Origin of the sequence: Butyricimonas synergistica DSM 23225 (assembly GCF_000379665.1) — a bacterium.
Lineage (GTDB): Bacteria > Bacteroidota > Bacteroidia > Bacteroidales > Marinifilaceae > Butyricimonas > Butyricimonas synergistica.
This window is the reverse complement of the sequence record NZ_KB903360.1, coordinates 692,054-807,396: the sequence shown is the minus strand read 5'-3', so window position 1 is coordinate 807,396 and position 115,343 is coordinate 692,054. Positions and strand designations below refer to the sequence as shown.

Genomic DNA, 115,343 nt, shown 5'->3' with positions numbered 1-115,343 from the left:
CGAAAACCGTGTGGTTGGCTTCCGATGAGGACCGCGAGGGAGAAGCTATCGCCTGGCACTTGTTTGAGGTGCTGGGACTGAAAAAAGAAAACACGAAACGAATCGTTTTCCACGAGATCACCAAAGATGCCATCCTGCACGCCATCAACAACCCGCGGGATATTGACAAAAATCTGGTAGATGCCCAACAGGCTCGCCGGGTGCTCGACCGATTGGTCGGGTTCGAGGTTTCCCCGGTACTTTGGAAAAAGGTGAAACCATCCCTCTCCGCCGGACGGGTTCAGTCCGTGGCAGTAAGACTCATCGTGGAGAGAGAAAGGGAGATCAACCACTTCGTGGAACAAAAGTATTATAAAGTCATCGGCTCGTTTGAAACGCAAGATGCCAACGGCAACACCGTACCTTTAAAAGCGGAATTATCCGAACGTTTCTCCTCGCAGGAAGAAACACTCGCATTCCTTGAAGCTTGTAAAGACGCATCCTTCACGGTGAACGACGTGGAAACGAAACCGGCTAGCCGCAAACCGGCACCGCCTTTCACAACCTCCACGTTACAACAGGAAGCATCCCGAAAACTGGGCTTCTCGGTATCCCAAACCATGGCAGTAGCGCAAAAGCTCTACGAACAGGGATCGATCACTTACATGAGAACGGACTCCGTGAACTTGTCGCAACTGGCTATCGGGGCAGCGAAAGCAGTTATCTGCAACACGCTCGGGGAAAAATACTCCAAGCCGAGAAACTACGCGACCAAAACCAAAGGTGCGCAAGAAGCCCACGAGGCAATTCGCCCGACCTACATGGACAAAGAAACCATTGAAGGCGACCGCAACGAACAACAGCTTTATGCCCTGATCCGCAAACGGACGTTAGCTTCCCAAATGGCAGATGCAGAACTGGAAAAGACAACCGTAACGATCACCATTTCCGGGGAGAAATACACGTTTGAAGCCGAGGGAGAAGTGATCATCTTTGACGGGTTCCTGAAAGTATACATGGAATCGTTTGACGACGAGAAAGACGACGACGAAGCTGCCTTGTTGCCCGCCATCCGCAAAGGCGACCAACTGCAACGTTCGCTCATCCAGGCACAAGAACAATACACGTCACATCCTCCCCGCTACACGGAAGCGAGCCTCGTGAAGAAAATGGAAAACCTGGGTATCGGGCGTCCTTCGACTTACGCTCCCACCATCACCACCATCCAGAACAGGGGATATATCCTCCGGGAAAGCAGGGACGGGGTCGAGCGGGATTTGGATCAGATCGATTTGAAAGGACAAAATATCAAGATAAAAAAAATCAAGAAGACCTTCGGGGCCGAGAAGAAAAAACTTTTCCCCTCGGACATCGGGATGGTCGTTACCGACTTTTTATCCCAACATTTCAATAACATCATGGACTACAACTTCACCGCTAACGCCGAGGATGCCCTCGACCACATCGCGGAAGGAGAAGTAGAATGGCAATCCATGATCGGGACCTTTTACGAACCTTTCCACACGAACGTGGAGAAAACCCTGAAAGAATCCGAACGTAATAGAGGTGAACGTGAACTTGGGATCGAACCTCAGACAGGTGAAAAAGTCAGTGTCCGCATAGGACGCTTCGGACCTATGGCACAAATCGGCGAAGGCGAAAACGTCCGGTATGCCGGGTTGCTCAAGGGACAACTGATGGAAACCATCACGCTGGAAGAAGCTTTGGAACTATTCAAATTCCCCCGCCTGCTGGGAGAATTCGAGGACAAACCCGTTAGCGTGGGCATCGGGCGTTTCGGTCCGTACATCAAGCACAACCAACTTTTCGTTTCCTTGAAAAAAGGAGTTGACGAACCGGGTACGATCACTTTGGAAACCGCTATCGAACGCATTAACGAAAAACGGGAGATCGAGAAAAACCGGAAAATCAAAGAATTCGAGAATGGAGCCCAAATCCTTAACGGACGTTTTGGACCTTATATTTCTTTTAACAAAGAAAACTATAAAATCCCGAAAGGACAGGAGGCTGCCGCTTTGACTTACGAGGAAACTATGGCTATCATAGAGAAAGGTAACGACTCTAAAAAGAAAACAGCCAAGAAAACGACCAAAAAGACTGCGGCAAAAACGACAGAAAAAACTAAAAAAACGACAACAAAGAAGCAGAATAAAAAAAGTGAGTAAGGCAATATATGGAAGGGAATAAAATTTATTTGCATAAAACCAATCCATTTTATATATTCGTACCCTCGAAAAATAGATTATTCGTGTGATAAATATAAAATTTTAATATAAATGGCAACATTACAAAAAATTAGAAATCGCGGCGGAATACTAGTTAGTATCGTGATTGGATTAGCCCTTGTGGCTTTCATTGTTGGAGACGCGCTTAGTTCAGGAGCCAGCCTTCTCAATCGTTCCAAAAACAAAGTTGGAGAAATTGGCGGGGAATCCATCAGTATTCAGGATTTTCAGGATAAAGTAGCACAGAATGAAGAAACGATCAAATCGATGAACCAATTGCCTTCCCTGACAGAAGAGCAACAACGCATGATTCGCGAGAACACGTGGAATCAGATCGTTTCCGAAAACATCATGCAAAAAGAATACGAGGAACTCGGTATCGCCGTGAGTGGTGATGAATTATTCGATTTCACGTTAGGGGAAAATATGCACCCCAACATCAAACAATTATTCACCAATCCCCAAACCGGTGTTTTCGATAAAGATCTTGCCAGACAAAATATCCAGGCTATTTTGAACGCTCCCGCGGACAATATGCAAGCCCAAGCAAGCAAACAATATTGGCTGAGCATGGAAGAACAAGTGGAAGCAGCCCGCAAACAAGAGAAATACAATTCTTTGTTGATGAAAGGTATGTTCACCCCGGACGAGATTGCCAAAGAATACGCACAAAACGCTTTAACTACCGTTGACATCAGCTTTATTTCAAAAAGCTACAACACGGTAAGCGACTCAGCCGTAAAGGTAACAAACAACGAGATCAAAGAATATTACAACTCGCACAAATACCTGTTCGAGCAAAACGAGTCCAGACAAATCGCTTACGTGAACTTCGATATCACCGCTTCAGCTGAAGATATCAAAGAAACGGAAGAATGGGTGAAAGAATCCATGCCTGAATTCGCGGAAGCAGCCAACGTGATTGAATTCGCAAATCTTTCCTCTGAGAAAAAAATGCCATCCAAATATTACAAAAAAGGTGAAATTGGAAATGAAGAGTTAGATGCATTCCTTTTCACGGAGAAAAGTAATGACGTGTATGGACCTTACCTGCAGGACAACGCTTACAATATCGCACGTGTTGCCGATCGCAAAGTAATCCCTGACTCTGTGAAAGCCCGCCACATCTTGATCCCGACAAACACCATGGAAGTAAGCCAAGCCAAGAAATTGGCAGACAGCCTTGCCGGATTGATCCGCAAAGGTAGCGACTTTGACGAACTTGCACGAAAATACTCTGCTGACCAAAATTCAGCTGTCAATGGTGGAGATTTAGGATGGTTCACTCAAGAAATGATGATCCCTGCATTCAGTGATTCAGCGTTCATCGCCAAGAAAAACGAAGTAAAGATCACGAGAACGAACTACGGTTTCCATGTTCTTCAGGTAACGGACAGAACTACTCCGGTAGAAAAAGTATTAGTCGGAATCATTGCCAAGGAAATTACCCCGTCGCAACAGACGATCAATAAAATCTACAACGATGCGCGTACATTCGCTAACAACATCAGCACGCTTGCTGACTTTGATGCAGCGGTTACCGCTAACAACCAAACAAAGCGTATTGCCAACTTGAGCAAAAACGACGCAACAATTCCCGGAATCGAAAGTGCCCGAGAAATCATCCGTCAGGCTTATTTGGCAGACAAACCGGGGTATGTATTAACGGATAAAGAAAAATCACCGATCTTCGAAACAGGTGACAAATTCACAGTTGCAGTATTAACCAACGTTCAGGAAGAAGGCATCGCCCCGTTAAACAGCGTGGCACCCATGATTCGTACCGAATTGATCCGCAAGAAAAAAGGCGAGATCATCTCTAAAGAATTGGAAAGTGCTATTGCAAGAAGCGAGAGTCTGCTCTCCGTTGCTCAAAAAGCAAACGCACAAGTGATGGATGCCACGGACGTTAGCTTCAGTTCATTCCAGATCCCCGGAGCAGGAATCGAACCCAAGTTAATCTCTGAAGTTATCTTGATGAAGGAGAACCAAATCTCTAAACCGATCATCGGCAATCAAGGCGTATACGTGGTAGTAGTGAATTCCAAAACGGCAGAAACGGTTACTCCCGAACAAATTGCAGCCGCAAAGAATTCTCTGCAACAAACTAACATGACTAAAATTTATTATCAGGCTCTCCCTGCCCTAATCAAAAAAGCAGGCGTCATCGATTCCAGATATAAATTTTACTAATAACCAAAACCGCAAAACAAGTAAACCGCTCGAAGGCTCGGGCGGTTTTCTTTTGTCAAAAAAAACGCTATTTTTGTTTTGAAAAACAAATACGATATGGAAGAATATTTCACGCACGAAACAGCCATCATAGACGAGGGGGCAATCATAGGAAAAGGGAGTAAAATATGGCATTTCTCACACATCATGAGTAATTGCCGCATCGGGGAAAACTGCAATATCGGACAGAACGTGGTAATCTCTCCCGACGTCATCCTCGGCAATCAAGTGAAGGTACAAAACAACGTGTCGGTCTACACGGGCGTGACTTGTGACGATGACGTGTTTCTAGGTCCCTCCTGCGTGTTCACGAACGTGACCAACCCGCGAAGCGCCGTCAACCGAAAAAGCCAATATGCCCGGACTCACGTGGGCAAAGGAGCCACGATCGGGGCAAACGCAACCATCGTCTGCGGGCACGACATCGGGGCTTACGCCTTCATCGGAGCCGGGGCTGTCGTGACGAAAACCGTCCCCGCCTACGCCTTGCTTGTCGGCAATCCCGCCCGCCAGCTAGGATGGATGAGTGAATACGGGCACAGGCTGCATTTCGACAAAAACGGCATCGCCGAATGTCCCGAGAGTAAACAACGGTATCGCTTGCAAAACGGTATCGTGGAAAAAATAACAGAATAGCATCAAAAAATATACCATCATGAACATAGCCATGGTAGACCTTCACGGGCAATACGAGCGTATCCGGGAAGAAATAAACCACGCCATACAGGAAGTCCTTGACTCCGCAGCATTCATCAACGGACCACAAGTCAAATCGTTCGCTCAACACCTCGCCGAATACAACGGGGTGGAACACGCTGTGACCTGTGCCAACGGGACAGATGCCCTGCAAATCGCTTTGATGGCATTGAAACTGCAACCGGGTGATGAAGTGATCGTCCCCGTCCATACCTACGTGGCGACGGCAGAGGTGATCGCCCTATTGCAGCTGAAACCCGTGTTTGTCGACTGCGTTGCCGGCCGCTTCACGATAGATATTTCCCAGATAGAGGAAAAAATCACTCCCCGCACGAGAGCCATCGTGCCCGTTCACCTGTACGGGCAATGTGCCGACATGGAACCATTGATGGAAATTGCCCGGCGGCACAACCTTTTCGTGGTCGAGGACACCGCACAAGCCATCGGGGCGGACTACACCTTCAGCGACGGGCACACGCAGAAGGCAGGATGCATCGGAGACATCGGAACCACCTCCTTCTTCCCGTCGAAAAACCTCGGATGCTACGGTGACGGCGGGGCCTTATTCATCCGCGACGCACGGCTGGCAGAGCGTGCCCGCATGATAGCCAACCACGGGCAGGCAATCAAGTACCACCACGACATCGTGGGTTGCAACTCCCGCCTGGATACCTTGCAAGCCGCCATCCTCGACGTGAAACTACGCTACCTCCACGAGTACACCGCTGCCCGCAACCGGGTAGCGGACAGATACGACCGGGAACTTGCCGGCGTCAAGGGCATCATCCTTCCTGAACGTGCCGCCAACAGCACGCACGTTTTCCATCAATACACCATCCGTGTCGGCAACCACCGGCGGGATGAACTGAAAACCTTCCTGCAAGCCGAAGGTATCCCCACGATGATATACTACCCGATCCCCCTCCACCTTCAACCGGCATACGCCATGGAAGGTCAAGGCAAAGGCTCGTATCCCGTGTCGGAACAATTAAGCGAGGAAGTCCTGTCCCTTCCGATTCACACCGAGATGAAAGCAGAAGACCAAGAATATATCATCCGACAAATAAAAGCATTCTTTAACTCATAACATTCGCCTCATGAACATTATCACCATTGTCGGGGCAAGACCCCAATTCGTGAAAGCAGCCGTGGTCAGCCGGGAATTCGGCAAACACGCTAATATCAACGAAACCATCATACACACGGGACAACACTTCGACCCAAACATGAGTGACCTGTTCTTCGAGGAAATGCGGATTCCCGCCCCCAGTTACAACCTCAACATCAACAACCTCAGCCACGGCGCCATGACCGGGAAGATGCTCGAGGAGATTGAAAAAGTACTCCTTGACCGGAAACCGGATTGGGTACTTGTCTACGGGGACACGAACTCCACGCTCGCCGGGGCATTGGCTGCAAAGAAGTTACACATCCGGGTGGCACACGTGGAAGCCGGGCTGCGTTCCTTCAACATGGATATGCCGGAAGAAATCAACCGCATCCTGACAGACCGCATCTCCGATATTCTTTTCTGCCCGACGGAAACAGCAATCCGCAACCTGAACAACGAAGGTTTCGGGCATTTTCCTTCCCGCATCGTGCCGTCGGGAGATGTCATGCTGGATGCCGCCCTTTTCTACCGGCAATACAGTCGCCCGCCGCAAATCGAATTGAACCGGGATTTCGTCCTTGCTACCCTGCACCGTGCCGAGAACACGGATCGCCCCGAGTGCCTGTCGGAGATCATCCGGGCGTTGGAAACCATCTCCCGGGAACGGGATGTCATCCTTCCGCTTCACCCGCGTACCCGGGCAAAATTGGAAACACTGGGCTACAATGTGCAACATTCCCCCATCCGTTTCATCGACCCCGTCGGTTATCTCGAAATGATATACTTGCTGGATAAATGTTCCCTCGTCATGACCGACAGCGGGGGCTTGCAGAAAGAAGCCTTCTTCTTCCGGAAATATTGCATCACGCTCCGCGAGGAAACGGAATGGACGGAACTCGTCGACCACGGGTACAACACCCTGGCGGGAAGCTCGTTTGACAAAATTACCCGGGCCTACCGGGAACAACCACACCCGGACTTCTCCACCCCGCTATACGGCGACGGGCATGCCGCCAAAGTAATTGTCGACACGTTAATCGAGGCATAAAATGATGAAAAAAGTTCTGATTATTACCTACTATTGGCCTCCCAGCGGGGGACCCGGCGTGCAACGGGTGTTGAACTTCGCGAAATACCTGCCCAAATACGGTTGGGAACCCGTGATTCTGACCGTCAGAAAAGGCGAGTATCCCGCCAAAGACCCCTCGTTGGAAAAAGAAATACCTGCCGGGTTAAAGGTATATAAAACGAAAACGTTCGAGCCTTTTGCCCTTTTCAAACTGATCTCCGGGAAAAAACAGGACGACAAGATCGGTACCTACATCCTGTCGGAAAAAAGCCCGAATCTCGTCACCCGCCTCTCCAAATGGATACGGCTGAACCTATTTATCCCCGACGCACGGGTCGGCTGGAAACGGTACGCCGTACGGGAAGGAATGAAAATCATCCGGTCGGAAAACATTGACCTCATTCTGACTTCATCCCCTCCTCACTCGTTGCAACTCATCGGTCAAGCCCTCGCACACCAAAGCGGAAAACCGTGGATCGCCGATTATCGTGACCCGTGGAAAGAAGTGGTCTACAATCAAAACCTGAAAAGAACCGCTTTCGCCGAATGCAAAGACCGCCGTCTGGAACATGATGCGCTGAACGCCGCCGACGGCATCACCTCTATCAGCAAAGACATCCTGCACTTGCTCGAAAGTAAATGCGACCACCCGCAAAACACTTGCCTCGTCTTCAACGGCTACGACAACCGACCTGCCCCGCTCCCGCGCAACGCTTGTCCCATGATCACCTACACGGGCGTACTTTCCGTTACCCGAATCCCGACACCCTTGCTTCCGGCACTTCGGGCTTTGCGGGAAGAAGGCATTCGTTTCCGGTTGAAATTCATCGGGAATACCTGCCCCGAACTCCGGCAACTCATCGAGGAAAACGGCTTGACCGCCGACACGGAATACATTTCCTACCTCCCCCACGACGAGTCCATCCGCCATATCAACTCGTCCGACGCCCTGTTGCTCGTCATCGACAACGTACCCAACAACAAAGGCATCCTCACGGGCAAACTATTCGAGTATATCGGGGCACAACGCCCCATACTGGCTATCGGTAACCCCGAGGGGGAAGCCCGCCACATCATTGACGAATGCCAATGCGGGGAAATGATCGGCTACAACGACACGGAAGGTGCTAAAAATATATTGCGAAAACTCCACGCGGCATGGCAAACCCAAACGCCAGCCTACCCTTTCACGAACAGTTCCCGCTACTCACGAGAAGCCATCACCGGGGATTTGGCTCGCTTCATGGATCACGTGCTCACCCTTCACGCTAAAAAAACAACGCTATGAAACTCAAAAATGCCCTCTTTTTCGGGAAAAGACTGTTGACTGATTTCAACGAGAACAAACATCTGGCAACCTGCACGGACAACCGGAACACGGAATTGACCTACTATTATTTCCTTTTCAAAGAAGACAAGATCAACACGCGGGGAGGAAACCATCCCTTCCAATTCGACGAAGCGGGCATCCCCCTCGTGCACTCATACATTGACGTCGTGGACGGGAAAGGGTATTATTACTACCCGATCACCATCGGGCAATACGCCCTCGCCGTGTTCCATAGTTGGCTGAAAACAAACGATCCGGAAAAGAAAGCCTACTTCCTCCGGTTCGCCGACTGGTTCATGCAACAACGGGAAGAATCCCCCGAACTGGGTTGCTACTGGCTGACCGAAACCGCCAAACCGGAATACAAAGTAACCACCCCATGGAAATCGGCATTTACCCAAAGCCGGGCAATCTCCCTTCTCCTGCGGGCATGGCAAATAACCCGTAACCCTGAATACCTGCAAACAGCAACCCTAGCCCTCGTCCCTTTCACGAAAGACATATCCGAGGGAGGCGTTTCCGTGGATCGGGCGATCGGCGAAACATTCTACGAGGAATACACGGCTACCTGCCCGACACGGGTACTGGACGGACATATCTTTTCGCTTTTCGGTCTGTACGACTACATCCGTGCCGTACCGGAAGAAGTGAATCCCGACGGGCATGCCCTCGCCCTTCACCTGTTCAACGAAGGCGTGGAAGGACTCATCCGCCAACTCCCAAAATTCGACATGGGCTACTGGTCCCGTTTCAACCGTTGCGACCTTCCCGGCTACCCGCAGGACGATCCCTGTACAATCGGTTATCTACGGCTGGTACGCCACCAGTTGCAAGTGCTCCACCAAATCACCGGCAAAGAAGAATTCCACACGTACAGCGAGAAATTCCGCCGTTACGATAACATCCGCAACATTCTAAAAATGTACCGTCACAAATTCAAGGCACTGAAAAAGCTAAACAGGCTATAGTTCTTCCGCCCTTTGCCATGATTAGATCCCCCTTGCCCTACCCCATAAACCAACCATAAACCAATCATGAACCAATCATGAACGCAAATTTACGTTTATGCTACGTTCATGATTGGTTCATGATTAGTACTTGGGGTCAAGTAGGGATAGCCCAACCAGAAAATAAGCAGAGATATTCCGTATCTATCTTTTTTGTGCTACTTTTGTAAAAAAACAATATAAATGAGAATACAAGATGTGCGGGATAGCCGGGATATTTGAACGAAACAAAGATAACCAAGAATTGATGTCGGAAATGCTGACCGCCATAAAACACCGCGGTCCGGACGATCAGGCTATTTATACCCACCGGGATTTTACCCTCGGTCACAGGCGCCTGTCGATCATCGACGTGACGGCTTGCGGCAACCAGCCCATATTCAACGAGGATAAAACGGTTTGCGTCATTTTTAACGGGGAAATATACAATTACGGGGAGATTCGGGATGAATTGAAGAACAAGGGACACGTGTTTTACACGGCAACCGACACGGAAGTGCTGGTACACCTTTACGAGGAACACGGAATGGGTTTTTTCAACAAGCTGAACGGTATTTTCGCCTTTGCCCTGCTGGACATGAAGAACGAACGCCTTGTCCTCGCCCGGGACCATTTCGGGGTGAAACCGCTCCATTATTTTCTGAAAGACGGGGTGCTGGTATTCGGTTCGGAACAGAAATCCATCATCCTCCATCCCAAGTACGAACGGCAACTGAACTTGAAAGCCTTGCATCTTCACCTGAACTTGCGCTACACGCAAGGCAATGAAACCCTGTTCGAGGGGATCAAACGTGTTCCCCCAGCTCATTATGCCGTGTTCGAGAACGGGTTGTTCACAGTGAAACGCTACTGGCAGTTATCCGTCGATGTCAACCGTTCCATCACCGAAGAGGAGGCGAAAGAACGGATGAATGCTTTAATCAAACAAGCCGTGAAACGCCAACTGGTGAGCGATGTTCCCGTGGGAGTATATCTCTCGGGCGGGTTGGACTCCTCCGCAATCGTGCAGAAGATGCACGAACTCGGGGTTCCCGAAATCAACACGTTCACCCTGGGATTCAACGAACCCACGGATGAATTCCCCGACGCCCAACAGATAGCGGATCATTTCCACACGAACCACCACACGCTAAGCCTCTCGATGAACCCGATGCAGCAAATGCCGCAAGTCATCTGGCACGCGGAAGAACCAAAAATCAACCTGTTGCAGGGATTCAATATGTCGGCATTCGTTCATCCCACGGTAAAAGTGGTACTCGGGGGACTGGGAGGGGACGAACTATTTGCCGGGTACGACATTCACAAGTTTGTTTACCCGTTCAACCAATGGCACCGCCATATGCCGCAATGGATGCAACGTATCGGGCGCTGGAAGTCGGATTTTATCTTCAAGTTACAGAATAATTCCAAGTCTTTGCGCTACGACGAATACCGCCGGGGAATACAGATGCTTCTCTCGATTGGCAACGCAGAACGCTTTTACTTGATTCTCCGCAACGTGTGGGACTACGACACGCCATTCTATAAAAACATATACTCGGAGAAGTTTTTACAACAAAACCATATCGAGCAAGTCAAAGTTCACCGGGAATTTGACAAGATTTTCAACGATGTGAAAGACGAAAATGCCTTGAACCAAGTACTGTATACCGAGTTCCAATCCAAGATGGTGAACGATTACCTGCTCACGGACGACCGGATGTCCATGGCTCACTCCGTGGAAGAACGGGTGCCTTTCCTCGACCGGGATCTGGTGGATTTTGGTTTCTCGCTGCCCGTGGAACTTAAAATCAAAAACAACCAAACGAAATACCTGTTCCGGGAAGCCCTGAAGCCCTACTTGCCTCCCAAGATCATCACTAAAAAGAAATGGGGATTCACGGTGAACCCGTACCTCCAGTTCAAAAAGGATTTGAAGGATACCGCCGAGAAGATTCTGACAAAAGAATATATCGAAAAACAGGGAATCTTCAATTACGATTATATCCGGTATATCCTCGATTACCCGGCACACCCGAAACTTCGGTGGCATTACAATTTTATCTGGATTATCCTCGGGCTGGCTATCTGGGAACAACAATTTATCTATAAACGGGTGGAAGACAATATAGAGGCTTACTATTAAAGAAGAACGTATGAAATATTCTATCATCATAGCCGTGTATAACCGATTGGAGGAAGTAAAAGAACTTCTCGACAGCGCCGAAAAGCTGGAAGGCGACCGGGAACTTTTTGAATTTCTATTCGTGGATGACGGTTCAAAAGACGGTTTCCGGGAATTTATCGAACAATATCGCTCGGGAAACGGGTTACAAATTCGTGCCGTTTACCAACAGAACCAAGGCCCGGGGGCGGCACGAAATCACGGGATGCGGGAGGCTAGAGGAGATTATTTCGTGTTCGTGGACTCGGATTGTATGTTTCCCCCATGTTGGCTGCAAGAAATAGAAAAGGCACAAAACGAGCATCATTATGATGCATTCGGGGGACCGGACACGTGCCATCCCTCGTTCTCACCTCTGCTGAAAGCGATCAATTATTCCATGACTTCGTTCATAGGAACCGGGGGTACCCGGGGAAACAAAAAGCACGTCGGGCGGTTTTATCCCCGAAGTTTCAACATGGGTATCTCTCGCGAAGTGCACGAAACGATCGGGGACATGGGAGGCCTTCGCCACGGGCAAGACATGGATTATTCAATGCGTATATATAACGCCGGATTCAAGGTCGGGCTTATCCCGGATGCCTACGTTTACCACAAACGCCGGACAAGTATCCCGAAGTTTTTCCGCCAGATATTCAACTGGGGAGTCGCCCGCGTCAACCTATCCCGCCGCCACCCACACACGCTAAAACTGGTGCATTTACTGCCGGCGATACTTATCATCGGGTTGCTCCTGTTAGCCCTTGTAACTTGCTTCACGGGGATCGCCTTCCTACCCGTTCGGATTTTATGGGAGATTGCGGTCTGTGGGTTTCTTGCCGTCTGCCTTCTCGCTTTCCTCCAATCCCTCGGGAAATATCGCGATATAACCGTCGCATTCCTATCCATCATCACGTTACTGATCCAAGTATTCGCTTATGGATTCGGGCTTCTATGGGGAGGCTGGAATGCCCTGTTCGGCAAGGAGGTGAAGGGATTTTCAAAGAACTATTACGGAAATAAAAAGTAAGGTATGAGAATTGGTGTCATTTTAGATAAGGAAATCACGAAAGATCAACGGGTTTTAAACGAAATAAAAATACTCGAGAGCCACGGGCACGAAATACATGTACTTTGTCCTGATCTATTAAATATCGGACTATCGGGAAATATCGGAAACATAAAGATCAGACGTTTTAAAATGTCAAACCGACAAAGAGAAATTCTATTCGGCATCGTAAATCGTTTCCCGCTATATAATTGGATATGGCAAAAACAAGTTCGCCATTTTATTGCCGCCACACGAGTAGAAGCTTTACATACACATGACTTGTACATGGCAAAACCCGTGTACATGGGAAATCGCAAATATCACCTCCCGATCACGCTCGATTTGCACGAAAATTTTCCGGCAGCAATACAATCCTACACGTGGGCAACGACATTCCCTAAAAGTCTTCTCGTGGTACCCAAACGTTGGGAAAAACTTGAAAAGAAATATCTGGAATACGCTGACAATATCGTGGTGCTATGCCATAGTTTCCAAGAAGAATTAAAACAAAAATACTCTTCACTGGCAAAAAAACGTTTTGTTATTTATCCCAATGTTCCGGACGTGGAAGAACTTTTACAATATGACCCTCTTTCGATAACCATTCCAAAACAAGATTTTATCATGTTCTATTTCGGGGCAATCGGGGTGCGTCGCGGATTAATCTCTTGTTTTGAAGCACTAAAGAATCTTACTCCCAATTATCCCGACATCAAATTGCTACTTATCGGTCCCATTGACAAGGGTGATCGGGAATTATTTAAAAGCTATATGGAAGATCCCCGGATTAGAGAACAGATTATCTATTACAAGTGGAAAGACTTGTCCGAATTCCCCGCTTTCGCCCGTCAATCCGCTATCGGGCTATCCCCCTTGATTAAAAATCCGCAACACGATTCCGGTATTGCCAATAAGGTTTACCAATATATGTTGTTTGAAACTCCCGTACTGGTGTCAGATTGTACCCCCCAATTGGAATTAATTGAAGAAACCGGAGCCGGTATGGTATTCCGGAATGAGGACGTGGAAGATCTTATAGAAAAGATCATCTATCTTTATCAACACCCGGAAGAACGAAAACACATGGGAGAAAACGGGAAGAAAGCCGTATTGGAGAAATACAACTCGGTTGAGGTGGGCAACGCGTTGAACGCGATATATTAATGCCCTTTTCTTAATTGCGATCGCGAAAAGACAACCAAAGTTTACGAACATTCGAGAAGAAATGATGATTCCAGTGTTCGGGGTGAGTCAATAACAGAATAACGGAATCACCTTGCTCGATAGCCTCGCCTGGAGATTTACCATATCGCCAGGCGGAATTGTCGGTAACCGAAGTATCTGATATATACGTCGTGATCCTTTCTCGCAATGATTCATCATAAGCCTCAAAAAGGATATTATAATCCTTTTTAAAAGACTCGTCCACTAAAATATAATTCGGTGTTCCTAATTTTCTATTCCAAGCTGCACCGTGAGAACAAAGAGAGGTCATGGAACCGAAAGCCATTCTAAAATCCTGAATCTCTTTTGCCAATTGTTGCCGGCAAAAACACAGGATTTCGGGTGATATTTCTTTTTTATCAGTCAACCGTAAACGTTTCATTTCTAAGGCTAACGTTTCGTAATGCAAACCCACCTCAAAGCCCTCATGCAAGATACGCTTTATCAGGGCTGGTTTCATTGTCAAATGCCGGAAATAGTAGGATGCATGAACTTGTAGACGCCGCTCCACTTCAAACATCCGTTCCGCTCCGCAAGCATCAATATCTACATCATGACGAAGCAAAAGTACATGACCCTCCGGGTAAGCCTGCTGTACCCACTCAAGCAATGACATAACCCGATAGCCTTTCGCCAAAGCCAACTTTAACAAGTCTTCGTACTCGCTCATCCGGTCTTTCTGTCGAAACAGCTTGTGATATATTCTTTTCCACCCCTTCATCGGTTTATCCATTTCACTTTAGTAGGTTCAAAATGAAAACGCTTCTTAAAAAGAGCCAAGCCCCGGGAATTCCCCCAATAGGAATCGTAAATAATATATTTCAAATCGTTCCGATCAAAATAAACTTGCAAAACTTCCAAAAGCAAGAAATACATAATCCCCGCTTTCAAGTAAGCCCCATGTCCCAGTATATTATTTATGAAAATAGTATCGCCCAAATGTAATGTCCGGATATACCCGACCAATTTATCTTCCATAAATACACCGTAAACTTCCATTCCCTCCCCCCGGGTAATATTTCCTCGTTGAAGATATTCTTGTTTTATGTCTTTTCCCTGCCTTGTTTCCAAAGAGGTATTCACTTCAAAAATATCATCCTCGAATAAAGCCGGATCAATTACCCGAAACTCCGCTCCTTTTTTATAAGCTTGCTGATGGAAATACTTCACAGAATTTTTACCTTTCACCGTCTCGTAATAAGCCGCAAAATCATTCCGGTATTTATCTTTCTCCAAAAGTGCTATCGCTATCGTTTTGTGAGGTATTAAATATAAGAATTTCGCTTTCCGTTTCTTAAATTCTTTTGTCAATCGAATTGCTAACGATGTTTTCCCTAAATTAATTGTCTTCCGAGGCATTGATCTCAAGGAAGCCCAATAATAACTAAACATCAATTTCCAACTATCCCACATTCCAAAAATGCTTTGAAGTTCCACATCATCGTAAAATTTCCACGCGAAGAGTATGAAAGGATAAGCAATCAATAACCCGATTTTTATCACAAACGCTATCCATATATTCAAAGGCATTGTCAACATACCTAAGAGGTAGATAAATATACCCACCACGATGACTTTACCTAATTTACCTAACTCGTAAGGGATCGGATAAGCCTTTTGCGCGAAATAATAGGGAATAATCCAAGAAAGTATTTGCGCTATCAATGTTGCCAATGCAGCCCCGTACATTCCCAAAGCAGGGATTAAAAGTAGATTTAACCCTAAATTGATGAACGTGATCAAAATTATCGACGAACTGATGATTTTTGTACGTTTCGTGATTTGCAAACCGATCACTGAAGTATCCCGCAACATTCCGAAAAATATTCCGAAAGTAATAAAAGGAACAACGTACACGGAAACATAATAAGCAGGATTAGACGCCACCAAAGCGATAACCTCCCGGGACAACAAGCTTAATCCCAAAACACAATACATACCCCCGAAAGAAAGATAAGTAAATATTTTCGAATAGAAACGCCGGTTATTCGGATCGTTTATTTTTTTCATCATCAAAGGAGTCAATGCCAGCTGAACGGAAGCGATAACAAATATTTTTAATGTATTACCGATCTTGTAACCAAAAGCATAAAAGGCGACATCATCCACTCCTTTCATATAATTCAGCATATATTTATCGAACGCTGTCAACAAACCGCCCACGATAGCGGGGAACATTAACGGATAGCTATACGAAAGAATTTGCTTGATAGCCGCAAATTCCAGTTTAAAAGATGAGTTCTTTATAATAAAGGGCGACAAAAGAAGCAACTGGGATATAATACCAATTACTTGGGCTTCATATACTCCGGCAATCCCTCTTTTCAAACCCACCACAAAATACACGGTAACTCCCAATGTAACGGCTAATTTCAATATATTCACGACCGAGAATTGCACCGAACGACTTTTCAATCGCAACAAATCCAATACAGGAGCAACTATCGCGGATAGAACAGAATACACCAGCAACAAGTGAAACACGTATGGCAACTGATCAAAGGATGCCATCTCTTCACCAGCCAGCAATAGAGCCTCTACCGAATCCTTGAATCCCCAAACGATCATCCCCATACCCACGGCAGCAATCGTGGTCATCACCATGATCGTGAAAAATAAACTTTTCTGACGTTCGGCATATTCTTTATCCCAGTACCACCGTACCAGACCAGCATAGAAAGCCAATCCCATGGCTGCAATCAAAATCTGGGAAGTAACATCCAAAAGACTCAACATTCCATAATCCGCGGTTGAAAAGAATGTTTGGTCTGTATACAACGGAATTAAAATAAAACCGACCAGCTTGGAAGCAAAGTTTCCAATGCCATACACGATGGTATGCTTCATGGTTTGTTTTATATCTCCGAACATTTTCTATGACTTTTTTAGCAAACGATAAAAGAGTACCCTGAAATATGTTTTCCAAAATACATAATTACGGTAATGCCTAAAACTACCAATACCCAAAGGTATACTCTCCAACGATAAACCGAAAGGCGTCAAATCACGTTTACCTAACACGGGAACTCCCCGATAAAAACTATTACTCACATTACCCTCGTGAAAAACTTGCATCCATAACACCTGACCGTGAACAAAAACCACGCTTTCGGATTTTTCTCTTAAAGCTTTAAATAAATGGAAACGCAAACAAGACCATTCTCTGTGCAATCGATAAAAAATCCCCTTGATATTTTTTTTCTGACCTATATTTTCGACTAAACTGATAAACGGGCAATCCGGATAATAATAATGAGACAAATGTTTTGTATTATGATCATACACGTAACCAGAACAAAGCGATACCATAAATTCATCCCGCAATTTTACATGTTCCTGTATTGTACGAATAGCATCTTGATGCATACTATCATCGTTATCCAAACGAGAGGTTACCACCCATTCTGTCCCCGGGGGACACATTTCTTGCACATCCTTCACGTAACGCTCATCAAATTGAGGATATCCATCAATATAAATATAATGAATATGCGGATAGCGCGTTACATCGGGTAACATATCTCTTACCGATTGGGGAGTATCGATATCAAGATAAAGTAACCACGTGAAATGATTCGTACTCTGCCCCACCATGGAAGGAAAACAATATTGCTTGAAAAAACCTACACGATTGATAGTCCACGCGAGCCAACGATCATAATCATAGGTCACTTGCGGAAAGTATTTCAAATTAAATTGCGTAATTACAAAATGTTGAAATTCCATTATTATTAATCATCGTTTAGGATTTGAGGCAAAGATACTCTTTTTTATTATTGCTGATAACATTCAGACTTAGTTATTCCCCACAATTTTTAAATACATTCCTCCATTTTGATAATTATATTTTTTACTTTTGCGGAAAATCGAATACACTAAAATACAAAAACATGAAGATGCCGAAGCTCAAATCGTTCTATCCTTATCTTGTAGCTTTTATCCTATTTATCGTCATTGCCTACGCTTATTTCCCGGCTTTATTCGAGGGGAAAATCGTCATGCAATCGGATATTTCCTCATGGCGGGGAGCGGCTAATGAAATTATCCAATTCCGGGAACAAACAGGAGAAGAACCTCTGTGGACAAACTCCATGTTCAGTGGTATGCCAACCACTATGATCTCGACCGAGTATAAAGGGAATTATTTAAAAAACCTATATGACAGTATTTTCGTGGGCCCTCGTCCTGCAAGTTATTTGATCCTAGGACTTGTTAGTTTTTACCTGTTACTATTGGCTTTCGGGGTAAACCCATGGTTATCCGTAGTGGGGGCTCTCGCTTTTGGCTTCTGCTCATACAATTTCCAGATACTCCAAGTGGGGCATAACGCGAAAATGGTAGCAATAGCCATAATGCCCATGGTTTTGGCTTCCGTGGTCTATGCCTTCCGAAAGAATAGATTACTGGGTGCGGTATTCTTCGGGATAACGCTTGCCTTTGAGATTATGGCAAATCACCCGCAGATCACGTATTATCTGGCTTTTATCATTCTGTTCTACGGGATTGCACAATTGTACAAGGCTGTAAAGGAAAAAACATTGCCTGCTTTTTTCAAGACAGCAACATTACTTGTTGTCGCTGTCATTCTGGCAGGTGCGACGAACGTGAATCACCTGTGGCCCACGTGGGAGTACGGGAAATACACCATGCGGGGAGGATCTGAATTGACCTTGAATCAGACGAACCAAAGCAAAGGCGGGCTGAATAAGGAATACGCCACGGCTTGGAGTTACGGGATCGACGAAACGCTTAACCTATTGATACCGAACTTCAAGGGCGGAGCTTCGGCGGGAGCATTAAGCAAGGAATCGGAAACTTATAAATTTTTGAAAAGCCAAGGAGCTTCCAATAGCGACCAAATTGTCAAACAATTGCCTCTGTACTGGGGTAATCAGGCATTTACCGCCGGACCGATGTACATGGGAGCTATCGCAATTTTCCTTTTCGTGTTGGGACTTGTATTAATCAAGGGACCCATGAAATGGTGGATCGTGGGGGTTTCTTTGCTGGCTTTGTTTTTGGGATGGGGACGGAATTTCATGTTCCTGTCGAGTTTCTTCTATGACTATATCCCGCTATACAACAAATTCCGCGTGCCGTCCATGATGCTCGTAGTCCTGCAATTGACAATTCCTCTGCTGGGTATATACACGTTGAACAAGATTCTTAACGGGGAATTCGAGAAGAAAACTCTGATCAAAGGATTGAAAATTTCTATCGGAATCACGGGAGGTATCTGCGCTTTATTCGCCATATTACCCGGATTAGCCGGTAGTTTCATCTCTCCCGCGGATAGTCAATACCCGGACTGGATACGACAATATTTACCCCAAGACCGGGAATCCCTGCTTCGTTCCGATGCTTTCCGTTCTTTGGTATTCATCCTGTTGGCAGGTGTCGCTATCTGGGCATGGGTGATACAGAAAATCAAAAGTACTCACGTGGCAATTGCCATGGGCTTATTGATTCTTACCGATATGTGGACGGTGGATAAACGTTACCTCAATAACGACCATTTCGTGCAAAAACGGGAATTCAATAATCAATATCAGCCTCGCCCGGTAGACAAAGCGATTCTTGCCGACAAAGACCCGAATTACCGGGTACTGGATTTAGCGGTAAACACGTTTAATGATTCGCACACCAGCTATCACCACAAAACCATCGGGGGATATAGTGCTGCCAAATTGCAACGTTACCAGGATATCATCGAATATTTCATCTATCCCGAGATGCAAAGCATCGGGCAAACACTGGAAAGTACCCCGACCCTTTCAGCCTTGGAAGAAAGTCTTTCCAAGCAAAAGGTGTTGAATATGCTGAACACGAAATATCTTATCGTTCAAGCTAATGCCGCTCCTGTCAATAATAAATATGCCTACGGGAATGCCTGGTTCGTCAAGGATTATGAATTCGTGGAAACACCAGACGAAGAATTACTCGGTTTGAAACAAATAGACCCGAAAGAAACTGCCGTTATCAGTAAAGATTTTGAATCTGTCATTCAGGATAAAGGTTTCAACTTCGACGAGAATGCCACGATTCAATTGACCTCGTACGCCCCAAACAAATTGGAATACAAGACTTCGGCAGCAAACGAACAACTAGCCGTGTTCAGTGAGGTATATTACCCCAAAGGCTGGAATGTTTATGTCGACGGCAATAAAACAGATCTCCTTAGGGCCGATTATATCTTACGAGCCATGATTGTTCCCGCGGGAGAACACACGATCACGTTCGAGTTCAAACCGGAATCTTATTACCTGGGAGCCCGAGTTTCTGCCATTAGTTCAAGTCTTCTTTTATTGGCTTTACTAAGTGGGATTGTATTCTATATCACGCGTTACATAAAGAAAAAAGAGTGACAGAAAAATCTTTTGAGGTGTTAAAATTACTCCTCAAATAACCTTATTGACTTCGGTTTCGTATTTAGACAGATGGCATAGAAATTGCTGAGTATTACGAAAATTTAATATGTATGAGAAAATATTACGGGATTCTTTTACTAGCACTAGGAATATTGAGTTCTTGCGAGAAAGTAAGCAAGTTAAGTGATGATGCTAGAATTGCCTCTTTTACAATAATAGACCAGACGGAAGGCGTTATATTAGACAAAGAAGGCATTACAATTAATAATAACGTGGTGACGATTCCCTTGGATTATGGCAGGAAATTGTTCCCGCTTACGATAAAAGCAAATATGAAATTTTCGTCCACGACAGATGATGTCATTAGCGTGGATGAAACTCCTTTAAACCTTAAAGAGATTACATTCAATGATGTATACACTCCTCAAACCTTCTATCTCATTTCGGAAAGCGGGGTTCCTCATTTAGGGCAAATTATATTAAAAGACAAAAACAACGCTGATATTACAAATTTCCATATCACGAATTATACGGAAGAGGAAGTGGGAGTAACTATACATGATAACAATATCCGTATTAATTTCAAAGTTGATTTTGATTGGCCGGTTACGATTGAAGCCGAAATAACTCGTAACGGGAAAGTAAAAATCGGTTCAGCAGAATCTCCTTTCATATTCTCGGGTCCCAATGACAAAAAACAAATCACGTTGATTGCAGAAGACAATCAAGATGAACGGGTTTGGAATATACAAGTTGTTCCGACAATTGAAAATTCTAATTTCGAATCGTGGATTAATGTCGGTACTTCCAAAATAAACATAGACCCGACTCCCGGCATAGGACTAGGATGGGCAACAGCTAACAATTCTTTTGTACAAGGTACCACTCCGGTTCCTTATCAAAACGGGTATGCAGCTCAACTTCAAACAGGTATTCAAAACTTAAGTGGCTTGGGTATCGGAGAGTTAATAACAGCCGGAACAATATTCACGGGATACTTCAAAATGAACATTTCCGCTTTGAGCAATCCCCCGTTAATGACCTATTTCGGGATACCATTCATCATGCGTCCAAAATCTATTTCTATTGATGCCAAATATGAAGCGGGAGTAAAATTCCAACAATCAGAAAAAGTAGGACAAAATTCTTATAAGATAAAAGATCTTGCAGGAACTGATCAAGGACGTATATGGGTTGAATTACTTCGATGGGAAGGTAACGGAAACCTCGAATATCACGGGGATCCCGTCGAAGGACTTAAGGTTTTAGGCAAGGGAGAGATGATTTTTGACGGAGCCAATACAGCTTTACGTAATTGGAATAACCATACAATCCCAATTATCTATGATAACAAGTACAAAGATCTAGAACCAACACATATATCTATCGTAATGACTTCCAGTAGGCAAGGAGATCTGTTTATTGGAGCTAAAGGTAGTACCTTAACCGTTGATAACGTTGTTGTGAACTTTTAACCCGAGAAAAAAATGAAACTAATATACCTTCTATTTGTACCATTATTTTGTACTTTAAATACTGTTGCCCGAGATAGAAATCAATTAAAGTCTACCAAAACAACTTCGGCAGATACAATCTCCGATGAGCAGGTAGAATATCGATTTGCTCTTGGAGTTCAGTTGGGAACAGACATCGGCGGGGCTATACCATTCCCGTTCAGCAATGTACCGGATGTATTTAATCCCTATCCTAAACTTTCGCCATCGTTGGGTGCAAAACTAACCTTCCCCGTAACAAGTAAATGGACATTGGGAGCCGAGGTCACTTACAAAAAAGTTTCGATCGATGCAGATGCACGTATTGACAATCAACGATTCCATGACGATAAAAACAATGTTATTTCCCGTTTCTGTGGGTCTGCCGAGATGTCAATGGATTTCACGATGTTAGAAGTCCCTCTTTATTTTAAATACACATTCAAAAATCAAAAAGATCGTATTTTGGCAGGTCTTTACGGGGCATGGATCATTAATGCTAAGTTTCGCAATACTGTAACCAAAGGTTACATGATGACCGATGACAAAGTCTACAATGGCTCTATCGATCCAGGTAATCCTTTACATATTAATTTTAGTAACATCTTAGACAGTTGGGATATGGGTATGATCGTCGGGTACGAACGCCAGTTATTTCCCCGTATTGAGTTAGGTCTGCGATTCAGTTGCGGATTCAAAGATATATTTAAACCCAGCAATCAATATTTTGATTACAAAATGTTGCACATGAGAGGAACGCTGGTATTGAGTTACAATTTATTCAATATCAAACCACCAAAATTGAATCCATTCAAGTGATATAAAAGAAAAGGCTGCAAAATTGCAGCCTTCTTTATTAGAAATTATCTACCAATTTATACAACTTATCAGACCGTCGCAATTTTGTTTCACAAGGCATAGAAAACACGGCACCTTTCTCGACCTGTTCCACGGGATCCTGCTCGAGGCGAAGTTCCGGGACACTCATTTGGACCACTCCCGTGTTCGGACCTATGATCATAACCTCGTCACCAACCTTTAAATCATACGATTCCAATTTAAACTCCCCAACCTGCAATTTCGTGAAATAATTCGTGACTTTACCGATACATACCTTTTTCTTGGTAGCCTTTGAACCATACACCTCGCTCCACTCTCCCAAACGCTGCCCGAGATAATAACCATCCCAAAAGCCCCGATTAAACACCGAAGCCAACCGTTCTTTCCAATCGGCGATCTTCTTCGCACCATAATTCCCATCCACGTATGCCTGCAAAGCCTCACTATAACACTCGCAAACCGTCTTCACGTATTCGGCAGAACGGGCACGCCCCTCTATTTTGAAAACCCGTACCCCCGCATCAATCATCTTATTAATAAAACCGATCGTACATAAGTCTTTCGGGGACATAATGTATTTACCATCCACCTCCAGCTCAATATCACTTTCCGTATCTTTCACGGTGTAGGAACGTCGGCAAATCTGATAACAAGCTCCCCGGTTGGCAGAAGCATTCATCTCGTGAAGGCTTAGATAACATTTCCCGGAAACAGCCATGCACAACGCCCCGTGGGCAAACATTTCGATCTGGATTAACTTCCCCTTGGGACCTCTCAAATCATTCTGCACGATCTGACGATGAATAGTCATTACCTGATCCATATCCAACTCACGAGCCAACACCACGACATCGGCGAACTGTGCATAAAATTTTACCGCCTCGTAATTCGTGATATTGCATTGCGTGCTGATATGCACCTCGACACCGATAGAACGGGCATAAAGAATTGCCGAAATATCCGATGCGATAATTGCGGTCAATCCCGCCTCCTTCACGCAATCGATGATTCGGTGCATTTTATCCAACTCGTTATTATATATGATCGTGTTCACCGTGAGATAAGTTTTCACCCCTCTCCCGTTACAACGCTCCACGATATTCCGTAAATCATCCAACGTGAAATTCGCGGACGAGCGGGAACGCATATTCAATCCCTCGACACCAAAGTAGACGGAATCCGCCCCTGCCTGTAACGCTGCCTCCAACGATTCGTAAGAACCAACCGGAGCCATCACCTCAAAATCTTTCCTTGTCATATCATTATTTTAATGATACAAAAGTAATCCGCTTCATCGAAAAAACACCCTTTTTAGATTTTAAAATTTACAAAACTCTTCATTTCATTGCAAATACCAAAATTTCATTCTATATTTAGCTGTAATAAAAGAATGAAATCTATCACACAAAGACACGAACCATGATATTCAAGCTATACACCCTTAACCGACAACTTGTCACCAAGTTACAGGTATTACTCGTGAGCATTTTCCTCTTGGCTGGAAATTCCCCAAGTACCGCGCAACATCATTCCGAACAAGCCAAAGACAGCACGGAGAATGAAAAAGTATATATGTTCGTTGAAGAAATGCCGATTTTTCCTGGTAACTTGAATTCCTGGATATACAGTCACGTGCAATACCCGGAAGAAGCAAAAGTAAAAGGCATCGAGGGGAAAGTATATGTTCGTTTCATCATCGAGAAAGACGGAACGGTCAACGAGGTAAAAATCATCCGGGGCGTATCCCCCGAACTGGATAACGAGGCAAAAGAAGTCATCACTTCCATGCCGAAATGGTATCCCGGCAGACAAAATAATACTCCCGTTCGGGTATATTACACCGTACCCGTTTACTTCGCTTTAAAAAGTGCAGCCCCTGCTATTGAAAGACGTACCTTTGACAGGTATTTGAAAGCACTTTCCGAAAATGAAGAAAAATTAAAACAGGGCACGGATACCGTAGCATCGTCTTCTGCCGAGATGTATCGTCTTTACCTGAAGAAACGCTACGGCTCGGACAAAGCTGCTTATAAAGGAATTATAGCCTCCGCCCGAGAGCAACAACAATCCGCGGAAATCATGCTGAGCATCGTGATGCCTTCCCTCTCTCTTCCGGCAGAAGATAAAAACATGATCTTGAAGTATTACAAGGAAGAATGGGACGAGCAGATTAAACTTATTGATAGCCTGCCAACCGAGAACTTTATCAAGGATTACGTGAACATTACCCCCCGTTTCCAAGACAATAAAGTAATTCGGGAAATCAAGATCAGGGACTATCTCGGACTAAAGAAATTCCGTAAATATGTCGAGGAATGTATCTTCAGTCCGGGTAAACTGTTCCGTACCATTATCGCCAACCCGCTCGCCGGGAAATGGGAAAAAATATCCGAAAACGGTGTTGAAGTCAAACACCCGATACAAAAGGAATATTACGATGACTTCTCTTTCATGACCTCCGAGGGGACAAAAGGAACATACAGGATCACAACAGGGCAACAGCTTTCCGAATCATCGCAAAACGTGAAAGTAAAAGATATCATAGAGTATTCCGCCATATACCAATTCGAGGCAAATAACCAGATTCTGGTACTCACGGGGGAAGCCAATCTGAAATTGGCAAACGGCACCTTGAAAAACGTGCAGGTAAAGGAAACCTGGCGCAGGATAGAGTAAAAATGCAGATTTTTTTATACCTTTGTTTGGTTCGTTATGTGAATATTAAATCAAACTAAAAATTATATGAACGAGGAAGTACAATTTTATCTCGACGAGGCAAAAGAGAGAATGGAATCTGCTCTGAATCACTTGGAATCCGAACTTAGTAAAATCAGAGCGGGAAGAGCCAACCCGAAAATCTTACAAGACGTGCTGGTTGACTATTATGGTAGTCCTACCCCGTTATCACAAGTCGCCAATATCTCGGCTCCCGACCCTAGAACGATTGCCGTTCAACCTTGGGAAAAAAGCATGATAGCCCCCATTGAGAAAGCAATCATGAATGCTAACCTCGGACTTAATCCCGATAATAACGGGGAAATGATCCGTATCAATATCCCGGCTCTCACCGAGGAACGCAGACGTGACCTCGTGAAACAAAGCAAGGGAGAAGCCGAAACTGCCAAAGTTAGCGTTCGTAACGCCCGCCGGGACGTGATCGAGCAGGTGAAGAAAATGGTGAAAGACGGGCTCCCCGAGGATATGTCCAAAGATGCTGAAGCCGTGGCTCAAAAGATGACTGACGAATACGGTAAGAAAATCGAGGAATATCTCGCCAAGAAAGAAAAAGATATCATGACAATCTAACGCTGTCAGAAACTAAAAGCTAAAAGAGAGAGAAAATCGAACTTTTAGCTTTTTTACTATTCGCACCTCATTCGTACTAACTCGATGGCTTCTTTGCCTGTCATATGTTCAATCGCTAACTCAATAATGCAAACGTATTGAAATAACTTATCAATTTCTTGCAAACGTCCTTGTTCATGATTCGGTGAATACTTTGCAGCCAACTTTTCAAGAGCATCCCTCTTTTCCATTTCATTTTCTAAAACCCGAGCCCTTCCAAAAACAACAATACTACGAAAATATGTCGTGTATTCTTGAGGTATTACATCATCTTGGTCTATAACGCAAAAAGAAACTTTATCATTTCTAGCAATCGCATCCAACTTATACCCGGTTCGAGCACTATGAAAAAAGATTTTATCATCATGATATACATAACTAAGCGGCACCGTGTACGGATAATCATTATCCCCCACAACAGCCAATACTCCGGATGAACGAGCATGAAGAATCGCTTTACATTCCTCTAAAGATAAAAGTTGATTCTTGCGGCGCATTTCTCTAAACCTAGTCATGCCCCATCGCTAAATAATGATCTTCTCCAAATCTTCCGGAGTATCAATCCCTATCGATTCGTGATCCGTGATACTTATTGCTATCGTGTATCCGTTCTCCAACCAGCGCAATTGCTCCAACGACTCTGCCTGTTCCAGTATTCCTTGGGGGATAGAAGTCACCGCTTTCAATATCTGCGGGCGGTAGGCATACATCCCGACGTGTTTGTAGTAAGGAGTGCGGGCAAGCCATCCGTCACGTTCCACGCCCCGGCAATAAGGAATCGGATTGCGGCTAAAATAAAGCGCCGTGTTTCTCGCGGAAAACACGACTTTCACCTTGTTCGGGTCAAAAATATCATCGTTCTTCTCGAAAGGCTTTGCCAACGTGGCGATTTGTATTGTCGGCTCTTCAAAGCAGGAGATTAAGGACTCAATCTGTTGTGGGATAATAAAAGGCTCATCGCCCTGCACGTTGACCACGACTTCGAATTCACGATTCAAAACCTTACACACCTTCTCGTACGCCTCGTAACAACGGTCGGTACCGCTACGATGCTCCGTGGAAGTCATCACCGCACGTCCCCCGAATGACTCAACGGCATCATAAATCCGAACATCATCCGTCGCCACGTAAACATAGTCAGAAACTACTGCCGCTTTTTCATAAACATGCTGTATCATCGGCTTTCCGGCAATCTCCACCAACGGTTTTCCCGGAAAACGGGTAGAAGCGTAACGAGCCGGAATTAATATCAATGAATTTTTTTGAAGTGTCATAATCTATAAACATTTAACGTTCACGCTCTTCTGAATGAAGACGTCGTAAATGATCTGAATTGGACAATATTTTTAATTTCAAATTCTGCGGATAATTCGGGTGTTTCTCCAAGAAAGTGTTAACAGCGGAATAAGCATTCTTCCCGGTATGTCCGGAAAGCCCGGCGTTCAACCATGCCGACGGGAAGAATATATCTCCCGTTTCCTGAATCTCTTTCAATTTATCCAACATCCGGGGTATATACTCCTCGGCGTCCATTCTCCGCCGCGGATGGTTCAACCAACGCAAACATTCTTCCACCCACACTTCGTTTATTCGGTTCTCGTTTTTTAACAAGGCATTGAACACGCTGTCCCTGACCTGCTTATTACCGGATACCGAGGGTAACACGTAAGCGAAACGATTCTGCAAATCCTTATTCTTAACGGAATTCATGATATACATATTCATCACCTCGTAAATATTGGAATCCCGCAAAACAAGGTTAAACGCGATATTCAATTTATCATTGTCATTGATCGTCAAGTCTTGCAACGTCCTCTCCCCTCCCAGTATGTCTTTGATAAATTCACCGACCTTGGGTGAAGAATAAATAGCCAATAAAGTATTGAAATAAGATTTCTTATTTCCCGCATCGTGGTCGAGCATATTCACGCAAAAACGTTCCAATTCCTCTTGCAACAATTGACGGCTTCCCTCGTCCAGGTAAGTCGTGTAAACCGTCCTCAAGAAACTCAGCGTGCGATTTACCACCAGATTATTCTTTTCGTGAGGCAAGTGCTTCATGCAAAGTTTCAGGAAAAACTCGCCCTTCACCTTCTTGTTTAACACGCCCTCGTACAGCAACTGCCAGGCAACCGCCCGGTAAAGCGCATGGTCTATCTGGCTCAACTCTTTACCAAGAAATTGGATGCCAAATTCCGTCGGCAGGAAACACCCGTATCCCAGCACGTCACAATCCGGCAAAACCACTCTGTTATTCCGGAATCCGGTTAATGTATCTTTCAAGAATATCGGTTGGCGACGCAATTCGCCGAAAGAAGTCATCCAACACACGGATACCGATTGAGGCCAAACCCGTTTCTTACCGCTCGGGTCTATCATGGAAACGGCTTCCTTGCCGAATTCGATCACGGGCGCACCGCTCTCCTTGATCCAAATTTCATTCCAAGCCTGCAAATCCTTCCCGGTAGAATTTCCCAACAACTTGATTAAATCATCCCAATCCGCATTGGAATACGCCCAACGCCGTAAGTATCTCCGCAATCCCATCTGCAACTGGAATTCGGAAATTTCCTCTTCCAGCATACGCATCACGATAGGAGCCTTGTGATAAATAATATCCCCGTATAATGTCCCCGCATCTTTCAAATTATTCAATTCCTGCATGATCGGGTGAGTCCCTTTCGTACGGTCTGTCCGCAAAGCGGGTTCATAATGATTCAAAAAGAAATTCAAGCGATGGTTTACTTCAGGGTATAACTGCGCTATAATCTTATCTGCCATAAACCCGGCAAACACTTCCTTGAGCCACACGTCATTAAACCACTTCATCGTGACGTAATCACCGAACCACATATGTGCGGTTTCATGGGCGATCAACTCGCTCCGTTTCACCTGAGCCGACAAATCGGCATTCCGGTCGAGGAAAAGAGAAGATGACTTGTAGAACGTGGCTCCCGGGTGTTCCATTCCCCCGTATTGAAAAGCGGGAATCGCCACCACGTTATAGTTATCGAAAGGATATTCGATCCCCGTGTAACGCTCCATCCATTCCAGCGAATGGCTCACCTGTCTCACGATTTCGGGAATACTGGCATTGATCTTTGCCGTATCCGTTTCCCGGTGGTAAATCCCGATCCAGCGCTTTCCCACGAATCGCTCCGTGTACGAGAAACGTCCCACGGCAAAAGCGAACAAATACGTGCTCAAGGGTTTAGTTTCCCCGAACTCGCAAAGCTGGTAATCATTGAAGTATTCTACCCGGATAGATTCCCCGTTCCCGATCGCTTTCCACCCGGCAGGTATTTTAAGCGTCAATTTAAAACGTGCTTTTATATCCGGTTGGTCAAAACAAGGCATCAACGTCCGGCAACGATCCGGCACCAGCAAGGTGTACATCATATCCTCGCTCCTGTTTAGTGACGACTCTCCCGCGATAAATTGGATCGACAACTCGTTCCGCCCCTCTTTCAGATACTCCGGTTGAATAATGATGTGTTCATTCTTAAACGTGTAAGGCACTTTCTTACCCCCGGAAGTCACGGACAACACCTTGCCCTCTTCCTCCTTGAAATCCAGAACTACCGGAGCCAATTCCGATAATTCAAAGAATATCTCCGATTCTGCCATAATAGCCTCATTCTTTTCCCTGGGAATAGAAAAGTATAGCCGATAGGATACGCCTCCGATATTGGATTTACGTTCTTTCGCCAATTCGAGGGAAACCCCCTTCTCTACTTTATCCTGGACCTTATTACAAGCAACCAGCGATAGCAGCAAAGACACGACTATGGATACACGACACACCACGTTGTTATTTATTTCTATTTGACATCTCGTTCGATATGGCATTCACCATTAAAAATAGCCCCCGACTCGATAGCGATATAAGCCGCCTTGATCGTTCCCGTGAACACGGCTTTTGCTCTCAACGACACGGAACCCGTCGACACGATCGTTCCCTCCATCGTACCCAGGATATCCACGCTCGGCGAAGTCACCTCTCCCTCTACTTTTGCCATCTGCCCGATAATCAACCTCCCCGTCGTGTTTATCTTTCCCTTGATACTACCGTCTACCCGAATATCGTTCGACGCATGAAGATCTCCGGTAATCTGAGTCCCTTCACTTAATAGGTTAATCGCAACTTGTTGTTGTACTTCTTTTCCCATGATCTTGCATTTACTTTATTTTCTTACCAGACGTAACCATTTTATTTCGTATATCTCCCCTTCCACCCGCAGCTTCCCCGTCTCCACCTTCCCCTTCAACGCGGCATTTTCCCCGATTATTAAAGAACGAGTTTCCACGTTTCCTTCCACTACCCCCTCGACGTATAACTCTCGGCAACGCACGTGCCCTGTCACGAGAGCACCTTGCCTTACCTCTACCCGTCCCCCGGCTGTAATATTACCTAAAATCTTACCGAACAAGCATAAATCCCCGGGTAGGTTTATATCTCCCCCGACCACGGAATCTTCCAAAACTACAGTTTGTTTACTTCCCGGACAGTCCGGATTCACACTTTTTCCCATCTTAGTTAAGTAATAAACGACCAAATATACAACAAGAAATTGAAAATTGAAAATCTTTTTTTCGCTCACGAGACCCACAAAATCATAAAGTCCATAAAGTCAAAAAAAAATCGACCTCATGGACTTCATGAACTTTTAAACCTTATGGACTATTTAGTATAACCCCACTTCACGTAAATGGCTCCCCACGTGAACCCGGCACCGAAGGCAGCGAGAATCAGATTATCCCCTTTCTTCAGTTGGTCTTCCCACTCGTACAAGCATAATGGGATAGTCGCCGACGTGGTGTTCCCGTATTTTTGAATATTTACCATCACCTTAGAAGCATCCAACCCCATTCTCTCGCCGGTAGCCTTGATGATACGCAGGTTTGCCTGATGTGGCACCAACCAAGCGACATCTTCCGATGTGAGGTTATTCCGTTTCATTATCTCGACTGACACGTCTGCCATGTTCGACACGGCATGCTTGAACACGGGCTGTCCTTCCTGGTAAATATAATGCTCTCTTGCTGTAACGGTTTCGATGGAAGGCGGTTTCAACGAACCACCCGCTTTCATATGCAAGTGCACCCGTCCCATGCCGTCAGACCGAAGGATATGGTCGATCACACCCACGTCCTCGTGCGTCGGCTCGAGGAGGATCGCGGCAGCAGCATCCCCGAAAATCGGGCAGGTTGCCCGGTCGGTATAATCCGTGATTGCCGACATCTTCTCGGCTCCCACGACAACGACCTTCTTGTAACGCCCGCTTTCCACGTATTGCGTGGCTGTCGTCAACCCGTATAAAAATCCGGAACATCCGGCATTCAAATCAAAACTAAAAGCATTCTTGATTCCCACCATGTCGGAAATAACGTTCCCGTTCGCCGGGAAATGCATATCTGCTGTCACGGTACAGCAGATCAAGAGGTCAACTTCTTCCGGTTTCAACCCGGTCTTGCGAAACAGGTCTTCCACCGCCTTGGCTCCGAGGTAAGCACTACCTTTATTCGTATCCCGTAATATACGCCGTTCCTTGATTCCGATCCGCGTCATAATCCACTCGTCCGTGGTATCCACCATCCGGCTCAATTCCTCGTTGTCTAAAATGTAATCGGGATAAAATGCGCCTACCCCCGTGATTACCGCTCTTGGCCTTTCCATAAAAAATATCTTTTCAAATTAAATTGAGGTCAACTACCCGTATACAATCATAGCCCCCTGGATTACAGGGGGCTCTGTATTATTCACAGCAATTCATCATTGCATCAATATTATGCAACGACTGCTTTCTCAATAGCTAATTTACCCCTGTAATACCCGCATTCCGGGCATACGGTATGATACTGTACTGCAGCACCACAATTTGAACACTTTGCTATTGCAGGAACAGTTGCCTTATCGTGAGTTCTTCTCTTATTCCTTCTCTGTTTAGAGATTCGGTGTTTAGGATGTGCCATTTCTCTCTAGTTTTATTTAGTTATTATTAATTAATTTCCTCAATTCATCCCAACGGGGATCAATCTTCTCATTCTCTTCTATCGTCAAGTCCTCAAGGACCCGTTCCATCTCCTCGTTGCATTCTCCCTCCGGGTGAACCACTCGAAGCGGATAATTCAACATGTATATCTCGTACAGCGGCTCGCTCAAATCCAGATAATCCTCGTCTTGTGCCAAGACTATAAAATCATCATCATTCCCCTCTTCCCTTTCCCCGTACTTCGCGTACAAGTTAAGTTCCCCGCTAACCGGTAAATCCATCTCTTCCAAGCAGCGATCGCAAATAGCCTTCACTACTCCATCGATCTTCATCCGAACTTCCATCAGAAGGGATGATTTCACGATCTCCACTCTCGCGTTTACTTTCCCTTTCGTTCCCTTTGTCGCTTCAAAGCAATCGAAAAAATCGTCATCCATGACAAACTCGAAAGAGTGAACGCCTTCTCCTAAGCCTCTGTGGGCTATCTTATATTCTTTCAATCTGTCCACAACTCTTGAAGTAAAACGGCGCAAATGTACAAAAAAATAATATATAGTACCACATCCTGTCAGTTTTTTTTCTCCGCGCTTACTCTATCACCTTCCAGTCGTCCACGGTTCCCGTGTCTGAAGAAAAACTAACTCCAACACGATGCAGATGACGGCGATCCTCCAGGTAAGGCAAGGCATAACCCTTCTCTTCGATCTGGCGCAAAGCCTCGTCGGCTGTTCCGTCCAGCTTGAACTCAAAAATGTAAACGTGATTGTCGGCTTCCTCCACGCAATCCACACGCCCCTCGCTCTGTTGCTTTTCCGTGTAAACACTCACCAAGCGCATCAACAGATAGAAAGTGTAATGAAAATAACGCTCCTTTTCCCGCTCGTTCTCCTTTCGGCGCATCGTGTAAGGAATACTACTCAAGAACGAGGTCAACAAACGACGAAAACCTTCCGTGTCCCCGTCCTGCAAAGCATCAACCGTGTCCTGTACCCAGTTGTTTACACTTGATCGCGGCTTCAAGTAATCCGAGGCTACCATGGCAAGAAAACCATTTTTCACCTCGTTATTCGGGAAATCAAGCAAAAACGTGTTGCGACGCATGTTATACCCCTTGATCGTCAAGTAACCACTCTGGTAGATCATCGGTAACGGCTTTTCAACATCTGCCTTGTAATCCACGAATTCCGGGGCCTCGTAATAACGACCGGTCAATTCATCCAAATTCTCCCGCGTGTGGTTCAACAAACGGATAAGATAAGACGGCGTGCCACTACGGAACCAGTAATCCTGAATCATCATCGAATCCAAGGCATTCAACAAACTGAACGGGTTGTAAACATCCACCAAACGTGCCCCGAAATGATAACCGTCATACTGCCGCTTCAACATCTGCCGCATCCCCTCCGCGTCCTGCCGGTAAATCTCCGCCATGCCCGCTATAGACCCCATGAAATAATTATCCAGTTCTTCCTGGGTAATCCCGCAAAGTGCCTCGTAACGAGGATCCATGCTGATATCTTTCGGCTGGTTGAAACCACTGAACACGCTCACCTGAGAGAACTTCGTCACGCCCGTCAGGAAAACAAACTGCAAGTGCTCGTCCGCGGCCTTGAACACCGAGTAAAAACCCTTCAACACGTTGCGGTTTCGATCTTCCATCGACATCCGGTTTTCCCCCACCACGGTTTCCAGCCCCGTGTCTAAAACGTCGAGGATTGGCTTGTCGTACTCGTCAATCAAAACTACGGCACGCCGCCCCGTCCGGAGATGAGCCTCTTTTCAGCACTTGAATGAAACGCATTCCCCGATCTTGGCTTTGATCCGGGAGAATGGCGTAAACCTTTTCCCAGGCGGAAATATGCCCCTCGATCACCTTCTCCAGAGTGCCCTCCTCTTGAAAATTGCTCCCGTTAAAATCGATATGAAACACCGGGTATTCCAACCAGTCTTTTTCCAGGCCGTCGATCGCCACCCCCTTGAAAAGCTCCTTCCGCCCCAAGAAATAGTTCTTCAACGTCGATACCAGGAGGCTCTTCCCGAAACGGCGCGGACGGCTCAAGAAATAGATTGAACCTTCCTTCACGAGGGAGTAAATCATCTCGGTTTTATCCACGTAAACGTAACCGTCTTCGATAATCCGGTCAAAACTCTGGATGCCTATCGGGTATTTCATGATACAAATCCTTTTTATGTTACGAAATACAAATGTACGAAAAAACAACGAATAATCTCACTCTCTCGTTTCCCTTTCCTATCACCCTCGTTTCAAAAACTTTCCTGAAGGTCTTTGAAACGAGTTTAAAACGAGTTTGAAAGGAATTTGTTCCCTGTCTTCACCGGGACTACTCCCCGTCTTCACCGGGAATCCCCCTATCATAAATCCAAAATCATAAATCGTAAATCACGAATTGCCAAGCCTTCCACCGGAGCCCGCCGATAAACTTATCCACGAGACCGGTGAATATTAAATTACAGGATTACTCCTCACGCCCCGTTTTCGGGTACTCCCGGGAGGTATCCAGTATATTGAAACAAGCCAACACGTTTTTCCGGTAATGATCACCGATCGGGAACCATTTCCCGACGGCACGCAAGGAATTCCCCGCCCACGTGTCGACATAACGAAGGTTCAGGATAAATCCACGGTGTACACGGGCAAAATACGCGTCCGGCAATTGCCGCTCCACGACTCCCAAACGGCACGCCACGGTGATCCGGGATTTATCTTTAAAAAAGAAATCACAATAATTAGCCGACGCCTCAATCCAAACGATGTCGGCGTAAAAATATTTCTTGTAATACTCGTCCTGGCGAATAAACAAGCCGTCTGCCACCAAAGGTGACTCCCTCAAAGGCGCGTCCACACCCGATAAATCTGTTTTCATAGACAATTAAAGTTATGCCTCATGAAATATTCACCGACGGGCGAAAACTATAAACAAAAAGGGAGGGAGCCGCATGTATAAAGCGAACTCCCTCCCACGCACGCACCAATTATAAAAAAACTATTCTTGTTTCTTCCTCTTCCTCGTCAACTCCGCCAGTTTATCGCGAAGGGCGGGAAGTGCCATTCCCCGGGCAACGACGCGGTTCTCGGCGTCGAGCAGGAAATAGGCGGGAAGGTCGTTTACTAGGTAAAGGCGGGCGATCCCGGAATCCATGCCCTTGAGGTCGGAGCCGTTCGTCCAGATCATACCGTCAAGCCCGACGGCTTGCTTCCACATGGCGTGGTTGTCGTCCAGCGCCACGCTGACGATCTCCAGACCGCGCGGGCGGTATTGCAGGTAAAGCTTCACCAGGTCGGCGTTGTCCCGCCGGGAACTTTCCACCCGTGCCGCCCAGAAATGCACCAGTTTCCATTTCGCGGGAACGTCGTGCAGGCTAAACGTGTTGCCATCCGGCTTGGCGAGCGTGAAGTTCGGGGCCACCTCGCCGACGGCGAGTTTCCCGTACTGCTCGAGGGCGGCGGCGATCCGCTTGCCGGGAACCGTGGCACGTGCCGCCTCACCCAGCAGTTCATACTTCGAGCGCAAGCCCTCTTCCGTTTCACTGTCGATGCCAAGGGCGATCACGTGCACCGTGGCGTACTCGTCGGGGTGCGCCTTGATCAACTCCAGCGTGGCGTTCACCGACGCCTCGTAAGCCTGGTCCACCCGGGCTTGCAAGGCGGCTACATCCGCCCCGGGCTGTCGCGCCTCTGCCGCCACCTTGGCTTGCTCCGCCATGAACGACTGGCTGATCCGGGTGAAGCGGGACAGCAATTCCTGTTGCTTGCCACCCTGTATCAACGCCCCGGCGTTGCTGACGTTTATCATGAAATTGGCGTTCTCCAGGATCAGGGGGATCATCCCCTCCCCGTTAGCCGGGGAGAGGTAAGCCGCCACGGGGCGCTCCACTTTGCCCGTGAAAACAAACGTCCCGTTTTTAACCCCGATCGTGCCCAACGTGTCGGGCTTCTCCCCCTCGTTAGCGATTAGCAGGAGCGTGCCGTCCGCCATCCCGCTCACCTTACCACTGATCTGATAGCCTTCCTGCGCATGACAAGCAACCGAGGAAAGCAACGCTAAACCGATTATTAATGAAATCTTTCTCATAATTTTAATGCAACAATAACATTACCACTGATATTTATTAAATCTCTTATCTTCTAACTCTCCGGAACAATGTTTTCCGTCAACATACACATCAACCACTCCCCATTTTTTGAATACTAAACGAAAAAGCAAGGATTTCTCTTTTTTCAATTTATAATCCATCACCCAAACCGTGAATGTAACCTCTTCATTTTCGTTTTTCAATTTTATCCGCCGATAATCATAAATCTTCCTGTAATGCTGAATTTAGGAATGATAAAAAGTTGCCGGAATTTTACCATATTCGGGAACATCAAACCACATACTCGATACTAAAGTATCACCATCAACACGAAAATTCCAATATCGGTAATTATGGTTATCACCATCAGGAGAATACACTTCCATTCCTACCCAATATTCCCGAGCATCAAGCTGTTCTTGAATCAACGTATTGTATTCCTGCCGTGTAAATCCATGCTTCATAGGAGTACACGCTCCAATTAACACTACTATTATCCCCCCAATTAAATACATATATCGCATAAACTTTCAAATTTTATTGATCCTATTTCCCCAGCAACTCTGCAATTTTCTTTTCCAGTGCCTTGCCCCGGAGGTTTTTGGCGATGATGCGGTTATTCTCGTCGAGGAGGATCGTGTGGGGGATGCCCCGCACGAGATAGCGGGCGGAGATTTCCTTGCTCTGGTCCACGATGTTGAGCCAGGTCATTTTCTCCTCCTGCATGGCTTTCACCCAGTCTTGCGGTTTCGTGTCGAGCGACACGCCAAGGATTTCCAACCCGGCGGCATGGTATTTCTTGTAAATCTTGCACACGTTGGGCATTTCCTGCCGGCAGGGACCGCACCACGACGCCCAAAAATCAACGAGTTTCACTTTCGCCTTGATGCCGTGCAGGGAAACCGCGGTGCCTTCCGCCGTGGTGCCGGAAAAATCGGGAGCCACGGAACCCGGTTCCACTTGCTTGAACACGGCTAATTGCCGGTCGATCATCTGCCCGTACGGCGAGTTCTTCGCCGGTTCCCCGAGCGCGTCATAAAGAGCCTTCAACGAGGTGTAATCCATCTGCCCCATGCCGGAAGCTATCGCGTAGGCGGCAACAAAGGAATCCTTGTACGTCCGGAAGAGTTCCTGTTGCCGGGCTTCCGCCTCCGCCGCCACTTTCCCGAACTGCTGCTGCAAAGCCTGCAACTTCATCTGGTCCTGCCGGGCATAGGCGTCCCGGGCTTCCTGCTCTATTTTCATTTTCTCCCGGAGTACCCGTTTGTTGACCGCATCGAACCGGCTCCAAATTTCCTGTGCCTCTCCCCCTCCCTGCACCTCAATTCCATCGTTCCCGGCGACAAGCACGTATTCCAAGTTTTCCAGCATGATCGTGGCTACCGGTTGTTGCTGTTCCCCGGCAAGGATATACGCCGGGATAACCCCTTCCACGGAGCCCGAGAACTCGAACTCCCCGTCCACCATCACCGCCTCGTCCAGCTTAACCAACCCTCCCGGACCACTCGCCGCCAACACGAGATCACCCCCGAGGGTTCCACCCAGGCGACCCGTGATTTTGAAACTCTGTTGTGCGAATCCCGCGAGCGTAACACACAACACGAACCATAAAGAAAATACAATCTTCATCATAATTATTATTTTAGCTATTTTATATTCCTTTTCCTTCTTCCAGCAAATCTTGCTTCATTTCATCCTTTACTTCAACGTTCCAAAAATCGCCAAGCTGCACGTAATTATCATAAACAACCTGACGGACAACTCGCCCACATTCTACCTTGAAAACAAATTCCCGATGTTCCTTATCATCACAATAATACCCACCGCTTACCGGACCACCCGCACCCGCCTCGAACGTACCCGAGTACCAGAAAGCTTTCACCGGCTCCCCGTTATTACCAGGTACAAGCGTGGATAAAGGTATTCGCTCTCCCGTGCGCGCATGCCGGATTTCAAGCAACCACAAATACCCGTCTGTAATTTTCCACCGGGCAACATATCCCCGGGGATTCCGCGTGGTGAACGCTCCTTTCAAATGAGGACGCAAACGTGTCATCATATCCGGATCCTGTTGCAATGGATGGGTGATTAACGCACACACTTCATTCTCTATTTCCAGTGAATCTGCTTGTTCTAACCAATGGTACGACCAAATTCGATGGGGCTTCGATTGATCCCGTCCCCACTTCAAACCAAGCCGTACGGGTTGAATCTTCCCATTGAGCATGAGAACTTGCCAGTCATTCATCAGATCAAGACACTTCTTAACTTCCCGCACGTATGGATGATTTCTCTTGTATCGCTTCTTTTTCAGGGCAAGACTTTTCCACCAGCAGGCTGAATCTTGATTCGGTTTAAGATAAGAATACCATGAACGTACCTTCACTTGCCCCGTTGTCCCGTCAGGTTCAGGAACAACTTCTATCGCTAAAGAGGAATCACCTTCCCACTTCATTCCCTTTCCGTTAAAAAGCAGATCCAACGTATAATTGCTTTCCATATTCTCGCTTTTCCTCAGGCTGTTGTGTATTTCCTTTTTCTTCATTATCATGCCATCACGCAACGTATAGATCGTTTCATGCTCATAATGCTGGGCGAAACCTATGTGCTCGTAAGATACTTGCTCTCCCCTTACCACACGAATTTTCCCGCTAAACCAACGGGCAACAATTCGCCCGTTCTCCCGGTAATCATCAAAAATTCCATCCAAACTTATCCGAGTCCCGCTTAACATCTTGATTTCTTCCAAATACAAGATTCCATTTTCCAACCGCCATGTCCCGATATACCCTCGCCAAAGAGCCGTACACATGACTTCCGGGTCAAGCCGCTCACTCACCTTTCTCGAAAGAGTTGTATCCGCCTTGAGAGGACAACTCAACATCCAAAGCGTATCTCGCCCGATAATGATTTTCTCCCCGATCTGTCCCGTTGCGTGTACCAAAGTACTAAGGCTACAAAGAACGAGAGTCACCACGATAAATATCTTGTTTTTCATAGTTTATATTAGTAGTTACTGTATCATTTCTTTTTCACGGATTCCTCCTCCGTAAATTAAAATATACTCAAAAAACAGAACAAAGCCCCCGGATTATAATTATCTGGTTCCGAGAAGGAATTTTCTCTAGCCCAATTTTCGTAAACTTCATTATAATCAGCCAAAACTTGAGATTCAACGCCCGGGTCTATATGCCCTGATAAATTTACTAAACGACTCACCAAACTCATATATGTATAAGTTTTTATGCTAGTAACTACATTCCCCGTTATCATAGTTTGAATCACATCACAAAGAACCATCACCTCAAATTCCATGTGAGCTTCATTTTTATCTGTCATTTTTATCCCAGCTAATTCACACTGAACCACATGCCAAAATTCATGGAGAATTATCCTATCCGAAAAAATATTCTCCTCTTTTTTTAACAATACTGTTTGCGATGAAGCATCATAAATAGCATCCCGCCCTGGAAAATCTTTTTCAAAATCAGGATAAGTTGCAAATTTAAGTCGAACTATAGGTCGCTTTTTCTGAGCCAATTGGTATCCCAATTTTCTCAATATAGAATTTTTATAAAATAATCCCTCATTTGCTGTCTTTATTAAAAACCAATATTGATTATATGATAAATTCAAAGCCATTTTTATTCTATTGAGTACATTTATTGAATTCCTATAATTTGGATTTTTCGAATCCGGTAGTTGTAAAATATCCCCAAAACTAAAAGCAACATCCCCCTCATACATTACGATCTCTTCCTCTATTTAAAATGATGTATCTTCAGACAACATTTCCCGCGCACAGCTACATAACCCCAAAATGAAACATATAACAATGACAATTCTACACATAGCACATTTCAATTAAAGATATTCATGGAAAAACATGTTACCACACCATAACGACATGGCATTTTCTCTTTTTTTACCATTCTTTTGTAAAGAGCCAATCGTTCTAACTCATTCATATCAGAATCCCTTGTTATGCTGATGTATTTTTTTACCAACGTATGATTAACTCGTGAAAATTCTATCTCATTAGCATTAAATTCCAAGCATATAATACTATCATAAATCGCCTGTAAATCTTCTTCCTGTAGCAAATCCAATATATACCCGTTTATTCTAAAATAAACGGAAAGTATTTTACCGTCATTATTCACCAAGGCATCCACGAAAAAATATGCCGAAGCTCCTCCCTTTATCTTACTCTCGTATTCCCGCAACTTTTGTTTGAAAGAATCGGGAATTATCTCGTCACAGGGTATATCTCCAAGATAAATATGTTCACCGAACCAATATTTTAGACTATCTGTCAATTGCAATGAATCTCGAAGACGATGGCAATCGTGCGTTAAAAACTCTTCTTTCAAAATTTCAAATTTTTGCTCGAAATCCAAAGGCAATATAAACAACACATCATACTGTCCCTGTTGCACGTAAAAATTCTTAAAGGGCTTTTCTTGAGCATCCAGTTGTATCCCTAAAAATAACAGAACAAAAAATAACAACACGTTTTTCATCATTTATAGTAGATTCGCAGTTAGTATATTACATCATTCCTTCGTCTCAGATTCCTTAGCATTCAAAGCCTCAAGGAGACCTTTATAACTAATCTTAACGTATAAGAACGAGCCATTTGTAAAATCCATTTCACGAATCCATTCCTTATCAGCCTCTTCTATTAAAGGATTCATTTCCATGATCTCTTTTTCTATCTCAGAATAGAGATCCATGGAAAGAGTTATCCAAAAATCACGTTCATCATTACCTCGCAAAAACTCTCCATGTTCTAAAAAAAACATGATCTTTTCCACTTTCAATTCTTTATTCAAAATAAAACTGATAGCAAGAAATCCATATTCCTCAAATTCCTTGTAAGATAAACTCAAATCTTCCATTTTAATATGCTTGTACACGATCTCTCTTATTTGTTCTCGCATTTTCTTTGGAGCAAGTTTCCCGTCAAAATGATACCAGAGAGTATCCTGTATAACAACATTTTTAATCATATAGTAAATATCATCTTTCAAAACTCTATAAGCCACGTTCTTACCTTTAATGATTTCTCCGGATTTCTTACCCTTGACAATGTCACTTCTCGTTTCTCCTTGATTTTGAGAAAACGATATGCTAGAAAATAGCATAAACACAAATAATAATATAAAATATTTCATACTCTAAGTTTTATTACTTTCTTAAATACTTTCTTCCCCCATATTCCACGTTTCTCCGGCACAACCTACAAGAAGAAAAAATACAAGAAACAACTGCAAAAACTTAAATTTACTCATCACTTTATTATTTAAGAGTAAAGTTGAACCTCCCCGCCGAAGCGGGGAAGTTCGCAATAGTGAAATTATCGATAGGTATAGGGGATCAAATCGCCGATGCGAAGGCTATAAATAGGCATCCCGCTGGTTGTCACGTCCACGACTTTCGTATTCATGCTCAAACGGATATATCGCACGTCTTCGCGCTTATCAAGCGGGATTTCGATGAAGGTGGTTTCACCGATAGCGTTCCCAAGGGTAACCCCGCCCTCGTCGAAAGTGGCCTTTTCCCAGCTATAGCCGTTAGCGGAAACCTCTATTTTCAAGGAAGAGAGCAAATATTTCAATTCTTTCTCCGTGTCCGTTGAGCCCGTGTTTGCCTGCACGAACTTGAAGCCGTGAAGGGGTTGCAACTCCTTCATGTCGATATTCACGATCACCGTGAACAAGCTGAAATCCGACCCCGGCTCAAAAACAGTAGAGGGATCATTGTCCAAGAGGCAAGCCACCCCGTTTTTCTTGTCACCATTGTACATGGTGTCCGAGCAGGTCAATTCCCAACCTTTCGTGTCCACCGGCACGATTTCCGGCATCTCGCTCAAATTCCCGCATCCTTTCTCGGTCAACCAATTCATATCGATTTTTGCCGGGGTAGCGGGAACTCCCCACTCCGGATACCCGGGCTCCCCCACCGACAAAAGGTCGATATACGACATTCCGTAATAATCGGCAAAAAGGTAGTGCTGATTATAACATTCCACTTCCACCCCGCGCGTCTTGCTCAAGTAGTACAACGACGTCAATGCCAAGTAGGGATCGGTGGTACTCAAATTCTCCAGATGCCCGGGCAACATGTAACGGTTTTTACCCAAGATCACCTTTTCCAAGTTCGGGAAATAGAACAAATCCTGAAAGGTCGACAAAGTGTAATCCAACTCGAGCACCCTCACGTTGTCCACCTCGCTCTGCCAATCCACGCCATACTTGTGCATCATCACGTTGACAAACCCGGAAGACCATACCCGCTCCTCCATCGACAAGGTGACGGGATCAAATTTAATCGTGTCGATACACCCGGCGAGCAATCCCCGGCGTTCCACCGTGAGCGGTTTGCTGAAATCGATTCCCACGTTCCCGGCGACGCTCTTGTCCTCGTCGGGCAACATAAACATGATGTCGTTCACGATATATTGAATATCACGCCCCATGTTTTCAAGAACATTCCAGGAATATTCTTTATTATCGGTACCCCAGTATTTCAGGTTAATCTCTTTCAGGTTGGCATTTTTCCCGTCCAACGTCACCACCAGCCTGTCGTTCACCGGATAGAAATTGACAATACCGCGGGTGAAGGAGCGCAAATCCTCGTGTACTTCCGTGTAAGGACGGCCGTAATTGCTTTCCACGAGCGATTCCTTGCCATCGGCAGCCACGTTGCTCACTTTCACGGCGTAAACGGCATCCTGCAAGTTTTCAAGATAAATGGTATCCCGTAAATCACCCGCCAGCACATCCTTGGGTGTCACGTAAACCACCAGCGGCTCGGCATCAAGCTCCGACTGGTAAGCAATCTTCACTTTCTCGATATCGGGGTCGATATTCCCTTTCCAGGAAACCCGCAACCGCTCCCAGCCCGGGTCGATATTCAAACCCGAGCACTTGCCCGTGTAACGGATTACCCCGTCACCGCTAAACTCATCGTAGGTATCCTCCAGGTCCTCGCAACCCACCGCGAAGAGAGCCGCGAACAACCATGCCATATAGTATAATCTGTTTTTCATCATTTCTGTATTCTTCGATTTATTCCGCTTTTACACACACTTCCATTTCATTGAATGTCACGTACTCGCGAGCGTTCATGTCCGGAGTCATCCAATTTCTCGTATTATAAGTATCCGTGACCACCAAAATCAGGTAACGGAATTTTCTCCCCGCCTCGTAATTACATAACATGCGCAAAACGACCGGTTCAGCAACCAAGACGGACGATTCGTCTTCCTTTGTCCAATCTTCCCGCCAGCCGGCACCACCCTCTCCTCCAAGACAATCAGTACGGGTTGCCCAAGAACTCCTAAGATCATCCACATCATCGTCCAGTTCGTAAAGAAGCGTGCATGACGAGAGATCCACCGTTTTAGGATCATCATTCGTGCCGTACAACTTTGCCTTAGCCGGAAGATGTGAAAAATAATAACCGTTCCATACATCTGCCAAGAGATCCGGATATGTAACAGACATATTTTCAGCATTTCGAGGCCACAACGTTTGATAATTCAAAAAAGCATAGAGAGAAACCGCAGCCGGCACTTTCTCCTGCTTCAAGTCGATGATAAAACGGTTACCATCTCCGCTTTCCTCGTTATAAAAAGCATTCGGACCAACCACGTAAGTGCAATACCTGAACTTGTCACCCGCGAGCTTGTTCCTGCGGTAATTCACTCCCTGTTTGTCTCCATCAAACAAATATTCTTGTCCAAAAGAGTAGGTTGCATGAGTCACCGTTTTTCCCCCGAACTCGTAAAGGAAATCTTCCTCGTACTTCAACGTATCCATCGAAAGGCAAGGCAAATCTTCATACACCTGGAGCTTCACGCGTTTCCCGTCGAAATCATCAGTCCGCACGATGACATCCGTGGTCTCCATCACCTGTGTCATCTCGAAGTTTAGCGTATCCCCTCCTGCCTTAATCGGGGTACTCGACACCAGTATCGAGTCCTGTTTCCCGGTCAAGGGATTTGTTCCCAGGTAGAACACGTGTACCATACCGGTCACCGTTTCCGGCGCGGTGTAGGAAACCGAGAAGCCTCCCCAGAACTCTTGTACCTTCAAATCGTCGAACAACGCCACGGTTGCAGAGTTTTCCGTGTTGAACGTCATCTCGACCGACTCGGACTCCACCATGGAACGATTGAAAAGAGAAACTTGCGCAGGCACATTTTGACGCGCCTCCGTGAAGCCGTTCAATAACAAGGTATCCCCCAGGTACGACCCCTCCCGGGTACGCAACTCGCCCCACGCGTCGCGGTACCGAACACGCACGCCGTACACTTCGGGGCTTTTCACGAAATATTTCATCACCGCACCTCCCGGGACGGGCTGGAATTCCACTTTACGGAATTCCACGGGCACGTCGAAACGCAACTCGTCGTCATCCTTGCAAGCGAGAAAACCAACCAATATACCTATAAAGAATAATATCTTTCTCATAATTATTTTTGATTTATAATTCTGAAATCGTCAATTAAATTTTACCACCCTAAATTCTGCACGCAACCGGAATTCATGATCTCCTGGCTATTGATCGGCCAAAAATAATCCCGCGGAGCCACGAACTTATTCGAACTCTTCACGATCACCGGACCTTTGCCATGGTTGTAGAAATTCTGGGCATCATTGCCCGTGACCACCCAACCGTACTGCTTGTCGTTCATCTCCACGTGGGCTGTTTTCCAACGACGCAAGTTCCAGAAACGCATCCCCTCGAACGCAAACTCGATGTTCCACTCCCGGCGGATAATCTCGCGCAAACCCGATTTCTCTTTCACTTTACTCTTATCCTTTGCCATCGCCCAAGAATCTTCCACATCCGGGATTCCGGCACGTTCACGAACGACATTCAAATACTTGTAGGCATTCGGCATATCGTCGATCTCGTTGTAAGCCTCTGCCGCCAACAAATACAATTCTGCCAGGCGGAACACGGGGAAGGGCCTTATACCCCGGGAACGCAGGTCGTTTCCATAATTATGGAGGGCACAGGAAGAATAGGTCCATTTTTTCAGGAAATAACCTGTTATATTCTGACGAAACAACGAGTTCAAGCGAGTTTCTTTCAAGCCGAAGTCCTCTCCCTGGTACACCTCTACCCGGTATTTTTGATTCGCGGTCAACCCCAACTGCCAGTAAGTCCGGTCGGCAGCGATATCCGCGTAGAAACGCGGCTCCCGGCGCGTGTGCAAGTAAGGGATATCCTCTTCCAATATCACCACGTCGTTATACTTCGGATCGCTCACCTTCACCAACTGGTAGGGATTTCCACCCCCGTAAGTGGGATCCTGTTCTATAGGCAAGCCGTTATCCGTGTAGAACATCTCCACCATCTTCATGCTCGGGCTGATGCAAGCCCCCTGCAAATAAGTCTCTCCCGTCGGGGTGCGAGGCAAGGTATAATTATAAAATTCCCCGGATGTTCCATAGGGTTTGATCATCAGCAATGCCTCATCGCTAAAAAAGTTAAACGTGGCTGTCGATTCCTCGATATTCTTCATGTAGCCTAACAAATCGGTTGTCCCGCTTTGCCCGTCAACCAACTTCTTCCCGTTCTCCAGGCAAACTTCTATCGCCTCCCGGGCCGCTTCGGCCGCCCGACGCCATTTTTCGGGATCATTCGTCGTGCTAAACAAGGGTTCCCCGTTCTTGTTTTTGAAATCCCGGTAATCGGGGTTTCCGTTAAATAAATCGGAAGCCTGGTACGCCAACGTGCGGGCTTTTAACGCTAAAGCAGCCTCTTTGCCGAAATAAGCCCTCCGGCTCGACTCCTTCTGGTTCAACGGGAAAAGCAGTTCTGCCGCCTCGTCGCACAATTTAACAATCGCGTTGAAGCAGGTATCCACGTGGCTACGCGGAACTTTCATCGACTGGATATCCACGTTCGGGTCGATATTCTCAGGCACCAAAATGATCGGACCGTAACGACGTACCAGTTCAAAATAGTAGTATGCCTTCAACGCCATGACCTCCCCTTTCCGCTCGCGCTTCTCGGCAGCTTCCAGATTATACACTTGGTCTATTTTACTGATAAACACATTACACATATTGATCGCCGTGTAGTAATCCGTTCTACCCGCTAACGAAGTCGTTGTACCTACTTTTTTCGACCAACGGTCGCTATACGGCTCCAACGAATTCTGCATGCCTTGGGCAATCATTACCCCGGAAAAGACCGGTTTTTGATAATAATCAATGATCGATTTCACGTAATCGCCGGCAACAAACTCGTCGGCACCCAAGAAAGCTTCATTACTCGCAACAGAAGGCACGGGGTCCTGCAAAAACATATAACAACTCCGCAACCAATCTTCCGCCACCTCGCGTGTTTCAAACTCCGTGTCCAAGGTGGTCATGTCTTCCTCCGGCACGATGTCCAACCAGCTATCGCAAGCGGAAAAGAGGAAAAGCGGAGCCAACAAAACGGATGATAATAAATGTTTCATATCGTCGTATTCTTTAAAATTAAAAACTAACGCTCACGCCCACGGCATAAGTCTTCTGTATCGGGTAGTTAAAACCATCCTCTCCCAACTCCACGTCCCATAACTTGAAATTAGAGAACATGAAGGGATTATTCGCCCGGGCAAAGAATTTCACGTTTTGCATCCGAAGTTTCGAACGCAATTTCGAGGGCAAATTATAGGCGAGTTCCAGCGACGTACAACGCAAGAAGGTACACTCGCGCATGAAATAGGTCGATTTCCGATCCCCGTTGTTCACGCTACTCCAATCCTCCTGGGGATTGTTGACCGTGATGCTCTGCGTGGAGAGCCGGGGCCAGAAAGGACGCTCGCTCACGTTCTTTTCCGTCCAATGGCTATCGTATATCTCTTTCAACATGGCGTGATCGTTTACGAAAGGCGACAACGCCGAAGGATTGAGGAAAAATCCCCGGTTACCGGACCCTTGGAACGCGAAATTGAACTCCCAGTTCTTGTAGTTGATGAAACCGCTGAACCCGTAAATGATACGCGGGGTTTCCGGGAAACCGATGTGCACGGCATCCTCCACGTCGATCACGCCGTCCCCGTTGATGTCGCGATAGCGGATATCTCCCGGTTGAGCCGTGGATTGCAAGGGGGAGTTATCAATCTCCGCCTGGTCGTGGAACAAGCCCTCGGCGATGTAGCCCACCTGTTGCGAAATCTCGTGACCGCGCTTCCATTGCCACCGAGGCTTGTCGGTTGCCTCTTCCAACTCCTTGTAAACAGCCTTGTTATACGTGAAGGTCCCGTTCAAGATAATCCAAAAGTCAGGCGAAAAAGCGTGTTGCACTTTCGCGGACAAATCCATCCCCCGCGAGCGCACTTTACCCATGTTATCCAACGGGTATAATTCAATCCCCATGTTAGCGGGAATCACAGTACGGTTGGCGATAATATTATGCCGGATCTCTTGATAGATATCGACATTCAATTCCAACACATCCTTGAAAAAACGGGACTCCAATCCCACGTTCACCTGCTCGGAAATTTCCCATTTCACGTCCGGATCCCCGTAGTTCTTAATCTGTTTCCGATAAAAACTTTCATCGTTTCCCGCATCCGGATAAACCCCTGCATTCACCACATCCGTCTTACCGATCTGTGGCATATACACGAAGCGCGGGGTGGCGATGATACCGTCATTCCCCACTTTCCCGTAAGACCCACGCACTTTCAGGAAGGAAACCACGTTGCTCGCTCCTTGCAAGAAATTTTCTTTCGACACGATCCAAGCCCCGCCCACGGACGGGAAAAAGCCCATGCGGTTGTTTTTCGTGAAACGTTCGGAACCATTGTACCCGAAGCTGGCTTCCACGAAATAGCGGTCCAGATAACCGTAGCTGCCGCGCATGGAGAAACTTAAATTACGATTCTCTATACCGTCATACAAATCGGTAGTTGGGGCGTGGTTTGCCTGCCGCGCCTGGAAGACCGCGGTCAGCGAGGTTTGATGATCCCCCCAAGCCGCCGTGTGTAACAGCCTCCCCTCGTACACCCACTGGGTTGAAATGCTACGACCACTTCCTCCTCCCATCGGTTTTTCCAACGTCCTGCGCCCCGGGGAAGCATTAACATTAGTCAAGAAATGCTCTCCCGTTTCAAAATTGTACCCGCCACTTTCTGGGTTACAAGCATAATAAAAAGGAGAAGTCGTGTAAGTTTCCTGGAAATAATTGGAATTCGAGTACGACACGCTGGCACGTAACTCCAAACCTTTTACCAAAGAGGACAAATTATGGATATATTCCAACCGCGAGGTCAACGAAAAACGCCCGCGTTCTTTATACCCCGCCTGTATGGAAGCATAAGGATTCACCACGCCATTGTCCGGACCGCCAACCACATTCCCGAAGCGGATATGCGGCCAGCCATTCTCTTTATCCCCCGGGTAAGTGGGAGCGAAATTCACGGGGGAAGCGTTAAATGCCATCGCATAAGCCGTTTGCACATCCGCACTCGGTCCGTAATATTTATCCACGGAGAAAGAAGTGTTCGCCAGCAAACGGATACCGGCATTCAGGTTCACGTTCAGGTTCAAACGGGAAGAAAGCGTGGAATTCTTGATATTCACGTCGAACTGGTTCAATTTATCGGTTTTCAACATACCCTGGTCGTTCACGTAATTCACGGAAGCGTAATATTGCACCAACTCGGAGCCCCCTCGCACGTTCACTCCCACGCGGTGGTTGATCGACATATCCTTGAACAAAATCTTGTACCAATCGTTGGCGGGATAAAGCCAGGCAGGATAGTTGGGATCGCCCGTGCGCTCGATTTTTGTCAACGAATAAGCCGGTGTCGCGCTTGGATTACGCGTCATCAACGCCTCGTTGTACATCAACATGTACGTTTTCGGGTCCACCACCTCAATTTTATCCGTCGGCATGGAAGCCACCGCCTCGTAACGCACGGAGGTGTACACACTCCCGGCTTCACCTTTTTTCGTGGTCACGAGGATTACCCCGTTCGCCCCGCGGGCACCGTACATCGCCGTGGCGGAAGCGTCTTTCAACACGGAGAAACTCTCGATATCCTCCGGAGCCATACGCGCCAAATCCAAACGGGAAGATTCCACCCCGTCGATCAACACCAAAGGCTCGGACACCCCGTTGGATGAACTGATACCGCGGATGTAGAATTTCGTGTTCATCTCCTCCTCGGTCAACGCACCCGGGGCACCTCCCGTCTGCCAACCGATGATACCGGCTATTTTCCCGGCAAAACTGGAAGTCAGGTCGCTGCTGGACGATTTCAAGTCCATCGGGCGAACGGTAGTAATGGATGAAACCACGCTCTCTTTCTTTTGCTCGCCGAATGCCACAACGGTCACCTCCTCCAGGTTCTCCTCGGTGGGATTCAAGCGGACATTCAACTTGTCCTTCCCCTTGATTTCAACCACTTTCGTTTCATACCCGATGAAAGATACCCGTAACACGTCGTCCGACTTGGCGGCAATAGCATAATGCCCTTCCGCATCGGAAGCCACCCCTTGCGTCGTTCCCACGATCACGATGGTCGCCCCGGCCACGGGATTACCTTTCTCGTCCACGATTCGACCGCTGACTTTCAGCAAATTCACTTCCTGGGCTTGCTCCTCTTTCGCTTTTTTCTTCACCACGATTACCTTACCCTCTATCGAGTAATCATACCCGTGAGCCACAAGCACCTTCTTCAACACCTCGTCCAACGTCGCGTTCGTGAAAGTTTCCGTGATCTTGATCTCATCGGATATATCATTTTGCTTGTGCACAAAAGTATATCCCGTTTTGGCCTTCAAATCCTCAAGTACTTCCAAGATGGTATTGTTACGATACTTGGCCGAAATTTTCTGTTGCCGCAAAGAATCATTTTGCGCGTACACGACAGCGCACGACAACAACATCAAAATAAAATTTGCTAAAACAATCTTGCTCCATTTCCGAATTCCCACCCGAAAAATGGCGTGATTAGATTTTTTTTTCATACATTTGTTTTTGAATTAATAAGATATCGTCTGCTACCAACAGACGTTACACACGTAAGCGGGAGAATTCCTTGAATTCTCTCTCTTTTTTACTCTAGTTTCTGAACTTCTATTTTCCCATCGGCATTCATTTTAAATTTAACATCTGCCACTTTACCCAACACGGCAAGAAACACCTCCAGCGTCTCGTCACTCGAAATACTCCCCCGCAGGATAATGTCTTCCCCGGGCAAAGACTCCGTCACGAAATCCACGTCGTAAGCACGCGAAACGACTTTCAGGACTTCGCTCAACGCCATATTCTCGATACTGATCATCCCATCTTTCCACGCCACCACGTCACTCACGTTTACCTGGCATACTCGCAAACTATCGGCACCAACGCCCAGAACGGACTGTTCCCCCGGGGAAAGCACCACTGCCTCCGTCCCGTGGATAGGGACTACCTTCACCTTCCCGGCTGCCAGCGTCGTCAACTCCGGCTCTGACGGGTAAGCCGACACGTTAAACTTCGTCCCCAGCACCGTCACCGACTGTCGCACCGTTTCCACGACAAACGGTCGCACCGTATCCCGCGCCACCTCGAAAAACGCCTCTCCCGTAACACGCACCCTCCGTTCGCCCCTCGCAAACTTTTCCGGGTATTCCAACCGACTGTCCGAATTTAGCCACACCACGCTACCGTCATTCAGCGATATCCGGTACAACCCGGCACCCCGGGGTATCGTGATCCTATCATAAACCAGTACATCCTCTTTTTCTTCCCCCGCGTTCTCCTCCAATTTTTTATCGTACACGACCTTACCGCTGCTGATCGCCACTTGCGCTCCATCCCGCTCCTTAAACTCGATCTCGCGACCGCCCAAGTAATGCTGCCCACCATTTGCCATCTCCAGTATAGCCTTGCGGGCGGGCGAACCGATAGAAGCCATCGTTTTACTCTTGTCAACGGCATCATCCTGCCATAGCACGACCGAAGACACAACCGCGGCAACCACCGCGGCAGCCGCCACCCCGTGCCACAACTTGAATGACCGGCGTCTTTTCCCACCAATACGTCCCCGTATCGAAGAGTAATCCCCCTTGATCAACTGTGCCCGCACAACCTGCCGCATCACGAGATTCTCCTTCCGCACAGTATTAAATACCCTGCGATTCTCGTCACAAGCCTCTTTCCATTCTAAAACCTCCTTCTCTTCCGTGGCAGAAAGCTTGCCATTAAAAAAATCCAATAACTCGGATTCGGTAATTTGAGATTCTCTTTCCATTCTATCATATCAATTTCTTACCCCATAGACCGGAAAAATGATAAAACGGTTGATTCAAATCATGAAAAAAAAATCGGAAAAAATAACTTCTTTATAAATCATAGTAAAAACACGAACAAATCTTTGAATTATATTCATATTTTTACTATATTTGTATCGTAATCAAGCCTGAGAGGCCATGAGCTATAAATCAGTAAAAGACGTAATAACGATGCTACAAGAAAACGGTTTCATTTTAAAAAGCCAGAAAGGAAGTCACATGAAATTTGAAAAAGCAGGGAAGACGGTCATCGTTCCAAATCATAATAGCAAAGGCGTAAAAAAGGTACTTATTACAACATTTTGAAGCAAGCAGGGCTAAAATAATTAAACACAGAAAACATGAAAACGGTAGAAGTAATTGTCGAACATGCAGGAAAGAACTTGAGCGCATATATAGAAGGCGCACCGATCATAATAGTAGGCAATAACATGACTGAGATCGAAAATAATACCCGTGAAGCTATCGAGTTATATCTTGAAGACAACCCAAATCCGATTGATATTCTTTCTGGAGAATTCGAGTTGAATTTCAAAATAGATGCGGCAACTTTTATCAATTACTATAGTAGTATTTTCACGAAAGCCGCATTAAGCCGAATAACTGGAATAAACGAACGCCAATTATGGCACTATGCAGCCGGAGTACACAAACCTCGCAAACAACAGTTAGAAAAGATACAACAAGGAATAAAAGCTTTGACGAAAGAGTTATCCTCTATTAGCTTGCTTTAGGGGAAAAATCGAGGAAAATTAGAAAAAACTTCCCGAAGTCGTTTTAATGCATTTACTAGAAGCGTTTTAACCGTGGCAATAGAAATAACAAATTTTTCAGCTGTTTCCCGGTAGCTCAATCCGTCGATATACACCGCCCTCAAAACCTCCCTCATGCGCGGGGGCAATTTCTCGATCTCCTCCTCGACAGCCTGCAATATCTCCTCCGTAAGCCAACCCGCGTCGCTCTCGTCCGCCAACACGGGCAATACCTTGTCCGACTCCCGCAAGACATCCCTCTTTTCCAACAGCTTCAACGCCCTATTCCTCACTGCCGCGAAAAGGTATCCCCGAAGACTACCCGACGTGATCCTCTCGTAAGCCCGTTTCTCCCAGAAATCCACGAGAAAATCCTGTACCACGTCCTCCGCGGCAGGGATGTCACACAAAAACGTATCCGCCCACAGCACCAACGGTCGATAATAATATTCAAACAAGACCTCCATCCCCCGGTGATCGTGTTCGCCCAAAAAACGACATATCAACTTATCATCAACCTGCATAAATTAAAAAACTCACACGCGTGTATAAATTATTGACCTTTCAAAGTTAAATAAAAGCTTCCAATTTTATAGTAATACGGTTCATAAAATGTATTCCATGCCAAACGAATGATACTATTTTCGGTATTTCTCCTCCCCTTCCTCGAACATACTCACGTAGCTGAAATAACGGCTCTCGCTGATCTCCCCGTCCTCCACGGCTTGAATGACGGCACATCCCGGCTCGTGGATATGGGTACAGTTATAAAAACGGCAATCTCCCGCCCGCTTGAATATCTCCGGGAAATAATGGGATATTTCCGCTTTCTCCATGTGGATCACCCCGAACGCGCGGATACCGGGTGTATCCACGATATAGCCCCCGAAACTCAACGGGAACATCTCCGCGAAAGTCGTCGTGTGCTTCCCCGTGTCGTGGGATTCCGAAATCTCCGCCACTTTCAGTTGCAATCCCGGTTCCACCCGGTTGATTAACGAGGATTTCCCCACGCCCGACAGACCGGAAAAGACGGTCACTTTATCTTTCAACGCCGCCACCACATCTTCCATACCCTCTCCCGTCAGCGAAGAAACATGCAAACACTCGTATCCCGCCTCCATGTACACTCGCGTCAAGGCTCCCAACATCATCAGATCGTCCTCGCCGTACAAATCAATCTTGTTGAACACGAGCACGGCAGGAATCCGGTACGCCTCCACCGAGGCTAGAAAACGATCGATAAAGACGGTAGACGTCACGGGATGATTCACCGTCACCACTAGCATCGCCTGGTCGACATTCGCCGCTATAATATGCGCCTCTTTCGACAGGTTGGTCGATTTGCGGATGATGTAATTCTTCCGATCCTCTATCCGGCTAATCACGGCTCCATCGGGATTCACCACTACTTCCACGACATCACCCACCGCAACAGGATTCGTGGTCTTGATTCCCTTCATCCTGAACTTTCCTTTCATCCGACATTCCAGTATCTCACCCGATTCTACCCGCACGGAATACCAGCTTCCGGTAGACTTGAAGACAATCCCTTTCATTCGTTTTCAATTTACAGTTTAAAACTTGCTTCCAGATATCCCGTAACGAACATACCCGGAACACGTTATCAGACTGCAAATATATCTAATTTAACGTGAGTCCGGTGTATCCGTTAGCGGAGAAATTTGCAAAGACCATCTATTTCGCTAATTTTGCCGTACACGAATTTTAGACAAAGATGAAATTAGTTTTCGCGACCAACAACACGCACAAGCTGGAAGAAATTCGGGAGATGCTGGGCTCCCGGCACGAGATCGTTTCCCTGAAAGACATTCAATGCCAAGAGGATATCCCGGAAGAACAAGGTACACTGGAAGGAAACGCCTTGCAAAAAGCCAGGTATATCCACGACAAATACGGGCTTGATTGTTTCGCCGACGACACGGGTCTGGAAATAGAGGCTCTCGGGAATGCTCCCGGCGTCTACTCGGCACGCTACGCCGGCACCGCCCATGACTCGGAAGCGAATATGCGCAAGGTACTCCGGGAGATGGAAGGAACGGCGAACCGCAAAGCCCGGTTCCGGACGGTGATCGCCCTTATCCTCGACAACCGGGAATACCTTTTCGAGGGCATCGTCGACGGGGAAATCCTCACCGAAAAACACGGGCACGAGGGATTCGGCTATGACCCGATATTCCGTCCCGACGGGTTCATGGAGAGTTTCGCGGAGATGCCCCCGCACGCCAAGAACGAGATCAGCCACCGGGGGAGAGCCGTGCAGAGATTATGCCAGTTCCTGAACGAGCGGTAAACCCCACCCCATGCAAACGGTCAAAGCGGTCATATTGAAAAGCCTTCCTTACTCCGAGCAGCAACAAATCATGCACGCCTACTCGGCAGAACGGGGGTATATGCAATTTATCACCCCCATGGCGCTTTTCAAGCGGAAGAACAACCACGCCGTGCAATGTATGCAGATCGTCGAGATCGAATATTACCCCAACGAGCGAGGCGCGCTTCACAAATTGAAAAGCGTATCTTCCCTCGTGAACACGTCCTCCATTTATTTCGACGTGTACAAGATGAACATCGCCCTGCTGTGGGGTGAAATCCTCGACCTCACGCTGCGGCATTCCGACCCGAACGAAGCATTGTTCGAATACATCAGGTACTCCGTGGAATACCTCAATACTTCACGGGAAGATATTGCCAACTTCAACCTGCTGTTCCTCTTCCGGCTTAGCAAACTGATGGGTTTTGGCATCGACAACGATTCTTATCGCCCAGACCACGTTTTCAACATCAACGACGGATGTTTCTATCCCACGAGTACGCCCGAGAACTACTGCACGGGACCACATTCCGCCAAGATCATACACGAACTTTGCACCACCCCACTGGATTCCCTCAAAAACATCCCCCTCAACCAACAAAGCCGAAAAATTCTTCTCGACATAGCCCTGCTCTTTCTCGGTTTCCACCTGAACTTAGATTTCAACACGAAAAGCATCCGGGTGATCCGAGAAATATTCTCGTAGACAAAATTCCCGTATTCATCGACATTCCTGCCTTTTTTACTTAAATAACTTGCTAACAAACCATTGTTGCATATATTCACGAAAACAAATAAATAGCCTTATATGAAAAATTTAATACTTCCCCAGAATGCCCATGGGCAATACTTTTATCCAAAATAACACAAAAGAAGGCATACTGGGCGGGTTTTGTTAATATTTTGTTAAAAAATAAACCTTTTTAAGCAAAACAGGTCTTATTCGGATATTCATATTTCACATTTTATTAACATACATTCCTACTTATTATGCATAGATTTATACCAACCTAAAATACCAATGTTATGCGTATCAAAATTGTAAATCTAAACAAAGTTTACCCGGGAGGTAAAAAAGCCTTAAAAGATTTGAATCTTGAAATCGAACCGGGAATGTTTGGTCTGTTGGGACCGAATGGAGCAGGAAAAACCACCCTGATGCGAATCATGACGCTCTTGCAGAGCAGCACATCCGGGACAATCTTTTTTGACGACTATGACATCGCGAAAGACAGGAAGGCGATTCGCTCCATGCTGGGCTATCTCCCGCAGGACTTCCGCTTCTTCGAGAAGTTGAAGACATGGGAATTCCTGGATTACGGGGCAGGTCTTGCCGGAATCAAAGGCAAACAACACCGCGGCGAAGTGGTAGACGAAATGCTACGCAAAGTTGGATTGTTTGAAGTACGCGACCGCTGGGCAAACAAATTGTCCGGGGGTATGAAAAGACGGTTGGGGATTGCACAAGCAATTATCGGTAACCCGAAAGTAATCATTGTCGACGAGCCGACGACAGGTCTTGACCCGGAGGAAAGAATCCGGTTCCGGAACATCCTCTCGGATATCAGTGACAAGGATTCCATCATCATCCTTTCCACCCATATCGTGGGAGATATTTCCAGTACTTGTAAGAAATTGGCTCTCCTGAACCGGGGCGAGTTGAAATTCGAGGGTTCGCCCGACGAGATGATCGACTTGGCAAGAGGAAAAGTGTGGGAAATTTTCGTGACCGACCAGGAATACGAGGACATCAAGGAGAAATACCCGATTATCTCGACCATCCCGACAGACGGAGGACTAGAGATTCAGGTCGTGGCTGAAAACATCGAGGAATACTCGCACAAAGCCATCGAACCGAATCTTGAACACGCCTACGTTTACTACATGGACTACCTGCTGAAAGACAAGATGAATATGCAGGTGGAAGCTATCCAAGAAAATGAATTGTTCAAGTAAACTTATAGCTAAAATCAGCGATGAATATTCACAATATTAGCACTATATCAAGATACGAAACCAAACTATTGCGCCGGAGCTGGTTATTCCGGATCTTTGCCGTTTTATCCCTTTTAATCATTGTCTTCTTCCAAATCAGCCTGCAATCGAACATTTTCGGCTGGTACAGGTGGAGCATGATCGCCATGCCCTCGTCGATCCCGTTTGTCAACATCTATCTTTTCAATATTGCCCAGTCCATCATAGCCATATTCCTGGCGGGCAGTTTCCTGAAAAGAGACCAGAAACTCGACACGGCGGAAGTGATCTACGTGCGCCCGATGAGCAACGCAGACTATATCGTCGGGAAGACGTGGGGGATTATCCGGGTATTCGTGTCGCTAAACATTATTGCGTTAGTCATCGCTGGTTTTATACACGTCTTCGCGAGTGATTCTCCATTCGCCTTTTTCCCTTATATTTTCTACTTGCTCACCTTATCCATCCCGTCACTGGTATTTATTCTCGGTCTGTCCTTCGTGCTCATGAGTCTTGTGCGCAACCAGGCCGTGACATTTATCATCATGTTGGGATTCATCGGGGGCACACTCCTGTACCTGGGAGGCGTGGAACAAGGGACTTTTGACTTTTTCGCGCTTACCGTGCCGAATATGTTCTCGGAAGTTCTCGGGCACACGAACCTGACTCCTTATCTCACGCAGCGTTTCACGTTCCTGTTCGTGGGGATGGGATTGCTTTCTTTCACGATAGCCATGGTCAACCGCCTTCCCCTGCACCCCAGGAAGAACATTTTGCTCAACGGGGTCGGGTGCATAATCACCATCGTGGGATTGGGATGCGGATACCTTTATTATTCCACGTACCACCACATCGACAACCAAAGACACTTGTATTCCGAGAAATACCAAAAGTACAATACCTCGGACAAGGTCAACCTGCTGAACGAGAATATCACGTATTCTCAAAACAGCAAAGAAATTATGGTCACGGCTGAGTTGACCGTGCAGAACCGGAATCACAAAACGATCAACACGGTGTTGTTGTACCTGAACCCGTCGCTGAAAGTCGAGAAGTTGACAAGCAAAGGCGAAGACGTTTCGTTCGAACGGGACGCCCAGGTGATCGTGGCAGATTACAAACTTCGCCCGTATGAAATAGCCGAGTTTCAAATCAGCTACAAGGGCACGATAGACGAGAATATTTGTTACCTGGACATCACGGACGAAGAATATTATGACACACAAAACGGGAATAGTATTCTTCGTTTCGGTAAAAACTACGCTTACGTGCTCGACAAATTCACCTTGCTGACGCCGGAGTGCCTCTGGTACCCGACGACATTCCCTCCCGTGAACCCGGAGGCCCCTTATAATATAAGGAAGAATTTTACCACCTTCTCGCTGAAAGTGTACAACCCGGAGGAACGTACTGTTCTTTCCCAAGGGACTTTCTCGCAAACAGGCGATACTACCTCGTTCGCCAGTGTAGACCCGTTACTGGGAATCAGCTTGGCAATCGGGGATTACGAGAAGAAAAGCATCACGGTTGATTCCGTGCAAATCGAATTATATAACTTTAAAGGGCACGACTATTTCTCGAAAGAATTTCCGAACGTATCAGACACGCTGGCAGATTTTCTTTTGGATATAAAGACAGAGTACGAGATGCGCAAGGGACGCAAATACCCGTTCCCCAAATTCGTGCTGGCGGAAACACCCGTTTCCTATGCCGGGTACGTGCGGAACTGGAAAGGCAACAGCGAACAGTTGCAACCGGAAATCGTGTTTTTGCCGGAGCTTGCCGCCACTCTACCGCGCAGTGATTTCAAGGCATCCATAAAAAGAATGAAAGAATGGTCCCGCAACGACCCGCGGGGAGGCATGACAGAAGATGTTAACTTTGAAATGAACACCATCCGGGATTTTATACGCAGCGTATTCCAATCTGAAGAAACTTACCAGGAAGAAGGCAATTCCTTCGTCAATATGTTTACCAGTGGATGGTCGGGTACTTCCAAACTGAATAAATACGATATTTCGTCCATGTACTTCAATTACGCGAATTCTATCTATTCGCAGGACTTCCCGATCATAGACATCGTGATAAACACCATGTTGAAACAGGAAGAGTCGAATCCCATGCGGAGATGGTGGCGGATGTTCTCGGGCATGGGCGACAGCCAGAGAGCCTCGGCATACCTGAACGGGAAGAGTTTTGAACAAGCCGTACTGGACAACTCGCTTTCCACGGAAGTCTTCTACGAAATGATGAAATTGAAAGGGTTGTACCTGCGGAATTACATTACTTCCCGGATTTCATCGGAAGATTTCACGAAATTCATGTCCGACTTTTCGAAAAAATACAAATTCCAGGAGGTCAACTTCACCCGCCTGAACAACGAGTTTATCCGTAAATTCCATTTCAACCTGATGGACTTCATCCCCAGCTGGTACACGATAAACACGACTCCTCTATTCATCGTGAAACGAATCGACGCAGACGAGGTAACCATAGACGAGTACACGAAATACATGGTACATTTCCAAGTCTACAACCCGACGAACGTGGACGGGATTATCTCCGTCAATGTCGAGCAAGGTGGTTTCCGAAGTGGTCCCAGAGGAGGAGGCAGAGGACGTGCCGCCCAGATGGAAGCCAACCCGCCCAAGAACTTCGTGATCGGGGCAAGGAGCTACAAACAAATTAAAATACTTTGTGACGACCGCCCGAGCAACCTGACAATCAACACGAATATCGCCCAGAATCTACCGAGCGACATCATGTACAATTTCCCAAAGGTTACGACCACGACTACCGACACGACTACCGGGATTTTCGAGGGTAGTTCTGCTGCCTTCGCCTTCAACCCGAAAGAAATCATCGTGGATAACGAGGACAAGGGATTCCGTGTCATCGAATCAAACCAAAAGAATACCTTGCAGTCCTTATTTAAAAAGGAAGACGAGGATAAATATAAAAACTTGAATTTCTGGTCACCCCCAAGCAAATGGACTGCCACTGTCGGGACAAATTACTACGGGGACTACATCAATAGCGCCATGTACAAAAAATCGGGAAGTGGAAACAACCAGGCGGAATGGAACACGCAAATTCAAATCCCCGGTTTCTACGAAGTTTTCGTCTACAATTCGGCGAACATGGACAGGATGATGTGGAGGCAAGGCGAACAACCCAAAAAATACCAATATTATATTGTAAAACACGATGACGGCGAAGAGGAAGTATCCATCGAAACAGGAGGCAGAAGCCCCAGCGGATGGGTATCCCTGGGCAGTTTCTATTTCTCCAAGGGAGATACGAAAGTGACCCTAAGCGACAAAGGCTCGGAACCTCGCCAATTCATCATTGCCGACGCTATAAAATGGGTTTACACGAGTAATAACAAATAACAACAATAACAGTTTATGAAAACACGTACGTCATTATCGTTGATCATTTCCGGGATCCTGCTAATTCTCTCGGGAACAACGTCCGCTCAAGAGATTTTGACGCTGGAAAAGGCTTTGGAGATCGCTTATCAACAGAGCCCGTCTATCATCCAAAGCAAAATGAGCCTACAACAGAGCGAACTCGCCCTCATCCAGCAGAAAGCATCGTTAAAGTCGCAATTCAGCCTGAATCTAAATCCATTTCAATACACGAGAAGTACCTCTTTTGATGATTATAACACAAAATGGTACACGCAAAAATCGATGAGTTCCGGAGGGGATTTTAGAATTTCCCAGCCTATAAAATGGACAGATGGAACGATATCACTTAGTAATTCTTTCAATTGGCAAGACAACGATAATCAATCCTTCGGGAATAAAAGTACGTCTTTCACGAACAATCTTAGCCTCCAACTGGAACAACCGATATTCACGTACAACAAGACGAAAATCCGATTGAAAACATTGGAATTCAACTTGGAAAAAGCGAAAATCCAGTATGCTTTAGCGCGATTGAATATTGAAAAAAATGTAACCGCCGCATTTTATGGCGTTTACCAGGCATATCAACGTCTTGTCACTGCCCGGGATGCCTTCCAAAGTCAAAAAGAAACTTATGAAATGGTCAAAAATAAAGTCGGACAAGGACTTATCCCTCAAGAAGAATTATTTCAAGCAGAAGTTACTCTCGCGTCCAACGAGAATTCTCTAGCAGATACGGAAATGTCCTACGAAAACACGAAAGACCAATTCAAACAAACCTTGGGTTTACCATTAGATATAGATATAAGCATATTGCCTGATATTCAGATCGAAACTGTTAACATTGATCCGAACTTAGCTGTAAAATACGCACTAGACCAAAGACTAGAGATCCGGAATCAACAAATTGCTATTGAAGAAGGTATATTCAACTTGATTGAAGCCAAGGATAATAATAAATTTAAAGGTAGCATCTCGGCCAGAATAGGACTAGTGGGACAAGGCGGTAAATTTAAGGGTGCTTTTTCAAAACCTGACGACAACGAAACTATCGGGGTCACGTTGACGGTTCCCATCTTCGACTGGGGTGCCCGCAAAGCAAACATACGAAGCACGGAACTAGCCAATGAAAGCACAGAAATCAGTAACGAAGAAGAAAGAAAATCCATCACTCTTGATATTCGCCAATTATGCCGGGAACTGCCTAAACTTTTAAGACAAATCGAGATTGCCCGCCAAACAGTTAAAAACGCGGAAAGGACATACGATATTAATGTGGAAAAATACCGGAGCGGTTCTCTGTCGGGAATGGAATTAAAAAATCAACAAACACAGCTCACCGATGCCAAAAACGCTCTCACGGATGCTATTATATCTTATAAACTAAGATTACTGGATTTGAAAATCCAAACCTTGTGGGATTTTAAAACCAATACCTCTTATTTACCCGTGGATTTGCTAAAATAAAAACATCAAAAATATAACGACTATGGCTACAAATAAATCAATAAAATATATCGGGTTCATTTTACTCGCTTTTTCTCTAAACGCCTGTAACGAACAACGCTCGAGTTCTTCTTCCGAAACGACAACTCCGGTCTGGCTATCGGAAGTCGGTCGACGCAATATCAGGGAATTGACCACCACCACGGGAACGGCAAAAGCCAGTAAAACCGTGGAACTAAAATCAGAGATCATCGGGAAATATGAACTACAGACGAACCCCAAGACCCAACGTCCCTACAAATTGGGTGATGTTGTCGAGGCGGGAACTGTTATCATTAAGTTGAACAATAAAGAACACGAGAACGGCGTATCGATGCAAACCAAAAAAATGCAAGTCGACATTGCAAAAAAAGAATGGGAAGGACAAAAAGCCGTGTACGATAAAGGAGGAGCAACCGAAAAAGACGTGTTAAACGCCGAAAGCAGTTATATCCAAGCACAAGCCGCGATAGAAACCGCGAACACGGAACTGGAGAAAATGAATATTAGAGCCCCGTTCAAGGGCGTGATCGTTTCCCTCCCGTACTTCACGCCGGGAGTTGATGTTGCTTCCGGGGAAACCATGGTCGGCTTGATGGACTACAGCCAGATGTACATGGAAATCGCTCTCCCGGAAAACGCCATCGAGAAAGTGAAAGTCGGACAAAAAGTACTCGTGACAAACTACAATATAAAATCAGATACCCTATCCGGAATCGTATCGCAATTATCCCCGGCTATCAACGAGGAAACCCGTACATTCTCCGGATACATCACCATAACCAACCCGGAGCTGAAATTACGTCCCGGAATGTTCGCCAAAGGTGAGATTATTACTTTGCAAAAAGACTCCGTACTGTTTATTCCCAAGGACATCGTCAACGCCCGCCGGGGAGCACGCAACGTGTTCACGGTGGAACAAAATCGTGCCATGGAGAAATACATCACGACAGGCATCAGCGACGACCGCTACATCGAGGTCGTGGAAGGCTTGAACGAAGGGGACAAGATCGTGGTCAAAGGACACGAATTCTTGAGAAACAGAGGCAAAGTAAAAATCATGAAATAAAACGAGATGAACAGTATCACCAAATTTGCAGTAAAATACCCGGTGAGCGTGCTAATGCTCACGCTGGCGGTATGCTTACTGGGTACGATATCCTATAATAAACTAGGGACAGACCTTTTCCCCGACCTGAAGAATCCCGCCCTTTACGTGGAAGTAAAAAGCGGGCAAAGACCACCGGAAGAAGTTGAAAAACTCGTCGCGCAAGACGTCGAATCCACGGCGGCACGGCAACAAGGCGTGCAAAGCGTGTACAGCATCAGCAGGGTAGGTTACTCCAAGATCACGGTCGAATACGGTTGGGACCAGGATATGGACGCAGCCTTCTTGGACTTACAACGTGCGCTCTCCTCGTTATCCCAAAGAGATAATATCGACGAGGTGAACGTCACCCGTTACGATGCCAACGCCAGCCCGATCATGACCATTGCCCTCTCGCACAACGAGATCAAGGACATGAACGAATTGCGCAAAATTGCCGAGAACTATATGCGGAACGAGCTTGTGCGCGTGGACGGTATCGCCGACATACAACTGAGCGGACAGGAAAAAGCGATTGTAGAAATATCCACGGATGCTTATATGCTGGAAGCCTTTGGACTAACGGCTGACGGGATTGCCTCTCAAATCACCTCGTTGAACCAGAACGTGTCCGGGGGAACCATCACGGACAACGACATTCAATACACGGTGAAAGGGGTTAACCTCATCAACAGTATCGAAGACATCGAAAACATCATCGTCGCTTTCAAGGAAAACACGACCTCATCTTCCGGCAGTTCCTCCACGCAATCCACCACTGGATCAAGCAAACCGAAAGCGCCCATCTACCTGAAAGACGTTGCCACGGTAAGCATTCGTAACCAGGAGCCCGAAAATATCGCCCGTTACAACGGGGAACGTTGCCTAGGCATCAGCATTTACAAGGAAAACAAATACAATACCGTCGACGCAGTCTATAACCTGATCACGAAACTCGATGATTTCCAAAAGAGTCTGCCGGGATACGAATTTCACGTGATCAGCAACCAGGGTGACTTCATCGGAAGTTCCATCAACGAGGTAAAAGATTCGGCATTAATGGGTATCCTGCTTGCCGTGATTATCCTTTATCTATTCCTGCGACGGGTGAACATGACTCTTATCGTGAGTGTTTCCATCCCGATTTCCATTATTGCCACGTTCAACCTGATGTATTTCAACGGGCTGTCCATAAACATCATGACACTGGGAGGACTCGCGCTGGGAGCGGGAATGCTCGTGGATAACGCCATCGTGGTCATGGAAAACATTTTCCGAAACATGGAAGAGAACCATCTCTCGCCGACGGAAGCAGCAGTACGCGGGACATCGGAGGTTGCCGGGGCTATCACAGCCTCCACGTTGACAACCATCGTGGTTTTCCTCCCAATCGTCTACTTGCAGGGAGCAGCGGGCGAATTATTCAAGGAACAGGCATGGACGGTCAGCTTCTCGCTACTCTCTTCGCTTTTCGTTTCCATTTTATTCATTCCCATGCTGGTATCAAAATTCTTGCGCAAAAAAGACAGCGTGAAAAGCCATGCCATCACGATAAAAGGCTTCGGCAACTTCGTGGGACGGGTATTGAAAGTAAAATACGCCATTATAATAGCCGCCTTGATTTTAATGGTAATATCTTACATGATGCTTCCATTTATCGGGATGGAGTTTATGCCAAAAGCCGAATCCAAAGACTTCTCGGTACTAATCACCATGGAACCGGGCACCCGGCTTAAAAGCACGGACAATGCCGTGGCAACCATAGAAGAAGCCGCACGCACCTTAGGCGGGGAAGACATCGAATGGATTTACACCCAAGTCGGTCCTTCCAACCTAGAAAGCAATAGTGGCGGAAAACTGGAAAATGACAACCAGGCACAAGTTACCGTGAAGATCAAGAAAGACTCTAAACTGGATGCCGATTATTTCATCACGAACATAAACGAAAATTATCAACTCCCTGAAGGTATTGAAATCTCCTACGAAAAAGGAGAATCCGCCCTCCAGAGCATACTCGGCACGAAAGGGGCCCCCCTCGTGATCGAAGTCAAGGGAGAAGAATTAAGCGAGTTGAACCAACTATGCTCGTCCATTAAAGAAAAAATCTCGGGCATCCCCGGAATCTATGACATTAAAACCTCCATGGAGCAAGGCGCACCCGAGGTAAATGTTAAAATCGACCGTCTGAAAAGCGGTATTTACGGCATTAACCTCTCCGATGTCACTACCCAGATAAGTGATAAACTGAATGGTAAAGATGCCGGAACTTACGAGAACAAGGGAGAAACGATAGACATCAGTATCAAAGTTCCCGAGGTTTCCCTTGCCGAAATCGAACAGATTGAAATCATACAAGGAGAGAAGAAATACCGCCTCGGTGAAATAGCCGACATCGAGATCACCTCCGCACCCCGGGAAATTAACCGGGTAAATCAAAGCCGTACCGGAATGATCACGGCTATGATAGAGAAAGAGTACACCTTGAGCCATATCACACCTGCCGTGCGTGCAAAACTGGCTGAAGTCGAATTCCCGGCAAAATACACGGCAAAGATCACCGGGGAAGAAGAGAAAAGACAGGAATCCTTCGGAGGACTAGGTTTCGCGTTATTCCTGTCCATCCTGTTGGTTTACATGGTGATGGCTGCACAATTTGAATCCCTGCGCCACCCGTTCACCATCCTGCTGACCATCCCGTTAGCGGGAGTAGGCTGCGTGTGGGCATTCCTCCTCACGGGACAAACGCTCAACATGATGGCATTTATCGGAATCATTATGCTTGCCGGTATTGCCGTGAATAGCTCTATTATACTCGTGGATGCAATCAACCGCCTGAAAGCGGAAGGTCACCCGCTGGAAGAATCCATCAAGATGGGAGCCCAACACCGAGTGCGCCCGATCATCATGACCAGTGCCACCACCATACTGGCATTGCTTCCCATGTGTTTCGGGTTCGGCGAAGGAGCCTCGCTCCGTTCTCCCATGGCACTCGCGGTGATCGGGGGGCTTTTGACCTCTACCATTATGACCTTGATCGTTATTCCGTGCGTGTATTACATTATTGATAGAAAGAAGTCATGAAGACCATTATAAAAAGAAGAGTTCTCATCTCGATGTTATTCCTCGGGCTGGTTCTTATGGGAATCTTCTCCCAGAAGCATCTCCCCATGGAAATATTCCCCAACGCCGAACTGCCGATGTTGGGGGTAAGCATCAGTACGCGCTCGAACATTGAACTCGATCCCACCTACGTTGAAAATCATGCCGCCATACCGGTAGAAGGAGCTATCAGTTCGCTCAACGGGGTGGAAAAAATAGAAACTTACATCCGTTCGTCAGGAGTAAGTATCAGGATTTCGATGAAACAGGACGTCGACCTGAAATACGCTTTCCTGCAACTGGAACAAAAGATAAAAAGTATCTCCCAGAACATACCCGAAGAATTCACCTGCACGGTAAGCAAAGCCTCTACAAGTTCGGCAACCGACAATTTCATGCAGTTGCAAATCCTCGGGGAAGACGACGTGGACTACGTCCGCAACATCGTGGACAAGGATATTTTGCCTTATCTCGAAACCATTGACGGCGTGGCGGAGGCTCGTATTTCCGGTGGTCGCCAGAAAAGTATCGAGATCATCATCGACCTGGAAAGGTGCAAAGCGTTGAACCTCACGCCCTCCTCGATCGGGAGCAAAATATCCGCCAACCTGGCAGAGAAACAGTTCGCCGGTTCCGTGTACAACGACAACAAGCGTTATTTTGTCAACGTGACTGCCGAATACCTTGCCACCGAAGACCTGGGAAGCATTGTTGTAGCCGAGGGTCCCATCCAGTTAAAAGACATCGCGGATATTCATTTCGGCGTAAAGGAGGAAGATTCCTATTCACGTGTAAACGGGAAAGAAGTCGTTACCTGCCAGCTTTACAAATCGCCATTGACCAACGTGATCGAACTGTCCAAAAAAGTACGGGCTGAAATCGACCGTCTGAACGGAGAGATTGCATCCAAAGGCATCAGCATTGACATTCAGGAAGACCAGGCAGAAATCATGAGCCAAAATATTGACGAGATCGTTGATCTCGCCATATCGGGAGCTTTTCTGGCAATCTTCGTTCTGTTCCTGTTCCTGCGCAAGATACATATAGTATCTATCGTCGCTTTCGCCATACCGATTTCCGTGTTCTCATCATTCTACTTCTTCTACCTTTTCGGTATCACGATCAACACGCTTACCCTCACCGGTATCGCACTTGCCGTGGGAATGCTGCTAGACAACTCGATTGTCGTGATGGAGAACATCTATCGGCTGAAAGCCTCGGGCATGCCCACGGATGAAGCCTGCGTGCGAGGCACCACGGAAGTATGGAAAGCCGTCCTTGCCGCCACGATAACGACCATCATGGTATTCCTTCCCTTTCTTTTTGCCGAACACTACGAGATAAAACTCATCGGGGAACACATCGGGGTATCTATCATTTCCACTCTGACGATATCACTCGTCGTGGCTCTGTTATTGATCCCGATGGCAATAAACGCTATTTTAAAAAGAAAACCGGATGACGTTAACTTCAGCAAGTTGTCATTACACAACCGCCTCGTGCAGATCTACGTGGCTATATTGAAAATGTCACTTCGCCGCCCGGCACAAGTTATCATCGCCTCGCTCATTGTACTTCTGGTTACGGTGGTATTATCCACTTCGTTAACCTTAAATACCCTCCGGGAAATTCACACGAACACGTTCGAGGTATATATTACTCCCCCGACGGGATACACGTTACAGAGAATAGACGATATGATTCGCCTGTTTGAAGACGAATTGAAAGAGGTTCCCGAAATCGAGTATTTCACGTCCAACGTCCGCGAGGACGAAGATAGCCGCCTTACCATCCGGTTGAAAGATGACTTTGAAAAAATCAACAAAAAATCCATTCCGCAGCTCAAGGACGAAGTCCTGAAACTTGCCAATAAAGTAAATATCACCCAGATCAGCCTCGAGGCAACCGAAAGTGCCGAGAGAGGTGCCGGCGGCGGAAATATGCTCGGCAACGCCTCATTGCTCCGCATGATGGGAATCGGGAGCCAAAGCGAGCGAGTGGTTATCAAGGGACAAGATTTCGAGGCAATGACCAACTTTGCCGAATACCTCAAGTACCAGTTTGAAGACCTCGACAATATTTCCTATTCCAGTGTCAGCGCACAAGCTGGAAGTTCCGTGGCAAAGATGTTCTTCAATCAATACTTGATGGGTGTAAACGAAGTTACCCCTAACAACGTGAGCAGCGAACTACGTAATTTCGGACCGGAAAGTAAAACCGAAACAAAATACAAAGCAGGAGATGAAGAATACGATATCATCATCCGCGATGCCACTTATGACGAAAAGGACAAAACGACCCAAACCCGTACACTCGAAGACTTGCGTAATATGCAAGTCACAAACAGCAAACAGGGCTTGGTAGAATTGCGTAATTTCAGCCGCATCAGCCTCGGACGGGACAAGGGAAACATCACCCGCATCAACCAGGAGAAAGAAGTTAATCTCTATTACGCCTTCAACTCGGACATCAACGAATCGAAACCGATGCTCGAGGCGGCACGGGAAGAAATTGACGAACTAGTGCAAGGTCTGGATGTCCCTGCCGGTATAGCCGTACAGGTCATCCACGAGGAAAACGAAATGGATGATTTCACCTTCCTTATCCTCGCGGCATTCGTTCTTATCTACATGATTCTTGCCTCCGTGTTTGAATCGGTGACTGCCCCCATCGTGCTGATGTTCACCATTCCGCTGGCAGCAATCGGCTCCTTGCTTGCCCTGCTATTCACAAGCAACCCGTTGATGAATGCCAACGTCTTTGTCGGGTTTATTATCCTGATCGGTATCGTGGTAAACAACAGTATTATCCTTATCGATTATACCTCATTGTTACGCCGCACGGGCAACCGGAAACAAAGGGCTATTATCACCGCCGGCTTATCCCGCCTGCGACCGATCCTGATCACGGCAATCACGACTATCGTTGCCATGGTCCCGTTGGCTCTTGGCACGGGCGAATACGTGTCCGGACTGGGAGCCCCGTTCGCTATCACCGTGATCGGCGGACTCACCATGAGTACCCTGCTGACACTGGTCATTATCCCTACCCTCTACTCGGGTATGGAAGACGCACTCGCCCGCCTGCGTACTCAAAGCTGGATGATGAAGGTGATACAAATCGTTTTAACCATCGTGGCGCTTACTTGTGTCTACTTCTGGACATACACGATTCTCGACCGGATACTTTATCTCATCCTGAGTGTTATCCTGGTTCCGGGAATCACGTGGTTCCTGGAAGATAGTTTCCGCCGGGCGCAAAGCAATATCATACCTGCCGACGAAGAACTGGAAATCAAAATAAGTAACCTCGTGAAGATATACGGTCGCCCCTCCCGTTTCGAGCGGGAATGGACTTCCGGGCTTAAAATCAGGGAACGCTTAGGCTTGAAAGAACAGTACAGGGAATGGAAAGACCTGCAACCCTTGATATGGTCAGTCCCCATCCTTGGCTTCATGTATTACTTCACGTTCAGCTACCAAGTACTATTCCTGTGGGCAGTTATCTTTGCCTTTATCTCGTGGATGATGACCTTGGGCGTCATAAACATCATCCGTGATTTCTGCGAAAACTGCGGGTGGGCTATCGCGGCTAAGGTATTGCGTATTGTCGCTATAACGGTCTACTACGCCGGACCTGTAGCCATATTGGTTTGGTCGAACAAGAAATTCGACAACAGCGGGGGAGCCATCTTCCTCGGGATGTTCTGGTATATCGGTATCGCGGCACGCTACCTGTCCAGCAAGATCAACAAGGAGAATATCAATATCGACCTGATCGACGGCCGTTTCCGGATGCTGAAGAAAACCATCTTCCGGATGGCTTCCAAAGCCCCGTTCATCGGCGTGAAGAAGAAACCGTTCAAGGCGTTGAGTTCCGTTTCCATGGACATCCGTACCGGAATGTTCGGGCTGCTCGGTCCCAACGGGGCGGGTAAAACCACGCTGATGCGTATCATCTGTGGCGTTTTCGAGCAAAGCTACGGTAAAATCTTTATCAATGGCATCGACACCCAGAAGAAGCGGGAAGAATTGCAAGGCTTGATCGGTTACCTGCCACAGGAATTCGGCACTTACGAGAACCTCACGGCATGGGAATTTTTGGAGTACCAAGCTCTGCTGAAAGGTATCTACAATAAACGGGTACGCCAGAACCGGATTGCCGAGGTGCTTTCCGCTGTCCACATGTACGAGAACAAAGACAAAAAAATCGGGGGCTTCTCCGGCGGTATGAAACAACGTATCGGTATCGCCCAAACGTTGCTCAACCTACCCCGAATCCTCGTGGTAGACGAACCTACTGCCGGTCTTGACCCGCGGGAAAGAATCCGCTTCCGTAACCTGCTCGTGGAATTGTCACGCAACCGGATCGTGATCTTCTCCACCCACATTATCGAGGATATTGCCAGCTCGTGTAACCAAGTGGGCGTTATCAACAAAGGTGAACTAAAATACCACGGTACCCCCTCCGACATGGCAAATATCGCCAAGGACGTCACGTGGACTTTCGAAGTGCCGGTACGGGATTTTGCCAAACTCCCCTCCGACCTGCTTATCGTTCACCACATCCGCCAGGGTGACATCATCAAAGTGCGCTGCCTCAGCGAGCAAAAGCCCGCCGAGAACGCCGAACGGATACTCCCCGCCCTGGAAGACTCTTACTTGTGGCTGTTGAGAACCGTCAAGATAGAGAACAAGGAACAAATTATAACACAATAAACCGATCCCTATTATGGTTCAATTTTGGATAGCGATACAGAAACTGGTACAATACAACATCAAGATCATCTTCGGGAACAAATTCCTGTACTTCATGTTGAGTGCCCTCGTGTTCTTTATCATCACCGTGGTGGTGTACCTGTTGGGTGACGACGAAATCACGCAAGCCACCGCCTACAAGATGTTGATGTTGCCGAGCATCCTGCTTGTCTTCTACCCGATGTGCTTCGGGCTGCAAAACGACCAGGATGCCAAAATTGTCGAGATCATCTTCGGTATCCCCAACTATAGCTACAAAGTATGGTTGTTCCGTCTTCTGATCTCGTACATTCTCTGCTTTGTCATCACGTTCGTCCTGGCAGTGCTCACCGACCTCGCCATCGTGTCCGTCCCCCCGATGAACCTGACCCTTCAGGCAATGGTTCCCGCCCTCTTTATCGGCACGCTCTCCTTCATGCTGAGCACCACCATCAAGAACGGCAACGGAACCTCCGTAGTCATCATCATCATCGGGCTCATCCTTTACATGATGGACAACAGCCTCGGAGTCAGCCAATGGAACATCTTCCTCAACCCCTACGATGTTCCCGTTGACAAGAACCCGCAGATATTCTTCAACGCCGTTTTCCATTGCCGGGTAAACATGTTGATCGCCTCAGCCCTCTTTATCATCATCGGACTGAACAACACCCGTCACCGGGAGAAATTCATATAATAAAAAATGCCACTAGATGTGGCATTTTTTATTATATATCCTCCATGGAAAGCCCTCTCAAGCTAATCTTATAATTGTCTAAATCCCTGCCGACCACTTTACGAAAGTGCAAACTTTTTTCATTCAGCTTATCCATATCTATCTTAGCCCGATTACGTTTCACTTCTATGATTTCAGCCGTTTTATCCAATTCGTTAACAAGGACTAGATCAATCTCATTCTCTCCTCTCCGATCCCAATAGCCTCCTATCCGGGTAAAACTTTTCTGTTCAACAAATTTAGTCCGGAAATAACGCTCTAACATCTTTCCACTGAACATGGGATAATCGCGGACAATGACCTCCCGCAACTGCTCATATCCCCCGATTTCAAGCATATAACTATATTTATAAATAAACCGGAACCAAAATGTCAAGAAATTATCCTCCACGCGATACCGGACATTCTTTGTTTCCACCTTCGAGAATATAGGTGTAACTTTAGATAAATGTAAGATAAAAACAAATCAAACCAAAATTTCAACATTTCCTATAAAAAACCAAAACAAATGCGTATATTCGCTCAAATACAAAACAGCGTTTGTTATGCAAGTATTCCGTCAACCTTTCTGGAAAGCCGATGCTTCCCGGATGACACTAAAACCATTTATATACATTAGTGCCATCTTTTTAGCCATTGTCGCCAATGTCGCTTGCAGCGACACGTTTGTATTCCACCCCATCATCATCATCGGTCCCATCATGTACCTGATGATATTCCCGGCGTGTCTGACCCAGTACTTTTACCTCACGTTCACGGACGACGAACTCCTCATCAAAAATGGCGTCTATACCTTCTGGCACAGGGAATACAAATATAGCGATATCACCAAAATCAGCTTATCGGGTGGTACCGGGAAGGTTGGTCCTTACATAAAAGTCTACACGAAAAACAATCCCAGGTACGCCTGGAGTTACGTCATCGAACTCGTGTCAACCAAAGACTTCCCCGACCTGCTCGACCTCATGAAATCCAAAAATCTTCCCGTGGAAACCGATAAAGGCTTTGATTATCTCGTGGACAGAAACTTCACCCGGTTCTAACCTCCTCCCTCAATAATTGCACAACGGAAGTGCAATCAACTCGCAACCTTCGCTAATATACCAATATCAATTCCTTCCTCTAGGCTCTTGGGTGTTATTTCGATTGTTATTGGCTTCATATCGTTCTATCTAGTTCAAATATAGTATACACGATCGTGAGAATTACAATTCTATTTCAATAAAGAATTTAAATACTCATCTGTAATCTCCATCACAACTACTTCTTTCCCTTCTTCTTTACATCTCTCAACCCAATCGTTACCAGCTTTCAGATTTTTTTGTAGTATTGAAAAAAGATTCTCTGAAACATTAATTTCACGCGCATCTTTCAACGAACAAATATTTTTGCCATCTATTGTTTTTACATGACTATAAAACCGATATAGCACAGCCTTCATTTTATTAAATTCATCATTTTCGTCAGCAGACCTACTCGATGTATTTATACTCGAAGAAAGAACTTGAACATCTACATCCAAATAAATTTCCTTATCAAGATACTTTCTTACTTGTTGTCCATCAGTTTTCACTTCCTGCACCATCGAGATCAAGTCTTGCGACTCTTTCGTTCCACAGCCACAAAGGAAAACGATCATAGTAATAAATAACAATTTTCTATTCATCAAATACATATCATTTCTACATTCTAAATAAATCATACCGTTCATTTCACTTCTTTTCCATGCCAACATCCTTCTTGGAAAAGACATTTCTCCCATTTATGATACCAAATATAACCATTCCTCTCAAAAAAACAAATAAATATCCACTCGCAACCTATTCGACTTCAACCGTCACTCCTTCTGCTTTAATGGCATCAATTAAAGTGGAGTAATCCCCGGTATCGACAAGGGCAAGCGTGTATTGCCAGAATAATCTAGAGTTCTTTTTAGTAAACACCCTCATGTATGGATATCCCTGGTACCATTTTATTCTCACTTTTACAATATCCACATATCGAGTTTCTTTCTTCCCAAACGGATAAATCCCATTTTTTATTATCAACTCATTATTTGTCAAAATAATATAGAAAAATCGGGATATTAATATGTGTACGATACACGACAAAAATATAACCAAAAATAAAAAACCGGGAACATTAAATTCAACACTAAAAAAAGTAGGAATACCCAATAAAGTAAAAAGTATTGCAAAAACTTTCACCTCAAATATAGCATCAGATTTCCTAAAAGAGCAACGAAATATCTTCATATTGTCATTAAATTACGGTCTTAAACTTTCATTCATAAATGTACACGCCTACCTCACGAGTACACATCCATACCAACCACATCAACTTCAATACCATTTTCTCTTAAAGATGCTACCAATTCCGACAAATCCTATAACAGCGGAAAGTCCGAAAGCAGTTTTCCCAAAAGATTGACGATACACTTTCATAACAAATGAACAAGATTTTTAGTTTCAACATTCACTCCTTTTTCTTCAAGCATCGGTACCAATTGGCTATAATCCTTAGGATCAACGAAATCAAGAATATACTTCCTATTGTGCCTTTTACTTTCTCGAACAATCACTTGAATATAACAAACACCTATAACACCAGCCTGTTCTATATACACTTTTTTTATACTACAATAATAAAACCCTTCCCTCCAAAAAGGGAAAAATCTGTTCTTCACAACTAATTTATCATCCGCCAAAATGAGATAAAAACACCGTATAACAATCCCCACACCCCCGACAATATAAATAGTTACGAAATAAAGCCATACCACCAACGACATTTCCACGTCATAAAGCAAATACCCGCCTAACAACAAAAGAAATATATAACTTGGCAAAAGACCATATTTAAATGTACATGTTTTCCAAAAAGAACGACGATATACTTTCATAATTCAGGTTTATCTTTATAAATACGGGCATAAACATCAAGCCCTTTCGCTCCTGCTTGTAAAAATATAACTTTTCCCTCGAATAAAAGAAAAAAAAGGTTGCGAGTTGCTCTTCCGAAAATAAATGCAACTCGCAACCTATTCGCAACCTTTTCACGCGGATGATATCCCCGAAATTGTTTACTTCGCGCCAAAATGATTTACATCATGAAACGAAAATACATCTGTATCATCCTGATCGCCCTCTTCTCCTGCCAAACCCGAAACGAGGCGTTAGAAACAGCCCTGAAACTAGCGGGCGACAACAGGGGTGAACTCGAGAAAGTCCTTGACCATTACTCCCGAAACCCCGCAGACTCGCTAAAACTGCAAGCCGCCGAGTTCCTCATCGCCAACATGCCGGGGCACTACACCCTGCAAGGCGACCTCATCAACGAATACCGGGCAAAAATAGATACCGACACCACAGCGTCCTATTTCGCGAAGAAAGCCCTCGACATCTCGTTAAGCCAAATCGATCAAATACGCCAGGTATCCCGTAAAGAAGAAGACGTGGAACACGTCAAAGCGGATTTCCTCATCCGCCATATTGACATATCCTTCGAGCATTTATACAAATACCCGTGGCTCAAGGACATTCCATTCGACATATTCCTAGAATACGTCCTACCCTACCGCTTCGAGAACGAACGATTGGATTCATGGCAAGATTCCGTGCAAATTTCTAATAACGAACTGCAACAATTTACCTATTACGATAATATAAAATATACCCTGACCAAAATATCTCCTTACTTATTTTCATCAACACGTCATATTAACATAGCGAATAACATCGCGCAAGACTTGTTTCAACAAAACTTGTATGGCGACTGTTATCACATTTCTCTAAAAGAAAACCTCGAATATCGCGCGTTAAGCCTCCCCGCTACTATCGATTGTATCCCACGCTATGCCAACCGAAACGGCTACCACTATTGGAATACGCCCGTATCCCCGGAATCTAAAAACACCGAGGTACGAGGAACCTTCGAGCGTAAAACAGCCAAAGTTTATCGAAAAACCTATTCACGCAACGAAATCCCGATCCCCGGCAAAAATGAATATATACCGGAATTCTTTCTAAATCCTTTTTACAAGGACGTCAGCGACCAGTATATACATGCTGCGGATGCAACCGTCCAACCAGCGAAACAATCACGTGCAAATCCCCGCCATTCCTACTTGTGCGTGTTCAATAATCTTACATGGCAACCCGTTGCCATCGGGCACGCCCGAAAAAACAATTTCCAATTCAAAAATATAGGAAAAAATCTGGTCTACCTACCGGTCTATTACCGAAACAAAAAAATGCGTCCTTTCAACTATCCTTTCATATTCAATTTGAAAGGAGAAATCAAATACCTCATTCCGGACACTAACAACCGCCAAGAAATCGTGATTAAAAGAAAATATCCATTTGGTAAACACTTACACGACTACAATCAAGCACTCGAAGCAATCATGATTGAAGCATCCAATCACCCGGACTTCATCACCACGGACACGATTCTCCCGGGACTTGAAACATCCCATATAACCTACGCTCAAGGAAAAATCGAAACAGACCAAAAATTCAAATACTGGCGTATCTCATCACCTGTACAAGTAACTATAGCCGAGTTATCTTTTCTCGACAATCATGGGAACACGTTAAAAAGCAACACCTCTCCCGCTGATTCATTAGGTTTTGACAAGAACCCTCTAACAAACATATATCTCAATCACAACAAAAATATCACTATCGATTTCAACACCTCAACCCATGTATCAAGGATCATCTGTTTGCCACGAAACGATGGTAACGGAATCTACCCGGGAGATGTTTACGAGTTATTTTACCATGACCTAGACGGTTGGCAATCCCTGGGACGACAAACCGCTACCGGTTATTCCCTCCACTACAACAACGTTCCGCAAGGAGCGCTACTCTGGCTCCATAATCATACCACTGGCATTGAAGAACGAATTTTCACGTACGAAAACGGGGAAATTCGATTCTGGTAAACAAGGCAAATATCATCCGTATCTCAATCAAACATGCAAATTACGAATAAATACGACAACATCATTATCGATACAATAATTTTCCGTATCTTATCATTATCCCAGATAAATGGTAACGAAACAAATGTAAAGCCTAAAATTAATCTTTCTAATAATTGACTCAATTCGTTCGAGCGTATTCCTTGTATAAGACAAACTAAACCTACAAGAATAAATAACCAATCTGTCAATTTAAACATTTTCATAATTCAATTTCTATCATTTAGATTTATCTCGTTCATTCATCCAATACTTTTTTTGCCATATCTTTTATCCGGTCCACCCGCACAGAATGTATTTTAATCGGCTTATTTACCAAATCTCTTGCGTATCGTTTTGCCTCCTCAATTTTCCCCTCCTTCAAACATATATTCATTAATTTATACAATGGGACAAATCGAACGGGACACATATTAGACGCCATCGATAAATGCGTTTTCGCTCTCTCAAGCATATTAAGCCGAGTATAGTTTTCTGCCAAAAGTAATTGCACATCATAATCATTTAAACGCAAACAACATTCTTCCAATACACGGATACTTGCTTCATATTCCCCAATCTGCTGCAATTCTGCTCCGAAATTATACAAAAACAACCCATCTTTCCCCAGCCAACCGTATAGTTTTTGATACTCAGGCAGCACCTCTCTCGTTTTTCCCGCAAAAGAAGAATTCGCAATCTTATACCACACATATTCCGATCGACCATAACAATAGACTATCCCCAAGAACAAGAGAGCGAAAATTGTAATTCCTCCCGCTACAGCTTTCAGCAATATTTTCTTTTCTATTTTCCAAATCGTCGTTTGATAAGTGTTCAAAATTGCCACGTTCAGAACAAGCACGAGCACGACTCCCGGACAATCCAAAGGATAAGAAAAAAATGCCAACACAGCTATCGCCGACACACTCCAAAATACTGGCAATAAATAAATTTTATCCCGATTACAATTCCACGTCTTAATTAAATTAATCACGACCACCATAAACAAAAAGAAACCTACTATCCCATATTCCACCAAAATTTTAATATATTCGTTAAAAGGATTTTTCACGTTATCTGCCAAACTAGCGAACACACTATCCATATTTTGCTGGAAATACTCCGCTTGATAAAGCATATATTCTGCTTGAAATTTTCCACTACCTATACCTAACAACCAATGGTCGTGAAACATATCCCACGAACACAACCAAATTAATATTCGACCATCTGCTGAATCTTTCTTCCAATAATATAACCATAAAAAATAGAAGCACGACACATAAAATTAAACACAAGAATAAAATTCTTTTTATCCTTGCCCTCCATTGTATCGAAACAATTTTTTGAACGACACTTGATACACAAATTAAGACAATAACTAAACTCCCCGTTCTAGACCCTGATAATAATACAACAAGAATGATCAATAAACTAGCAAACCTGCCCCATATCTTACAGCATACCCCCCGTTGCTTCATAAAATAAACAGAAAAAGGGAAAAGAGCCGACAAAAACATAGCGATCCCAGCAGGATTTTCAAAACTCCCGGTAACGGGCTCTACCATACTGTAAATTTGTACAACATTCAAATATTGTAACACTCCCCAAAATCCCATCCCCACCGCCACTAACGAAACAATAAAATAATAATGTTTCAAACATTCCTCATTACATTCTTGTCCCGAACACACAAAAAACAACAATACAAAAGTAACATATTCTATTAAATCATGCCATGTTAAAGCCACTCCTGCACAAGAAGTAAAAAACAAAAGCATTGAAATAAAAAACACAAGCAAAGTTAGTGAAGTTACTTTTAATACTTTTACACGCCATCCCCAACTTATAGAATACACAATCGTGAGAATTGCTATCCCTAACATTCCCGTGGTAACATGCCTGCCAACAAAAATATCGGGAATCAAGAACACTCCGCATACGAACAATAAAAACAAGAAAATGTAATACATCAATTTAATTTTAAAAATTCAAAAGATCCAAGAAGTTTCTTGAATCTTTTGAATAATATAATTCAAATCGCCTTTTATATTTATTTCAATAAAGAATTCAAATACTCATCTGTAACCTCCATCACGACGACCTCTTTTCCTTCTTCTTTACATCTCTCTACCCAATCATTGCCAGCTTTCAAATTTTTTTGCAATATTGAAAAAAGATTCTCTGAAATATTAATTTCACGCGCATCTTTCAACGAACAAATATTTTTGCCATCGATTGTTTTTACATGACTATAAAACCGGTATAGCACAGCCTTCATTTTATTAAATTCATCATTTTCGTCAGCTGACCTACTCAATGTATTTATACCCGAAGAAAGAACTTGAACATCTACATCCAAATAAATTTCCTTATCAAGGTACTTTCTTACTTGTTGTCCATCCGTTTTCACTTCATTTACGATCGAAATCAAATCTTGCGACTCTTCCGTTCCACAGCCACAAAGGCAAACAATCATAATAATACTAAAAAGATAATTTTTCATTGTTCCAAAAATTTAATAATTTGTTTTTGCCGTAATAGATACCACTGCCGCATCTGAAATTGTTGATATTGTAAAACGCCACCAAATTGGGACATAACCAAACATATCATACTCTTGAGTTGTAGACCCCATTGGTAAAAGCCAATACCCAGAATCTTTAGCTGTAGTATGACAAGATACTGTTCCACCAACGCCTAATATATTATTATTCGCCAATGTTAACTGAACATATTGACCTCCACTAAAATTAAGTTCAACAGAACTATTAGGCGGATTTATCAAAGATGTTGAATAAGTTTTCCAATTTCCTCCTGATTCTGAACTTCGAACTTTTAAGCGAGGTGTTGCAAACGACATCAAAAACAAACAACACATCAATACAATCCCTAATATCAATTTATTTTTTTTTCATTTTTCCCAATTAAATTAAAAACAATTTGTAATCATACATTATCTCTCCAAACTATATTTTAAAATATTCTATTCCATCATCACACCTCCCTCCTTATTTAAAATTATTATTCTCACCCAACCTCACCAAAGTCATCTCAAAATCGCAAGTAATCCCGTACACGGCACCCTCCTCCCCATCATAAGTGATCCCTTGCAATGCGACATCCAAAAGAAGCGATCGCACCAGATTCCCCTCCCAATCATACACCAGCAACGTCTGGCACTCGAAAGCCCGTCCCCGGTCTACCCGGTACGTCTTCCCGGAATAAAGAGCGTACACCCTGTCCCCGGTCACGGCAACATCCATGAACCCGAAACGATTGTCCGGAGTGTACGCAACACGGGAAGAAGGGACTTCCGCTATCTTCACTTTCGGGTAATGCAAGCGAACTGTTTTCACCCGCTCGATAGCCCCACCCGCGACACGGCAAAAATCAATCACGCCACTATACATGTCCGCGCACACGAAAGCGGACCGGTCGGGACTGACACGTAAAACACTACTGGCGTAAAGCATCGCTTTCGTGTTTTCCCGCAAACCGGGAAACTCCGGGGTTTCCGGGTAAGAGAGAAAATAACGGGCAGACCCGTCCACGAGGGAATAAAGCAAATAACGCCCTTCCTCGTAAAGCCCCGTGGCAATCACGAAATCATCCGCCTTCACCGCGCTAAGATGTTGTTTGTCCTTGGGTAATTGAGTTATAGACTCCGGACTTTCACCTCGTGCAATCGGCGCAACCGGACTTTCTATCAATTCCCCCGTTCTGAAATCCAAAGCCGTCACGCTGGAACCGTCAAACGAATTAAAAGAACTTAACGAACGTATCCCACCGGAAGCGGACACGCTTCTCGTTATCTCCCGGTCTTCCAAATTCACACACCGGGCAAAACCCTCCTTCGCGTACGTGGCTCCCACGACCAGCCTATTCCCCCGTTTCACGAACCCGCTTATCTCATCCACGCCAACACGGGACAAATCCACCACCCGTTCCGACTTCACCCGCTCGTTCTTTATCACATCGATACCTTCGTCCCATTCCCGACGGTCGGAGCACCCGAGCAAAATGCCCACGACCAACATATACAATAACTCACGTTTCATTCCCATACCAAATCCAAATTTTTCACTTGAATTCCATTTCTCAAACAATACCCACTCCCCTTCACACAAGGATCATCATTATTTCCTCCCGACTCGGAGGAAGCCAACGCTTCCACATGTTCCAAACTCAATTCCATTTTCCCGGTATCCTTCCCTACCGCCAACCGCGAGTTTACAACCGCACCTGAAACCACAAGCACGAACCCGCCAATCTTTATCCATTTTTTATACATAACGATATATTTAATTTCACTTGCCACAAAAATCTAACTTTTCCCCGGGAAAAAAGAAAAAAAAGGTTGCGAATAGGTTGCGAGTTGCATACCTTTGCGAAAAAAAGACGAAGTCATGGACAATACGCCCAAAATTATATTATACACTATTCCCATCGCCATTTGTCTTCTCTTGTGCAATCAAGCCATTCACCTGCACCATATCTATCAGCAAGAAAAAACTCGCTATCAGAACACACGCAATAATAACCTCAAGAACACGCTTTACGTGTTCCACATGAAAGCAGCCAATAAAGATGATATATGTAGCTTTAATGCAAACACACTTGAACTGAAATTCCTCATTAACAAAAATTTCTTTGCCTACAAACTTGATCCTCAAAAAGATATTCAAACCATTACAAGACAAGCTGATTATGACATTCGTGATCCCAAACGCTGGACACTAGAAAACTTCGCCAACTATTTCAAAGAAAACCACGATTTAACCCAAACGTGGACCGCTTCCCTCCAATTCGTCCTCACCGACAGCACGGGCAACATCAAAGACTCCTACCCACGTTCCGTGAACAAAATACCCGCCACTCCCGAGTACATCGACACGCTGGGATTTCTCACCCGCGACATCCTGTACGCCACGTACGACTACCCGCTTGCCGCCTTCGTTCAAACGGCGGCATGGCCCATCGCCACCACCCTCTTCATCTCCCTTTTGCTGGCATTCTGCGTCATTTACCTTTACCTGAATTACCGCAACGAGAAACGGCAACGGGAAAACCAAAAAGAATACATCGACAGCATCGTCCATGACTTGAAGCATCCCGTGGAGAACCAAAAACACCTGTGCTACCTGTTGCCGCACCTCTCGAAAGAGGAACAAATCGAACAGGCGGAAAAAAACCGGCAGGAACTGAACAACATGCTACACTCCATCAACCGGATGCTGCTCCGGTCCACCGATGCCCACGGCATCGTGCTAACCCCGAAAACGTTCAACTTGCAAGAGATGCTCGAAACGGTCACCGCCCCCGACCGTTGGAACACTCCGCCGGGCAAATCGTTCCACATTCGCCTCCATTTCAACACCCCCGACCCAATGATCTCCGGCGACCCGGATTTCCTGCAAGCCGTGTTCCAGAACCTCATCGACAACTCGCTCAAGTACTCGGGCGAAGAAGCGGAAATAGACATCACCTGCACCGCCCCAGACGACAAACACGCACGAATAACCATAAAAGACAACGGCCAAGGAATCCCCTCGCGGGAATTGCGCCACATCTTCGAGCGCTACCACAGGGCACAGCACCAGGGCGACAAGAAAACCAAAGGACACGGGCTGGGACTCTACCAATCCCGCCAAATCATCATCGCCCACGGGGGTAAAATCAACGTCGACAGCACTCCCGGCAACGGTACAACCTTCACCATCACCCTACCTAGAACAACCAAAAGACAAAAATACTAACCCCATGGAACGCCAACCGAAAAGCCATACCCGCGTACTCTACGCCGAGGATAACAAACGAACCGCCGAACTCGTGCAAAAAATACTCGAACTGCACGGCTACTCCGTCGAAATCGTCCCCGACGAGAAAGCCGCCTGGAGAGCCTACCGTCGGGAACGACCGAACATTCTACTTCTAGACCTTGACCTACCCGAGGTCAACGGGGTGGAACTCACCCACCTCGTGCGGGCAAAAGCCCCCGAGACACACGTGATCATCTACACCTCGCACGGCGACCGGGAACACGAGATAGACGCACTGGACGCGGGAGCCGACGAATTTTTCAGCAAAGACAAAGACGCCGAATTACTGGCACGCCACCTCAACAACCTTCGCGACCGCATCACCCAAGAGATAAAACAACCACACTCCTACCGGCTTTCGCCCGTGACCTCCTACAACAGCGCCTCCCGCGTATTGATTATCGGGGAAAAACAGACTCAACTGCCACCGACCGACGCCCGCTTCCTGCAATTGCTTTGCGCCCCAAACGACGAAATCGCCGCCCGCGATTATCTCATCCAGGGCATCTGGGGAAAAGCCTCGCTCGGCAAGGATTCCGAACTGAAAAAATACGCCAGCCGGGTACGCAAAGCCCTCGAAACCGACCCCTCGCTACAAATCAAAGCTCAAAACGGGGGATACATCCTCCTCCACTCCGAACAGTGACATCCCCTGTTCCCAACCCACCCCCATAGACCATCTTTAAATGGATTATTTCAACAACATCTTCTCGTCATTATCGCCGTTTCCCAACACTTCATGCCGAGAACAGTGTGATGTCCTGCCGAAAATCTATCCTAATAAAATATCAATAGGGTATGAATTCCGGTCTACTTCCGTTTATCATATTTTAATAGCCCTATATAAATCCTTTATGAACGCTATATATAATAGCGTTCGTATAGGGTTCATATAGCGTTCATATAGCGTTCATGACGGAAGTGAACCGGAATTCACACGGAAATAATGCCATATTCAGACAGGACTTCCCACCGTCTACTCATGGAAATCACCATGAACAACAGGTCGCATGCCACCTAAACCCCACGAACTCATCAAATGCTATAATGTACTGATTTAATGAATACCGGTGCGCCCGAGTTTCTCGTTCAGTTTACGGCGAATGGCGTTGATCGTGTTTTTGCGCTTGAGAAGGTCGATAATCTGCCGGGGATCGGGGTTATTTTGCGACTCGAGGATGCGATTGTCAATCTCCCGCGAAAGCATCTCCACTCTTCGCATCTTGTAATTATCCAGGATTTTCGGGAGAAGTTCGGCGAGTTTCATTTGCTCGGTTTCGACGTAATTATCCATCTTGTACCAGATCTTGCTCAACTCGTAGGGCTCGCTCAGGATATTGGCGGCGACGGTACTGATCTTGATATCCGGGTGGGCGATGAAATGGCGTGCCGGGATAAAGGAAGGCGACTCGTATTGCTGCTGGTACTCGGTCTGGATGGCACGGAAAATCGGGTTTAAGAGTTCGAGATCGTCCTCTGCCAGTTCACGGACGATGAATTCACCCACGGAAACACTACGCATGAAACCGTTGCGTTCTTCCTCGTACAACTCGTTGTTGCCGAACAACAGCATATAGCGGATCAGCACGCTCTCTTCCAGGTCGCAGGGAGTGGCTCCCCGCGCTGGAGTTGCAACGGAAATCTCGGGAACGACGGCAGTCGGATGCTTGGAGGTTTGTTCCTCGTTTTTCAGGCGCACCTTGGCAATCTCGGTATAAAGTACACGTTCCTCCACGTCCAGCTGGTGGGCGGTTTCCCGCACGTAGACGGAGCGGACGATATTGTCGGGTATCTTGGCGATACTTCGCACGATGTCGGTGATCAAGCGGGCACGCTCCACGGGATCGTCACCGGCAGTACCTAACAACAATTTGGTTTTGAAGTTGATAAAGTCGGTTTCGTTGTTCGCGATAAAGTCCGCCAAATCTCGCGTGGTGTGGCTTCGAGCGAACGAATCGGGGTCTTCCCCGTCCGGCAACAACAATACCCGCACGTTCAACCCTTCTTCCAGCACGAGGTCTATCCCGCGGAGAGAAGCTTTGATACCGGCGGCATCCCCATCATAGATGATCGTGACGTTGGGGGTCAGGCGGCGGATCAGGCGGATTTGCTCGATGGTAAGGGAGGTACCGGAAGACGCCACCACGTTCTCGATACCCTTGGCATGAAAGGAGATAACATCGGTGTATCCCTCCACGAGGATACAGCGGTCTTGCTGCACGATCGACTTCTTCGCGAAGTAGATACCATAAAGCGTTTTGCTCTTGTGGTATATCTCGGACTCCGGGGAGTTGAGGTATTTCGAGATCTTTTTGTCGGCAGTCATGGTACGCCCGCCGAAAGCGATAACCTTCCCGGCAAGGTCCTGCACGGGAAACATCACGCGGGCTCGGAAACGGTCGAAAAGTCCCCGCTCGTTCTCGATGGAGAGCCCCGTTTTCACGAGGAATTCCTGCTTGTAGCCCTTTTCCTGTGCCGCCTTGGTGAAAGCGCCCCACGCCTCGGGATTGTAACCCAAGCCGAACTTGCGGATCATCTCGTCACTGATCCCCCTCTGGCGAAGGTACCCCAGGCCGACGGAGCGCCCCTCGTCGGTGTTCCAGAGCTGGTACTGGAAGTACTCGTTGGCGTAGGCGGAAACAATGAGCATACTTTCCCGCTCCGTCTGCTCCCGCCGTTGCTCCGGGGTGAGTTCTTTCTCCTCGATGGGAATATGATATTTCTCGGCAAGATATTTCAATGCCTCGACGTAAGACATCTGCTCGTGTTCCATGATGAAATTCACGGCATTGCCGCCCTTCCCGCAACCGAAGCACTTGTAAATGCCTTTTGCCGGGGAGACGGTGAACGAACCGGTCTTCTCGTTGTGGAACGGACATAAGCCTAAATAGTTCACTCCCCGCTTCTTCAAACTCACGAAATCGGAAACTACCTCGTATATATCCGCTGCATCAAAAATTTTCTGTATTGTAGCCTGATCAATCATACGACAAAGATAGGCATTATGGAATTGAAAATGGAGAATTGAAAATTGAAAATTGTCTATTCATGCTAAAATGCATGAAAAGTTGTGCCAATCAAGTGATTTAACAATAATTTAACACGAGCGTAGTATTAGTGGAACGATATTTGTATACTTTTGCCTGCGGAAACGTTCTGTATTCATTTCGTTTCCACGTACGAACTGTTTAAAATTAATCGCCTATGGACGAGAACATACATCAAAACGAGGAGCTTTTAGCGGACATCTCGGATCTTTTCTTAAGATACGGGCTGAGAAGCACCTCCATGGATGATATAGCGAATCATTTGAAAATTTCGAAAAAAACGCTCTATCAACAATTCGCCAATAAAGACGACGTGGTGGAGCAAGTGATGCTATACAGAAGACGAGTGAGGATGGTTGCCTCGGACACGAAAGAACTGGAAGGGCTGAATCCCATCGAGATCGTGGGACGAATCAGGGACTTCATGGTCAGCGACCTGGGAAGCCGGTTACCCGCCAATTATTTCGACATGAAGAAATACCACCCGGCGGTATACCAAAAGATTGCCGAGGCGGAAGAGGCTGTCACGAAAGATTTCCTGGTGAAATGGCTGGAAAACGGCATCAAACAAAAATATTTCAGGGAGGATATAGATAAAGAACTGCAATTGTACTTGCTGAGCAAGCAACTGCATTTCTTGAGAGACCCGAACATCGTCGGACAAATAGAGTATCCCCTGCGGGTAATCATCACGACGATTTTTACCAATTTTGTCTACGCGATATCCACTGAAAAAGGCATAAAAGAGTATGAACGATTAAAAAATAATTCTAAACAAGTGAAAGATGAATAATTTTACCCTTTGAGGATTTTTTTGGTATAAGATTTGTACCGAGAGAAAAAACGCGTGAGAATTTCCCGGAAAATATAAATAATTAAAATCTATAATCTATGAAAAAAGGAATGACACTCTTCCTACTAATGCTTATCGTGCCTTGGATGCTTCACGCCCAAGAAGCCCCGCAAACGATCTCGCTGCAACAAGCAGTAGAGTTTGCTATCAAGCACAATAAAGAACTACAGTCCTCGCGGATGAACATCGAAGCGTACCGCCAGAAGGTAAGGGAATCCGTATCACAAGGATTGCCACAGATCAACGGTACGTTGACCTACACCACGAATTTCGGGTACAAGATGGATTTCGGCGGGCAAACGATTAAAATGAAAGACCAATCCAACGTGGGAGTCGGTTTGCAACAATTGCTGTTCAGCGGGTCGTGGATCCTGGGGATGCAAACCAGCAAGATCGCCGTGCGCCTGTCCGAACAACAGGTGGAATCCTCGGAACTGGATATCATCGAGAATATCTATAACTCGTATTACACGATACTCGTGACCGAACGGATGCAAGAGATTTTGCGCCAGAACCTGGAGAACATGAACGAGATCTACAAACACACGGATAATATGTATAAGGCCGGAACGGTTGAAATCACCGATGTGGACCAGATCCGCATTAACGTGGGACAACTGAAAAACAGCCTGCTGTCGATGGAGAGGACGGTAGCGGTAAACTACAACTTGCTGCGCCTTCAACTCGGGCTGGAAGCCGGAGCCCCGGTAAAGCTCTCGGACGGATTGGACGTGTTCCTCGAGAATGACAAATCAAGCCGATTGTACTTGGAAAAATTCGATATCAATAATAACGTGAATTATCAATTAATCAACACGCAATCTGAGTTGAACAAGAAGTTGCTGGGCATCGAGAAGTGGAGTTACGCTCCCACGATTTCCGGTTCATACAATTTCAACTACAAGATTTTGAAACCGGCACTAGACATGAGCCCAAAACACACTGCCGGCTTGACGATGAGTATCCCGGTCTTCTCGGGCATGCAACGTGATTCCAAAGTGAAACAGGCAAAAATCACGCTGGAACAAACTTACTTGCAAAAGGATTTACTGGAAGACCAGCTGAACGTGCAGGACGAGCAATTGAAATTCAACTTGAAGAACGCCATGGAGAATTACAGTTTGCAAAAAGAGAATATCGACGTCGCCACGCGGGTGTTGCAGAACTACCAGAGAAAATACGAGCTGGGAGCCGTTTCCAGTTTGGATTTGACCCAGGCAAACAACAATTACCTGCAAGCCGAAACGAACTACACGGAGGCGGTTCTCACGCTATTGCAAGCACAAGTAAGCCTGGAAAAATTGTATAACCAACTTCCGCGATAAAAACAACTTTGAATAATAAAACAAAAAAGAAATACAATGGTAAAGAATCTTATTCTATCGACAATAGCACTAGCTATGCTTGCCGGGTGCTCCGGTAACAAAGACAAAGCGTCACAAACTGACGTCGAAGAAGCTATTCCCGTGAAAGTATTGAAAATGAAAAAAACGGATATAGCCAAGACCTTGGACTACGCCGCCAACCTGGAAGCCGACAAACAAGTGTTCTACGCCCCGGCTGCCACGGGAAGAATCGAGAATATATACGTGGAAGTGGGTGACCGGATCAAGAAAGGCCAGTTGCTCGTGGAAATGGATAAAACCCAATTGCACCAGGCAGAAGTTCAATTGCAGAACCTGGAAACGGAATACAACCGTGCCGTTCAGTTGAACAAAACGGGAAGTATTTCCAAGCAGGCTTATGATGCAGCCGTGACCCAATACGAGGTGGCAAAATCGAACGTGGATTTCTTGAAAGAGAACACGCGGATGGAAGCTCCTTTTGACGGCATCGTGACCGGGAAATATTTCGAGAACAAAGAGCTTTACACGGGTGCGGCTTTCGGGGGTGCGACCAAACCTTCTATCATCGCGATCGAGAAGATCAACCCCATGAAGGCATACGTGAACTTGTCCGAGCAATATTACCTGACCGTGAAGCCCGGGACGAAGATCCAACTGAAGAGCAACATCTATCCCGACCAGGTATTCGAGGGTACGGTAAGCATTGTTTACCCGGCAATCGATCCCGCTTCCAGAACGTTCACCGTGGAGATCAAAATCCCGAACAAGGACGAGGCTTTAAGACCGGGTATGTACGGAACGATCGACTTCTTTATCGGTAACACGGAAACCATGGTGGCACCGGCTATCGCCGTGTTGAAACTACAAGGTTCGAATGACCGCTACGTGTTCCTGAATAAAGACGGCAAGGCAAAACGGGTGGCTGTGAAACTCGGCAGACGTTTCGAGGATCAAGTAGAATTAATCAGTGATGAAATTCACGAGGGCGACGAATTGGTCGTTGTCGGACAAGGCAGATTGGTTGACGGATCCCCGCTTTCCATCTCGAAATAAATAATTTAGATCATGGATGTATTTCCCGCAATCTAAAATTTAAAATCTAAAATTTAAAATTAGAAATATGAGTATATACAATACAGCGGTCAATAAACCCATTTCGACCTTGATGGTTTTCCTTGCCATTATGGTATTGGGTATTGCCTCCTATATACAATTGCCGGTAGACCAGTATCCTAAAATGGATCCGCCTTACATCACGGTTATGGCTACCTATCCCGGAGCTAACGCCGCGGATATTGAAGAGAACGTAACGAAAATCCTCGAGGACCAGTTGAACTCCGTGGATGACCTGAAGGAAATGACCTCTACCTCCTATGATAACTTATCTGTTATTTCACTGGAGTTCGAGTGGGAGGTGAATCTTGACGAAGCATCGAATGACGTGCGGGATGCAGTGGATAAATCTATGTCAAAACTGCCGGACGATATCGACCGACCGACGATCATGCGTTTCAACACGTCGATGATGCCTATCTTGATTTATGCCGTTACCGCCGAGGAGTCTTATCCCGGTATCGACAAGATTTTGGACGATAAACTGATTACCCGCTTGAACCGCGTGGACGGGGTTGCTTCCGTTATCGTAGCCGGAGCCCCGGAACGTGTGGTTTACGTGGATCTGGACCCGAATAAACTGGACGCTTACAATCTGACGCTCGAGCAAATCGGTAACAAGATTCTCGCAGAGAATAAAGATATTTCTTCCGGTAACGTGAAGATGGGTGACATGGACTACACGTTGCGCGTGGAAGGAGAATTCGAGGAAAGCGACCAGATCAAGAATATTGTACTGGGCACGCAGAACAACAAGATCATTTACCTGCGTGACGTGGCTAACATCCGCGACACGTTGAAGGATATTACCCTGGAACAATCGATCAACAGGGGCAAAGGTGGCGTTTTGATGGTAACCAAACAAACCGATGCTAACGCCGTGGCTGTGGCAAAACAAGCCAAACAGGAGATCGAAAAGACTATGAAAGAGTTGCCGTCGGATATCAAATTCCAGATCATCTCGGACAACTCGGACTTCATCATCAAGTCTATCAACAACTTGCAGGACTCGTTGATGTACGCGTTGATCTTCGTGGTGTTGATCGTGTTCTTGTTCCTCGGACGCTGGAGAGCGACTTTCATTATCGCACTGACGATCCCGATCTCTTTGATCGTTGCTTTTATCTATTTGTTCGCGACAGGAGAATCGTTGAATATCATCTCGCTGTCCTCCCTCTCTATCGCCATCGGTATGGTGGTGGACGATGCTATCGTGGTACTGGAGAACATCACGAAACATATCGACCGGGGTAGCCGCCCGCGGGAAGCTGCCAAGTACGGAACGAACGAGGTGTGGTTGTCCGTAATCGTGACCACGCTGGTAACAGTTGCCGTGTTCTTCCCGTTGACGTTGGTAAGCGGTATGACCGGTATCTTGTTCAAGCAATTGGGTTGGATCGTTTGTATCACGGTATGTACTTCTACGGTAACAGCTATCTCGCTGACCCCGATGCTTTGTTCTCAATTGATGAAGATTCAGGAAAAGACGGATAGCAACAAATTCAGTTTCTACAATTTCGTATCCCGGATGCTGGAAAAACTGGATAACGTTTACGAACGTCTGATTCGTTGGGTACTTGTTCACAAGACAGTGACCATCTTATCCATGTTCGCTTTGTTCTTCGCTTCTTTGTTCCTGTTCAAGATGGTCAAGACGGACTTTATGCCCCAGAATGACCAGAACTATCTGAACGTGTACGCAAAGATGCAATCCGGTCAACGTGTTGAGGTTACAAAACAAGTGGCTCTGGATATTGACTCCGTGATCCGCAATAGCATACCCGAAATCACGTTGATTAACCTTTCATACGGTAGTGAAGAAGAGGCTTCTTTCGCTTCCATGATGAACAGCACGGGTAATAATATCTTGAATATGCGTTTGAGAACGGTAGACTTGAAAGACCGTAAACGCAGCGTATTCGAGATTGCCGACCAGGTGCGCGGTATCTTGAAGCAATTCCCGGACATCCTGCAATACACGGTAACCACGTCGAGCGGTGGCTCCATGGGTGGCAACACGGTGGATATAGAGATCATGGGACACGACTTCAACACAACGACAAATCTGGCACACACGATAGCCACACAAGCCCGTACTATCCCCGGAGCCGAGGATATCAAGATCAGCCGGGACGAGGATAAATCCGAGCTCCGCGTGATATTGGACCAGAATAAATTGGCCCGCCACGGGTTAACGACTTCCGAAGTGGGCTCTTACTTGCGTAACCGCATCTACGGGTACCGGAACAGCAAGTTCAAAGAGAACGGTGAAGAATATGATATTATCGTGCGTTTCGACGAGAAATACCGTTCTACCCTATCGGAGATCGAGAACATCATTATCGTTGATGCCAAAGGACAAAAGGTACGCCTGAAAGAACTCGGGGAAATCGAGGAATTTTTCTCTCCGCCAAACATCGAGCGTAAGAGTAAACAACGTATCCTGAAAGTGTCTATCACCCCGGCGGCAGGTATTGCCTTGGGAGATATCGCAACCGCCGCTCAATCCATGCTTGATAAGTTGGAAGACGTACCGCAAGACGTGAGCTTGTATATCGGGGGTAGCTACGAAGACCAACAGGAGTCGTTCGGTTCTTTGATCATGTTGTTATTGCTGTCGTTGATGTTGGTTTACATCGTGATGGCTGCACAGTTCGAGTCATTCAAGATGCCGTTTATCATCATGTTGGCCATTCCGTTCGCATTCACCGGTGTGATCCTTGCCTTGTTGCTGACGAACACGACGATGAGTATCGTTGCCGCCTTGGGTGCTATCATGTTGGTGGGTATCGTGACGAAGAACGGTATCGTGTTGATCGACTTTATCAACTTGATGCGTGAACGGGGAATCCGCTTGTACGACGCTATCGCTCAAGCCTGTCGTTCTCGTTTGCGTCCGGTGTTGATGACCTCATTGACAACCATCCTGGGTATGGTGCCTATGGCATTGAGCGTGGGTGAAGGTTCTGAAACATGGCGCCCGATGGGTATCGCCGTTATCGGAGGTATGATATTCTCTACCATTATCACGATGATTATCGTACCCGCCGTTTACGCTGCCATGGACAAGAGCGGAAGCCGCGATAAACAGAAAAACCTCAGGAAACAGTTCAAATTCATGAGTGATTTCGATGCGGAAAGAGACCTTCCGAAGAAAAAATAAATAATTTATGATGCTAGATTCACGATTTCAGTTATACTTTAATCGTGAATCTAACTTCTAAAATCAAAAAAGAAATATGAAAAAAGCAGTATTTATCACATATAACCAAGCCTTGACAGAACGTGTTGCTTACATTCTCGATCAATTGCAAATACGGGGCTTCACGCAATGGCCACTTGTCAATGGTGCCGGAACTATCGACGGAGAACCGAGAATGGGTACACACACCTGGCCGGAAATGAACTCCGCTACATTGACTATCGTTGAAGAAGAAATGGTTCCCCTGATCCTGAAATACGTCAAGAATCTTGACGAGGTGAACAAGGAAAACGGTATCCGGGCCTTCGTCTGGGACATCACGGGGATGTATTAAAAAAAGAGCCTTTCGGCTCTTTTTTTTTGCTTAACAGATATTCTTTTCAAATATTCTATTCGTCATTTTTCAATGACTTGAATCCTCTTCCGAGAATTTCCCGGGAATCAATAACGTTGATAAACGCATCCGGATCGATCTCACGAATGCGATGGCGCAAGATCATCATTTCACGGCGAGTGAGGATCGTGTAAACAATCTCACGAGTTTCTCCTTTATAAGCACCGACAGCGGGCAATATGGTGGCACCCCGGTTGATATCGTTCAAAATGATATTCTTGACGGTATCGACCTCTTTGGTCACGATCATCAAGGTCTTGTGCACGGAAGCTCCTTCCACGATCAAGTCGATCACTTTACCCTCGATAAAGACTATAATCCAAGAGTACATCGGCAATTTCCAATCCCCGAAAGCAACCACGGTGGTCAACGTGATCGTGCAATCCACGATAATCACCAAGGTTCCTAAAGAGATGTGCGTGTACTTGTTCAAGATCATGGCGATGATGTCCGACCCCCCGGAAGTAGCCCGGGATTTGAAGATCATACCGATACCGATACCGTAAACAATACCCCCGAAAATAGAAGACAACAACGGTTCTTTAAGCATCGCACGTTCCGTTATGCCCGGTTCGAGCAAAGCATCAAACCCGTAAGTCTGGTGAATTAACCACATAAATCCAGGTATCGCAAAGGTACAAATCACCGTCTTGATACCGAATTTCGCTCCCAAGAAATAAATACCCAACAACAATAACGGGATGTCCATACAAAGGGCTGTCGCCTCCGTTCTCCACCCCCACAGGTGATGGAACACCATTGACAAACCATAAGTACCTCCCGGTGCAAACCCGTAAGGTTCTGCAAACATCACGGCACCCACGGCAAACACAAAACAACCACCAAGCAACCAAGCATAGGTGATAAAGAAATCCTTAGAGAATAATTTCTCCTTAGTTACAAATCCCATACTAAATTTATTTATTATTCGACTTATTAATCGCACTCTTTCGCGGCACAAAAGTACAACTTGTTTTCGACTTTTTACAACGTTTTCATCGCTCGTGATTTTATTATAAATATATCACTATCAATAATATACAAATTCATTCGCACGCATAATTATACAACACATCTCATATTTATCCAAAAATTCAAAATGCCCTCGCCAAAATAATTTTTCAATTCTTCATTTTCAATTATCAATTATTTTCCCTACGTTTGTAACTGTATTGGAGCGTTAATGTTAGTCGTAACATTACAAGGGAATCCCGTGAGAGTCGGGAACTGTGCCCGCAGCTGTAAGCTTCGTAACTTTAGTCTCTACTGCCACTGTCTGTACATGGATGGGAAGGCGACGAAAAGGAAGCAAGTCAGAAAACCTGCCAAGACGTAACTGTTTATGTAGCTTTCGGGAATTGAAGCTGGCAAGATGTTTATCGTGGGAGCGCGATTTTCCTCTACCCCAATTTTCCAACAAGCATTGTTCTGTGAATGAGTGAGCACGTAATTCAGATATAAAATATCTCTGCCAACTTGTTTTACATCGAATTTACAGGCTCACTTATTTTTTATTCCCTTTTCCATAGAATTGTTTGACCAAAGGTACTGCCTCCGCGGGAACCAGGGCAGAAATATTTTCACCCCGCAATATCATTTCTCTTACTTCCGTCGCGGACAAAGGAAACAGGGGGGCGTCAATCACGCTCATTCCCCGGGGTAATTGTACCGGGAAAGATTCTCCGGAACGGGGATACACGAAAATAGGACAATTCATGACAATCCAATGATAATCTTTCCACCTCGGGAAAGCCGCCACATTGTCCGCACCCATGACTAGAACAAATTCCCGACCGGGATGTTTATCGAGCAGGAAACGCAATGTATCTACCGTGTAAGAAGGTTTTGGCATGGTAAACTCGACGTCACAAGCCTTCATCCGGGAGTCATACCCGATAGCCGCCTCGACAATTTGCAATCGCTCCGCCTCGGGCAACAGGAAACGGTCTACTTTGAAAGGGTTACAAGGGCTGACTACAAACCACACTTCATCGCATAGCCTATTCTCCAGCAAATAGCGGGCTATGCCCACGTGCCCGTTATGAATCGGGTTGAACGATCCGAAGAAAAGTCCCGTGACGGGACGTGTGCTTTGTTTGGTTTCCCGGAATCCCATGTTTACTTCAAAAAATCTCTTACCGCTTTTTCTGCCTCTGCCAATGCCGTTTCCAGATCGTCATTTACAATAACCACATCGAATTTATCGGCAAAAGTCATTTCATATTCCGCCTTTGCCACCCGCTGTTCTATTTTTTCCATGGAATCCGTTCCTCGCCCTACTAACCGCTGGCGCAAAACTTCCACGGAAGGGGCTTTCACGAAAATAGAAAGAGCTTGATCCCCGAATATTTTCTTGATATTCACTCCCCCGACAACATCCACGTCAAATACCACGGCGTGCCCGGCTTTCCATATCCGTTCCAATTCGCTTTTCAATGTCCCGTAATAGCATCCCGGATACACTTCCTCCCATTCCAAAAAATCATCCTTCCCAATCCGTTGTCTGAATTCATCCGTTGAAAAGAAATAATATTCCTTCCCGTGTTGTTCCTCTCCTCTCGGAGCCCTGCACGTGGCTGAAATCGAAAACTCCAACCCCAAATCCAAGGAAAGCAAATAATTTACAATGGTACTTTTCCCCGATCCACTGGGGGCTGAAAAAATAATAACGTCTTTCATAATCAATTATAGGTCTATAAGGTCCATAAAGTCCATAAGGTCTATAAGGTCCTTTTTGATTCATCCAATACTTTTATAAAATTCGATAGCATCTTGGAAATTTTCTCGGTTTCCAAAATCAAATCATCACAAATATCACTTTTTATATAATCCAATTCTTTGGCCAATATCAACATGGAACGTACCTCTCCACAAGATCCTTTAGCGACAAAAAGAAAATGCTTAAATTCTTTATCCGAACGACGTTCAAAACCTTCTGCAACATTATTATTCATAACAGAAACAGCAGCCCGTTGTATTTGGTCTTTAAAGCCATAATCCTTTGTTTGAGCCAACAATATGTATATTTTCTTTGTTACCTCCTTCGCCTTTTGCCAAGCAAGAATATCTTCAAATCTCTCTATTTTCATGACCTCACGGACTTTACGGACATTATGGACCTTATAGACCTTATGGACTTTATGAACCTTATGAACTTTATAAACTCATAAAACGTTAAGGCTTTGTTCTTTTATCTTTTCCAACTCGTCTTTCATGCGGACTACGAGTTTTTGGATGTCGTGGTCATTGGCTTTGGAACCCATGGTGTTGATTTCACGACCGATTTCTTGGGCGATAAAACCAAGCTTACGACCGGGGGCTTCTTCTTGCTCAACGGTTTCGATGAAATATTTACAATGATTGGCTAGACGTACTTTTTCTTCCGTGATGTCAAGTTTCTCCAAATAATAGATGATCTCCTGTTCCAATCTATTCTCGTCGATATTCTTGATTTCGCACCACTCTTTCATTTTATCCTGCAAGCGTTGCTTGATGGTCACCACCCGTTGTTTCTCGAATTGCGGCACTTCAGCAGACAAGCTTTTTATCAAATCGACACGTTTCAATATATCGGCAATCAACACTTTTCCTTCCTGAATACGGAATTGATCGACGTCAGCCAAAGCTTTCTCGATAGCGCTCTTCAATGCGTTCCAAGCCTCCTCGTCCAACTCGTCCATTTTTACTTGCATGGTATCCGGGAATCGCATCACGGTTTGCAATAACTCGCCTTTATCGATTTCAATTCCCAGGGAGGAAGAAACCTCGAGCATCTGTTTGTAATATTGTTTCACAACCGACTGGTTCACCGCAACATCTTTCTCGTCTTCCGCGTTATCAAAATAGATGTACATATCCACCTTCCCGCGTTCCAGTACATTTTTTATCATGTTCCGAATCTCTATATCCTTCTCCTTGTAAAGACTCGGGGTTCTGAGATTGATATCCAACTGCTTTGAATTCAGACTTTTTACTTCTACTATTACTTTCTTTGTTCCGTAGTCCACGGTTGCTTTACCGAAACCGGTCATTGATTTTATCATATGCTCTTGTTTTTATACAAACATTTAACCACAAAAGTAAGGCTTTTTTTGAAATCCTCCGTCGAATATTTACCTTTGTTGGGTTTTAAACACAACATTATGGATGCAAATCGTCTTTCTACCTTCCAGAAAGGAGTTGTCGGCGTACAATTTCTTTTCGTAGCCTTCGGTTCAACAGTTCTTGTTCCCCTGCTTGTCGGACTCGACCCGTCTACCGCTCTCCTCACGGCAGGAATCGGGACATTGATATTCCATCTTGCCACGAAAGGTATCGTGCCGATCTTCCTTGGCAGTAGTTTTGCCTTCATCGCCCCCATCATCAAAGCCAGTGAATTGTACGGTATGGCGGGAGCCCTATCGGGAATGGTCGCCGTCGGCGCCGTCTACGGGATTATGAGCCTACTTGTTAAACTACGCGGAACGGATTTTATCAAAAAACTATTCCCTCCTATCGTGATTGGTCCGGTGATTATCCTGATCGGTCTGTCTTTGGCTGGTTCCGGGGTAAAGATGGCTAGCGAGAATTGGGTGCTTGCCCTAGTTGCCCTCGTCACCGCGGTCGTCGTATCCTTGAAAGGAAAAGGGCTGTTGAAGCTAATCCCCATTTTCTGCGGGATTATCGTGGGGTATCTCGTGGCACTCTTCTTTTACGATATCGACACGAAACCGATAAAAGAAGCCGCCTGGTTCGCCATGCCGCAATTGGTCACCCCAAAGTTTTCCTGGGAGGCAATCATTTATATGCTACCCGTGGCTATCGCTCCCGTGATCGAACATATCGGGGATGTCTACGCCGTGAACAGCGTCACCGGTAAAGATTTTATTAAAAATCCCGGATTACACCGCACTTTACTAGGCGACGGTATCGCCTGCGTATTTGCCGGACTCATCGGAGGTCCCCCGGTAACGACCTACTCGGAAGTAACGGGAGCCGTTTCGCTAACGAAAGTAACCAATCCTGCCGTCATCCGGATTGCTGCCGTGACAGGTATCATTTTCTCCATCTTCGGCAAAGTAAGTGCCCTGTTGAAATCTATCCCGGCTTCCGTGCTGGGAGGCATCATGCTACTTCTTTTCGGTACTATCGCCTCTCTGGGCATGAGTAACCTAATCCAGAATAAAGTGGATCTCTCGAAGACCAGGAACATGATTATCGTTTCCCTGATTCTCACCTTCGGCATTGGCGGTGCTGCATTTGAATGGGGAAATTTCTCCATGTCGGGAATCGGGCTTGCCGCTTTGCTCGGAGTCATTCTAAACCTCGTGTTGCCACAAGAAAGCACGAAGTAAAACACGTTATTCTATTCATTTTTCTGTCCCGGGCTTAACTTAACAATTAAGTCTTCATGCTGTAACAAAAGGTTCACAATATCAGCGGAACTTGCGGTTGCAAAAGAGAAGGAAAAACAGATTACTTAAATGAATAGAAAATGAAAAACTTATTTCTAACAACAATTCTTATGCTGGCTGTTATTTTCAGCAGCAACGCGAACAACGGGGAAAACGTTCCCGCCAAAAAAGTATCAATCTCAGGTGCCGGGGCAACCTTCCCGCTCCCATTCTACAACTTGGCTTTCAAGACTTACCAGGATAAAACCGGAAACTCCATTACTTACGGGGGTATCGGTAGCGGCGGCGGCATCCGTAGCTTAAAAGACAAAATCGTGGATTTCGGGGGATCGGACGCTTATCTTTCCGACAAAGAAATGAGCGAAATGCCCGCGGCAGTCGTTCACATCCCGACCTGCATGGGAGCCGTGGTACTGGCTTACAACCTGCCGGGAGTAGATAACTTGAAATTAACAGGAGAAATCGTGGCTGACATTTACCTGGGCAAAATCACGAAATGGAACGACAGTCGCATTGCCGCTATCAATCCCGGCGTGAATTTACCAGACAAAGACATGAGTCCCGTGTATCGTTCTGATGGTAGTGGTACCACTTTCGTGTTCAGCGACTACATGACTAAAATAAGCCCGGAATGGGCAGAGAAGATGGGAACTGGAAAATCATTGAAATGGTCGGTAGGAATGGCAGCCAAAGGTAATCCGGGAGTTGCCGGAGTCATCAGCCAAACGGAAGGTTCCATCGGTTACGTGGGTTCCGAGTATGCTTTCGCCATGAAAATTCAATTCGCGCAAATGAAAAATGCAGCCGGCAAATTCATTACCCCGAACACGGAAAGCATTTCCGCTGCCGCCAAAGGAGATATCCCTGCCGACACCCGCACGATGATCACTAATTCCTCAGCTCCGGATGCATACCCGATTAGCTGTTTTACCTGGATTCTCCTGTACAAGGAACAAGCCTATGCAGACAGAAGCCAAGCACAAGCAGAGGAAACGCTAAAGCTTTTAAATTGGATGTTAGATTCAGAGGCTCAAACCCTGACCACGAAAGTAAATTACTCCCCGCTTCCCGCCAAAGCCGTAAAAAATGCCAAAGCATTACTGAGGTCAGTTACCTATAACGGGAATCCTATTTTAAAATAGGACTTGAGTTTATCAAGATAAAGCATATACCAAAGAGCATCCCGCCCAGGATGCTCTCTTTATGTCATCGTGTACTTAATTTATTCAACATCTCATTTATCTTCACCTTATATTTTAATACAAAACATCCCGAAGTTGCTATTTCCGATTATATTTTGAACCGGAAATTCATTATCTTTGCATCCTAAATCTAAAAAATCGTAGATGAAGAACATTAGGAATTTCTGTATTATCGCGCATATTGACCACGGCAAGAGTACTCTTGCCGACCGTTTGCTGGAAACGACGGGTACCGTCGTGGGGAAAGACCTGCAAGCACAGGTGCTTGACGACATGGACTTGGAACGGGAGCGGGGGATTACCATCAAGAGCCACGCGATACAGATGGATTACAATTATAACGGCGAAAAATACGTACTGAACTTAATTGATACCCCGGGACACGTGGACTTCTCGTACGAGGTTTCACGTTCGATCGCCGCCTGCGAGGGAGCCCTTCTGATCGTGGATGCCACGCAAGGAATACAAGCCCAGACGATCTCGAACCTTTACTTGGCTATCGATAATAACCTGGAGATTATTCCTGTCCTCAATAAAATGGATATGCCGAACGCCATGCCCGAAGAGGTAAAAGACCAAATTGAAGAATTGATCGGTTGCGACCGAGAAGATATCATCGAGGCGAGCGGGAAAACGGGCTTAGGGGTCGACAAGATACTTGAAGCCGTGGTTGAACGGATTCCAGCCCCGACAGGTGATCCGGATGCACCTCTGCAAGCTTTGGTCTTTGACTCGGAATTTAACTCTTTCCGGGGAATTATCACCTATTGCCGCATCATGAACGGCAGCCTCAAAAAAGGCGATAAAGTAAAATTCGTCAGCACGGGCAAAGAGTATGATGCCGACGAAATCGGGGTACTACGATTGGAACAAGAGCCTCGCAACGAATTGCGTACCGGGGACGTGGGATATATTATCTCGGGAATCAAAACTTCTTCCGAAGTGAAGGTCGGTGATACCATCACCCAAATCAGCCGTCCATGCGAAGCCGCCATAGAGGGATTCAAAGAGGTGAAACCCATGGTCTTTGCCGGAATTTACCCCATTGATTCCGAAGACTACGAGGACTTACGCGCTTCCATTGAGAAATTGCAATTGAACGATGCCTCGTTGACCTTCGAACCGGAATCCTCCGCAGCCCTAGGTTTCGGGTTCCGTTGCGGATTCCTGGGAATGCTGCACATGGAAATCGTGCAGGAACGCCTCGACCGCGAGTTCGACATGAACGTCATCACCACGGTTCCCAACGTAATGTACATCGCCCACACCACGAAAGGCGAATCTTTCGAGATGCATAACCCCTCGGATATGCCGTCGCCCACCGTGCTGGATTATATCGAGGAACCTTACATCAAGGCGCAAATCATCACTCCCACAGACTATATCGGACTGATTATGACACTCTGTCTCGGGAAACGAGGGGTACTGATAAAACAACATTACCTGACAGGAAACCGGATCGAGTTGAATTACGAGATGCCTCTTGCCGAGATCGTTTTCGACTTTTACGATAAATTGAAAAGCATCACGAAAGGGTACGCCTCTTTCGACTATTTCCAGATCGGCTACCGCCGGGCAAACCTCGTGAAACTGGATATTCTGCTCAACGGCGAATCGGTAGACGCCTTGTCCGCCCTCATCCATTTCGACAACGCCTACTCCTTCGGGAAGCGCATTTGCGAGAAATTGAAAGAACTGATCCCCCGCCAGCAATTCGACATCGCTATACAGGCAGCCATCGGGGCGAAGATCATCTCCCGCGAAACCATCAAGGCGGTTCGTAAAGATGTGACGGCAAAATGTTACGGAGGTGATATTTCCCGTAAACGTAAATTGTTGGAAAAACAGAAAAAGGGTAAGAAGCGAATGAAACAAATCGGTAATGTTGAGGTTCCGCAGAAAGCATTCCTTGCCGTACTGAAACTGGATTAAAGAAAATGGGAGCTGTGTTGCGACACAGCTCCTATTTTTTCAACCATCTTTTTAACATTCCGATAGCCCGAGATTTCGTGTTATACACGGTGCGAATACTCATACGCAACCTATCGGCAATCTCTTCTGCTTCGTACCCGTTTAAATAGAGCCGCATCACCTTCCCCCCGGGATCAGGCATTCGCTCGACATATTCCAACAGAAAAGCTCCCAGCTCACTTTCCACTACATCTTCCGAAAAACCGCCATCCAATTCTACTACATTTTTGTACCTCCGTTCCACATCAAGATGGCTGATATAATTCTTGAATCCGTTTTTGAGCGCAACAAACAAAAACGCCTTGATTTTCAAGAAACTGTCAAACGTAATATCCGCCCGCTCCCAAAGATTACAAAACACATCCTGCACCACATCTTCCGGTTCTACCGAAGTACCCGCATAAAGACGCCTCGCGTAAACATGAAGTTCCATGAAATATTCTATATACACGGACGCAAAAGCCGACATATCACGTCGATTAAAACGTGCTAGCAAAACCACAAGTTCATCATCATTCCGACGAAACTCCATACACGACACTTTAATATTTTTCTCCTCAAAGTTATAAAAAAATCATAAAGAAAAATGTTTCAAAATAAATACTGCTCAAGAACTAGGTCAACAAACGAATCAAACAAGACGGCGTGCCACTACGGAACCAGTAATCCTGAATGAACATGGAAAAAAACGTTGAGCAAACTAAAAGGATTATAAACATCTACCAACCGTGATCCGAAATGATAAAGGTATGAAAAAACAACTAATAATCTCTCTCTCTCGTTTTCCTTTCCTATCACTCTCTTTTCAAAAACCTTCCCGAAGGTCTTTGAAACGACTTTGAAAGGAGTTTAAAAGGACTTTGTTCCCTAACTACACCGGGAATCCTCCCTATCATAAATCTAAATACTCGTCCTGGCGAATAAACAAGCCGTCTGCCACCAGCGGTGACACGCTCAAAGGTGCTGTTACACCCGATAAATCTGTTTTCATTGGCAATTAAATTATGCCTCATGAAATATTCACCGACGGGCGTAAACAATTTCTAGTAATATAATTAGGGTTCAGATAAAAAAGAAGAGAGAAGCCAAGTATTTAGCCTCTCTCCACCTCCACGTGCACACTAAATAAAAAAGAAAAACTTCCGCCCCGGTTATTTCTTTTTCAACATCACCGCTATTTCCTTTTTCAAGGCATCAGGCGTTAAATTTTTACCCACGATACGGTTCTCCTCGTCCAGCAGGAACGTGCTGGGGATGTTCTTCACGAAGTAGAGGCGGACAACTTCCGAACCCGTGGCGCCTTTCAAGTCGGCACCGTGTTTCCACGCCATGCCGTCCTCGCCGATAGCCTTCTTCCACGCCGATTCGTTCTCGTCCAGCGAGACGCTGAAGATCTCGAACCCTTTCGAGTGATATTTATTGTAAAGTTTCAACAACTCCACGTTGTTCTCCCGGCACACGGTGTTGTCCGACGACCAGAAATGCAGGAGTTTCACCTTGCCCTTGATCCCATGGAGGGAAATTGTATCGCCCTCCCAACGTTTCACCGTGAAATCCGGGGCGATCTCCCCGGTTGCCACCGTCTTCTGTTGGGAGAGGGAGAGCATCACTAGTTGCCCGTAGAACGTAGCCTTTGCCGGGAATCCGAGCAAATCATAACGGGCTTTTAAATCCTCGTAATCGAGCTGGTCGATAACTGATGCCACGATGTACGACGCCACGAAATGATTGCCATGTTCTTTAATCCACGCCAGTTCCTGCTGGCGTCCTTCCTCCGCTAATTTGTCACACTGTTTCTGGATGGTTTTCATCATCTCCTGGTTCTTCATCCGCATGGCAAGTTGGAACTCCGTCTGAAAACTTGCCTGTCCCGCGGCGATGGATTGTATCAATTGGAGGTAATTGTTATACAATTGCTGTGCCTCGCCACCCGTGATGGAAAGTTTTCCTTCCACAGCCTTCACTTGAATCAATGTGTTTTCCAGCATCACGGGAATCGTCACTTGCCCGTCAGCAGTCTTGAGCAACGCCACGCAACCATCCTCCACTTTTCCCTCGAAAGTGAAGGCTCCACCTTTCAAATTTGTAGTTCCGAGAGTTCTCACACCCTCCGTAGTCGGGAGTACCAAGTAAAGCTCCCCGTCGGCAAGCCCCGGGATGTGCCCTTCAACCCTGTAACCTTCTTGGGCAAAACCTGTCCAAGAAATTAAAAATATAACTAAAAATAAAAAGTATGCTTTCATCATTAAAACTTTATTTTGTTAACGGAAATTCATCTACCATAAACCCTACCCCCACTTCTTTCAAGAACACGCTATCCCGGATCATCTCATTCCGATCAATAAGCCACAGTAACTTACCGTGTAATCTATTAATAAGATTTTGAGCTTCCTCTTTCGTTTTTATTATTCCCATTTGATCAAAATCTATCAATTCTACACCTACAAGGGAATCTTTATGCAATTTCTTTATTCTGCTATTTTTTTTCAAATGATCCATTCGAATAAATGAAATTTCACATTCTTTTTTTTCCGCAAGTAATGTATAAAATGTAAAATAAACTTCACCATTTTTATTAGGAATGACTTGGACTCTTTTAAACACTCTTTTTGCTAAAGTTGTATCTTCACTAGATGTCAGTATAATAAAAATTTCGTTATCCTTCAATTCTACTGAATCCCGTTCACAAAGATATTCACGGTCTATAAATTCACAACATTCCTTACCCATCACATTAATCCATCCTAAAAAAAACAAAAAAAGGTATGCTTTCATAAACTAGTGATTTGATTTTTTCTCTCGTTCCTTTTGTATCGCTTTTTCTCTAAATCTTATTTGCCAAAAAGGCCTATAGGTAACTCTCCAGTAATTAAAATTTTCCGACATAACGATGCCATACTTATTCATGTCCGTTTTTACTTTTACCAAGCGATTGTAAGTTTCCCGCAACAATTCATCAGAAGGAACATATTCCGTCTGGCTATTATAAACAAAAGAAACCGTAATGATATTCCCTTCCCGGTCTAAATAAAAAATAAAAGAAAAACTCAATAACCGCGAATACTCCTCGAATGATAATTTCTCAAGCGCTTTCAAATTTTCTTTCTCGATATTCATTTTTAATGAATCGGGAAGATTCCCCGCAATGATTTCTTTGGCTATCATTTCGCCAATGGAATCATTTATCGCCTCCGCTTTTCGGGAATCAAGCAATTCATCCATATTCGTTACTCTGCAAAGAGTTGTTAAACTGGAATATATTCTTTTAAACTCTTGTGCTTGCAAACACATGAACAAACTACAAAACACGGACAATAATAATATTTTTTTCATATTTCACTTTCTTTTAATGGCCAAAACGTTGATATCAAATAAGGGGAAAAATACTTATTATATTGTAATGTTTCTCCCTTCCATTCTTCTGACAATTCCTTAAATTTATCGTTAAAAAAATCTCCCCAGCCCCAGTTATACAAACAAGCAATAAATATTTTATATTCATCTTCATACCCTTCTCTTTCCAATCCTGATATCCCAAAATAAGAACTAGGTATACAATTCATTTTAACAGCCTCCCAAAGATCTCTAAACACTTTTACTTCAAATTCAATATTTTTGGAAGACCTTGACATCGTACTTGCACCACACAAAACCAATTGTACTGCATGTAAAATTTCCTCCTCAACAGATTCTTGTGTTATTGAAGCTATATCCCGAAAAGTTATCGTCCAATTACTAGTGTCAAACATAGCCATTCCGCTCAAATACGGATCTATTTTAAATGTAATTATAACACCATTTTCTATTAAAAATTCCAATAATTCATGTCCCAACTGGTCCTCGTACATGAATGATGCCACTTCCAAAAATTTATAATATTCTCCTGTTTTTGATTCAGAAGAATCAAAAATCCTTGAAAAATATTCTTTTATATAAGCAGGGGGATCATAAGGACGATATAAAGCAGATTCTAAAATCTCCTCATCTCCTTCGTGCATATCAAAAACATCTTGACAAGACGAAAAAATACATACAACAAAAGATGTTATTATAAGGCGTATATATTTCATATCCATAATTATTTATTACTATTTCAACATTTCCGCCACTTTCTTTTTCAATTCTTCGCCCCGAAGATTTTTGGCGACGATGCGGTTGTTTTCGTCGAGGAGAATCGTGTGGGGAATGGCTTTCACGAAAAAGAAGCGGGCAACGAGGGATTCTTTCAAACCTTTCAAGTCAGAACCGTGATACCATGTCAAACCGTCCTTTTCGATGGCTTCTTTCCACTTGGCAGCATCCGTGTCCATGGAGACACCAAAGATTTCCAATCCTTTCTTGTGATATTTCTCGTAGAGTTTCACCACGTTTTTGTTTTCATCACGGCACGGTTTACACCAGGATGCCCAAAAATCGATCAATTTCACCTTTCCCTTAACATCGTACAAGGAAATCGGCGTACCTTCCGGAGTATTCACCTTAAAATTGGGAGCGACAGCTCCGACGGCACTTTTCGATTGCAAATCGATAAACATACTGACCATTTCCCCGTAAGTAGAAGCCTTGGCATCGGGGCCCAACAGATCGAACCTTTTTTTTGACTCCTCGTGGGGCAAGCCTTGTTGCACAGTCGTATAAAGGATATAAGCCGCCACGAAATGATTGCCGTTCTCTTTCATCCATTCCAATTCTTTCGCCACAACCTCTTCACGAAGTTTCATGATTTGCTTTTGGAGTATATTCGCTTTCATTTGATCCTGGAGTCCCATGGCTGTTTTATACTCTTCCATCATCTTCTTCAATTCCCGTCCTCTCTCGCTCATCAATTCGGAATATTGATTGTAGACTTGCTGCGCCTCTCCCCCCTCTACAAAAATGCCGGTTACCCCGATATTCACGTTGATGTCCGTGTTTTCCAACATCACCGGTATTGCTCCTTTCTTCCCGGCCATCTCGATCAATCCCACGCACGGAACGTCCACCTGCCCTTCGATCCGAAATTCACAATTTACCATATCACACGTTGCCAAAGTATCTACCCGATCCAAATGTTGTACAAGTAACAGCAATTCGCCATCCGGAGCCCCAAAGGCTTTCCCTGTAATTCGGAATCCGGACTGAGCCCTAGAAGCAATTAAGCCCAAGAAAAAAACGAGTAAAAATAACGTGATTCTTTTCATATTTCTTTCATTTATTGCACGTGCAAAGTAATGGAAGGGGGAATTTCACTCTCCCCTTCCAAAACAGAAGCACACTACCGATTCATCTCAATTAAAAAACAGCTATATCTCCCAGGGAAACATTCGTTACCCCTTCCCCGTTCGCCTGATCGCTCACAACAACTTTAATGTAACGGGCTTGTTTCGGTTCCGGGGCTCGATACAAGGTAGATTCTCCCAAACCATTGCCCAAGGTATTGTTTTGCATATGAGTGAACATTTCCCAGTCATACCCGTTGATCGAAGTTTCAATCTGCACCGTACCCGGAATAAACTCCATCGCATTCGCCAAACCAGCCTGGGTTATCTTTATCCCGTTAACCGTCTGTTCCTCCTGCATATCGATAATAATATCATAGGTCAACAACACCGTGTGAGCCCGGGGCATCCAGAACGTAACTAAAAGATTATCCAAGAGATTACGCAGAGGAAATTGTTCCGTCACATTGCTTCCCTGGGAATGAGAAATTGTCCATCCCGCTGTCGGAAGGTAATTTATATCCCCCGGCAACACGGGGATACCCATCTCATTAATTTGCAACGTGGTCGTTTCCGGGAAATAATGCTTGTGGTAACGATTGATTTTCACCCCTCTTAATTTTTGGGCAATCCCTAGCACGAATTCACTCTTCTCCAACTCGGTCAACACACTACACCACTCGTTGGGATAGACCGAGAGAGCCACCTCGTACAAATAACGATTTTTCCCCAACTCTATTTCCTCCAGGTCAGGGAAGTAGAGTATATCTTCCAAGGTCAGGATGTCGTAATCGAATTGCAGGGATTTCGATGCCAGGAATTCTTTCCCGATCTCGTCCAAGCAATAATGTTCCTTGATCCACCCCCTAAAAGCAGAAGTAAACACCGGGTCGGCAGTCAGGACGTAAGGCTCCAACGGTATTAAATCCAAACACCCTTCCAGTCGTCCTTCCCGGGTAATAAAGATTTCCTCTTCCGTGTTAATGCCTTCCAAAAGGCAATATTTTTCGGCAAACATCTCCTCGGTCAATGGTAATACCTCGGCGTTCCCATCCGTACGGGTATAATTCAACTCGAAATTCACGAAATTCTCAGACCATTTGTCCATGAACAGCACCAAGTTGTTTTCCACGAAAAAATGCTTGATAATCCCCGGGGAAAAACTCCGTACCTCCTCGTGCAAAGAGGTGTAAGGACGGGCAAATTCCGATTTTTTGCTCAATGACAAACGCCCGCCCTCTCCCACGGCGTAAACATCCACTTGATAACTTCCATCCTCCATATTCCGGATATCACAAGAAGTAGTCCCCACTTCCAACACGGTATCACGCACTATATCTCCCGCGGCACATACCACTTTTATACTCTCGATCCCGGGGTCCAAGCTATTTTTCCATTCCACGTGCAAGCGTTCCCACCCGGGAGTTACCTTCACGTCTTTACATCTTCCCACGTAGCGCACCATTCCGTCCCCCGCGTAATCACTATACGTGTCTTCCAAATCCTCGCATCCTGCCAAAGCGAAAACCGCCACCAACATCCATGCAAAATATATTTTCTTTCCCATAAACTACTCTTTTTTTACGTAAACTTCCAATTCACTCAAGATAACAGCCTCATATGTATTCTGGCTTGTAGAAGAAGCATCAGCATACCAAAATGTATCATGCGGCACTATTTTAATATAACGGTACTCTTTCCCGTTCGCAACACAATTGAGATCCGCATAGATCGGTTCCGACCGTTCCAAAACAGCAACCTCTTTAATCGGAGTGCTGCTTTTCGCCGCCCACCCCGGCAACAAAGGAGATTCATAGAAAGAACACAACTGATCCCACCCCTCTTCATCATCCAAATCATTCCCTCCATAGACCTTCAATTCATTAGGGAAACGATCATAAAATTTACTAATCCGAAAATACCAGCCTGTTTCCATTGCTTCCCAAGCATAAGCGGCAAAAATTCGTAATTTAGCAATCATTCGCTCTTCTCCCAAATCCAAAATCCAATATTTTCCCAAGGCGTTAGGTCCTAAACCGAACAGGCAATACTGTCCCTTGGGATTATCCGTACCCCTTCGTAGCACACCCTTCGTGTCCCCATCAAAAAGGTATTTGCTTCCTAACCGATAAGACTCATTCTCCACTACAATGCCACAAGGATCTTCTACTTTTATTCTATCCGAAGGGAATTGCGCAATAGCATAAGCTTCCACGTTCTCCCATACCTGCCGCTTTACCCGATAGCCCCGGAGATCTTCCGTTGTAAGAATGACCGTGTTGGATTCCCGTTCTTGTTGCACGGAAAAACTAAGTGTATTATACCCTTCCATTATCCTCGTAGACTGCAACCAGATCGTGTCCGGTTCATTCGTCAAGGGATTTATCCCCAAGTAAAACACGTGCAACAATCCGGTTGTTTCCGGTGCTTCATAGTTTATTTGAAATCCATTCCAACCAGGCAATACTTTCACAGTCTTGAAGAAAGCCGCAGGCGCAGAATCCTCCGTGTCAAACGCCAACTCCATCTCCCCGGATTCCTCCAATTTATTGTTCAAGAAGGTCAGATATACCGGGACTCCCTGCCGCGCATCATCAAAACCGATCAACTTAAGCGAATCGCTCAAATAGGTTCCGTCCACGGTGAGTGATTCACCCCGGGTCGTCGTGTAACGGGCACGAACCGAAAATATATCTTTATGTCCCTTGAAATCATAATACATAATTGCCCCACCGGGAATCGCTTTAAAAGAAATGTTCTCACGCGATATCATGGAATCAAACCCACTCCCGTCATCGTCAGCACATCCCCAAAGTCCCAGGAACAAAACCAATATCCATATTGTATTCTTCATATTCATATTTTTAATATAATCCGTAAATTTCTCAATATTACCAACCAGGATTTTGCACGACAGAAGATACCATCACTTCTTGCGCCCGGATGGGGAAAAGATAATCACGCGGGGCTACAAATCCCCGTTTAGACCACACCACCACGGGACCATTAAAGTTATTATAGAAACTCTGCGCATCCTCCCCGAGAATGTTCCAACCGTATTGCGGGTCATTCAATTCCAAGTGAGCTGTTTTCCAACGTCGCAAGTTCCAAAAACGTTGCCCCTCGAACGCCAGTTCTATATTGTACTCCCGTTGAATAATCTCCCGCATTCCTTCCTTGGTATCCACCTTTTCCGGAGACTTGGAGAAACTCTTCCACGCTGTCACAACATCGGGGATGCCGGCGCGTTCACGCACCTTATTTAAGGGGATGTATACCTTATCGCTCGGTCCCTCGTACTCGTTCCATGCTTCCGCCTGCATCAGGTAAAGCTCAGCCACCCGCATCACAGGCACGGGATCTTCCCCTTGCGACTTTAACGCCGTGTAATACGTTTTTGACGGCAGGGAGGAATACAAGAATTTCTTCAAGAAATATCCGCTGATGTTTTGCGGGTTATCTCTCTGTATAGAACTATACCCGGTACCAAATTGTTCCCCTCGATGCGCATACACAACATAATTTCTCTTTTTCGTTCCCTCGTCTTTCCCAATGCGCCAATAACAACGGTCTGCCGCAATATTGGCATAAAAACGGGGTTCTCTCCGTAAATGCAGTCCCAACACCATCTCTCCCAAAGGAATCACATCCGTGTATTTCGGGTCTGACTCCTGATTCAACTGGTAGCGCCCGGTATGATCCCACGTGCGATCCTGGTCGATAGGCAACCCGTTCTCCGTGTAATACATTTCGACCATTTTGATGCTGGGAGACAACGTACCTAACGACAATGAATTATGAACATCGGCATAAGTCGCACTATTGAAAGCCGGAAGAATAAATTTAGATAAAAAATCGTCGGCATTCTCACTATAAGTTTGGGCAGTCTTTACCGCAAACAGACACTCCGGGTTATTAAAAGAAAGATTGTGAACCGATTCCTCGATATTCTTCATCGTGTTCAACAATTGCGTCGGCTGGTCATTCGTCCCATCATATAAAAACCGTCCATAGGTATTACACGCATCCACCGCCTCGTCAATCGCCTCTGCCGCAATACGCCATTTCTCCGCATCATAGGTCGTGCTCACTAATGGTTCACCATTTTTTCCCTTGAAATTCATGTAATATTCATTCCCGTTAAAAATCGGAGAAGCAGCCAAAAGCAAAGCCTTTGCCTTCAACATCAATGCCGATTCCTTGCAAAAATATCCTCGCCGGTCAGGATCTTTCTCCGCATCCGGCAATAAATCCACTACCGCCTCATCCACCAGACGCACGATTTCCTGAATACAGGTATCCACATGTACCCGAGGTTGCCGCATCTCTTCCACCGGAGTTTCCATCGAGATATTCTCATCCACGAGAACAATCGACCCATAATGGCGTACCAAATCAAAATAAAGGAAAGCCTTCAATGCTTTGATTTCCGCCGTCCACTGCAATTTCTCGTCCGCCGACATATTATGCGTCCCGCTGATATGATTAATAAACGTATTACAATAGCGAATCCCATTGTAATGTATTCCCTCCCAAATATCCGCATACGGCTCCTGGGACATTTGCAAACCATCTGCAATCAAAAGTCCCACAAACCTTTCATTATTACGCATGTAATTGCCCGTAACATACTCATCCGTACCCAAGAATGCAGGATTTTGAAAGAGCGAAGCCAACGGCAACACGGTCGTATAGGCAGAGAAAAGCCACTTGTTCGCTTTCTCCCGCTTTTCAAAGATTGTTTCGGTACTTTCAATATCCCCCTCCGGCACAACGTCAAGGTAATCGCATCCCCCAAGGAGAAGCAAGAAAGAAATTAAAATTGACTGAAAAGATTTCATATATATTGTTTTTAAGATCAGAAACTAAAATTCAATCCTACCGAGTAAGTTTTTTGTATCGGGTAATTGAACCCGTTTTCACCCAATTCCACATCCCATACTTTAAAATTAGAAATCAGGAAAGGATTGTTTGCCCGAACGAAAAACTTCACGTTCTTCATTTTCAATTTGTTTTTCAAATTTTCCGGCAGATTGTAAGCCAACTCCAGGGACGTGCAACGCAAGAAACTGCATTCCCGCATGAAATAAGTACTTTTCCGTATATCGCTAACTTCAGCATACCAGTCTTCTTGCGGATTGTGTTTTGTAATATTATATGTTGATAACCGCGGCCAAAAAGGCTTATTACTCATATTCCCTTCCGTCCAATGGTCTTTGTAGATCGCCGTCAACATGGCATTATCCCCGACGAAAGGAGAGATTTTAGCCGGATCCATGAAGAAAGAACGTTTTCCTGACCCCTGGAAGGCAAAAGAGAACTCCCAATTCTTGTAATTCACAATGCCACTAAACCCATAGGTGATACGTGGCGTTTCCGGGAAACCGATATGCACGGCGTCATTAATATCAATTTTTCCATCTCCGTTTATATCCCGATAACGGATATCCCCCGGCTCTAAGTCCCCCCCTTGAGTGGGAGCGTTGTCAATTTCGGCCTGATCACGGAAAAGCCCCTCGGCAATATACCCTACCGCCTGTGAAATCTCGTGTCCCACCTTGCGTTGCCATTCCGGTCTGTCTGCCGCTTCTTCCAACTCCATGTATTTGGCTTTGTTATAAGTAAATGTTCCATTCAAAATCACCCAGAAATCCGGGGTGAAGGCATGCTGAATTTTCCCCGAGAAATCAATACCCCGGGATTTCACCTTTCCGATATTATCCATTTGAAGCGCATCCAATCCCACCGTAGCAGGAATTACCGTTCTGTAAGAAAGAATGTTGTGACGAATTTCCTGGTAAGCATCCAAGGTAAACTCCAGTATGCCGTCAAACCATTTGGTTTCCAAGCCAATATTCATCTGTTCGGCAACCTCCCACTGGATATCCTCATTACCATAATTACTGATAACATACCTTTTGTCTTGTGTCTTTCCCGGCTGCACAGCAATAGCGTTACCTTCCCCGATTTCCTCCACGTAAACGAAACGAGGTTTATTAATAATACCATCATTCCCGACTTTTCCCCAAGAAGCCCTTAATTTCAAGAAAGGGAGCCATTGGGACGCTGATTGCATAAAATTCTCCTTGGACACAACATAAGCGACTCCAAATGCAGGGAAAAAACCCATACGGTGTTTCTTGGCAAAACGCTCGGAACCGTTGTACCCGAAACTAGCCTCGGCAAAATACCTGTCTTTGAAGCCATACGTCCCGCGCATGGAAAATCCCAGGTTCCGGTTTTTCAATCCATCGATCACGCTCTCAACAGGCATTGTCATAGATTCCAGCGCATTAAAAACCCCTGTCAAACTCGTCTGATGATCTCCCCAAGCAGCAGTATGCAAAGCCCGTACTTCATATGTCATCTGTGTTTCTCCTTTTTCATCACTACTATTTAATTGTAATGTCGGATTTGCGCCATCCGCATTTATAGCATTCAAATAGTGTTTCCCGGTTTCCTCATCATAACGATCCAGAGCATACGTATAGGGAGTCGTGGTAAATCTCTTTTCAGAAAGCGAAGCCTTAGTCAAAGAAACTGCCGCCCTCAATTCCAATCCTTTCACCAGGGAAGAAAGGTTATGAATATATTCTACCTTATTGATCGAAGAATAGCGGTAACGATCCTTGTAACCCTGTTGTAATTGCATATAAGGATTTTTCTTTCTGGAAGCCGTTGTCCCAAAACGAATGTGTTCCCAATTATAATTATCATCGGCAGGATACGTCGGCGCAAAATCCACAGGAGAAGCCGTGAAAGCCAGACTATAAGCTCCTTTCGAATCTATCATCGGACCGTGATTATCATCCAACGCCGCATACACGTTCACCAGCAAACGAATACCGGCAGCCAAATCGATATTCAAATTCGCCCGCAACGTGGTTGTGGCATTTTTGATGTTCACGTCAAAATCATTCAATTTATCCGTCTTCATCATACCGTAATCCAAGTTATAATTCACGGAAGCATAGTATTGCATCACCCGAGAACCTCCCCGGATATTCAATCCGAAGTGATGGTTGATGTTGTAATCTTTAAAAAGGATTTTATACCAGTCATTTGCCGGATAAGCATAAGATTGTACATTCTCATGTAAGTTATCGGGTCCACCACGTCTATCGTTTCCGTGGGCATACTGGCAATAGCCTCATAACGCACGGATGCGTACACGCTACCCTCTTCCCCTTTTTTAGTGGTGACCAAGATGACACCGTTTGCCCCGCGGGCTCCGTACATCGCCGTCGCTGAAGCATCTTTCATCACACTGAACGTCTCGATATCCTCCGGGGCTATACGGGACAAATCCACTTTAGATATTTCAACGCCATCCAATAAAATCAGAGGATCTATATTTGCTCCTGTTTGAAAAGAAGTAATACCGCGAATATAAAATTTTGTGTTCATTTCCTCCTCCGTCAAGGCTCCCGGAAGACCTCCTGTCTGCCATCCCACGATACCGGCAACTTTCCCGGCAAAACTGGCAGTCAAGTCACTATTGGAAGTTTTCAAATCCATCGGTCGCACTGTCGTGATTGCCGACACCACACTCTCTTTCTTTTGCTCTCCAAACGCCACAACAGCCACTTCTTCCAAACTCTCCTCCGTGGGTTTCATCCGCACATTGATATTCGTCTTATCCTTCACTAAAACAGATTCATTTTTATAACCGATAAACGAGAACACCAATACGCTATTCGGGCGTAAAGCAAGGGAAAAACGTCCATCTGCATCGGTAGCCATTCCTTGAGTCGTTCCACTTACCATCACCGTAGCTCCCGCAAGCGGATTCCCCTTCTCGTCCACGACCTTACCATTCACGGTAATCATTTCCTTTTTATCCTCTGCCTGTTTTTTCTCTTGTTTCGTCAGGATCAAAATCAAATCCCCCTCGATCTGGTAAGTGTATCGAGAATTCTTTAACAATACCGTCAAAGCGGAATCAACGCTCACGTTATGCACGTTGATAGAGAAACGTTCGTTTTGAACTGCATTCCGGCTATCTTTAAACCCGTACGCAAATCCTGTCTGTTGCTTAATTTCAGACAATATGTAAGTTAAATTCTTGTCTATAATATTTAACGTAACTTTTTTTCCGTCCTTTTGTTGCACGTTCACGCCACTCGACGACACGGCAGCAACTAATCTCGCGGGACCCCATAGTATCGGCATAAATATGATGAACACACCGATAATAACTTTAATCCCCCTAATTTTGTTCATTACTTCTTTTTTTTCCATATATTTGTAAGAATATTAGATGTAAACGTTTTTACTAGCGTTTATTATTTGACACGACCGAAGGTATCTGACCTGCAAAATCGAACCTTCCGGTAATGTTTTAAAAGGGAATCTACTCTAAGCGGATTCTCTTTTTCGTTGAATGAAATTAATTTATATAGTAGGCACCTCCTTCTTGTTTAATGTTCTTATCAATAATCAACCCAAGGGCTTTTATCACCCAATCGATAGTAGAAGATTTATCAAATTCAAGACTAAATGTTTGGCTCTCCAGTTCCGGGGCAAGCTTGATCTCCACCCCGTACCATTGAGATATATCGAAAACAATCTTATCCAACCTCGTTCCATTATATTTAAAACTACTTCCCAACCAAGCGATATAATCCACGGGATCCACCCTCTCCATCCGCACCGTACTATCCTTCATTGTATAATACACTCGCTCATTCGGCTCGATCTTTACTTCTTTGCCTCCCGCCATCATGCCGATACTTCCCTCCACGAGCACAGCTTCAGAAAGTGCAAGTTTCTCGCAATAAAACATATTGAATTGCGTACCATAAACCTTCACTTGTGTCTCCCCGGCTTGCACGATAAAAGGCATATCCGATCTCTTTACATTGAAATAGCCTTCCCCCCTGATTTCCACTTTCCGAACAGAATCCCGAAACTCCTCCGGGAATCTTAATTCACTGCCGGCATTCAGCATAACCGTGGAACCATCCGCCAATTGAACGCTATACGTGAATCCGGCTGGAATCACGATGCGGACATTACGAATCGGCTTCCCCTCCGGCTCATTTTCCTCGACTGTTCTAGTCTGACTCTCTTCTCCCACGACATACACGTCATTTCCTTGCTTCACCTCCAGCGTGTCCAATGCGACAATCGCATCATCCTCTCCGGTCGTGATTAACGTCGGCACTTTTATCTCTGCCACGTTCACGAGCACGGGAGTCTTCTCCATCACCCGCTCTTTTTCAGGCAACATCATCGTCACCATAAAAAACAACACTACCGCTGCCGCCACAGAACTCCCCACATACAGCCAACGACGGAATGCCCGTTTTCTCCGCTCCATCCCCCGTAATCTCGATTGCAATCTAGCCGCTGCTGCCTCCCTGTCCAGCCGTGCCACCCGGTGCACATCCTCTACCATCCGCTCCACGACACCCGTTCCGCTCTGTTCCATCCCCTCTTCCCCGGTAAATTCCCCCCCCCGCAAAAGCATCTCCTTTTTCATCGCCTCCGCCCGCTCCACCGCCTTTTGGGCAATCTCTAAATCTTCTCTCTCCTTATCATTAAATTTCTTCATAATACTCTCGATAAATCCATTTTTAATCGCAGTTTTATTACAAAACAATTTTCCCTCCCCATTTTTACCTGAAGCTTTTAATGTTTAACATGTTTTAGCAATTAAAGCGATAAAACAGTTCAAAATACACATCTTTTCA

93 protein-coding genes, 2 pseudogenes and 1 riboswitch (1 of these 96 cut by a window edge) are annotated in these 115,343 nt (G+C 45.6%); of the genes and pseudogenes, 38 read left to right on the top strand and 57 right to left on the bottom strand.

Going from position 1 to position 115,343, the window contains the following annotated elements:
* The 10 genes from topA to A3CY_RS0111700 all read left to right on the top strand — a co-directional run.
* Positions 1-2,165: the 3' portion of a type I DNA topoisomerase gene (gene topA, locus A3CY_RS0111745; RefSeq protein WP_018338119.1), read on the top strand. It extends 220 nt beyond the left edge of the window; the window shows 2,165 of its 2,385 coding nt (coding positions 221-2,385); its start codon lies beyond the left edge, outside the window; its stop codon occupies positions 2,163-2,165.
* A gap of 111 nt (positions 2,166-2,276) precedes the next feature.
* A complete protein-coding gene (locus tag A3CY_RS0111740) occupies positions 2,277-4,418 on the top strand; it encodes a peptidylprolyl isomerase (protein WP_018338118.1) in 2,142 nt (713 codons plus the stop codon).
* A 96-nt stretch (positions 4,419-4,514) separates the two neighbouring features.
* Positions 4,515-5,093, top strand: a complete 579-nt coding sequence (locus A3CY_RS0111735; protein WP_026207592.1) for an acyltransferase — start codon at positions 4,515-4,517, stop codon at positions 5,091-5,093.
* A gap of 19 nt (positions 5,094-5,112) precedes the next feature.
* Positions 5,113-6,240: a DegT/DnrJ/EryC1/StrS family aminotransferase gene (locus A3CY_RS0111730; RefSeq protein ID WP_018338116.1), complete on the top strand. Its 1,128-nt coding sequence runs from the start codon at positions 5,113-5,115 to the stop codon at positions 6,238-6,240.
* 10 nt (positions 6,241-6,250) lie between these two features.
* A complete protein-coding gene (gene wecB / locus A3CY_RS0111725; RefSeq protein ID WP_018338115.1) occupies positions 6,251-7,312 on the top strand; it encodes a non-hydrolyzing UDP-N-acetylglucosamine 2-epimerase in 1,062 nt (353 codons plus the stop codon).
* A 1-nt stretch (position 7,313) separates the two neighbouring features.
* A complete protein-coding gene (locus tag A3CY_RS20925) occupies positions 7,314-8,621 on the top strand; it encodes a glycosyltransferase family 4 protein (protein WP_081619460.1) in 1,308 nt (435 codons plus the stop codon).
* Positions 8,618-9,631, top strand: a complete 1,014-nt coding sequence (locus A3CY_RS20920; RefSeq protein WP_018338113.1) for a D-glucuronyl C5-epimerase family protein — start codon at positions 8,618-8,620, stop codon at positions 9,629-9,631. The genes A3CY_RS20925 and A3CY_RS20920 overlap by 4 nt, the downstream gene beginning before the upstream one ends.
* A 235-nt stretch (positions 9,632-9,866) precedes the next feature.
* Entirely contained in the window at positions 9,867-11,795 is a 1,929-nt protein-coding gene (asnB, locus tag A3CY_RS0111710) for an asparagine synthase (glutamine-hydrolyzing) (protein ID WP_018338112.1), read from the top strand.
* 10 nt (positions 11,796-11,805) lie between these two features.
* Complete coding sequence (locus tag A3CY_RS0111705) at positions 11,806-12,843, top strand: glycosyltransferase (RefSeq protein ID WP_018338111.1); 1,038 nt, start codon at positions 11,806-11,808, stop codon at positions 12,841-12,843.
* A 3-nt stretch (positions 12,844-12,846) separates the two neighbouring features.
* Entirely contained in the window at positions 12,847-14,028 is a 1,182-nt protein-coding gene (locus A3CY_RS0111700; RefSeq protein WP_018338110.1) for a glycosyltransferase family 4 protein, read from the top strand.
* Positions 14,029-14,038: 10 nt separating this feature from the next.
* On the opposite strand, the gene A3CY_RS0111695 is transcribed toward A3CY_RS0111700, so the two are convergent.
* The 3 genes from A3CY_RS0111695 to A3CY_RS0111685 are packed head-to-tail and all read right to left on the bottom strand — an operon-like array spanning position 14,039 to position 17,778.
* Complete coding sequence (locus A3CY_RS0111695) at positions 14,039-14,821, bottom strand: polysaccharide deacetylase family protein (protein WP_026207591.1); 783 nt, start codon at positions 14,819-14,821, stop codon at positions 14,039-14,041.
* On the bottom strand, positions 14,806-16,959 hold the full coding sequence (locus A3CY_RS0111690) for an oligosaccharide flippase family protein (RefSeq protein WP_018338108.1): 2,154 nt from the start codon (positions 16,957-16,959) through the stop codon (positions 14,806-14,808). The genes A3CY_RS0111695 and A3CY_RS0111690 overlap by 16 nt, the downstream gene beginning before the upstream one ends.
* A 3-nt stretch (positions 16,960-16,962) precedes the next feature.
* On the bottom strand, positions 16,963-17,778 hold the full coding sequence (locus A3CY_RS0111685) for a glycosyltransferase (RefSeq protein ID WP_169503632.1): 816 nt from the start codon (positions 17,776-17,778) through the stop codon (positions 16,963-16,965).
* A gap of 200 nt (positions 17,779-17,978) precedes the next feature.
* On the opposite strand from A3CY_RS0111685, the gene A3CY_RS0111680 reads away from it, so the two are divergent.
* The 3 genes from A3CY_RS0111680 to A3CY_RS0111670 all read left to right on the top strand — a co-directional run bounded on the left by A3CY_RS0111680 (position 17,979) and on the right by A3CY_RS0111670 (position 22,768).
* The gene (locus A3CY_RS0111680; protein WP_018338106.1) at positions 17,979-20,453 is read left to right on the top strand and encodes a YfhO family protein; all 2,475 of its coding nucleotides are present in this window, start codon (positions 17,979-17,981) and stop codon (positions 20,451-20,453) included.
* Between the two features lie 113 nt (positions 20,454-20,566).
* Positions 20,567-21,931: a PCMD domain-containing protein gene (locus A3CY_RS0111675; RefSeq protein WP_018338105.1), complete on the top strand. Its 1,365-nt coding sequence runs from the start codon at positions 20,567-20,569 to the stop codon at positions 21,929-21,931.
* A 12-nt stretch (positions 21,932-21,943) separates the two neighbouring features.
* Positions 21,944-22,768 carry an outer membrane beta-barrel protein gene (locus A3CY_RS0111670; RefSeq protein ID WP_018338104.1) on the top strand — a complete coding sequence of 275 codons (825 nt, stop codon included), beginning with the start codon at positions 21,944-21,946 and terminating at the stop codon, positions 22,766-22,768.
* A gap of 37 nt (positions 22,769-22,805) precedes the next feature.
* On the opposite strand, the gene A3CY_RS0111665 is transcribed toward A3CY_RS0111670, so the two are convergent.
* Entirely contained in the window at positions 22,806-24,047 is a 1,242-nt protein-coding gene (locus A3CY_RS0111665; protein WP_018338103.1) for a peptidase U32 family protein, read from the bottom strand.
* 161 nt (positions 24,048-24,208) lie between these two features.
* Between A3CY_RS0111665 and A3CY_RS22095 the strand changes: the two genes are divergently transcribed.
* Positions 24,209-25,465, top strand: coding sequence for an energy transducer TonB (locus A3CY_RS22095; protein ID WP_018338102.1), 1,257 nt, complete (start codon positions 24,209-24,211; stop codon positions 25,463-25,465).
* Between the two features lie 66 nt (positions 25,466-25,531).
* On the top strand, positions 25,532-26,095 hold the full coding sequence (gene frr, locus A3CY_RS0111655; protein ID WP_018338101.1) for a ribosome recycling factor: 564 nt from the start codon (positions 25,532-25,534) through the stop codon (positions 26,093-26,095).
* Positions 26,096-26,151: 56 nt separating this feature from the next.
* Here the strand turns inward: frr and A3CY_RS0111650 are convergent, their stop codons facing one another.
* The 22 genes and pseudogenes from A3CY_RS0111650 to A3CY_RS0111540 all read right to left on the bottom strand — a co-directional run bounded on the left by A3CY_RS0111650 (position 26,152) and on the right by A3CY_RS0111540 (position 51,481).
* Complete coding sequence (locus tag A3CY_RS0111650) at positions 26,152-26,649, bottom strand: pyridoxamine 5'-phosphate oxidase family protein (RefSeq protein WP_018338100.1); 498 nt, start codon at positions 26,647-26,649, stop codon at positions 26,152-26,154.
* 9 nt (positions 26,650-26,658) lie between these two features.
* Entirely contained in the window at positions 26,659-27,408 is a 750-nt protein-coding gene (kdsB, locus tag A3CY_RS0111645; protein ID WP_018338099.1) for a 3-deoxy-manno-octulosonate cytidylyltransferase, read from the bottom strand.
* Between the two features lie 13 nt (positions 27,409-27,421).
* A complete protein-coding gene (locus tag A3CY_RS0111640) occupies positions 27,422-29,941 on the bottom strand; it encodes a M1 family metallopeptidase (RefSeq protein ID WP_169503630.1) in 2,520 nt (839 codons plus the stop codon).
* Positions 29,942-29,955: 14 nt separating this feature from the next.
* Complete coding sequence (locus A3CY_RS0111635; protein ID WP_018338097.1) at positions 29,956-30,303, bottom strand: bactofilin family protein; 348 nt, start codon at positions 30,301-30,303, stop codon at positions 29,956-29,958.
* Positions 30,304-30,318: 15 nt separating this feature from the next.
* The gene (locus A3CY_RS0111630) at positions 30,319-30,666 is read right to left on the bottom strand and encodes a bactofilin family protein (RefSeq protein ID WP_155828285.1); all 348 of its coding nucleotides are present in this window, start codon (positions 30,664-30,666) and stop codon (positions 30,319-30,321) included.
* A gap of 149 nt (positions 30,667-30,815) precedes the next feature.
* Positions 30,816-31,811 (bottom strand): beta-ketoacyl-ACP synthase III, encoded by a 996-nt coding sequence (locus A3CY_RS0111625; RefSeq protein ID WP_018338095.1) that lies wholly within the window; start codon positions 31,809-31,811, stop codon positions 30,816-30,818.
* A 110-nt stretch (positions 31,812-31,921) separates the two neighbouring features.
* Positions 31,922-32,107, bottom strand: a complete 186-nt coding sequence (gene rpmF / locus A3CY_RS22530; RefSeq protein ID WP_027201828.1) for a 50S ribosomal protein L32 — start codon at positions 32,105-32,107, stop codon at positions 31,922-31,924.
* Positions 32,108-32,123: 16 nt separating this feature from the next.
* Positions 32,124-32,636, bottom strand: a complete 513-nt coding sequence (locus A3CY_RS0111620; protein WP_040371570.1) for a YceD family protein — start codon at positions 32,634-32,636, stop codon at positions 32,124-32,126.
* A 79-nt stretch (positions 32,637-32,715) separates the two neighbouring features.
* Positions 32,716-34,300: pseudogene (locus tag A3CY_RS20910) on the bottom strand (AAA family ATPase).
* A gap of 304 nt (positions 34,301-34,604) precedes the next feature.
* Positions 34,605-35,012 (bottom strand): LytR/AlgR family response regulator transcription factor, encoded by a 408-nt coding sequence (locus A3CY_RS22090; protein ID WP_018338093.1) that lies wholly within the window; start codon positions 35,010-35,012, stop codon positions 34,605-34,607.
* A gap of 120 nt (positions 35,013-35,132) precedes the next feature.
* The gene (locus A3CY_RS0111605; protein ID WP_018338092.1) at positions 35,133-36,221 is read right to left on the bottom strand and encodes a TlpA disulfide reductase family protein; all 1,089 of its coding nucleotides are present in this window, start codon (positions 36,219-36,221) and stop codon (positions 35,133-35,135) included.
* A gap of 246 nt (positions 36,222-36,467) precedes the next feature.
* Positions 36,468-36,746, bottom strand: a complete 279-nt coding sequence (locus A3CY_RS0111595; protein WP_018338090.1) for a hypothetical protein — start codon at positions 36,744-36,746, stop codon at positions 36,468-36,470.
* Positions 36,747-36,768: 22 nt separating this feature from the next.
* Entirely contained in the window at positions 36,769-37,854 is a 1,086-nt protein-coding gene (locus A3CY_RS0111590; RefSeq protein ID WP_018338089.1) for a TlpA disulfide reductase family protein, read from the bottom strand.
* A gap of 19 nt (positions 37,855-37,873) precedes the next feature.
* The gene (locus A3CY_RS0111585; protein WP_018338088.1) at positions 37,874-39,220 is read right to left on the bottom strand and encodes a hypothetical protein; all 1,347 of its coding nucleotides are present in this window, start codon (positions 39,218-39,220) and stop codon (positions 37,874-37,876) included.
* A gap of 56 nt (positions 39,221-39,276) precedes the next feature.
* On the bottom strand, positions 39,277-39,864 hold the full coding sequence (locus tag A3CY_RS0111580; RefSeq protein ID WP_155828281.1) for a hypothetical protein: 588 nt from the start codon (positions 39,862-39,864) through the stop codon (positions 39,277-39,279).
* 218 nt (positions 39,865-40,082) lie between these two features.
* Entirely contained in the window at positions 40,083-40,748 is a 666-nt protein-coding gene (locus A3CY_RS0111575; RefSeq protein WP_018338086.1) for a hypothetical protein, read from the bottom strand.
* A 30-nt stretch (positions 40,749-40,778) separates the two neighbouring features.
* On the bottom strand, positions 40,779-41,399 hold the full coding sequence (locus A3CY_RS0111570) for a hypothetical protein (RefSeq protein WP_018338085.1): 621 nt from the start codon (positions 41,397-41,399) through the stop codon (positions 40,779-40,781).
* 182 nt (positions 41,400-41,581) lie between these two features.
* Positions 41,582-43,276, bottom strand: coding sequence for a DUF4998 domain-containing protein (locus A3CY_RS0111560; protein ID WP_169503628.1), 1,695 nt, complete (start codon positions 43,274-43,276; stop codon positions 41,582-41,584).
* A 19-nt stretch (positions 43,277-43,295) separates the two neighbouring features.
* Entirely contained in the window at positions 43,296-44,702 is a 1,407-nt protein-coding gene (locus tag A3CY_RS0111555) for a DUF4959 domain-containing protein (RefSeq protein WP_018338083.1), read from the bottom strand.
* 41 nt (positions 44,703-44,743) lie between these two features.
* Positions 44,744-46,708, bottom strand: a complete 1,965-nt coding sequence (locus tag A3CY_RS0111550) for a RagB/SusD family nutrient uptake outer membrane protein (protein WP_026207586.1) — start codon at positions 46,706-46,708, stop codon at positions 44,744-44,746.
* Positions 46,709-46,727: 19 nt separating this feature from the next.
* Positions 46,728-50,213: a SusC/RagA family TonB-linked outer membrane protein gene (locus A3CY_RS0111545; RefSeq protein WP_018338081.1), complete on the bottom strand. Its 3,486-nt coding sequence runs from the start codon at positions 50,211-50,213 to the stop codon at positions 46,728-46,730.
* An 89-nt stretch (positions 50,214-50,302) separates the two neighbouring features.
* On the bottom strand, positions 50,303-51,481 hold the full coding sequence (locus A3CY_RS0111540; RefSeq protein WP_018338080.1) for a FecR family protein: 1,179 nt from the start codon (positions 51,479-51,481) through the stop codon (positions 50,303-50,305).
* Between the two features lie 178 nt (positions 51,482-51,659).
* On the opposite strand from A3CY_RS0111540, the gene A3CY_RS20900 reads away from it, so the two are divergent.
* Together A3CY_RS20900 and A3CY_RS0111530 are read left to right on the top strand one after the other, a co-directional pair.
* The gene (locus A3CY_RS20900; protein WP_394330661.1) at positions 51,660-51,827 is read left to right on the top strand and encodes a type II toxin-antitoxin system HicA family toxin; all 168 of its coding nucleotides are present in this window, start codon (positions 51,660-51,662) and stop codon (positions 51,825-51,827) included.
* A gap of 35 nt (positions 51,828-51,862) precedes the next feature.
* On the top strand, positions 51,863-52,255 hold the full coding sequence (locus A3CY_RS0111530; protein ID WP_018338079.1) for a hypothetical protein: 393 nt from the start codon (positions 51,863-51,865) through the stop codon (positions 52,253-52,255).
* On the opposite strand, the gene A3CY_RS0111525 is transcribed toward A3CY_RS0111530, so the two are convergent.
* Positions 52,252-52,797: an RNA polymerase sigma factor gene (locus A3CY_RS0111525; protein ID WP_018338078.1), complete on the bottom strand. Its 546-nt coding sequence runs from the start codon at positions 52,795-52,797 to the stop codon at positions 52,252-52,254. The two genes, A3CY_RS0111530 and A3CY_RS0111525, sit on opposite strands and share 4 nt — an antisense overlap.
* Positions 52,798-52,911: 114 nt before the next feature.
* Positions 52,912-53,832 carry a ribosome small subunit-dependent GTPase A gene (rsgA, locus tag A3CY_RS0111520; protein WP_018338077.1) on the bottom strand — a complete coding sequence of 307 codons (921 nt, stop codon included), beginning with the start codon at positions 53,830-53,832 and terminating at the stop codon, positions 52,912-52,914.
* Positions 53,833-54,011: 179 nt separating this feature from the next.
* Here rsgA and A3CY_RS0111515 point away from each other — a divergent pair, with 179 nt between their 5' ends.
* The 9 genes from A3CY_RS0111515 (at position 54,012) to A3CY_RS0111470 (ending at position 71,099) form a co-directional block, all read left to right on the top strand.
* Positions 54,012-54,587, top strand: a complete 576-nt coding sequence (locus tag A3CY_RS0111515) for a non-canonical purine NTP diphosphatase (protein ID WP_018338076.1) — start codon at positions 54,012-54,014, stop codon at positions 54,585-54,587.
* 10 nt (positions 54,588-54,597) lie between these two features.
* Entirely contained in the window at positions 54,598-55,314 is a 717-nt protein-coding gene (gene recO / locus A3CY_RS0111510; RefSeq protein ID WP_018338075.1) for a DNA repair protein RecO, read from the top strand.
* 320 nt (positions 55,315-55,634) lie between these two features.
* A complete protein-coding gene (locus A3CY_RS0111505; protein ID WP_018338074.1) occupies positions 55,635-56,564 on the top strand; it encodes an ABC transporter ATP-binding protein in 930 nt (309 codons plus the stop codon).
* Between the two features lie 20 nt (positions 56,565-56,584).
* Positions 56,585-59,974: a golvesin C-terminal-like domain-containing protein gene (locus tag A3CY_RS0111495; RefSeq protein ID WP_155828279.1), complete on the top strand. Its 3,390-nt coding sequence runs from the start codon at positions 56,585-56,587 to the stop codon at positions 59,972-59,974.
* 15 nt (positions 59,975-59,989) lie between these two features.
* Complete coding sequence (locus tag A3CY_RS0111490) at positions 59,990-61,462, top strand: TolC family protein (RefSeq protein WP_040371569.1); 1,473 nt, start codon at positions 59,990-59,992, stop codon at positions 61,460-61,462.
* Positions 61,463-61,484: 22 nt separating this feature from the next.
* The gene (locus tag A3CY_RS0111485; RefSeq protein WP_018338070.1) at positions 61,485-62,549 is read left to right on the top strand and encodes an efflux RND transporter periplasmic adaptor subunit; all 1,065 of its coding nucleotides are present in this window, start codon (positions 61,485-61,487) and stop codon (positions 62,547-62,549) included.
* A 6-nt stretch (positions 62,550-62,555) separates the two neighbouring features.
* On the top strand, positions 62,556-65,648 hold the full coding sequence (locus tag A3CY_RS0111480; RefSeq protein WP_018338069.1) for an efflux RND transporter permease subunit: 3,093 nt from the start codon (positions 62,556-62,558) through the stop codon (positions 65,646-65,648).
* Entirely contained in the window at positions 65,645-70,384 is a 4,740-nt protein-coding gene (locus tag A3CY_RS0111475; protein ID WP_026207583.1) for an efflux RND transporter permease subunit, read from the top strand. The genes A3CY_RS0111480 and A3CY_RS0111475 overlap by 4 nt, the downstream gene beginning before the upstream one ends.
* 13 nt (positions 70,385-70,397) lie before the next feature.
* A complete protein-coding gene (locus A3CY_RS0111470; RefSeq protein WP_018338067.1) occupies positions 70,398-71,099 on the top strand; it encodes a hypothetical protein in 702 nt (233 codons plus the stop codon).
* Positions 71,100-71,130: 31 nt separating this feature from the next.
* Here the strand turns inward: A3CY_RS0111470 and A3CY_RS20895 are convergent, their stop codons facing one another.
* The gene (locus A3CY_RS20895; RefSeq protein WP_051082721.1) at positions 71,131-71,556 is read right to left on the bottom strand and encodes a DUF234 domain-containing protein; all 426 of its coding nucleotides are present in this window, start codon (positions 71,554-71,556) and stop codon (positions 71,131-71,133) included.
* A 127-nt stretch (positions 71,557-71,683) separates the two neighbouring features.
* Between A3CY_RS20895 and A3CY_RS0111460 the strand changes: the two genes are divergently transcribed.
* Positions 71,684-72,181 (top strand): hypothetical protein, encoded by a 498-nt coding sequence (locus tag A3CY_RS0111460; protein WP_018338065.1) that lies wholly within the window; start codon positions 71,684-71,686, stop codon positions 72,179-72,181.
* Positions 72,182-72,351: 170 nt separating this feature from the next.
* Here A3CY_RS0111460 and A3CY_RS0111455 read toward each other — a convergent pair whose 3' ends face one another.
* The 3 genes from A3CY_RS0111455 to A3CY_RS0111440 form a co-directional block, all read right to left on the bottom strand.
* Complete coding sequence (locus A3CY_RS0111455; protein ID WP_240388150.1) at positions 72,352-72,891, bottom strand: hypothetical protein; 540 nt, start codon at positions 72,889-72,891, stop codon at positions 72,352-72,354.
* Positions 72,892-72,958: 67 nt separating this feature from the next.
* On the bottom strand, positions 72,959-73,393 hold the full coding sequence (locus A3CY_RS0111450; RefSeq protein ID WP_018338063.1) for a YdbT family protein: 435 nt from the start codon (positions 73,391-73,393) through the stop codon (positions 72,959-72,961).
* A 185-nt stretch (positions 73,394-73,578) separates the two neighbouring features.
* Positions 73,579-74,040, bottom strand: coding sequence for a hypothetical protein (locus tag A3CY_RS0111440; protein WP_018338061.1), 462 nt, complete (start codon positions 74,038-74,040; stop codon positions 73,579-73,581).
* A 207-nt stretch (positions 74,041-74,247) separates the two neighbouring features.
* Here A3CY_RS0111440 and A3CY_RS0111430 point away from each other — a divergent pair, with 207 nt between their 5' ends.
* Positions 74,248-76,086 (top strand): hypothetical protein, encoded by a 1,839-nt coding sequence (locus A3CY_RS0111430; RefSeq protein WP_026207581.1) that lies wholly within the window; start codon positions 74,248-74,250, stop codon positions 76,084-76,086.
* A gap of 277 nt (positions 76,087-76,363) precedes the next feature.
* On the opposite strand, the gene A3CY_RS0111420 is transcribed toward A3CY_RS0111430, so the two are convergent.
* The 6 genes from A3CY_RS0111420 to A3CY_RS0111395 all read right to left on the bottom strand — a co-directional run bounded on the left by A3CY_RS0111420 (position 76,364) and on the right by A3CY_RS0111395 (position 80,401).
* The gene (locus tag A3CY_RS0111420; protein WP_240388149.1) at positions 76,364-77,302 is read right to left on the bottom strand and encodes an O-antigen ligase family protein; all 939 of its coding nucleotides are present in this window, start codon (positions 77,300-77,302) and stop codon (positions 76,364-76,366) included.
* Positions 77,268-78,080: a hypothetical protein gene (locus A3CY_RS23110; protein WP_026207578.1), complete on the bottom strand. Its 813-nt coding sequence runs from the start codon at positions 78,078-78,080 to the stop codon at positions 77,268-77,270. Before A3CY_RS23110 ends, A3CY_RS0111420 begins: the two co-directional genes overlap by 35 nt.
* 80 nt (positions 78,081-78,160) lie before the next feature.
* Positions 78,161-78,613, bottom strand: coding sequence for a hypothetical protein (locus A3CY_RS0111410; protein ID WP_018338057.1), 453 nt, complete (start codon positions 78,611-78,613; stop codon positions 78,161-78,163).
* Between the two features lie 12 nt (positions 78,614-78,625).
* Positions 78,626-79,009 carry a hypothetical protein gene (locus tag A3CY_RS22965; protein ID WP_155828277.1) on the bottom strand — a complete coding sequence of 128 codons (384 nt, stop codon included), beginning with the start codon at positions 79,007-79,009 and terminating at the stop codon, positions 78,626-78,628.
* 109 nt (positions 79,010-79,118) lie between these two features.
* Positions 79,119-80,174 (bottom strand): BF3164 family lipoprotein, encoded by a 1,056-nt coding sequence (locus A3CY_RS0111400; protein ID WP_018338055.1) that lies wholly within the window; start codon positions 80,172-80,174, stop codon positions 79,119-79,121.
* Positions 80,165-80,401 carry a hypothetical protein gene (locus tag A3CY_RS0111395; RefSeq protein WP_018338054.1) on the bottom strand — a complete coding sequence of 79 codons (237 nt, stop codon included), beginning with the start codon at positions 80,399-80,401 and terminating at the stop codon, positions 80,165-80,167. The genes A3CY_RS0111400 and A3CY_RS0111395 overlap by 10 nt, the downstream gene beginning before the upstream one ends.
* Positions 80,402-80,516: 115 nt before the next feature.
* Here A3CY_RS0111395 and A3CY_RS0111390 point away from each other — a divergent pair, with 115 nt between their 5' ends.
* A complete protein-coding gene (locus tag A3CY_RS0111390; protein WP_018338053.1) occupies positions 80,517-81,866 on the top strand; it encodes a sensor histidine kinase in 1,350 nt (449 codons plus the stop codon).
* Positions 81,867-81,870: 4 nt separating this feature from the next.
* Complete coding sequence (locus A3CY_RS0111385; RefSeq protein WP_018338052.1) at positions 81,871-82,575, top strand: response regulator transcription factor; 705 nt, start codon at positions 81,871-81,873, stop codon at positions 82,573-82,575.
* Positions 82,576-82,986: 411 nt separating this feature from the next.
* On the opposite strand, the gene dnaG is transcribed toward A3CY_RS0111385, so the two are convergent.
* Positions 82,987-84,915: a DNA primase gene (dnaG, locus tag A3CY_RS0111380; protein ID WP_018338051.1), complete on the bottom strand. Its 1,929-nt coding sequence runs from the start codon at positions 84,913-84,915 to the stop codon at positions 82,987-82,989.
* Positions 84,916-85,133: 218 nt separating this feature from the next.
* On the opposite strand from dnaG, the gene A3CY_RS0111375 reads away from it, so the two are divergent.
* The 5 genes from A3CY_RS0111375 to A3CY_RS0111355 all read left to right on the top strand — a co-directional run bounded on the left by A3CY_RS0111375 (position 85,134) and on the right by A3CY_RS0111355 (position 91,824).
* A complete protein-coding gene (locus tag A3CY_RS0111375; RefSeq protein ID WP_018338050.1) occupies positions 85,134-85,769 on the top strand; it encodes a TetR/AcrR family transcriptional regulator in 636 nt (211 codons plus the stop codon).
* 98 nt (positions 85,770-85,867) lie between these two features.
* Positions 85,868-87,154 (top strand): TolC family protein, encoded by a 1,287-nt coding sequence (locus A3CY_RS0111370; protein ID WP_040371565.1) that lies wholly within the window; start codon positions 85,868-85,870, stop codon positions 87,152-87,154.
* 36 nt (positions 87,155-87,190) lie between these two features.
* Complete coding sequence (locus A3CY_RS0111365; protein WP_026207576.1) at positions 87,191-88,228, top strand: efflux RND transporter periplasmic adaptor subunit; 1,038 nt, start codon at positions 87,191-87,193, stop codon at positions 88,226-88,228.
* A 67-nt stretch (positions 88,229-88,295) separates the two neighbouring features.
* A complete protein-coding gene (locus A3CY_RS0111360) occupies positions 88,296-91,451 on the top strand; it encodes an efflux RND transporter permease subunit (protein WP_018338047.1) in 3,156 nt (1,051 codons plus the stop codon).
* Positions 91,452-91,527: 76 nt separating this feature from the next.
* A complete protein-coding gene (locus A3CY_RS0111355) occupies positions 91,528-91,824 on the top strand; it encodes a PG0541 family transporter-associated protein (protein ID WP_018338046.1) in 297 nt (98 codons plus the stop codon).
* 55 nt (positions 91,825-91,879) lie between these two features.
* Here A3CY_RS0111355 and A3CY_RS0111350 read toward each other — a convergent pair whose 3' ends face one another.
* From A3CY_RS0111350 to A3CY_RS0111330, 5 genes are all read right to left on the bottom strand, one after another.
* The gene (locus A3CY_RS0111350) at positions 91,880-92,794 is read right to left on the bottom strand and encodes a YitT family protein (protein WP_018338045.1); all 915 of its coding nucleotides are present in this window, start codon (positions 92,792-92,794) and stop codon (positions 91,880-91,882) included.
* A 246-nt stretch (positions 92,795-93,040) separates the two neighbouring features.
* Positions 93,041-93,228: riboswitch (cobalamin riboswitch) on the top strand.
* Between the two features lie 160 nt (positions 93,229-93,388).
* Positions 93,389-94,000: a nicotinate (nicotinamide) nucleotide adenylyltransferase gene (nadD, locus tag A3CY_RS0111345; RefSeq protein WP_018338044.1), complete on the bottom strand. Its 612-nt coding sequence runs from the start codon at positions 93,998-94,000 to the stop codon at positions 93,389-93,391.
* 2 nt (positions 94,001-94,002) lie between these two features.
* Positions 94,003-94,563: a guanylate kinase gene (gmk, locus tag A3CY_RS0111340; protein ID WP_018338043.1), complete on the bottom strand. Its 561-nt coding sequence runs from the start codon at positions 94,561-94,563 to the stop codon at positions 94,003-94,005.
* 41 nt (positions 94,564-94,604) lie between these two features.
* Positions 94,605-94,973 (bottom strand): four helix bundle protein, encoded by a 369-nt coding sequence (locus tag A3CY_RS0111335; RefSeq protein ID WP_018338042.1) that lies wholly within the window; start codon positions 94,971-94,973, stop codon positions 94,605-94,607.
* Positions 94,974-95,048: 75 nt separating this feature from the next.
* A complete protein-coding gene (locus A3CY_RS0111330; protein WP_018338041.1) occupies positions 95,049-95,927 on the bottom strand; it encodes a YicC/YloC family endoribonuclease in 879 nt (292 codons plus the stop codon).
* 99 nt (positions 95,928-96,026) lie between these two features.
* Here A3CY_RS0111330 and A3CY_RS0111320 point away from each other — a divergent pair, with 99 nt between their 5' ends.
* From A3CY_RS0111320 to lepA, 3 genes are all read left to right on the top strand, one after another.
* Positions 96,027-97,217, top strand: coding sequence for a uracil-xanthine permease family protein (locus A3CY_RS0111320; protein ID WP_026207575.1), 1,191 nt, complete (start codon positions 96,027-96,029; stop codon positions 97,215-97,217).
* A gap of 140 nt (positions 97,218-97,357) precedes the next feature.
* Positions 97,358-98,419, top strand: a complete 1,062-nt coding sequence (gene pstS / locus A3CY_RS0111315; protein WP_026207574.1) for a phosphate ABC transporter substrate-binding protein PstS — start codon at positions 97,358-97,360, stop codon at positions 98,417-98,419.
* Between the two features lie 204 nt (positions 98,420-98,623).
* On the top strand, positions 98,624-100,411 hold the full coding sequence (lepA, locus tag A3CY_RS0111310) for a translation elongation factor 4 (RefSeq protein ID WP_018338038.1): 1,788 nt from the start codon (positions 98,624-98,626) through the stop codon (positions 100,409-100,411).
* A gap of 31 nt (positions 100,412-100,442) precedes the next feature.
* Here the strand turns inward: lepA and A3CY_RS0111305 are convergent, their stop codons facing one another.
* The 13 genes and pseudogenes from A3CY_RS0111305 to A3CY_RS0111255 all read right to left on the bottom strand — a co-directional run bounded on the left by A3CY_RS0111305 (position 100,443) and on the right by A3CY_RS0111255 (position 115,204).
* Complete coding sequence (locus A3CY_RS0111305) at positions 100,443-100,982, bottom strand: RNA polymerase sigma factor (protein ID WP_018338037.1); 540 nt, start codon at positions 100,980-100,982, stop codon at positions 100,443-100,445.
* Between the two features lie 88 nt (positions 100,983-101,070).
* Positions 101,071-101,194, bottom strand: a pseudogene (locus A3CY_RS23310) (AAA family ATPase); the annotation flags it as partial.
* A gap of 407 nt (positions 101,195-101,601) precedes the next feature.
* Complete coding sequence (locus A3CY_RS0111300) at positions 101,602-102,696, bottom strand: TlpA disulfide reductase family protein (protein ID WP_018338036.1); 1,095 nt, start codon at positions 102,694-102,696, stop codon at positions 101,602-101,604.
* Between the two features lie 7 nt (positions 102,697-102,703).
* Positions 102,704-103,225, bottom strand: a complete 522-nt coding sequence (locus A3CY_RS0111295) for a hypothetical protein (RefSeq protein WP_018338035.1) — start codon at positions 103,223-103,225, stop codon at positions 102,704-102,706.
* Between the two features lie 3 nt (positions 103,226-103,228).
* Positions 103,229-103,783: a hypothetical protein gene (locus tag A3CY_RS0111290; RefSeq protein ID WP_018338034.1), complete on the bottom strand. Its 555-nt coding sequence runs from the start codon at positions 103,781-103,783 to the stop codon at positions 103,229-103,231.
* On the bottom strand, positions 103,780-104,520 hold the full coding sequence (locus tag A3CY_RS0111285; RefSeq protein ID WP_155828276.1) for a hypothetical protein: 741 nt from the start codon (positions 104,518-104,520) through the stop codon (positions 103,780-103,782). Before A3CY_RS0111285 ends, A3CY_RS0111290 begins: the two co-directional genes overlap by 4 nt.
* A gap of 18 nt (positions 104,521-104,538) precedes the next feature.
* On the bottom strand, positions 104,539-105,630 hold the full coding sequence (locus A3CY_RS0111280) for a TlpA disulfide reductase family protein (RefSeq protein ID WP_018338032.1): 1,092 nt from the start codon (positions 105,628-105,630) through the stop codon (positions 104,539-104,541).
* 91 nt (positions 105,631-105,721) lie between these two features.
* Positions 105,722-107,215: a DUF4998 domain-containing protein gene (locus A3CY_RS0111275; RefSeq protein WP_018338031.1), complete on the bottom strand. Its 1,494-nt coding sequence runs from the start codon at positions 107,213-107,215 to the stop codon at positions 105,722-105,724.
* 3 nt (positions 107,216-107,218) lie between these two features.
* Positions 107,219-108,502, bottom strand: coding sequence for a DUF4959 domain-containing protein (locus A3CY_RS0111270; RefSeq protein ID WP_169503624.1), 1,284 nt, complete (start codon positions 108,500-108,502; stop codon positions 107,219-107,221).
* A gap of 37 nt (positions 108,503-108,539) precedes the next feature.
* Entirely contained in the window at positions 108,540-110,489 is a 1,950-nt protein-coding gene (locus A3CY_RS0111265) for a RagB/SusD family nutrient uptake outer membrane protein (protein WP_018338029.1), read from the bottom strand.
* Positions 110,490-110,506: 17 nt separating this feature from the next.
* A complete protein-coding gene (locus A3CY_RS20890) occupies positions 110,507-112,696 on the bottom strand; it encodes a SusC/RagA family TonB-linked outer membrane protein (RefSeq protein ID WP_316928932.1) in 2,190 nt (729 codons plus the stop codon).
* Positions 112,654-113,871 (bottom strand): SusC/RagA family TonB-linked outer membrane protein, encoded by a 1,218-nt coding sequence (locus A3CY_RS23450; RefSeq protein WP_316928929.1) that lies wholly within the window; start codon positions 113,869-113,871, stop codon positions 112,654-112,656. Before A3CY_RS23450 ends, A3CY_RS20890 begins: the two co-directional genes overlap by 43 nt.
* A 166-nt stretch (positions 113,872-114,037) precedes the next feature.
* Entirely contained in the window at positions 114,038-115,204 is a 1,167-nt protein-coding gene (locus A3CY_RS0111255) for a FecR domain-containing protein (RefSeq protein ID WP_018338028.1), read from the bottom strand.
* Between the last annotated feature and the right edge of the window lie 139 nt (positions 115,205-115,343).

What these genes read in the sequence shown, in the direction of transcription:
- A3CY_RS0111740 (WP_018338118.1), top strand. Translation starts at nt 2,277, where the DNA reads ATGGCAACATTACAAAAAATTAGAAATCGCGGCGGAATACTAGTTAGT.
- A3CY_RS0111735 (WP_026207592.1), top strand. Translation starts at nt 4,515, where the DNA reads ATGGAAGAATATTTCACGCACGAAACAGCCATCATAGACGAGGGGGCA.
- A3CY_RS0111730 (WP_018338116.1), top strand. Translation starts at nt 5,113, where the DNA reads ATGAACATAGCCATGGTAGACCTTCACGGGCAATACGAGCGTATCCGG.
- wecB (WP_018338115.1), top strand. Translation starts at nt 6,251, where the DNA reads ATGAACATTATCACCATTGTCGGGGCAAGACCCCAATTCGTGAAAGCA.
- A3CY_RS20925 (WP_081619460.1), top strand. Translation starts at nt 7,314, where the DNA reads ATGATGAAAAAAGTTCTGATTATTACCTACTATTGGCCTCCCAGCGGG.
- A3CY_RS20920 (WP_018338113.1), top strand. Translation starts at nt 8,618, where the DNA reads ATGAAACTCAAAAATGCCCTCTTTTTCGGGAAAAGACTGTTGACTGAT.
- asnB (WP_018338112.1), top strand. Translation starts at nt 9,867, where the DNA reads ATGTGCGGGATAGCCGGGATATTTGAACGAAACAAAGATAACCAAGAA.
- A3CY_RS0111705 (WP_018338111.1), top strand. Translation starts at nt 11,806, where the DNA reads ATGAAATATTCTATCATCATAGCCGTGTATAACCGATTGGAGGAAGTA.
- A3CY_RS0111700 (WP_018338110.1), top strand. Translation starts at nt 12,847, where the DNA reads ATGAGAATTGGTGTCATTTTAGATAAGGAAATCACGAAAGATCAACGG.
- A3CY_RS0111695 (WP_026207591.1), bottom strand. Translation starts at nt 14,821, where the DNA reads ATGGATAAACCGATGAAGGGGTGGAAAAGAATATATCACAAGCTGTTT.
- A3CY_RS0111690 (WP_018338108.1), bottom strand. Translation starts at nt 16,959, where the DNA reads ATGTTCGGAGATATAAAACAAACCATGAAGCATACCATCGTGTATGGC.
- A3CY_RS0111680 (WP_018338106.1), top strand. Translation starts at nt 17,979, where the DNA reads ATGAAGATGCCGAAGCTCAAATCGTTCTATCCTTATCTTGTAGCTTTT.
- A3CY_RS0111675 (WP_018338105.1), top strand. Translation starts at nt 20,567, where the DNA reads ATGAGAAAATATTACGGGATTCTTTTACTAGCACTAGGAATATTGAGT.
- A3CY_RS0111670 (WP_018338104.1), top strand. Translation starts at nt 21,944, where the DNA reads ATGAAACTAATATACCTTCTATTTGTACCATTATTTTGTACTTTAAAT.
- A3CY_RS0111665 (WP_018338103.1), bottom strand. Translation starts at nt 24,047, where the DNA reads ATGACAAGGAAAGATTTTGAGGTGATGGCTCCGGTTGGTTCTTACGAA.
- A3CY_RS22095 (WP_018338102.1), top strand. Translation starts at nt 24,209, where the DNA reads ATGATATTCAAGCTATACACCCTTAACCGACAACTTGTCACCAAGTTA.
- frr (WP_018338101.1), top strand. Translation starts at nt 25,532, where the DNA reads ATGAACGAGGAAGTACAATTTTATCTCGACGAGGCAAAAGAGAGAATG.
- A3CY_RS0111650 (WP_018338100.1), bottom strand. Translation starts at nt 26,649, where the DNA reads ATGACTAGGTTTAGAGAAATGCGCCGCAAGAATCAACTTTTATCTTTA.
- kdsB (WP_018338099.1), bottom strand. Translation starts at nt 27,408, where the DNA reads ATGACACTTCAAAAAAATTCATTGATATTAATTCCGGCTCGTTACGCT.
- A3CY_RS0111635 (WP_018338097.1), bottom strand. Translation starts at nt 30,303, where the DNA reads ATGGGAAAAGAAGTACAACAACAAGTTGCGATTAACCTATTAAGTGAA.
- A3CY_RS0111630 (WP_155828285.1), bottom strand. Translation starts at nt 30,666, where the DNA reads ATGGGAAAAAGTGTGAATCCGGACTGTCCGGGAAGTAAACAAACTGTA.
- A3CY_RS0111625 (WP_018338095.1), bottom strand. Translation starts at nt 31,811, where the DNA reads ATGGAAAGGCCAAGAGCGGTAATCACGGGGGTAGGCGCATTTTATCCC.
- rpmF (WP_027201828.1), bottom strand. Translation starts at nt 32,107, where the DNA reads ATGGCACATCCTAAACACCGAATCTCTAAACAGAGAAGGAATAAGAGA.
- A3CY_RS22090 (WP_018338093.1), bottom strand. Translation starts at nt 35,012, where the DNA reads ATGAAAACAGATTTATCGGGTGTGGACGCGCCTTTGAGGGAGTCACCT.
- A3CY_RS0111605 (WP_018338092.1), bottom strand. Translation starts at nt 36,221, where the DNA reads ATGAGAAAGATTTCATTAATAATCGGTTTAGCGTTGCTTTCCTCGGTT.
- A3CY_RS0111595 (WP_018338090.1), bottom strand. Translation starts at nt 36,746, where the DNA reads ATGCGATATATGTATTTAATTGGGGGGATAATAGTAGTGTTAATTGGA.
- A3CY_RS0111590 (WP_018338089.1), bottom strand. Translation starts at nt 37,854, where the DNA reads ATGATGAAGATTGTATTTTCTTTATGGTTCGTGTTGTGTGTTACGCTC.
- A3CY_RS0111585 (WP_018338088.1), bottom strand. Translation starts at nt 39,220, where the DNA reads ATGAAAAACAAGATATTTATCGTGGTGACTCTCGTTCTTTGTAGCCTT.
- A3CY_RS0111580 (WP_155828281.1), bottom strand. Translation starts at nt 39,864, where the DNA reads ATGGCTTTGAATTTATCATATAATCAATATTGGTTTTTAATAAAGACA.
- A3CY_RS0111575 (WP_018338086.1), bottom strand. Translation starts at nt 40,748, where the DNA reads ATGATGAAAAACGTGTTGTTATTTTTTGTTCTGTTATTTTTAGGGATA.
- A3CY_RS0111570 (WP_018338085.1), bottom strand. Translation starts at nt 41,399, where the DNA reads ATGAAATATTTTATATTATTATTTGTGTTTATGCTATTTTCTAGCATA.
- A3CY_RS0111560 (WP_169503628.1), bottom strand. Translation starts at nt 43,276, where the DNA reads ATGAAAAACAGATTATACTATATGGCATGGTTGTTCGCGGCTCTCTTC.
- A3CY_RS0111555 (WP_018338083.1), bottom strand. Translation starts at nt 44,702, where the DNA reads ATGAGAAAGATATTATTCTTTATAGGTATATTGGTTGGTTTTCTCGCT.
- A3CY_RS0111550 (WP_026207586.1), bottom strand. Translation starts at nt 46,708, where the DNA reads ATGAAACATTTATTATCATCCGTTTTGTTGGCTCCGCTTTTCCTCTTT.
- A3CY_RS0111545 (WP_018338081.1), bottom strand. Translation starts at nt 50,213, where the DNA reads ATGAAAAAAAAATCTAATCACGCCATTTTTCGGGTGGGAATTCGGAAA.
- A3CY_RS0111540 (WP_018338080.1), bottom strand. Translation starts at nt 51,481, where the DNA reads ATGGAAAGAGAATCTCAAATTACCGAATCCGAGTTATTGGATTTTTTT.
- A3CY_RS20900 (WP_394330661.1), top strand. Translation starts at nt 51,660, where the DNA reads ATGAGCTATAAATCAGTAAAAGACGTAATAACGATGCTACAAGAAAAC.
- A3CY_RS0111530 (WP_018338079.1), top strand. Translation starts at nt 51,863, where the DNA reads ATGAAAACGGTAGAAGTAATTGTCGAACATGCAGGAAAGAACTTGAGC.
- A3CY_RS0111525 (WP_018338078.1), bottom strand. Translation starts at nt 52,797, where the DNA reads ATGCAGGTTGATGATAAGTTGATATGTCGTTTTTTGGGCGAACACGAT.
- rsgA (WP_018338077.1), bottom strand. Translation starts at nt 53,832, where the DNA reads ATGAAAGGGATTGTCTTCAAGTCTACCGGAAGCTGGTATTCCGTGCGG.
- A3CY_RS0111515 (WP_018338076.1), top strand. Translation starts at nt 54,012, where the DNA reads ATGAAATTAGTTTTCGCGACCAACAACACGCACAAGCTGGAAGAAATT.
- recO (WP_018338075.1), top strand. Translation starts at nt 54,598, where the DNA reads ATGCAAACGGTCAAAGCGGTCATATTGAAAAGCCTTCCTTACTCCGAG.
- A3CY_RS0111505 (WP_018338074.1), top strand. Translation starts at nt 55,635, where the DNA reads ATGCGTATCAAAATTGTAAATCTAAACAAAGTTTACCCGGGAGGTAAA.
- A3CY_RS0111495 (WP_155828279.1), top strand. Translation starts at nt 56,585, where the DNA reads ATGAATATTCACAATATTAGCACTATATCAAGATACGAAACCAAACTA.
- A3CY_RS0111490 (WP_040371569.1), top strand. Translation starts at nt 59,990, where the DNA reads ATGAAAACACGTACGTCATTATCGTTGATCATTTCCGGGATCCTGCTA.
- A3CY_RS0111485 (WP_018338070.1), top strand. Translation starts at nt 61,485, where the DNA reads ATGGCTACAAATAAATCAATAAAATATATCGGGTTCATTTTACTCGCT.
- A3CY_RS0111480 (WP_018338069.1), top strand. Translation starts at nt 62,556, where the DNA reads ATGAACAGTATCACCAAATTTGCAGTAAAATACCCGGTGAGCGTGCTA.
- A3CY_RS0111475 (WP_026207583.1), top strand. Translation starts at nt 65,645, where the DNA reads ATGAAGACCATTATAAAAAGAAGAGTTCTCATCTCGATGTTATTCCTC.
- A3CY_RS0111470 (WP_018338067.1), top strand. Translation starts at nt 70,398, where the DNA reads ATGGTTCAATTTTGGATAGCGATACAGAAACTGGTACAATACAACATC.
- A3CY_RS0111460 (WP_018338065.1), top strand. Translation starts at nt 71,684, where the DNA reads ATGCAAGTATTCCGTCAACCTTTCTGGAAAGCCGATGCTTCCCGGATG.
- A3CY_RS0111455 (WP_240388150.1), bottom strand. Translation starts at nt 72,891, where the DNA reads ATGTCTTTTCCAAGAAGGATGTTGGCATGGAAAAGAAGTGAAATGAAC.
- A3CY_RS0111450 (WP_018338063.1), bottom strand. Translation starts at nt 73,393, where the DNA reads ATGAAGATATTTCGTTGCTCTTTTAGGAAATCTGATGCTATATTTGAG.
- A3CY_RS0111440 (WP_018338061.1), bottom strand. Translation starts at nt 74,040, where the DNA reads ATGAAAGTATATCGTCGTTCTTTTTGGAAAACATGTACATTTAAATAT.
- A3CY_RS0111430 (WP_026207581.1), top strand. Translation starts at nt 74,248, where the DNA reads ATGAAACGAAAATACATCTGTATCATCCTGATCGCCCTCTTCTCCTGC.
- A3CY_RS0111420 (WP_240388149.1), bottom strand. Translation starts at nt 77,302, where the DNA reads ATGTTTCACGACCATTGGTTGTTAGGTATAGGTAGTGGAAAATTTCAA.
- A3CY_RS23110 (WP_026207578.1), bottom strand. Translation starts at nt 78,080, where the DNA reads ATGTATTACATTTTCTTGTTTTTATTGTTCGTATGCGGAGTGTTCTTG.
- A3CY_RS0111410 (WP_018338057.1), bottom strand. Translation starts at nt 78,613, where the DNA reads ATGAAAAATTATCTTTTTAGTATTATTATGATTGTTTGCCTTTGTGGC.
- A3CY_RS0111400 (WP_018338055.1), bottom strand. Translation starts at nt 80,174, where the DNA reads ATGGGAATGAAACGTGAGTTATTGTATATGTTGGTCGTGGGCATTTTG.
- A3CY_RS0111395 (WP_018338054.1), bottom strand. Translation starts at nt 80,401, where the DNA reads ATGTATAAAAAATGGATAAAGATTGGCGGGTTCGTGCTTGTGGTTTCA.
- A3CY_RS0111390 (WP_018338053.1), top strand. Translation starts at nt 80,517, where the DNA reads ATGGACAATACGCCCAAAATTATATTATACACTATTCCCATCGCCATT.
- A3CY_RS0111385 (WP_018338052.1), top strand. Translation starts at nt 81,871, where the DNA reads ATGGAACGCCAACCGAAAAGCCATACCCGCGTACTCTACGCCGAGGAT.
- dnaG (WP_018338051.1), bottom strand. Translation starts at nt 84,915, where the DNA reads ATGATTGATCAGGCTACAATACAGAAAATTTTTGATGCAGCGGATATA.
- A3CY_RS0111375 (WP_018338050.1), top strand. Translation starts at nt 85,134, where the DNA reads ATGGACGAGAACATACATCAAAACGAGGAGCTTTTAGCGGACATCTCG.
- A3CY_RS0111370 (WP_040371565.1), top strand. Translation starts at nt 85,868, where the DNA reads ATGAAAAAAGGAATGACACTCTTCCTACTAATGCTTATCGTGCCTTGG.
- A3CY_RS0111365 (WP_026207576.1), top strand. Translation starts at nt 87,191, where the DNA reads ATGGTAAAGAATCTTATTCTATCGACAATAGCACTAGCTATGCTTGCC.
- A3CY_RS0111360 (WP_018338047.1), top strand. Translation starts at nt 88,296, where the DNA reads ATGAGTATATACAATACAGCGGTCAATAAACCCATTTCGACCTTGATG.
- A3CY_RS0111355 (WP_018338046.1), top strand. Translation starts at nt 91,528, where the DNA reads ATGAAAAAAGCAGTATTTATCACATATAACCAAGCCTTGACAGAACGT.
- A3CY_RS0111350 (WP_018338045.1), bottom strand. Translation starts at nt 92,794, where the DNA reads ATGGGATTTGTAACTAAGGAGAAATTATTCTCTAAGGATTTCTTTATC.
- nadD (WP_018338044.1), bottom strand. Translation starts at nt 94,000, where the DNA reads ATGGGATTCCGGGAAACCAAACAAAGCACACGTCCCGTCACGGGACTT.
- gmk (WP_018338043.1), bottom strand. Translation starts at nt 94,563, where the DNA reads ATGAAAGACGTTATTATTTTTTCAGCCCCCAGTGGATCGGGGAAAAGT.
- A3CY_RS0111335 (WP_018338042.1), bottom strand. Translation starts at nt 94,973, where the DNA reads ATGAAAATAGAGAGATTTGAAGATATTCTTGCTTGGCAAAAGGCGAAG.
- A3CY_RS0111330 (WP_018338041.1), bottom strand. Translation starts at nt 95,927, where the DNA reads ATGATAAAATCAATGACCGGTTTCGGTAAAGCAACCGTGGACTACGGA.
- A3CY_RS0111320 (WP_026207575.1), top strand. Translation starts at nt 96,027, where the DNA reads ATGGATGCAAATCGTCTTTCTACCTTCCAGAAAGGAGTTGTCGGCGTA.
- pstS (WP_026207574.1), top strand. Translation starts at nt 97,358, where the DNA reads ATGAAAAACTTATTTCTAACAACAATTCTTATGCTGGCTGTTATTTTC.
- lepA (WP_018338038.1), top strand. Translation starts at nt 98,624, where the DNA reads ATGAAGAACATTAGGAATTTCTGTATTATCGCGCATATTGACCACGGC.
- A3CY_RS0111305 (WP_018338037.1), bottom strand. Translation starts at nt 100,982, where the DNA reads ATGGAGTTTCGTCGGAATGATGATGAACTTGTGGTTTTGCTAGCACGT.
- A3CY_RS0111300 (WP_018338036.1), bottom strand. Translation starts at nt 102,696, where the DNA reads ATGATGAAAGCATACTTTTTATTTTTAGTTATATTTTTAATTTCTTGG.
- A3CY_RS0111295 (WP_018338035.1), bottom strand. Translation starts at nt 103,225, where the DNA reads ATGAAAGCATACCTTTTTTTGTTTTTTTTAGGATGGATTAATGTGATG.
- A3CY_RS0111290 (WP_018338034.1), bottom strand. Translation starts at nt 103,783, where the DNA reads ATGAAAAAAATATTATTATTGTCCGTGTTTTGTAGTTTGTTCATGTGT.
- A3CY_RS0111285 (WP_155828276.1), bottom strand. Translation starts at nt 104,520, where the DNA reads ATGAAATATATACGCCTTATAATAACATCTTTTGTTGTATGTATTTTT.
- A3CY_RS0111280 (WP_018338032.1), bottom strand. Translation starts at nt 105,630, where the DNA reads ATGAAAAGAATCACGTTATTTTTACTCGTTTTTTTCTTGGGCTTAATT.
- A3CY_RS0111275 (WP_018338031.1), bottom strand. Translation starts at nt 107,215, where the DNA reads ATGGGAAAGAAAATATATTTTGCATGGATGTTGGTGGCGGTTTTCGCT.
- A3CY_RS0111270 (WP_169503624.1), bottom strand. Translation starts at nt 108,502, where the DNA reads ATGAAGAATACAATATGGATATTGGTTTTGTTCCTGGGACTTTGGGGA.
- A3CY_RS0111265 (WP_018338029.1), bottom strand. Translation starts at nt 110,489, where the DNA reads ATGAAATCTTTTCAGTCAATTTTAATTTCTTTCTTGCTTCTCCTTGGG.
- A3CY_RS23450 (WP_316928929.1), bottom strand. Translation starts at nt 113,871, where the DNA reads ATGAACAAAATTAGGGGGATTAAAGTTATTATCGGTGTGTTCATCATA.
- A3CY_RS0111255 (WP_018338028.1), bottom strand. Translation starts at nt 115,204, where the DNA reads ATGAAGAAATTTAATGATAAGGAGAGAGAAGATTTAGAGATTGCCCAA.